Consider the following 115,343-nt stretch of genomic DNA (forward strand, 5'->3'; position numbering starts at 1 on the left):
CTGCCGGGGGCGCCGGCCGCGCCGAGGACGACCTCGCGCAGCGGGCGGTCCGCGTGTCCGCGCAGGTGGGTGTCGACGGCGGCGCACGCGCTGTCGAAGGCGTCCTTGAAGACCGGGAAGGCCTCGACGAGTTCGCGGCCCATGCCGGCCCACTGGCTGCCCTGTCCGGTGAAGAGCACGGCCAGTCTGCCTGTGGCGGGGGTGCCGGTGACGGCCGTGGGCGTGGCCCTGTCCTCTGCGAGGGCGATGAGGTCCGCGCCGAGCTGCCGCGGGTCGGTGGCCAGGACGACGGCGCGGTGGTCGAGTTGGGCGCGCGTGGTGGCGAGCGCGTGCGCGGTCTCCGCGAGCGGTGTGCCGGGCCGCTCGGCGAGGAAGCGCGCGAGCCGGTCGGCCTGCCCGCGCAGTCCTGCCGAGGTCCGCCCGGACACGGGCACGGGAACGGGTACGGCAACGGGCGCGGGCCCAGAGGGCGACGACGCTTCCTCGGGTCCGGCCGGCTCGGGGGCCCCGGTGGTGGGCGCCGGGAGGCCGGGGGCCTCTTCGAGGATGACGTGCGCGTTGGTGCCGCCGATGCCGAAGGAGGACACACCGGTCCGGCGCGGGCGGCCCTCGCGCGGCCACTCCCGTGCCTCGGTCAGCAGTTCCACCGATCCCGCCGACCAGTCGACGTGGGTCGACGGACGGTCCACGTGCAGGGTGCGGGGCAGCACGCCGTGCCGCATCGCCATCACCATCTTGATCACGCCGGCGACGCCCGCGGCGGCCTGGGTGTGGCCGATGTTCGACTTCACCGAGCCCAGCCACAGCGGCCGGTCGGCGGGCCTGCCCTGGCCGTAGGTCGCCAGCAGCGCCTCTGCCTCGATCGGGTCGCCGAGCGTCGTGCCCGTACCGTGCGCCTCCACGGCGTCCACGTCGTCCGCCCGCAGTCCGGCGTGGGCCAGGGCCCTGCGGATGACGCGCTGCTGGGCGGGGCCGTTGGGCGCCGTCAGGCCGTTCGACGCGCCGTCCTGGTTCACGGCGGTCCCCCGGACGACGGCCAGGACCTGGTGGCCGTTGCGGCGCGCGTCCGACAGCCGCTCGACCAGGAGCAGCCCGGCGCCCTCCGACCAGCCGGTGCCGTCCGCACCGTCCGCGAACGCCTTGCACCGCCCGTCGGGGGCCAGGCCGCGCTGCCGGGAGAACTCGACGAAGGTCTCGACGGTGCCCATCACCATCACGCCACCGGCCAGCGCCATGGTGCACTCGCCCCGGTTGAGGGCCTGCGCGGCCAGGTGCAGCGCCACCAGTGAGGAAGAGCAGGCCGTGTCGACCGTGATGGCGGGACCCTCGGTGCCCAGGTGGTAGGCGACCCGGCCGGAGGTGACGCTGCCGGAGGAGCCGGTGAGACGGAAGCCCTCGACTCCGGTCGCCTGGTGCATGAGGACGCTGTAGTCGTGGCTGTTGACGCCGACGAACACGCCGACGTCCTGCCCGGCGAGGGTCGTCGGGTCGATCGCGGCCCGCTCGAAGGCCTCCCAGGACGTCTCGAGCAGCAGCCGCTGCTGCGGGTCCATCGCCAGCGCCTCGTTGGGCGAGATGCCGAAGAAGGCGGCGTCGAACCCGGGGGCGTCGTCGAGGAAGGCGCCGTGTCGCACGTACGTCGTGCCGGCGTGGTCGGGGTCCGGGTCGAAGAGCCGGTCGGTGTCCCAGCCGCGGTCGTCGGGGAACTCGGTGACGACGTCGACGCCGTCGGCCACCACGCGCCAGAGGTCCTCGGGGCTGTGGACGCCGGCCGGGAAACGGCAGGCCATGGCCACGATCGCGATCGGCTCGTCACCGGTGTCCGAACCGGACGGGCCGGCCGCCGCTCCGCGCGCGGCGGGTTCGTCCGCACCGGGTTCCGCGGTGCCGAGGAGCCTGCCGCGCAGATGGCCGGCGAGCACGGCGGGCTTCGGGTAGTCGAAGATCACCGCCGGAGAGAGGGTGAGGCCGGTCGCGGTGACGAGCCGGTTGCGCAGCTCCACCGCGGTCAGCGAGTCGAAGCCGGCGTCCTTGAACGGCCGGTCGGCGCGGATCGCGTCGGCGGAGGCGTGGCCGAGGACCTCGGCGGCGTGCCGTCGCACCAGGTCGGTCAGGAACTCGTGCTGTTCGGTGCCGCTCAGACCCGCGAGGCGCTCCGCGACGGCACCCTTGCCGGGGGCGGGGGCGGCGGACCGCGCCACCGGGCGGGGCGCCGGCGCCAGTGCGCGCAGCGGCGCGGGTACCGGACCGTCGGCCGCCGCGGCGCGCAGGGCGGTCAGGTCGAACTTCGCCGCCAGCAGCGTGCCGTCCGCGTCCGCGGCGGAGCCCAGGGCGGCGTCCAGAAGCGCCATGCCCTCGGCGGCGGTGAGACCGGCCATGCCGATGCGCCGGTTGCGCCGCAGGTCGGCGGCGTCCAGGTGCTCGGTCATGGCACTGACCGTCGACCAGTAGCCCCAGGCGATGGAGACGGCCGGCAGGCCGAGCCGGTGCCGCTGCCGCGCCAGCGCGTCCAGGCAGGCGTTGGCGGCGGCGTAGTTGGCCTGTCCCGGATTGCCGAGGACGCCCGCCGCCGAGGAGAAGAGCACGAACGCGGCCAGGTCCATGTCCCGGGTCAGCTCGTGCAGGTGGAGTGCCGCGTCGAGCTTGGGCCGCAGTACGGTGTCGACGCGGTCCGGGGTCTGCTCGGTGAGCACCCCGTCGTCGAGGACCCCGGCGGTGTGCACGACGGCCGTCAGCGGATGCGCGGCAGGTACAGTGCGCAGCAGTTCCTCGACCTGGCCCTGGTCCGACACGTCGCAGGCGGCGACGGTGACGGACGCGCCGAGCGCGGTCAGCTCCTCTCGCAGCCCCTCGGCACGGCCGCGCCGGCCGACCAGGAGCAGGTGGCGGACGCCGTACGCGGTGACCAGGTGCCGAGCCGTCAACGCGCCGAGCGTCCCGGCGCCGCCGGTGATCAGGACGGTGCCCTCGGGGTCGAGCTGCGGGACCGTTGTTCCCGCCTCGGGTGACGTGCCGCGTGCCCGGGTCAGGCGGGGGACGTGCGCGAGACGGCCGCGCATCCTCAGTTGCGGTTCGCCGCTCAGGATCGCGGCCGCCGGCACCGACGCGAAGTCGCCGCCGAGGTCCAGGAGGACGATGCGGTCCGGATGCTCCGACTGGGCGGACCGCACCAGACCCCACACCGCCGCCGCTTCGAGCGTGTCGCAGTCGCCCGTGACCACGGCCAGCCGGGTCTCCGCCAGGGCGGGCTCCGCAAGCCAGGCCCGCAGGACGGCGAGAGTGGCGCCGACCGCCGCCCGGGGGTCGCCCGAAGCGGACTCGGCGCGGGAGTCGTACACCAGGAAGTCGGGAGCGGCCCCGCCCGTCGCGCCCAGGTCGGCGACGTCACCACCGTCGCCGACCGCGACGACCCCAGGAACACGGTCCACGGCGGGCAACGACACCTGGACCCAGTCGACCCGGAACAGCGAGTCGTACGGCAACGCCGCGCCGATTCCCAGCCGTTCGGCGGAGAACGGCGTCGCGCGAACGCCCTCGACCGACATCACGGGTCGTCCCGTGGGGTCGGTCAGCAGAAGGGGTACGGCCCCGCCCGACGCCTCTCCCCCACGCACACGCAGTTCGGTGGCACCCGAAGCGAGCAGGGTGACACCGGACCACACGGAGGGGATCGTGCCGTCCGGGACGACCGTGCGGACGGCGGCGTCGAGCAGTGCGGGGTGCAGCCCGTAGCGGTCGGCGTCCCGCGCGACAACATCGCCCGGTCGGACCTCGGCGGCCTCGCCGCCCCGCTCCGGTACGGCGGGCGTCTCGTGACCGGCGGCCGGCGCCAGAACGCCGTGCGCGTGCCGGGTCCACTCCGCGTCCAGCGGGGCGTCGGCGGCCCGGGAGTAGACCTCCACCGGTCGCCGTTCCCCGTCGCGCTCGCCCACGACGACCTGGATGCTGCGGTCGCCGCCTTGCGGCAGGACGACGGGGGTGTCGACGGTCAGTACGTCGAGGAAGGGGACGGACGCCAGGTCACCGAGCCGGACGGCCAGTTCGACCAGAGCGGCGTTCGGCACGACGACCGTGTCGGACAGCATGTGCTCGGCCAGCCAGGGCTGCGTCCTGAGCGACCACCGGGAGGTGGCCACGAGCCCACCCGAGTTCGGCAGGCCGACGACCGCACCGACCAGCGGGTGATCGGCAGCGGCCAGCCCGAGCGAGGTGGCGTCGGTGGGGGCGTCGGTGGCCTGAAGCCAGTAGTGCTGGTGGTCGAAGGCGTACGTGGGCAGTTCCACGCGGGCCGATGCGGCTCCCTCGGGAAGGATGCCGGTCCAGTCGATGGGGATGCCGCGCACGAACAACTCGGCCATCGAGGCCAGGAGACGACGCAGGCCGCCGTCCGCGCGGCGCAGGGAGCCGGTGACCGTGGCATCGGTGTCGCCGTCGGCGGCGTAGACGGTCTCGGTGATCGGCTGGACGAGTACGGGGTGGGCGCTGACCTCCACGAAGACGCCGTGGCCCTGCTTCAGGAGGGCGGCCACCGCGGGGCCGAAGCCGACCTGACTGCGGAGGTTGCGGTACCAGTAACCGCCGTCCAGGACACCTTCGTTCTCGATCCACTCCCCCGTCACGGTCGAGTAGAACGGAACCGACGGGGCCTGGGCTTCGACTCCGGCGAGAGTGTCGGCCAGCGTCTCGCGGATGTCCTCCACGTGCCGGGTGTGGGAGGCGTAGTCCACCGCGACCCGCCGCACCCTGACCCCGTCGGCGGCCAGTGCCTCCAGTGCTTCGTCCAGCGCTTCGGCGTCACCGGCGATCACCACGGAGGACGGCCCGTTGACAGCGGCGACCTCGACCCGGTCCGCCCAGCGCTCCAGCCGCCCGACCGCCACGTCCTCGCTCAGCGCGACCGAGGCCATGCCCCCGCGCCCGGCGAGCTGCCCGGCGATGGCCTGACTGCGCAGCGCCACCACCCGCGCCGCATCTTCCAACGACAGGGCACCCGACACACACGCCGCCGCGATCTCACCCTGAGAGTGGCCCAGCACGGCGTCCGGCTCGACACCCACGGACGACCAGACGGCCGCGAGACCCACCATCACCGCGAAGCTCGCCGGCTGAAGGACGTCGACCCGCTCCATCAGACCCGGGTCGGCATCCCCACGCAACACATCAACGAGCGACCAGTCGATGAACGGCTCCAGGGCCGCCGCGCACGCGGAGATCCGCTCCGCGAACACCGGCGAGGCGTCGAGGAGTTCCCGGCCCATACCCGCCCACTGCGAGCCCTGACCCGGGAACACCCACACCACCCGGCCCAGCGCACCAGGGCTACCCGACACCACACCAGGCGCGGTCTCACCCCGCACCAGCGCCCGCAGACCGGCCACAGCCTCCTCACCCGAGTCGGCCACCACCACCGCGCGCTCACCCAAGACAGCCCGCCGCGTCACCAGGGAACCGGCCACCGACCCCAACGGCACACCCTCGGAACCGACCACAGCCGCAAGCCGCTCCGCCTGCCCGGCAAGGGAACCCGAACTACGCGCCGACAGAACCAACGGCACCACACCACCGGACGACGGAGCCCGAACCGGACCCTCGTCCTCGGCAGGCGCCTCCTCCAGAATCAGGTGGGCGTTCGTGCCGCTCACGCCGAAGGACGAGACACCCGCCCGACGCGGACGGTCCCCGCGCGGCCACTCCCGCGCCTCCGTCAGCACCTCCACCGCACCCGCCGACCAGTCCACCCGCGTCGTGGGCGCATCCACATGCAACGTCGCCGGCAGCACACCGTGCCGCAGCGCCTGCACCATCTTGATCACACCGGCGACACCCGCGGCCGCCTGCGTGTGACCCACGTTCGACTTCAACGAACCCAGCCACAGCGGCCGTTCCGGATCGCGACCCTGCCCGTACGTCGCCAGCAGCGCCTGCGCCTCGATCGGATCGCCCAGCGTCGTGCCCGTCCCGTGCGCCTCGACGGCATCCACGTCGGACGCCGAGAGCCCGGCACTGGCCAGCGCCCGCCGGATCACCCGCTGCTGCGAGGGACCGTTGGGCGCCGTCAGACCGTTGGACGCACCATCCTGGTTCACCGCACTGCCCCGCAGCACGGCCAGCACCTCGTGCCCGCGCTCCCGCGCCACCGACAGGCGCTCCAGGACCACGACCCCGACACCCTCGGCCCAGCCCGTACCGTCCGCACCCTCCGCGAACGCCTTGCAACGCCCGTCGGCGGACAGAGCGCCCTGCCGGGAGAACTCCACGAAGTTGTCGGGGGTCGCCATCACCGCCACGCCGCCGGCGAGGGCCGTGGTGCACTCGCCCTGGCGCAGGGCCTGCGCGGCCAGGTGCATCGCCACCAGCGACGACGAGCACGCCGTGTCCACCGACACCGCGGGGCCCTCGAAGCCGAAGACGTACGACACCCGGCCCGACGCCACACTCGACGCCGTACCGGTGCTCGCGAAGCCTTCCAGTTCCGGTGGGACGGATCCCGTTCCGTAGCCCTGGCCGAACAGCCCGGAGAAGACGCCGACGTCGGCGCCCTTGAGCGCGAGCGGGTCGATCCCGGCGCTCTCGAACGCCTCCCAGGAGGTTTCCAGCAGCAGCCGCTGCTGCGGGTCCATCGCCAGCGCCTCACGCGGCGAGATGCCGAAGAAGCCCGCGTCGAAGAGGCCCGCCCCAGTCAGGAAGCCACCCTGATTGGTGTGCGAGGTTCCCGGACGCTCGGGCTGGTCGGGCGCGTACAGGTGCTCCAGGTCCCAGCCCCGGTCCTCGGGGAAGTCGGAGATGGCGTCGGCGCCGTCCGCCACCAGCCTCCAGAGCTGCTCCGGCGAGGACACCCCGCCGGGCAGCCGGCAGGCCATGCCGACGATGACGACCGGGTCGGCGGGGTCGGCGGTCGGCGCCGGTCCGGTGACCGGCGCCGACTGGGGGACGCCGAGGATCTCGGACCGCAGGAAGACGGCGAGGTCCGCCGGGGTGGGGTGGTCGAAGGCGACCGTGGTGGGCAGGCGCAGCCCGGTGCGCTCGGCCAGCCGGTTGCGCAGGGCTACGACGGCCATCGAGGTGAAGCCCAGATCGCGGAAGGCGCGGTCGGCGGGAACGGAGGCGGGGCCCGCGAGGTGCATCGCCTCGGCTGCGAGGGAGCGGACGAGGTCTTCCAGGAACGTCAGTTGCGCTCGGTCGTCCATCCCGGACAGTTCGGCGCGCAGGGATGCCTTGAGGGCCGCGTCCGGCTCGCCCGGTCCGGCGGTCGTCGGGGCCGGGGCGAGGGCACGCAGGATGGCGGGTATCCGCTCATGTTCCGCGGCGACGCCCAGCGGCGGGACGGCCAGCGGAGCCGGGGAGCCGTCGGTCAGGGCGATGTCGAACGCGGCGAGCATGTCTTGCCGCAGCCGCCCCGTGTCGGTGTCGGTGTCGGTGTCGGCCGTATGTCCGCTCCAGGTGAGGAACGAGGCGGGCAGGCCCCGCAGTCGGCGCGCGCGCACCAGGGCTTCGCAGAGGGTGCCGTCGACGGCCTCGGCCGTGGCTCCGGTGGTGCCGGGCAGACCCGCTGCACCGGGCACGGCCGCGACCCAGGTGCGGAGGTCGTCCCCCGCGGTCATGAGGTCGAGGCACAGGGTCAGGTCGGGGTCTCCGGCCCCGTCGACGACCGCGGTGACCGGCTGCCCGAGTTCGGTCAGGTCGGCCAGGGCGGCGCGCAGCGGCTCGCGGTGTGCGGCGTCCGCGGTGATCCGCAGGACGCTGGTGCCGGCGAAGGCCAGGGCGTCGCCCGGGTTGACGTCCCGGCTGCCGGGGGCTCCGACGAGGAGCAGGGACGTCGCGCCGTGGACCGTGGCGAGGCGGTGTGCGAGCGCGGCGCCGTGCTCGGTGTCCGCACCGGTGACCAGCACCGTGCCGGAGCTGCCGGGGCCGCCTGAGTCGGCGGGGCCGTCGGAGCCCGGTCGCGGGGAGTCCTGCCGCGGCGGGTCGGTGACGGGCAGGGGGGTCAGCCGGGGCACGAGCAGATCCCCTGAACGCACCGCGACCTGCGGCTCTCCAGTGGCGAGCACGGCCGACAGCGTGCCGAGGGACGCCTCCGGGCCGGACCCGTCCGCTCCGTCGGGTACGTCCACCACCGTCAGCGACTCCGGCCGCGTCTCGTGCAGGGAACGGACGACGCCCCAGAGTGCCGCCTCGGCCAGGTTCTGGACCGGGTCGGTGCTGCGGGCCGCGACGGCGCCGTGGGTGAGGAGGACCAGTCGGCCGGCCGACGCCTCCGCCCGCGCCGTCCACGTCTCCAGGTCCCGGGCCAGTAGCCGAGCCCGCTCCCGCGCGGCGGCGAACGCGGCGGTGTGCCGCGCGGTGGGGGTCGCGGACGGCGGTACGAGGACCGTCACGTCCGGGACGGGGTCGCCGGCGGTGACCGCGTCGGCCAGCGCCGCCAGGTCCTCGTAGCGGCGGACTCCGACGCCGGACGCCTCCAGGGTGCCGACGAGTCCGGCCGCGGGACCGGCCACGGCCCAGCGGGCGCCGACCGGGCAGGTGTCAGCCGGGCGGGTGCCGGAGGATTCCGGCGCCGGGAGCCACTCGACCCGCGTCAGCGCGTCGTGGTGTCCGTCCGCCGCGTACCGCAGCCTGCCCGGCTGCTCGGCCAGCACGAGGCGCTTGGTCTTGCCCGACGCGGTGCGGGGGATGCCGGCGACCTCGCGGACGCGTTCCGGCACCTTGTAGGCGGACAGCCGCTCGCGGCAGCGGGTGATCAGCTGCGCGGCATCGAAGCCGGAGCCGTCCGGGACGACGTAGGCGACGGGTACTTCGCCGAGCGTGTCGTGGGGTGCGCCGGCGACGGCCGCGTCCGCGACGCCGTCGACGGTCCGCAGGACCGCCTCGACCTCCTCGGGGTGGATGTTCTCCCCGCCCCGGATGACGAGTTCCTTGATCCGGCCGCGGATGGCGAAGTAGCCGCGCTCGTCGCGCCGGGCCAGGTCTCCGGTACGGAACCAGCCGTCGCGGATCGCCTCGGCGGTCGCTTCGGGGGCGTTGTGGTAGCCGACCATGACGTTGGGCCCGCTGACCCAGACCTCGCCCTCCACGTCGGTGGGGGCGTCGGTGCCGGTGGCGGGGTCGACGATGCGGACGTCGACGCCGGGCACGGGCAGGCCGCAGGAGCCGTCGACGCGGGGGCCGTCGGGCGGGTTCATGGTGATCGCACCGCAGGTCTCGGTGCTGCCGTAGGCGTCGACCAGCGGCACCCCGAAGGTCTCCTCGAAGTCCCGGCGCAGGCCGGGGCCGGTGACGGCGCCCCCGACCAGGCCGATGCGCAGGTCCGGCGCGTCGAAGTCGCCGGCCCGGGCGGCGGATACGAGGTGGTGGTAGGTGGTGGGGACGCCGGCGAGGAAGGTCGAGCGGTCCTCCTTCAGGATCCGCATGATGTCGTCGGCGGAGCCGCCGTCCACGAGCCGGGCGGTGGCGCCGGTGACGGTGACGGACAGCACGCACGCGATGTGCGAGAGGCTGTGGAAGAGCGGCAGCGGCCACAGCACCCGGTCCCGGTCCGAGAGGCCGGGTATCGGTACGTAGGAGGAGGCCACGGACCACAGGCAGTTGCGCTGCGTCGACAGCACGCCCTTGGGCCGGCCCGTCGTTCCGGACGTGTAGAACATCCACGCCACGTCGTCCAGGGCGAGGTCGTCCCTGGCGGGCTGGGGCGGCTCGGCGCACGCCAGCGTCTCGTAGGCGTGGACGTCGTCTTGCTCAGCCCGGTCCCGCGCCGGGAGACCGGTGACGAGGAGGACGGGCGCCGTGTCCTTGCCCGGCCCGCCCCGGAAGTGCCGTGCCCGGGCGGCATCGGTGATGACCACGAGGGCACCGCTGTCGGCGAGCAGGTCCTCCAGCTCGGCCGGTGCGGAGACGGGGTTGAGCGGTACGCCGATGCCCCCCGCGCGCACGACGGCCAGGTAACTCTCCACGGTGGCGACGGTGTTGCCGAGGCAGATGGCCACCCGGTCGCCGTGTCCGACGCCCAGGTGGGCCAGGTGTCCGGCCAGCCGGCGCGTCCGTGCCTCCAGGTCCCCGTAGGTGACCGCTCGCTTGTCGTCCGCGAAGGCGACCTTGTCGGGGAGACGGGCCGCGTTCTCCAGGAGTGCGACGGGCAGGGGCTTGATGAGGTCGGTGCGCACGGTGTCGCGGGTCCTTTCGGCGAAAAAGGGGGTTCACCAGGAGACGGGCAGGCTCTTCACCGCGAAGACGGATCCCTTGAGCCGCAGCGGCACCTCTTCGAAGGCCGCGGCGAGGCCGAGGTCGGGGAACTCGCGCAGGAGGGCGGAGAAGCCGGCGCGCAGCTCGACGCGGGCCAGGTTCTGGCCCAGGCACTGGTGAATGCCGAAGCCGAACGCCATGTGACCGGACGTCTCCCGGTCGATGTCCAGCTCGGCCGGGCACGTGAACTTGGCCGGGTCCCGGTTGGCGGCGGGCAGCGACACCGTGACGCTGTCGCCTTTCCTCACCGTCTCTCCGCCCAGCTCGACGTCCTCAAGGGCGGTGCGGTACGTGTCGTACTGGTTGACGGTGAGGTAGCGCAGGAGTTCCTCGATGGCGGCGTCGAGCTTGGCCGGGTCGGCGCGCAGGTCGGCCAGCTGGTCGGCGTGGTGGAGGAGGGCGAACACGCCGACGGCGAGGGCGCTCTCGGTGGTCTCGTAGCCCGCGAAGAGGAGCAGCGTCACCATGTTGCACAGCTCTTCGTCGCTGAGCCGGTCGTCGGCGGTCAGGCGGCTGATGAGGTCGTCCTGGGGTTCCTTGCGCCTGCGCTCGATGACTTCGGCGAAGAAGGCGACGGCCTGGCCCATGGCGGCCCCGGCCTCCTGCGGGTCGGCGTCGGGGTCGTGCAGGAGCGTCGGTGCGTGACCGTAGCGGCCGACTTCCTCGTAGGGCAGGCCGACGAATTCCGACAGGACGCGCAGGGACAGCGGCTTGGCGAAGTGCTTCACGAGGTCTGCGGGCGATCCGTGCTGCCGCATGACGTCGATCTGCTCGGCGGCCACGGCCTCCGCCCGCGCGGTGAGACGGCTCGCCCTGCGCGCGGTGAACTCGCCGGTGAGCATGCGCCGGTAGTGGGTGTGGTGCGGCGGATCCATGTGGATGAACATGCCGGGGATCCGCGGATGGTTGGGCATGACCTGTCCGCGGTGCGTCACCGGGAAGTGCCCGATCTCCGTGCTGTGGCTGAACCTGGGGTCGCTGAGGACCGTGCGTGCCAGGTCGTAGCTGGAGGTGATCCAGCCGACGTGCCCGTCGGGGTAGACCATTCTCGCGAGCGGCCGTTCCTCGCGCAGCGCATCGAATATCGCGGGGGGATCGAACTGGTGGGTGCGCGCCCACGGCTCCTCGAAGGATATTGCGTTGCTCATGGAATCCTTCCCGATCTGGGAAACGCCCGCTTGGCCTTCGGGAAAAGCAACGGGCGCGATTCCGACGGCTTTTCACCGTCCGGCCGACGCCGTTTTCCCCGTATCTACGGGGTGAGACATTAGACGAGCGGTCCGGGCCTGCCATCCCCAGCACTGGTAGGGGGCATCGAACCTTGAGGGGAGTCCTAGCGCGTCTTGAAGCGCTGTTCCGGCCCCATGAATTCCACACTTCGATCGCTTGAAGTCTGGTGCAGAAAAAGGCGTGGAAACCGAAACGGCGGCGGGCGGTTCACTTCGGAAGTGAACCGCCCGCCGCCGTGGTCGAATCCGTTCGGAGCAACCTTGCCCGAGTCAGCCTTACTCGAATCAGTCCTACTCGAATCAGCCTTGCCGCAGCGGAGCGAGGGCGTTGGTCCAGGTGACCACCTCGGTGAGCAGCTGCTGGAGGGCGGCCTCGTGGCGCTCCGTCGGCGCGAAGGTCCGGAACTGCTCGAAGTCCGTCTGCAGCGACAGGTGCAACTGCGTGTGCACAGCGGCCAGCTGCACGGCCCCGGCGATGTGCCGCAGGTGGTCGACGGCGCGGGCGCCGCTGACGTTGCTGCCGTACCCGACGAAGCCGGCGGCCTTGTTGTTCCACTCGTTGTAGACGAAGTCGATGGCGTTCTTCAGCGCGGCCGGGATCGACCGGTTGTACTCGGGCGTGACGAACACGAAACCGTCGAGCTGTCCGATCTTGGCAGCCCAGGCGCGGGTGTGGTCGTGTGCGTAGTCGCCGAGGCGCGGCGAACGGGGCTCGTCGAACAGCGGGAGCGCGTAGTCGGCGATGTCGACGACCTCGAAGTCCGCGTCGTCGCGGCCGTGGGCCGTCTTCTCGATCCACTCCGCGATCTGCGGGCCCACACGGCCCGGGCGGGTGGTGCCGAGGATGATGCCGATGGTGGTCATGCGTGTCTCCCTGGTGCGAGGTCGGAAGGCGAGTTTTGAAAGCAAAGGCCAACAGCGTGCCCGAGCCCACCGCGCCCCACGGCGGTAACCGGCCACGCGCCGGCCGTCGTAGGCGGGATGAACGGCACCGCGGCGCGAGGCCTGTGGCACTGGGGGCGCCAGGCGGTCACGGCAGCACCGGTTGTGCTCCCGCCAGATCGACGGGCTGCCCGGTGCGCGCCGACTCACGGGCCGCCCGGATGACTCGCAGCGTGCGCAGCGCCGCCGCGCCGTCCGGGCCGGCGCCGCTCCCCAGCCTGACCCCGGCGACGAACTCGGCGAGCATGACCGCGTGCGGATCCTCTCCGCGTGTCTCCCGGCGCTCCCGGCGCTCGCGGGCCTCGAATCCACCGAGCAGCCGGGGGGAAGCGGTGTAGTCCACGCTCGCCCGGTCGCCGATGAAGGACATGACGGGTCCGTACGCGGACGGCCCCGCGTCGGGCGCCCCCCAGCTACAGTCCAGCGAGGCCACGGTCCCGTCCGCGTACCGCACGGTCATCAGCGCCGCGCTCGTCACTCCCGGCTCGGCGCCGACACCGTTCGTCTGCGCGTAGACCTGCTCCGCGGGGACTCCCCCGAGGACCGCGTCCACCATGTCGAGGAGTTGGGGTGCGTTGGTGCCCAGCGCTCCGCTGCCGGCCGCCCGAGTCCCGCTCGGACGGGGCCCGTTGTACGCGCCGTGGATCGTCTTGACGTCCCCGACGACCTCGCCTTCTGCGATCTTGTCCCGTACGACGGCGAACGCCGGGCCGAAACAGGCGGTCGAGGCGACGGTCAGCCGCACGCCCGCCTCCTCGCACATCCTCAGCAGCCGGTCGAGTTCCTCGGCCTCGGCGCCGGTTTCGTCGGCGGCGTACGGGTACTCGCACAGCACGTGCGCCCCGGCCTCGGCGGCCCGTTCCACGAGCGCGGGCCACGAGTCGTTCTCAGTCGTGAGCACCACCGCGTCGGGCCGGAGCGCGAACAGCTCCTCCCAGCCCTCGGCGTACGTCGCCCCGAGCCGGTCGGCCGCGCCCCTCCCCCGCGCCGGGTCGTCAGGCGCACCGTCCGGGTCCGCCACGAGGAGTTCCACGTCCGGCATGCCGTGCAGCAACTCCGCGTACGCGACGGCTTGCTGATCGGCGAACGACAACACGGCGACCTTCATGCGGCAGCCCCCTTCGCGGGCAGTTCGACGGCGCGTCCCGTCCAGGCGGATCGTGCCGCGGCCTGAGTGATCCGGACGGCGGCCAGTGCGTCGTGAGCGACCAGCCGCGGCTGGGGACCGCCCCTCAACGCCCGGGCGAATTCGCTGATCTCGGAGGTGAACGGTGATTCCCCGTAGTAGCCGAAGGCCCCGGCCGGGCCACCCGAGACCTGGATCTCCTGGGGCCACTCGGAATCGTGGACGATGGTCCCGTCCGTGCCCGTGACGTGGAACGTGACGCGGATGGGCGGCTGCGGTGTCGGCGTCCACCGGCACACCACCTGGCTGAGCGCGCCGCCGGCGTGAGTGAGAACGACCGTGCCGACCGCCGCAGTCCCCTCAGGAGCCGGCGCGGCGATGTCCCCCTGGTAGAGGGCGTGCACACGCACGACATCTCCGAAGAGCCAGTAGGCGATGTCCACGCCGTGCAGCAACTGGTCCGTCAGGATGCCGCCGCTCTCCGCCGAGGCGTGACCGGTCCACGCACGCGGGTGGTACCCCGCCACGGTGAACCGCGCCACCGTGCCCGTGCCCAGACGCCCTTCGGCCACCAGCTCGTGGAGCCGGGCGTAGGCGGGTGCGAAGCGGATGTCGTGTGCCGGATAGACGGGTACACCGGCCTTCTCGGCCGCATCGACGATCTCCTCGGCCTCGGCGACGTCGGCGGCCAGCGGCTTCTCGCACACCACGGCCACTCCCCTGGCGATCGCCGCGAGGGCGATGTCCCGGTGGGTCTCGGTGGGCGAGCAGATGTCCACGACATCCGCGCCGTCCAGAGCCTCCTCCAGGGAGTCCACCGCCTTCACCCCGAACTCGGCGGCCAGTTCCGCGGCCCGCCCGTCCAGGGAGTGCACACGCACCGACGCCCCGGCACCGATCCACGCTTCAAGATGCATCCGCGCGATCAGTCCCGCGCCGATCAGCGCCGTCTCCAGCTCTCGCACGGTGTCCCCCGCTCCTCTTCCCAGGTGGTCGCCGCCGACGCTCACAGGTCCGCAGCCTCCTCAGTCTTGCCTTCCGACCGGGAGGCGGCCATCACCAACGTGAGTAGTCCCAGCGGGTCCCGGTCGGCCGGGGTACTCCAAAAGCGATGAAGCGTGGCTGGGACCGGCAGCGGTTGCGGGAAGCACACGCGCGCCACACCGTCGAAGTGCGGGCGTCGTCGTGGCTGACTTTCGGTGGCGCGGGTTCAGGAGGGGCGGAGAAGGGCTCGAGTTCGAGTTGATTGCCGACGGGGACTGCGAAGGGCGGAGCAGGGGGTACGTGGGCCACCTCAGCCAAGGGAAGAGAGCGCTCCGGCGAAACACGGCCTGACCTGCATGTATGCCCTAAAGGACCCAGTCCGAGGGAACTGGCAGGCAGTTCCCTCGACAGTAGAGGCCGATCAGGCGATCTGGGTGCCCGGTCCAGGGGATCTGGGCACCCAGATCCTGTGATCTGGCACCCGGCTCACAGGAACCGCCACCACGACCACAGGATCTGGGTACCACGATCCTGTGGCCGCCCTAGATTGACGTGACGTACATGTCTCCCCGTCCGTCAGCCCGTCAGCGGACCGGTCCGGAGAGCGGCAGGCGGTACTGTCGCCCGGCAAGGAACACGGCCCACGAGCGCGGTTGATTGACTTCCTGATCATGTACGTTATGTTCATCAGTCGGCCCCTGGGCCGTCTGCCGCGAACACCGTCAAAGCCCACGCGTGGAGGGCCCTTTGGGAGCAGTACGCAGGCTGGTCGATGCCGACACCGGCGAACCGGTCCCTTACGCGCCGTACGCCTTCTCCGGCAGGCACACCCAGGTCGACAAGGCCCGAGTCGAGGCGATCACCGAGTCCAAGGCGTTCACACCGAGCCAGAAGTTCCTCGTCCTGTGGTGGATCGGCGTCTCCCCCGAGGGGATGGAGCCGCTCAGGGCCACCGGAGCGGACATCGGCAAACGGGTGGGCATGTCCACGGACGCGGTGGGGAAAATCAACAGGAAGCTGGTCAAGCACCGGATCCTGGTCGTGCGAGGACGCATTGGCAATTACAAGCTCTACCGCATCAGCCCTTACATTGCCTTCCACGGGACAGGGCTGGAGCAGCGTGACGCGGTGAAGGCGTGCAACCCGCCGGACATCCCCGGTTTCGACAAGAAGACCCCCTCGCGGTGGGAGGCCCAGTGACCAGCGACGACAAGCAGAAGAACCTCAACCTGCTGAAGGCAACGGTCGGCATGACCGCCAACCAACGACTCGTCGTGATGCTGTACGCCCTGCACCCCACCGACCGGTCCGGTGCCATCCTGGAGACCGCCGCCAACCTGGCGAAACTGGTCGGCATGGCACCCCCTGTCTTCTCCCGCACCCGCAAGCAGGTCATCGAGGCCGGCTGGCTGGAGGAGACGGAGAAGATCGGCCACATCAGGTACTACCGGCTCGACCCCAAGCACCTCGGCGAGAACGTCGTCGTCCCCCTGCGCCGCGCGACCTGACGCACACCGCAAACCGACACGTCCTGAGCGCCGAGCCTCATTAACGTGACGTTAATGAGGCTCGGCGCTCAGGACGTGTTCGATGACCCCTGGGGCAACACCGCTCGTCGCCACGGCGGCCCCTCCCCCGCCGCCCGCTCGCCGCCCGCTACGGATGGGCCGGACGACAACCGCTCAAGGGCGGGTCGAGGACCATCGCCCGCGACGCCGGCCTCCGGTTCACTGGGCCGATGACGCAGATCCGGACGACCGGAAGGCCCACCACACCGGCACAATCCTTCCTGTTCGCCGGTGAGGAGACACCCTGCTGGTACGCCGCGCGCCCCGCGGTCGGCTCCTGCGACCCGGGCGAGGCGGAACGACTTCTGCGGTCCAGCCAGTCCGCCGCCGGCCCGGAGCACTTCCGTGCCGCCCGCGTCCTGCTGCACGACGGACGTCCACACCAAGTGGCCCTCTGGTGCCTTGAGTTGCGCAACCGCGCCAGAACCGCTGCGTGGGCAACGGCATTTGGTGCCCTGCGCTCGGAGTCCCTGGTCCACCTCGGCGACCTCCCCGCCGCCGAGTACGAGGCGGCCGAAGCAGGGGGCGACGGTGCCGACCTGCCGGCCGCGCTCGGCTCCTGGACCACCGCACTGCTGACGGAATCACTCATCGAACAGGGACGGCACGAGGAGGCGGCCGCACGTCTGGGAGAACCGGCCGCCAACCCCGACCTGCAAGGCCTCCCCCCGCTACGGGCCCACGGACGGCTGCTCCTGGCCCTGGATCGTCCCGGCGAAGCCCTCACCGCCTTCACCCGCGTCGCCCTCCTGGTGCGGCGGCACACCACGGAGCTACTCCCCCACCTGCCGTGGCGCAGTGACCTGGCGCAAGCCCTTCTCCGACTCGGCCAAAGGGATCAGGCGCACGCACTGCTCATGGAGGAACTCGCCTCCCCCGCACCGGGCCCGCGCGAACGCGGCATCGCACTGCGGGTCCTGTCCGCCACCGAGGCGCCCGAGCGGCGACTGCCGACCCTCTCCCGAGCCGCGACCGAACTGCGCCGCTCCGACGAACGCATCGAACTCGCCCGCGTCCTGGACGACTTCGCCCACACCCTCGACACCCTCGGTGAACCCAGCACCGCGGAGGTCTTCCGCCGCCGCGCTGCCGGCCTGCTGGCGGCCTAGGCCGGGGCGCGCGGACGTCGGTCTTCTCTGCTACTCCGGTCGACCAGCCGACTGCTCAGCGAAGGAACGCAAGAGTTCCTCCAGTCGAGCGCGATCCCGGTTCAGCGCCTTCATGTTCAGGAAGCGCAGTAGAGCGAAGAAGGTGTCATCCTTCTCGATCTTGACGTCCAGGAGCATGGCGAGGGCGCCCGGTTCGTCATACGGCACCTTGCGGGCCTGCTGCGGCTCGCCGTTGACGCTCGTACCGGACCCGGATGCGGACCTGCCCGTCCGCGGTTCCGGAACCGCCTGCGGGCCAGGGCCAGGGTCGGTGTCGGTGTCGGTGTCGGTGTCGGTGTCGGCAGCCTGAGTGGGCGCCGCGGGAGGCTGGACGGCAGGCGCCTTGCCATCGGAGGTCTTGGTGCCACGGACGTCGGCTGCGGGGGCGGCTTCTATTACGCCGTAATAGCCGTCGGGCTTGTCCGCCCCGTCTCCTCGGTCTGCTTCCTCGTTTACGCCACCGCTCTCGCCGCTCTCCCCGGTGGGGGTGCCACTCAGGGGGGCTTCCGGTGCCGAGGGCTTCCGGTTGCGTTCCCTTCGCTCCGCGTCCTTGCGGGCGCGCTCCTCCTTGAGCGCCTCGAGTGCCGCCTCCTGCTGCTCGGCCGGCTTGTTGCCCACGGCCCGCAGCAGATCGATGGGCTCCTCGCTGATCCGTTCCTGGAGTGCGGGGGTGAGATTGAGCAGAGCGAGCCGCTGGGAGACCCAGCCCTGGGAGCGGTGGAGCCGCTTGGCCAGCGCGGTCTGGCTGCCATGGATGCCCAGAAGCCGTTGAAGGGCGCGGGCCTCGTCCAGCTCTTCGAGGTCCTGGCGGTGAATGTTGGCGACGAGGGCGGACTCGAGAAGCTCCTCGGAGGTATTGCCCTGGTCGTCGCTGACCATGACCTTGAGGGTGGCCAGGCCCGCTTCGCGCGCGGCCGCCAGCCGGCTGCTGCCGTCGATCACGACGTACGTGGTGTCGTGTTCGAGGTGGGCCTCGCGCTCCGGGTTGGCCTTGACGTAGGCATCACGGTTCATGATCGTGATCGCCTGCTTCTGGCCGTGGGTCTTGAGGCTGCCCGCCAGGTCGGTGAGGTCACCGAGGCTGGATCGGGGGTTGTCGGGGTTGAGGCTGATGCGGTCCGGAGAGAGTGCGGTCGGCGGGGCGACGCCCTCGGTGGGAACCCCGGTGGCCGCGGCGACGGCCTGCCGGCGGGCGCTGACCGGGCGCGCTGCCCCGCCGAAGCGCCCGGCACCCAGTCGGTCGGCCTTGCTCATGCGATCTCCCTGGCCAGTGCGCGCATGCCGATCGCCTGCTGGGACTTGGGGGCGTACGACAGCAGTGGCTGCTTCATACGAACGGCTTCCTTCTGTTCCTTGAGGTCTCCGATGAGTCCGACGACGCGGGGATCCTTTATGTCGACCCACCCCTGGAGTGAGGAGGTGGCGATGTATCCGCGCCGGGAGTCATAGAGGTTGATGACGATGCCGAGGTAGTCGACGTCGATCTGGAGGTCGCCACGCAAGTCGTCGATCTGGGTGGTGAGCAGGTCGTAGGCGTCGGCGGAGCTGTCCTCGGCCTGGACGACGATGAGAGCGCCGGACTGTCCGGGCTTCTCCCCTTCGCGGCGCCGGCCGTAGTAGGAAGCGGCGTCCATGCTGAGGCCGAGGCTGGGCGGGCAGTCGACGACGATTACGTCGTAATCGGCCTCCAGAGGAGCGAGGGCCCGTTCCAGCGCCGCCTCGCGAGCACGTACGGCGGACAGGCGCACGTCGAGGAGGAAGGCGTCGTTGCAGGCGGGCAGGAGATGGAGCCGCCCGTTGAAGCTGTCGTCGTCGATGGAGACGACGAGATCCCGCAGATCACCCTTGGGATCGCCTGCCATGTGGTTGGTGAGGCTGTCACCGTTCATGGGCAGGGGGCTGCCACCCAGCTGGTTGGTGAGGTGGCACTGCGGGTCGAAGTCGACGAGGAGGACGCGCAGTCCGAGACCGGGGAGGTTCTCGATGTCGAGCGGGTCGGTGCTCGGCGACTCGCCTCCTTCGGTGTCGCTGGCACGCAGGGCCTTGGCGAGTGCCTTGGCGATCTGGACGGCGTGGAGCGCGTTGGGGTCCTCGGCGAGAGCCTCACCCAGGCCGGCGGTGATGGCGGTCTTGCCGACGCCGCCCTTCTGGTTGCACACGATGATGCGCCGGGTGATCTCGGGGCGGTCGACGTCCGGGGCCGGGTTGGAGTCGAGCCACAGTCGCACGGACTGGGCGAGTCCCTGGATCAGCGAGATGCGGCGATCGGCGACGACTTGTCGGAACTCCTCCCACTGACCCGGCGGCAGGAAGGTGGAGAAGGAGTCGGCACCCGCGGTGTCGACAGTCGCCGTGGTGGAGGCCAGACCGCACCAGTCACGGATGCCCTGCTCAACGGCGGCCTGAATCTCGATGCCGTGCTGGGCGGCTCTGATCTTGAGGTCCTGCCGGAGCCATCCCGGCAGCTTGGAGACGACCTTCTCGCGGTCGCTGGCGGTGGATGGAGAACTCATGGGGGTCACCTTACTAACGTCCATGATCCTTTGCGGTACCGACACGTTACCAAGCAGGCGGCGTTGGAGGCCGGTGGGGCTATTACGCCGTAATAGTTCGCCTCACAGACCAGACGAGCGAGCAAGCTATTACGGCGTAATAGTGCGCACGGTGACCGACGCCGTCTCACCCTCCCTGCGGAATGGCCGGGTTGCACAGGCGGGGGAGGGGACTACTCAGCCAGGGCGGCGGCGACCGCTTCACAGGCGGCGTGGGCTTCGCGGGTGCGGGCCATCGGCTTGCCGGAGTGCTGCTCCTGCCTGCGAAGGGCGCGCAACGCGGCGCTCAGGTACCGGCTGAGACCGAGCATCTGCGTGGGCGTGTCGCAGTGGGGGAGTACCTCAGCCACCTCACCGAGCCAGTACTCGGCGTCCTCGTCCAGGACCAGCGCGTCCTGTTGGTCCAGGAGACGTTGTGCGCTTCGAGCGAGGAGATGATGCCGTTGCCGGGCGGCGGTCTGCGCCCGCTGCTCGGCGGCCCGCTGTTCGGCGATGCAGCGTTCGGCCCGGCGGACCGCCTCGGGGGTGCGACGGACCGGTTCGCCTTCGGCCCCGGCCTCGGCCAGCGAGACGGCCCTCAGACGCAGGGCCTTGTTGTACGCGGCGTTCGACGCCCCGACGGCCAGGGCCGGAGCCAGCTCCCTCCATTCGGCACCGGCCGCTCGGGCGGCCTCGACGGCCGTGCTTTGGTGCACATGCAGACGTTCGCCGAGGAACTCCCAGAGCAGTACGCGGGTCAGGGCGGCTGCCTTCTGCTTCTCGGGAGGCAGGCTTCGCAGCGAGCCCGCGTGCTTCTCCACGTAGAGGAGTGCGCCGTAGATCTCATCGTCCGCCGGCATGCGTTCAACGGCGGGGTCCTCGGCCTCCTCGTGCAGTGAGCGCAGTTGACCGACGAGGGCGCGGGCGTCCAGCGGGCCAACGCTTCTGGCCGGCCTGACCAGGGGCTTCGTCGGGTCGGTGGACCGTTTGCTGCGGGATGCCATGAGGAACAGCCTGCCCCGCTCCGAGGCGATTCACAGACTGTGAAACGCAAGGCGGCGCCTCACCTCTTGAGTCTCCAGTCCTGACGGCTACTTCGCTCCCGTTGAGTCGCTTCGGTAGCTATGGTCGCTGCCCCCTCAGAACCCCGACACGGCTCTGAGACTGAAGAACAGCTACTCAGCGACTCTTCAGTCGCTGCCTTGAGTTACTACAAAAGCGCAGGTCAGAGGGGGTGTCTCGGCGTAGTAGCGACTGAAGCGACTCAAGGTACGGGTATATGAGGACATTCGTGTGCGCGTGTGTGCGTTATATATAGAAGCCTTCAGTCGCTTCAGTCGCTAATTGATCTGTTGCATGCACTGTGACCTGCGGTTTCGTGAAGCGACTCAGACAGCGACCCAAAGCCCCTCGGTCGCTGCGCTTCAGTCTGGGTCGCTGGTGCCTCTCCGACAGGCCTCACCGACACGGCGGCACAGGAGTTTTCCCCAGGCTCCATGACCTCACCGGACACGTTCGCTAGTCTGTGTCCATCGTTGAGTCGCTTCAGTCGCTGATGGGGGAGAGAGATGCCTGCTGAGCTGCACCTTTCCCGCAGCGACTCACGTAGGTCCGCCCCTGAGGCTTCAGTCGCTGACCTCCCTCTGGCGACCGCACGGTGGTGTGCCCGCCGAGGCTGGCCCGTTCACCCCCTGGCCGTCGGTCGCAAGATCCCCGTCGCCAACTGCAGCGACTGTCGGGACAATCCGCATCCCCACACCGACTGCCCCTGCATCCCCGCGGGTCGCTGGTGCCACGGATTCCACTCCGCGACCCTCGACCAGGAGCGCATCCAGCAGTGGTGGGGGAGTAACCCCAAGTTCGGCATCGGGGTCTCCTGCGGCCGAGCCGGCCTGGTCGTCATCGACATCGACGCCCACCCCGTGCAGCCGCCCACGCGGGACCGGATCCTGCCCGGCATCCCGATCGCCGACCACATCGACCTCACCGGACTGGCCAATGGATTCCACACCCTGGCCGTCCTGGCCGCCCTGCGGGGCAGGCCCAGCCCCGCGGAGGACGAGTCCACGCTGCGCGTGCGCACCCCTTCCGGAGGGCTCCACGTCTGGTACCGGGTCGGTGACGGACGCCGCTGGCAGTCCTCGGTGGGCTCCGGCGCCGGGCGGGCCCTGGCCTGGCAGGTCGACATCCGCGCCCACGGTAGCTACATCATCGCCCCGGGCACCGCCACCCGGCAGGGCGTCTACACCCCTCTCGGCAGCGTGCGCGAACCAGCGGCGCTGCCGCTGTGGCTCGCCCAGGAACTGGAACGCACCGGCCACCTGCCCGCGTCCAACATCCCCGCCCCCAGACCGGTCCCGCCCCGGGCCCGGCAGGCCGTGCTCGCCGCGGGCGGCGGACGGGAGCAGCACATCCTCGCGGCGGTCCTGGCCCCGGTGGAGGCCTGCGGACAGGTCCCCGAGGGCGCGGGCTTCTCCGACACGCTCAACCGCGCCTCGTACACGCTGGGCGGTCTCGTCGCCGCAGGCCGGCTGCTCCGGGAGGAAGCCGAGCAGGCGCTGACGCAGACCGCGGCCGCGGCCCGCCCCGGACAGGAGCGCCGCATCGAGCAGATCATCCGCAGCGGCCTCACCGCGGGCCTCAACCGGCCACTTCACGACAACGGGAGGCGCCAGTGACGTCCCCCCGGCCCGAAACCCTCTTCGAGTTCAACCCGGAAGCCGTCGCCGCGCAGATCCGCGCCCAGGGCGCCACCGCCGTGCCCCGCCCCACGCAGTCCGGCCACCACCACACACCGGTGGGGGACGCCACGGCCGACGGACTGCTGCCCGACACGCTGTCCGACCGGGGCAACGCGAAGCTCTTCGTGAGGCTCTACGCCAACGACTACCGGCACGTCCCCGGCATTGGCTGGTACCGCTGGGACACCACCCGCTGGCAGATGGACGAGGACGACACCGTCCTGTGGGCCGCAGGCGACCTCGCCGAGAGCATCGCCACCCACGACCCGCGGGGCGCCTTCACGACCACCGCGCTCCAGACCCACCGCCGTCGGGCTCTTTCCACGACGGGCATCAACGCCATGCTGGCGCAGGCCAGGTCGGCACCGGGGATGGTGTTGAACGCGGCTCGGCTGGATGCGGACCCGTACGCGTTGTGCACGCCGGACGGCATCGTCGACCTGCGCACCGGACTGATCAAGGCGCCCGACCCCAACAAGGACTTCCACTCCCGCTCCACCGCCGTGGGCCCCCTGCACCAGACCACCCCGCGCTGGGAGAGGTTCCTGACCGACACCTTCGGAGACGACGCCGAGGGCCGGGAGATGATCGACTACCTCCAGCTTCTGCTGGGGTATTCGGTCACCGGTGACGTCGGTGGCCAGGTCCTGCCGTTCCTCTTCGGTTCCGGCAAGAACGGCAAGTCCGTCCTCCTGGACGTACTCATGAAGCTGCTCGGGGACTACGCGGACGCGGCTCCGCCCGGCTTCCTGATGGCCCGTCCCTACGAGGGGCATCCCACCGATCTGGCGGAGTTGCACGGGCGCCGGGTGATCGTGTGCTCCGAGGTGAAGCCGGGGGACCGGTTCGACGAGGCGCGGGTCAAGCTGTTGACGGGTGGGGACCGGATCAAGGCGCGGCGGATGCGGCAGGACTTCTTCAGTTTCGAGCCGACGCACAAGCTCTGGCTGCTGGGCAACCACCGGCCCGAGGTGGGCACCGGCGGGTTCGCCTTCTGGCGCCGCATGCGCCTGATCCCCTTCGAACGCGTCGTCCCCGACCACCGGAAGATCGACAACCTGGCCGACATCCTTGTCACCGAGGAGGGACCCGGCATCCTGGGCTGGCTCATCGACGGCGCGCGGCACTACCTCGCGGGTGACCGCGACCTCACCGGCCCGGAGCGCGTACGCATCGCCACCACTGCGTACGCGGAGACCGAGGATCACACCGGCCGTTTCTACGAGGAGAGTTGTGTGCTCGGCCATGACCTCCGAGCGGAGCAGACGGCGCTCTACGCCGCCTACAAGACCTGGTGCCAGAATGAAGGGGCACCGGTCATGTCCTCAAGGGCGTTCGCGGCCCGGACCCGGGAACTCGTGGGACTGGCCTCGCCCAAGGAGATGATCCTTTCCAATCAGCGCAAGCACTATCCAGGCATCGGCCTGCTCACGGACCAGGAAAGGGCTGCAGGCGCATGAGCTCCCTGATCACCGAGGACGAGATCAGTCACGAAGGCCAGTTGGTCTGGCTGGAGGACATCGACGACCTCGACTACGTTCGCCAAAGCCTGGACCGACTGCCGACCCGGAAAGGCAAACCCGCCTACCACCGCGACGGGCGCATGGTCGGCTACGCGATCCTGGGCCCCACGGCCAAGGCTTCCCGGGCCTCAGGCACCTTCCGCCGACGAGTGTTCTGGCTGCTGCCGCACGACCGTGACAGCCAGCCCGGTGGTCTCTACGCCAAGAGCGCTCCCGCCGAGGCCGTCGACCCGCGCACCTTGGAGGCCCGCGTCAAGGGTTACAAGACCGAGCGGTCGGAAGGCGGGCCGCCCTCCAGTGCCATGCAGCAGCTGGGCATAACGCTGCCGCTGTGAAACGTAAGGAGGGCCCTCGGCCGTGGCCGGGGCCCTCCTGGGTGCTGCGACTCCTCGGGTGGTGGACGGTCGCGGGTGGTGCGGGCACGCATCCGCTTACTTGGGGTCGCGGTTGAACTGCGCCTGGGACCAGCGGTAGCCGAGGACGGTGAGCGCCAGGCACCAGGCGACGGCCAGCCAGCCGTTGTGCCCGATCTCGGTGCCGAGGAGCAGGCCGCGCAGGGTCTCGATGGCCGGGGTGAAGGGCTGGTACTCGGCGATCGGCTGGAACCAGCCCGGCATCGCGTCGATCGGCACGAAGGCACTGGAGATGAGCGGCAGCAGGATCAGCGGCATGGCACTGTTGCTCGCGGCCTCGGCGTTGGGGCTGCCCATGCCCATGCCCACGGCGATCCAGGTGAGGGCCAGGGTGAAGAACGCGAGCACTCCGAAGGCCGCCAGCCACTCCAGGGCCGTGGCATCGGTGGAGCGGAAGCCCATGGCCAGCGCGATGAGTCCGACGAGGACCACGCTGATGACGGCCTGGAGGACACTGCCGATGACGTGACCGATGAGCACCGAGCCGCGGTGGATGGCCATGGTGCGGAAGCGGGCGATGATGCCCTCGGTCATGTCGTTGGAGACGGAGACGGCGGTGCCGATGGTGGTGCTGCCGATGGTCATCAGCAGGACGCCGGGGACGAGGTAGGCGATGTAGTCGGAGCGGTCTCCGCCGCCGATACCCGCGCTCATGGTGTCGCCGAAGATGTAGACGAAGAGCAGGAGCAGCATGACCGGGGTGAGCAGCAGGTTCAGGGTGAGGGAGGGGTAGCGGCGGGCGTGCAGCAGGTTTCGGCGGAGCATGGTGGTCGAGTCGCGCACGGCGAGGGAGAGGGTGCTCATCGGACGGTCTCCTTGGGCTGCTCGGTCTGGGCGGGAACGCTGGTGTCGGGGCCGGTGAGGGCGAAGAAGACGTCGTCGAGGTCGGGGGTGTGGACGGTCAGTTCGTCGGCTTCGATGCCGGCGGTGTCGAGCCGGTCGAGGACGGTGCGCAGTTCGCGCTGGCTGCCGTCGTTGGGGATCTGGAGGGTGAGGGCCTCGTCGTCGCGGGCGGCGCCGGTGAGGGCGGTGGTGGCGGCGCGGTAGGCGGTGGGGTCGGTGAAGCGGAGGCGGACGTGGCCGCCGGGGATGAGGCGTTTGAGTTCGTCGGCGCTGCCCTCGGCGGCGATGCGGCCGTCGTTGAGGACGGCGATGCGGTCGGCGAGTTCGTCGGCTTCCTCCAGGTACTGGGTGGTGAGGAAGACGGTGGTGCCGCCGGTGACGAGTTCCCGGATGATCTTCCACATGTTGTGGCGGGAGCGCGGGTCGAGGCCGGTGGTGGGCTCGTCGAGGAAGATGATCCGCGGGCTGCCCACCAGGGTCATGGCGATGTCCAGGCGGCGCTTCATGCCGCCGGAATAGGTGGAGGCGGGCTTCTTCGCGGCCTCCACCAGGTCGAAGCGCTCCAGCAGTTCGGCGGCGACCCGCCGCCCCTCGGCCTTGGACAGGTGGTTCAGGTCAGCCATGAGGAGCATGTTCTCCTCGCCGGTGATCAGCCCGTCCACCGCGGAGAACTGACCGGTCACGCCGATCGCGGCACGCACGGCCTGCGGGTCGGTGCCGAGGTCGTGACCGCCGACCTGGGCCTGGCCGCCGTCGGCGGTGATCAGGGTCGAGAGGATCTTGACCACGGTGGTCTTGCCGGCGCCGTTCGGGCCGAGCAGCGCGAAGACGGTTCCCTCGGGGATGGTGAGGTCGATGCCGTCCAGGACGACCTTGTCACCGTAGGACTTGCGGAGTCCCTGGGCCGTGATGGCGGGGTTGGTCATGGGGATGCTCCTCAGAGGCTGCGGGCGACGATGTCGCCGTAGGCGGTGGTCGCGTGGATGGTCAGACCGGCGGCAGCACCGTCGGCGTTCTTGAGCGAGTTGCTGACACGGCCGTAGGTGGTGCCGGCGTCGAGCGTCGCGGAGACCCCACGGGCGGCGCCGACGGAGATCTCGCCCTGCTCGGTGCGCAGGGTGAGGGTGCCGCGCGAGGCCTCGGCGATCCGGATGTCGCCCTTGCTGGTGGTGATCTCGGCAGGGCCGCTCAGCCGCCCCAGCGAGACGTCCCCGGCGAGGACGGTCAGCCGGACGCTGGCGGCCTCGTCGACCTTGACCGAGCCCTGGGCGTTGTCGAAGGTGACGTCGCCGAGCCGTCCGACGCCCCGGAGTTCGACGGCGGCCGTCTTCCCCTCCACGTTGGAGCCGGAGGGCAGTTGGACGGTCACCTCGACGGCGCCGGAGGAGGTGCCGAGGACCCGGTTCTTGGCCGGAGCGGACTGGATCCGCAGGACGCCCTTGTCGTAGGTGACGCCGACCTGCTCGGCGGCCTTCACGTCGCGGCTCTTGGACGGGTCGGCGGGGAGGACCTCCACGGTGGTGTCGGTCCGGTCGGCGGCGATGAACCGGACGTGCCCGGCGGGGACGTCGATCACGGCCGAGACCTGGTTCGGGGTGTCGTACTGCGGCATGGCGGTCTCCCTCTGCTCTTCACTCGCTGTTTCCGACACCAGAAACGCTACGTTGCATTCACAGATTTGGTAAGTCGTAAGTTGCACTGGATCTGTATAAGTGCAGCTCACAAGCCTAAAATCATTGCAACGGTGTCCGAGGTAATGCAACGTAGCGCATGGCGCTCATTGCAATGAGATGGGAGTGAATGCTACAGCGGGGGAGGCGGAGGCACTGTGTCAGTCCCACACCACGGGGATCAGTCCCACACCATGGAGTCGCTGCCGGACGCCACGGCGGTGCCGGCGGCGGGAGAGGGCGCGCCGGTCGAGGCGGCGTGGACGCCGAGAGCCCCGAGGACGACGAGCGCGGCGACGGCGAGGTGGCTGCGGAAGGCGGCTCGGACACGACGGGACATGGTGAACTCCTCGAAACTCGCTTGGTGATGGGTCCAAGTCTTGTCGAGGCGTCACCGGCTTCGGAAGGCGTTCCGGGCGGACGGAAGCGGCAGTTGCCGCTTCCGTCCTCGCAGGCCGGAACCGGTCGTCAGGCCGCGTCGGTGGCCTTCTGCACGACGTATCCCTCGATGTAGAGCCGGTCGAGGGACGTGCGCAGGAAGGTGTCGATCGCGGTACGGGGGTCCATGATCAGGGGTTGCCCCTTGACGTTGAACGAGGTGTTGACGACACAGCCCGTTCCCGTCTCCCGCTTGACGGCCTTCAGCAGCGCCCAGAACTTCGGGTTGTAGTCCTCGCGCACGTCCTGGATGCGGGCGGTTCCGTCGGCGTGGACGATTCCGGCCACGGCGGCGCGCCGCTCCTCACGCACCCGCGCGGTGCACAGCATGTAGCGGGTGGGCGCGAGGGCGCGGGTCTCGAAGAGGCTGTCGCGATCCTCGTCCAGGACCGCCGGCGCGAAGGGCCGGAACGGTTCGCGGAACTTGACCAGGCTGTTGATGCGTTCCTTGATCCGGTCGCCCTTCGGCAACCCCAGGATGGACCGGTTCCCGAGCGCCCGCGGGCCGAACTCCATCCGGCCGTGGAACCAGGAGATGATCCGGTCCTCGGCGAGGTCCCGGGCCGCCGCGGTGAAGTAGTCGTCGGTGAATCCGACGTACTCCCAGGCGATGTCGCCGTGTTCGGCGCGTTCCTCCAGGGCGCGGCGTACCTCGTCGGTGGTGTACGAGGGGCCCGTGTACGGCTGGAACCCCTCGGGCTGCCGGACGTAGGGGGCCGCGAGCTGCTGCGTCAGGTGCAGGGCGGCGCCCAGCGCCGTCCCGTCGTCGCCCGAGGCGGGCTGGACGAAGACGCGCTCGACGTCCGGCAGGTCGCAGATGGCCTGGTTGGCCCTGCAGTTGAGGAACGTGCCGCCAGCCAGGCACAGAGATGTTTCCCCGGTGCGCCGCAGCCAGTGACTCGTCAGGGACGTGAGCACGACGGTCAGCCGGGCCTGGAGGGCGGCGGCGAAGTCGGCCTGCTCCTGGACGACCTCACCGTTCTGGACGGGGGAGGGGAACGCGACGCTCTCCAGGTACCGCATCGCGTTCGGGTACCCGAGTTCCGGGTCGCGGAGGGAGCCGGTGGGCCAGCCGACCAGGATCGACCCGGTGTCGGCGTCGAAGGTGACGAGATCCTCGAACAACTCCCGGTAGGGCTCCGGGTTTCCGTAGGCGGCCAGGCCCATGACCTTGTACTCGTCGGAGTTGGAGGCGAACCCCAGGAAGCGGGTGCAGATCGAGTACAGCAGCCCCAGGGACTGGGAGACCGGCTGGGAGTGCAGCCTCTCCAGGTGCCCGTCCCGTGCCCGGAAGACCGACAGGGACTCCGTTTCCCCCATGCCGTCGGAGACGACGCACAACGCGGAGGCGAAGCCACTGGGGTAGAAGGCGGACGCGGCGTGGGCGAGGTGGTGGTCCACGGCGTGGAAGCGCTCCTGGACGTCGCTCCAGCCGGTGTTCTGAAGCGACTCGACCATCGTGGCGCCGCTCAGGACGGCGTCGAAGTAGTCCTGGCTGCCGGCGAAGAGGCGGCGGCGGCGGTCGTAGTCGAAGCCGTGCGCGATCGCGTCGACCTCCGCCCTGTCGATGCCGGCCTCGCGCAGGACGTAGTTGACGGCGTTGGCGGGGAAACGGCCCGTTCCCTTGTCGCCGTTGAAGCGTTCCTCGGCCGCGGCGGCGACCACCCGGCCGTCGACGATCAGGCAGGCCGCGCTGTCCAGGCCCTGCACGTTGCGCTCGTCGAGCGGGTGCGGGTCGGTGGTGTTCTTCAGCAGGTGATCCTGCGCGTAGGGGAGACCGCTCAGGCCCAGTACGATCATCGGTTCGCATCCTTTGTGTGTGGCGAAGTGCGGCAGTGCGGCGGGCCCCGTGGCGGGGCAGAGGTCAGGGACTCTCGGTGGCGGCCCAGTTGTGGGCGATGACCCGATAGGGACGGTGGTGCGCGAGGGCGACGGCGCCGATGCCGTAGGGCGGGGAGAGGGTCCGGATGTGCCAGGTGCCCCGCAACCGGGGCTGCGCCGCCGTCACCACGGCCGCGTCGGCGGTGCCCCCGACCTGCTGGCCCACGCCCAGGGAGATCCCCGATCCGGCCGCCTTGACCAGTGCTTCCTTGCGGGTCCACAAGGTGAGGAAGACCCGCATCCGGTCCTCGCGCGGCGCGCCGAGCACCAAGTCGGCCTCGGCCGGGGGGAAGTAGCGGCGGGCGAACGACTCCAGGGGAAACCCGTCCCGGGGCCGGTCGAGGTCGACCCCGACCTCTCGGCCGACCGACACGGCGGCGACGCCGTGCGCCCCCGAGTGGGAGAGGCTGAAGTGCACAGGCGGCGCCCCGGGCGGCAGCGTCGGCTTGCCCAGCGGACCGCACCGCATGCGCACCTGGGCGGCGGGCATGTCGAGGAAGCGGCCCAGCAGCAGCCGCAGGACACCGTGTGCCGCCGTGAACCGCGCCCGGCTGCGGGCCTCGGGATAGCCGGCGCGGCGAGCGCGCTCCTCGGGACCGAGCGCGCTCTCCAGATGCCGGTGCGGGCGGGAGGACAACTCGTCGAGATCCATGTACCAGACGTGCACCGCGTCCGAACGGCCCTCGGTCTCCGGGTCCATGGCCGCTTCCTCCTTTCCGGGGCCCTCGTCGGTCGGCCGGATCACCGCGGTGCGGTGCCGGTGCGGGCGAGGGCGTTGAACACGCTCTGCGCCTGGACGTGGGAGGTGCCCTCCATGTACTCGATGCCGAAGGCGTCGCGCGCCCACTTGTCGAGCAGGGGGTGCTCCAGCCGTGCGCCCGGACCCAGGAGCCGGAGCGCGGTGGACGTGGCCTCGACGGCCAGGTGTGCGGCGGCGTTCTTGGCCGCCGCCGGCAGATGGGCGTTCGCGGGATCCGCGTCGACCGCCGCCGCGGCGTGCCTGGTCAGCCCCTGCACACCTCGGATGCGGGCACCGAGGGTGTCCAGGCTGAGGGCGACCGTTCCGCCCTGCGGGGAAGCGTGGTGCCGGGCGTAGTCGTACGCGGCACGGGCGATGCCCACGCCCAGGGCGGCCGCCACGCAGCGCAGGGGATTGAAGGAGTGCAGCCAGCCCCACATGCCGCGCCGGGTGGGGGAGAGGTGGCGGCCCAGCAGCCCCGACTCCGGTACCCGGACGTCCTGGAAGTCGAGCGTGCCCAGAACGCCGCGCATGCCGAGCGTTGCGATCGGCCCGGTGCCGCAACCGGGGTCCGAGGTGTCCACGAGGGCGCACCGGATGCCCAGGGGCCCGGGGCCCGTGCGGGCGGTGACGACTCCGACGGGGGAGCGGTGGGCGTTGCCGACGAAGCGCTTGGTGCCGTTGAGCCGGTAGCCGCCGTCGCAGGGGGTCAGCGTCGTGCGCAGGTTGGCCGCGTCGGATCCGCCCTGCGGTTCGGTCATGGCGAGGAACGTCCAGGTGGGGCGCGCCTGCACCCGGTCGAAGAACACGCGCTGCTGCTCGTCGTCGCCCAGGGCGGTGACGAGCATGCCCGCGGTCAGCGAGCCGGGCGCCGACAGGAGCAGCGCCGCGTCGCCGTGGGCCGCGGCCTCCTCGTGGAAGACCACCCGCTCGACGGCGGAGGTGAGGTAGTACGCGTGCCCCTCGATCACCAAAGGGTTCCGGGCGTACCGGGACGGGATCTGGAGCGTCGCGAGGCGATCCAGTAGCGGAACCTGCGGGTACAGAGTCGAACCATCGGGGTGCGCATCCAGTTCCTGTGCGGCGGTCCGCAGCGCGGGCGCCCCGTCACGGACGTACTGGCGCAGAACGCGAAGACGGTGGTCGAGGCCGCTCACGCCGCCTCCCGAAGGATGAGGCAAGGGGCGTAGAGGTCGGCCAGGAGCCTTGAGACATGGGCGGTGACGCCCGGACCGGAGGAGGTCAGGCCGTTGGCGCCGAGCAGGCGGAGCAGCGTGTCGTCCACCGTGGTCACCTGCTGGTGCAGCAGCAGGAGCGTGGCGTCGTCCGGGCCGTCGGCCGGCGCGCCGCGCAGGTTGCTCTCCGTCTCCAGGAGCGTGACGGCCACCTCGGCCAGGGCGCTCTTGGTCGCGGGCAGCCGTACGAGCGGTGTGTCGCCGAAGGAGCGCTCCCCGAGATGGTCCAGTACCGCCGCCATCAGATGCTGGGCCAGGCCGAGCCGCAGCCACAGGACCGCGTCGCCGGCCCACCGGCCGGACCGGTCCAGCCCGTTGGACCGCTCCAGCCCGTCGGACCGGTCCGGCCCGTCAGGCCGGTCAGGGCGCTCCAGCCGGATCGGCCGGATGGGCAGCTCGGGCCGAACCGGGGCGGGGCAGCGCAGGGCGACCAGATCGAGCCGGGCCGGGAGCGCGTGGGCGAGGTGGCGCTCACGCGCCGGAACACGGGCGGCCGTCCGCCCGGACAGAACGACCCGGGTGGCGTCCGCGACCAGCTCCCGGGGAGCGAGGACGTGCCCCGCCGGTCCGCACACGAGGGTGCGGGGACCGGCCGCCTGGTGAAAGGCGGTGAGCGCGGAGCGCGGACCGTCGCGTCGGGCGGTGTCGCGCAGGGGGAGCCGTGGATGCGGCTCGCCCGGGAGCGGGAGCATACCTTCGCCTTCCTGTGTCGCGGCCGCGGTCAGCCGCCGAGGACCTGGCGCACGTGGGCGCTCAGGCTGCCGACCGTCTCGAAGGCGCCGGCGCCGAAGGTGTCGGGGTCGAACTCGATGTCGAGGTCGGCTTCGAGACGCATCAGCAGTTCCAGGACGTTGGTGGAGTCGAAATCCAGGTCCTGGTGGAAGCGTGTCTCCGCGGTGACGCTCTCCGGCTGTCGCCTCGTCATGGCGGCCACCGACCTGATCACCTCACCGGTGACGTCCCGCCCGGCGGTCCCGTTCGCTGTCTCTTGCGCGAGCACCTTGGCCCCGTCCATCCCAACCGCGTCCCTTCCTCTTCACGCCGGCGCCGAAATGCCGTCGCGTGCTGGGAGAACAGGCTCGCCGCCGGCCCTCGGGCGGCCAAGACGCCAATGGGCGCCCGTTGGGCCCTGGCGCGGCAGGCATACCCGAAGGAGGGGCTGCCGCTGAGGGTCCCGCACGGCGAAGGATGGGACGGAACCAGCGCACCTGGCGGCCCACCACCGGCGCCGAGGGCCCGACCGACCGGCCGCAGCGGCCCGGTGGGGGGCCGGGATCCGGCCGGCGCGCGGTGCCTGAAGGGGCCCGCAGGTGTGGCGAGGCGACTCACCCGCGAGGCCTCGTCCCGTATCTCTCGGCTTAGAAGGGCGAACTCCGGCTATGGTGCGCAACGCGACCGAACCAGAAGACCCGCACTACCACTGCGTCGGCATCGGCGTCGGTCCGGCCAACCTGAGCCTCGCCTCCCTGCTCCACGGAGACCGCGGGACGCGCAACGTCTTCTTCGAGAAGGAGGCGGAGTTCGGCTGGCACGAGGGGCAGCAGATCCCCGGGGCGTCCCTCCAGGTGTCCCTCTTCAAGGACCTCGTCACACTGGCCGAGCCGACGAACCCGTTCTCCTTCCTGGCCTACCTGCACGACCAGGGGAAGATCTACCACTTCCTGAACGCCCAGTTCGACGCGTTGCCCCGCCAGGAGTTCCGCAACTACCTCCGGTGGGCGAGCGAGCGCAACCCCGACATCGCCTTCGGCGAGGAGGTCCGGTCGGTCGGCTTCGACACCGAGTTCGTGGTGCGCACCAACCGCCGTACGGTGCGCGCCGAGAACCTCGCCGTCGGTGTCGGCACCCGGCCCTGGCTGCCTCCCCAGGCCACCGCCTCGGCACGCACGCAGTTCCACGTCAGCGACTTCGTCCACCGCGACGGTGCCCTCGGCGGCAAGCGCGTCTGCGTCGTGGGCGGCGGTCAGTCGGGCGCGGAGGCCGTACTCGACCTGCTCTCCCGCACCGGCTCCCGGGCGCCCCGCCGGGTGACCTGGGTGTCGCGCCGCGCCAACTTCTTCCCCATCGACGACTCGCCGTTCACCAACGACTTCTACATGCCGTGCCACTCCGATCACTTCTTCCGGCAGGACCGGCGGGTCCGCGAGGCCTTCAACCGTGACATGGTCCTCTCCAGCGACGGCATCTCCGAGAGCACCCTGCGGGAGATCTACCAGCAGCTCTACGTCCTGCGCTTCGTGCAGGGCGCCACGGACCGCTTCGCCCTGTACCCCAACCGGTCGGTGGAGACCGTGACCGGCGGGGACGCCCGGGGATGGGAGCTGTCCCTCACCCACCCCGACCGGCCGTCCAGCCGCGAACCGGCCGACGCCGACGTCGTCGTGTGGGCCACCGGATTCAGGCCGGCCGACATGTCGTTCCTGGCGCCGATCGCCGACCGGCTGGAGTACGAGGGGGAGGAGCCGCGCGTCGACGAGAGCTACGCGGTGCGCTGGGACGGGCCGTCGGACCGGCAGATCTTCGTACAGAACGCCACCCGGGGACAGCGCGGACTGGCCGACCCCAACCTGAGCCTCAACGCCTACCGCAGCCAGCGCATCGCCGACCGGCTGCGCGGGACCCGCTCCGACCAGCAGCAGCCCTCCTTCATCGAATGGTCCGCCAAGACAGCCCTGGAGTCGTCATGGGCGGCCTGACGGGGGCCGCCGCGCCGACGGAGCACAGCGACGCCCGGGTGGACGTCGCCATCGTCGGAGCGGGCATCGTCGGCTGTCTGACGGCACGCGCGGTCCTCGACCGCCTCCCGGGAGGCTCCATCGCCGTCGTCGAGCGCGACGCCGTCGCCGGCGGTGCCAGCCGGCGGTCGGCGGGCCTGCACTTCCCGCGCGGTGCGTCGGCGCCCGTCCGCCGCATGGCCTCCTTCAGCGAGAGCTACTACCGCACACTCAAGCGGGAGGACCCCCAACTGCCCATCCACGGGCTGGACACCACCGTGATCGCCGCCGACGCCCGGGCGGACCGGCTGGCGGAGCACTACCTGCCCGGCAGGCTGCGCCGCACGGCCCTGCCCCCGCCCGGTCCGGCCGGCCCGGTCCGGCTGCCCGGGGGCACCGGTGCCTGGCAGGTGACCGGTGGACAGTACGCGGACGTCGCCGCCCTGACCCAGCGACTGGCGGCCCGACTGCGCCCCGTCGTGCGGTTCCTGGAAGGCACCCGGGTCCGCACGGTCGCCTCCCGCCCCGGCCACGTCGGCCTGGGCCTGAGTTCGGGGGCCACGCTGACGGCGTCGAAAGTCCTTCTCGCACCCGGCCCCTGGCTGGCCGACCCGGCCTGGCGGCCCTGGACGGCCGGTCTGGGACTGCGCGTGAAGAAGGTCGTGGCGCTCCACGTCGAGCGGCGGCCGAGCCCCACGGAAGGAGCGATCGTCTTCGAGGACGAGGACGCCTTCCTGCTGCCCGTCCACCACAGGGGCCACTGGCTCTTCAGCTACACCTCCGCGCAGTGGGACGTCGCACCCGACGCGGCCGACCACTGCGTGACACCGGCGGAACTGGCCGAAGCACGGTCCGTACTGGACCGTCTCGCGCCCGAACTGGTGCCGCTGTGCACGACGGGCCGCGTCTTCTGCGACGCCTACAGCCCCGACCGGATCCCCGTGGTCGGGCCCGTCGACGAGTTCCAGAACGTGATCTTCGCCGGGGCGGCCAACGGCTCCGGATACCGGCTCGCACCGGCCATCGCCGCCGACGCGGCCCGGCTGCTGTGCCCTACGACAGTCCCAAGGAGTCACCCGTGATCATCAGCACGTACGACACGGCTGCCCTGCGTGCCGCACTGGGCATCGAGATGGCAGGCATCGACGGCGCCGGAGTCGGCGCCGGATGGGGCCGCGTCGCCCCCGGCCGGGTCTCCGACCCCGACCGGCACGACGAGACGGAGGTGTTCGTCATCACCGCCGGCCGCGGCGTCGTCGTGGCCGACGGCCGGCGGCAGGAGGTGAGCGCCGGCTCGATGGTCGTCTTCGATCCCTTCGAGCGGCACGTCATCGAGAACCCGGGCGAGGACGACCTGGTGTTCCTCACCCTCTACTGGCGCGACGCCGAACGCGCGGCCCGGGCCTCGGCCCGCACGGACCGGCTCACCGACCGCCCCCAGTTCGTCTTCTCCACCCCGCCCACCCCCAACGGCGACCTGCACCTCGGCCACCTGTCCGGGCCCTACCTGGGCGCGGACGCCTACGTCAGGTTCCAGCGGATGACCGGCGCCCAGGCCTGGCACCTGACCGGCAGCGACGACTTCCAGAGCTACGTCCAGGCAGCCGCCCGCCGGGACGGCCGCGAGCCGGCCGACACCGCCGCCCACTACAGCGCGGAGATCGCCGCCACGCTGAAGCTGCTGGACATCGAACCGGACCAGTACACGGTGACCAACGCCGACACCGACTACCCCGACGGTCTGCGGGAGTTCTTCTCCGAGTTGGTGGCCTCGGGAGGGGTCACGCCCCGTGAGGCACCGGCGCTCTTCGACGCCTCCGGGCGCTACCTGTACGAGGTCGACGTCAGCGGCGTCTGCCCGTCCTGCTCCCACGGCACCAGCGGCAACATCTGCGAGGAGTGCGGCGAGCCCAACTCCGTGGTCGACCTGGCGGATCCGGTGGCCACCACCGACGGCGGCGCACCGACCGAGGGAACCGTCACGCGGTACACGCTGCCCCTGCACGAGCACCGGGCGGACATCGAAGCCCACCACGGGCTGGGGCGCGTACCGGCCCGGCTGAGGGAACTCGCCGACCGCGTCCTGCGGCGCCCCGGCCACGACGTGCCCCTCACGCACCCCTCCGACTGGGGCGTGCGGCCGGGCCGTAGTGACGTGCCCGGACAGGTCATCTGGGTCTGGCCGGAGATGGCCTACGGGTTCCTGCACGGCATCCAGGCCCTGGGGCGGCGCCTGAACCGCCCCTGGCAGGCGCGGACTCCGCAGGACGAGTGGAAGATCGTCCACTTCTTCGGCTACGACAACAGCTTCTACCACTCGGTCCTGTACCCCGCGCTGTACAAGCTCGCCCACCCCGGCTGGAAGGCGGACATCGACTACCACGTCAACGAGTTCTACCTGCTGGAAGGCAGCAAGTTCTCCACCAGCCGCCGCCACGCGATCTGGGGCAAGGACATCCTCACGCCGGAGTCCGTCGACGCCGTGCGGTACTTCCTCGCCCGCACCCGCCCGGAGGGCCGCCGCACCGACTTCCGGTCGGCCGCCTTCACCGCACTGGTCGAGACGGACCTGATCGGCACCTGGCAGCAGTGGCTGAACCGGGTGGGCGAGCGGCTGGACAAGGAGTTCGACGGCATCGCGCCCGACGCCGGGACGTGGCGGCCCGAGCACTCGGCGTTCCTCAACCGCCTCGAAGCCCGCCGCCGCGCGCTCGCCGCCGCCTACGGCCCGGACGGCTTCTCGCTCAACGACGCCGCGGAGGAACTGCACGGACTCGTCCGTGACGCCGTGCGCTTCAGCCGGCAGGAAGGCGCCACCTCCGGCATCGAGCGCTGGAGCGGCGAGGCGCGCACCACCATGGCACTGGAGCTGGCCGCGGCGCGGCTGCTCGCCCAGTGCGCCGCCCCGGTCATGCCCCGGTTCGCCCGGAGGCTGTCCACCGCACTCGGCGACCCGGCCCCGGCCCATTGGCCCGACACGGTGCGGCTGCTCGACCCCGGCACGCGCGTCGAACTGCGCGAGAAGGTGTTCTTCACGCCGGTCGACCCGCGAGGAGCCGACGCGGCATGACACGGTCGGCGCTCAACCGCATCACCGCCGGGCCGCCCGAGCCCGGACACCGCATCTCCTTCCGGGGCGCCGGCCCCACGGAGACCTACCCCCTGGAGGAGCTGTACGACCTGGCGGGCCGTCTCGCCCTGCACCTGCGGCGGCTGGGGCTCCGCCGCGGGGACCGGATCGGCGTCCTGGCCCGCAACTCGCTCGAGTGGGTGCTGCTCGACCTGGCCGCCCTGCGACTCGGCGTGATGACGGCCGGCTTCGAGTCCGGGAAGTTCACCGCCGGCCGCCCCCTCCTCGACCGCTACGGCCTGGCCCTGCTCTTCAGCGACGAGGAGAGCCCCGACACCGGGGTGCTGCCCCTGGCGGAAGCCCGCCGGATGGCCTTCGACGACATCCGGGGCGACCTGCCCGCTCTTACGTACGGGCCGGACGACGAGACGACACTGAAGTTCACCTCGGGCAGCACCGGCAGCCCCAAGGGACTCGCCGCCACGGCGGGCAGCATCGACAGCTCGCTGCGCGCGGTCCAGGACATGTTCGCGCACGGACCCGGCGACGACCTGTTCGTGTTCCTGCCCCTGTCACTCCTGCAACAGCGCTACTGGGTGTACTCGGCACTGGCCTTCGGACACGACGTCACCATCAGCACCTACGGTGCGGCCCTGCCGGCGCTGCGGCGCACCCGGCCCACCGTGGTCATGGGCGTACCGGCCTTCTACGAGCTGGCCAGACGCCACATCGAGGCACGGGTGACGGACGTGGCCGAAGAGGAGCGGCCGCGGGCACTGGGCGAGACGGCACGCCGCCTGTTCGGCGGGCGCGTCCGCTACCTGTGGACCGGATCGGCCCCGGCGGACCCCGCCACGCTGCGCTTCTTCCACTCCTGCGGGCTGCCCGTCTACGAGGGCTACGGGATGAACGAGACCTGCATCGTCACCAAAAACCACCCCGGCGCCACCCGCGAAGGCAGCGTCGGCCGGGTCGTGGCCGGCAAGACCGTCCTGCTGGACGAGCACGGCAACATCAGCGTGCGCGCCGACTTCCCCGTCAACCGCCGCTACAGCTACGCCGACCCCGGGGTGTCCGAGCGGGTCTTCGCGCCCGACGCGACGGTCAGGACCGGGGACGTCGGCCACCTGGACGCCGACGGCTTCCTGTTCATCACCGGCCGCGCCGACGACGTCATCGCGCTGGGCAACGGACGCAACGTCGCCGTACGGCCCATCGAGGACCGGCTGCGGCAGAGCCCGGAGATAGCCGAGTGCCTGGTCTTCAGCCCGGGCGGCGGCGAACTGGTCGCCGTCGTCTCGCCCGTCTCCGGCGACACGGACGAGAGCGCCGTCACGGCACACCTCAGGCGGACCAACGCTCTCGCCGCCCGCCACGAGCGCGTCAGCCGGGCCGTGCTCGCCACGGAACCCTTCTCCGTGTCCAACGGCCTGCTGTCCTCCCAGTACAAACCGCTGCGGCAGAAGATCCGCGCCGCCTTCGCCGACGAACTCGCGGACCCCGCCCGGGGCCTCGCCGTCTGACCACGCCCGCGCCCGCCCACCCACACCCGCGAGGAAGACCCACCATGAGCTGGACCGAATCCGCGACCGCGACACTGGAGGACGAGCACGTCCTGCTGCGCCCCGTCACCGAGCAGGACCGCGAGGCGCTGCACGCGGTGGCGCTGGACCCCGACATCTGGCGGTACTTCGTCAGCCGGGTCGACACCAGCGAGGACTACCACGCCTTCTTCGACGCGGCACTCGCCGACCAGCTCGCGGGCCGGCGCGCGGTGTTCGTCGTCGTCGACAAGAGCACCGGCCGCGCCGCCGGCAGCATGAGCTTCGGAAACCTGGCCGAAGCCGACCGGCGCCTGGAGATCGGCTGGTCCTGGCTCGGCCGCGACTTCCGGGGCAGGGGAATCAACCGGAGGGCGAAGTTCCTTCTGCTGCGGCACGCCATGGAGGTGCTCGGCGCCGAGCGCGTCGAATTCAAGACCGACGTCCTCAACCAGCAGGCGCGCCGCGCACTCCGCAACATCGGCGCCGTCGAGGAGGGCACGCTGCGCAGCTTCAACTACATGCCCGGCGGCCGTCGCCGCGACGCCGTCTTCTACAGCGTCCTGCGCGCCGAGTGGCCCGGCGTGAAGGAACGGCTCCTGACCGGCGCCGAGCCGGCCCCGGCCCCGGTGGCGTGAGCCGTGCCCACCCAGCCGCTGCCCCGGGTCCGGGCCGCCGGTGACCCGGCCGTCCTCGGCCGCGCCCACGGCCGCGAGCGCGCGCCGGCCCTGAAGGCCTTCCTCGACGACGCGGTGGGCCGGCTCGGACACCTCCTGCCGGGACCCGTCACCCTGACCGGGCTGGCTCCCACGATCGCCGCGTACCGCACGGCCATCGAGGACGCCCTGCCCGACCTCGCGGCGGAGACCGAGGGGCTCGCCGAGGGGGCCGGCCTGAGCCCCACCGAGGCGTACCTGCTGCAACTGCGCCGCGAGATCCTCGGCTACCGCAAGGTGCCGACCCTCGGCGACTGCACCACCTACGCCCGCTCCGGCAGCGCCGCCCGCGGGCTGCCCGTGCTCGCCCAGACCGTCGACCTCAACGGGAACCTCGACGACCAGATCACCGTCCTGGACCTCGCCCCCTCGGGAACGGGCCGCCGGTCCCTGCTGCTCAGTTTCGGCGGACTGCTCGGCTACCTCGGCCTCAACAGCTCCGGGCTGGCCGTCGGGATCAACCTCGTCCTCGGCGGGACCTGGCAGCCCGGAGTCCCGCCCTACCTGGCCGTCCGCCACCTGCTCGACCGCGCCGACACCGTGGACGAGGCCCTCGCACTGCTGCGGGCCCTGCCGCTGGCCAGCTCCCGCTGCCTCACCCTGTGCGATCCCGAACGAGCCGTCTGGGCCGAACACCTCCAGGGCGACTGGCGGTTCCACGACGCCCCCGAAACCACCCACACCAACCACTTCCTGCACCCGGACCTCGCCGCCCGCGACGAGATCAACGTCTTCGCACGCCGCTCCTCGGAGAAACGGCTGCGGGCGTGCCGGACGCGGCTGGCCACGCTGCCGGCCGACGCGTCCGCCGAAGACCACTTCGAGGTCCTGTCGCAGGCTCCGCTGTGCGTCGCCGACAACGGTGACATCAGACGGGAACGCACGGTCGCCGCGGCCGTGATGTTCCCCTCGCGCGGCGAACTGCACCTGCGTCCGGGCGACCCCTCCCGCCACCCCACCCAGGTGTTCGCACTGCGCTGACCGCCGCGCGATCCGTGACCGCTTCCCTTCCCGCCGACGTGGAGTACACCCGTGACCGATGCCAGCAGCTCTCGCACCCCGTCGCAGGACCTGGTGGAACTCGCCCGTGCCCACGGTGTCGACACGTCGTACACCACGTGGGACGGCCGGCGCGTCCGCGTGCCCGCCACCACCCTGACCGACGTGCTCGCCGCACTCGACGTGAACGCCGCCACCCCCGAGCTCGTGCGCTCCGCTCTCGAGCGGGCCCGGCGGGAGAGGGAGCTGCGGCTGCTCCCGCCGTGCGTGGTGACGCGGCCCGGCAGGCCCGCCACGCTCGACGCCGCCGGCAGCGCGCAGGTGTGGATCGAGCTGGAGGACGGCGGCCGGTGCGAGGTCCCCGCCGCGGGCACCGCCCCGGGCAGGCGCACCCTGCCCGCCACGCTTCCCCCCGGCTACCACACCGTGCACCTGCGGACCGGCGGGCGAGCCGCCACGGCGCCGCTCATATCGGCCCCAGACCGGACCGGGCCGCTGCCCGAACGCGCCTGGGGCTTCACCACGCAGCTCTACTCGGTCCTCTCCCGGCGTTCCTGGGGCATGGGGGACCTCGCCGACCTCGCGGAACTCGCCGGCTGGTCCGGCCGCAGCCTGGGCGCGGGCTTCGTGCTGGTCAACCCCCTGCACACGATGCTGCCGGCCGCGACCGCCGGACACTCGCCCTACTGGCCCTCCTCCCGCCGCTATCCCGACCCGGTCCACCTGCGGGTGGCGGCGGTCCCGGAGTTCACCCGGCTCCAGGGCGCCGACCGCCTGCGCGCCCGCGAACTGGTCCAGGCGGGCGAGGAGTTGCGGGAGCGGGTGCTCACCGGCAGTGCCCTGATCGACCGCGACGCCGTGTGGGACGCGAAACGGCAGGTCCTGGCCCTGGTTCACCGCGTGCGGCGCGGCCCCCGGCGGCAGGCGGCCTACGAGCGGTTCATCCGCGAGGAGGGGCGGCGGCTCACCGACTTCGCGACGTACCGCGCGCTGGCCGACGAGCACGGAGCGGACTGGCGGCAGTGGCCCGCCCCGCTGCGCGACCCCGGCGGCGCGGCCGTCGAACGGGCGCGCCGGGAGCTGACCGCCGAGGTGGAGTTCCACCGCTGGCTGGCCTGGGTGACCGACGAGCAGCTGCGGGCGGCGCAGAGCGTGGCCAGGAACGCCGGGATGAGCGTGGGCATCGTGCACGACCTGGCGGTCGGCGCGCACCCCGGCGGCGCCGACACCTGGATGTACCGGGACTTCTTCGCCGCCGACGTCACGGTCGGCGCGCCCCCGGACGCCTTCACGGCACAGGGGCAGGACTGGCAGCAGCCGCCCTGGCGGCCCGACCGGCTCGCCGAGGCCGGCTACGCGCCCCTCGCCGAGATGCTGCGCGGGGTGATGCGGCACGCCGGGGCCGTGCGGATGGACCACGTGCTCGGCCTGTTCCGCCTGTGGTGGGTCCCCAAGGGCCGGCCGCTCGGTGAGGGCGCCTACGTCCGCTACGACCACGAGGCGATGCTGGCCGTGCTGGCCCTGGAGGCTCAGCGAGCCGGCGTGCACGTGATCGGTGAGGACCTGGGCACCGTCGAGGACGGTGTCCGCGAGCAGCTCGTCGACCGGGGCGTGCTGGGTACGTCGGTGCTCTGGCTCGAGAAGGACGGGCAGGGCGGTCCCCTCGCCGCGGAGCAGTGGCGCACCGCGTGCCTGGCCACCCTCACCACCCACGACCTGCCCAGTACGGCCGCCCGGCTCAGCGGCGACGACCTGGCGCTGCGTCACCGCCTGGGCATGCTGACGGGGCCGCTGGACCAGGAGCGTCGTGCCGCGGCCGACGAGGTCGAGAGGTGGCGGGGGGAACTGCGCCGGGCCGGCCTGAGCCGTACCGGCCCGCAGGGCGCGGAGCCGCCCGCGCCGCTGGACGCCGAGGCCCTGCACGCCTATCTGGCGCGTACCCCGGCACGCCTGCTCGGCGTGTGGCTGCCGGACACGGTGGGCGATCTGCGGGCGCAGAACCTGCCCGGCACCCTGGACGAACACCCCAACTGGCAGCACGTCATCGCGGACGGCGACGGCAGACCGGTCTCACTGGAGCAGATCGCGACGGCATCCGGCGTCCGACGGCTGACCGGCGCGCTGCGTGAGACGCGGCCCGGACGCCCGGCACCGGCCGTCCGCGGTCACCGCCGGGAACGGCCGGCCGCTCACGCCGTCGCGGTGCCGGCCGGTGCCGCGACCTCCCAGTGAGAGCGACCGCCCGTCAAGGTGACCAGCAGGGCGACACCCGCGGCCGGAGCCTCGCCGGGAAAGGTCCCGGTGAAGCCGTCGCGGGCGGGCCGCAGGGCATGGGCGCGCAGGGCGCCGTCCGCCGACCGCTCGGGGACGTACGCCGTCACCCGCAGGGCGTCGGCGCACTCCAGCCGTACGCTCCACCCGCCGGCCCGCACATCGAGACCCGCCCGGACGACCGGACCGGCCTGCGGCGGGTGGCGCCGACCGGTCGCCTGCCGCGGCGGATCGGCGGACCCGGCGGCGAAGAGGGCGCCGAAGTGGGCACTGCGCCGAGCGGCACTGCGCTCCCACGTCAACCGGCGTGCGGTGCGGCGCGCGTTGCCGGACAGCCGTGCGTACTCCCCGGGCTCGTCGGTGAAGAGGCGGATGGCCTGCCGGAAGCGGTCCGTGAGCGCCCGGGCGAGCAGCGGATCGTCCTCCTCGAAGGAGCGGTCGACGGCGAAGCCGGTCGCGTCCGGCGCGCGGAAGTCGTGGGCGTGCCCGAAGTGGCGGGTGCCGTACTGGGCCGTGGCGATCGGCACCGCGCCGCAGGCCATCGCCTCGCCCTGGGCGATCAGGAACGTGTCCAGCTCGTACTTGGAGGGGAAGACGCAGTAGTCGGCGACCGACGCCTCGGCGAACAGCGTGTCCTCGTCCGCCATGTCCCAGGCCAGGCGCACCGACCCGGGGTACGCGTCGGCGACCTTCTGGAAGTACGGGTCGGTGTCCGAGGCGGTGGCGCAGCGCAGCAGGAAGTTCGCCCGGCGCCCCTCGCCCAGGACGCTCTCGATGGCGCGGACCATCTCCAACTGGCCCTTGTGGTGCGGGTCGTAGCGGGCCGCGTGGTAGAAGACCGGCAGCGCGGGGTCCAGCCCGAGCCCGTTGAGCACGCCGTCCCTGTCGATGGCCCCCGGGTCCCGGGCGAGCCAGGTGTCGGAGACCGCGCAGCCTCCCACGAACGCCTTGTGCGCGTTGCGCTCCGTGACCCGGGCGACGGTCAGGCGGCGGTACCGCGGAGCGAAGGGCGTGGCCTCGAACCCGGTGTAGAAGGTCCGCTGGCCCTCGCAGAGGAAGTCGATGCCGTCCGCGTGGTCGCCGACCAGGGAGAAGAAGCTGATCTGCCGTTCGTGGCGCGGCGGGTGGTCGAGTCCGGTGGCGGTCAGGTGTGCCCGCATCGCGCACTCCAGGACCCCGTCCCGCTCCGGCGGGTCGGCATACTCGTCCAGGTCCACGCGCGCTCCGAGGGACGCCAGCGCCGCGCTCACCTGGGGACCGTACACGCCGGTGTTCACCGGATGGTTGGTCGCGACCGCGCTGACCACCCGCTTGAGCCGATCACCGGTGAACGCGGCCGGCACCAGGTAGTGGAGCAACGGCTCGTGGGCGTGGACCACCGCGGGCCGGTCCGCGAAACGGGATCTGACGAACCTGATGCCGGCCAGCTGGAAGGCCAGTGGTTTGCAGAACTCCAGGCGCCGGCCCTCGTCCGCGGCGACGGGATAGAACGTCTCCGGGTAGGCGTCGAGGAACGCGTCGGAGAGGAAGTACAGGTCGACGCCGTCCTTGCGGACGTGCAGGGCCCGTGTCGTGAGCCGGGGCGCCGGGGAGCCCCAGGACGGGGACCACGCCGCCGGGTCGAGGCGCAGCGGCAGGGTATGGGTGTCCGCATGGCCGGTGTCCCGCGCGCCGTACCGCCGCCGCAGGTGGCTGGCCTGCCCGTGGGCCGGGGTGACGATGCTGACGCGGTGTCCCGCACGGGCCAGGGACAGCGCGGAGTTCCACACCAGGGACGCCGTGCCGCTGCGCATCAGCCTGCGGTCGAAGGAACAGGCCTCGTAGGCGAAGGCGATGACGTCCACGGGCGCGTCGGCCGGCCCGGCGCCGTGCGGCGGGCCGTTCACGCGACCGCCTCGTAGACGCGCCGGACCTGCTCGGCCACGGACGGCCAGGAGAAGGCGGTGACGACCCTTTCCCGGCCGGCCCTCCCGAACCGGCGCGCGGCGCCGGGGTCGTCGACGAGGTGGTTCACCCGGGCGGCGATCTCCTTGGCGAAGACCTCGGGCACCTCCGGCTCCCCGTGCCGTCCGGCGTCCGGCTCCAGGGGGACCAGCAGGCCGGTCTCCCCCTCGACGACGACTTCGGGGATGCCGCCCGTCGCCGTGGCCACGACGGCGGTGCCGCACGCCATCGCCTCCAGGTTCACGATGCCCATCGGCTCGTATATGGAGGGGCAGACGAACACCTGCGCCCTCGTCATCAGTTGCCGCAGGGCGGGGCGCGGGAAGTCACCGCCGATCCACGTGACATGTCTGCCGGATGCCCGCAGCCGGTCCACGCCCAGCCCGAACCGGTGCCGCTGCTCGGGTGTGTCCGAGGCCTGGGCGACGATGACGAGCTGGGCGTCGCGGCTGAAGTACTCGGCCGCCCGCAGCAGATGGCCCAGCCCCTTCTGCCGGGTGATACGGGCGACGCAGGCGATGACGGGCCGGTCCGGGCGGATGCCGAGGCCGTCGAGGAGGGAGGTGTCGTGGTCGGGCGCGAACTCCTCGGTGTCGATGCCGTTGTAGACGACCGAGACACGGGCGGGGTCCACCCGCGGGTAGGTCCGCACGATGTCTTCGGCCATCGCCCGCGAGACCGCGATGACCCGGTCGGCGCCCGCGAACGCCGTCTCCTCCATGAAGGACGACAGCCGGTAGCCGCCCGAGAGCTGCTCCGCCTTCCACGGGCGCATCGGCTCCAGGCTGTGCGCGGTGGCCACGTGCGGGACGCCGTGCAGGACCTGCGCGAGGTGGCCCGCGAAGTTCGCGTACCAGGTGTGGCTGTGCACGAGGGACGTGCCCCGCACCGCGTCCGACATGGACAGGTTCACGGCCATCGCCTGGAGCGCGGAGTTGGCGTCCACCAGGCCCTCGGCGGCCCGGTGGGCGACGACCCCCGACTCGGCGCGGGAGTCGTCGCCGTAGCAGTGCACCCGCACGTCCACCAGGTGCCGCAGGTGCCGCGTGAGCTGGTCCACGTGCACTCCGGCACCGCCGTACACGAAGGGCGGGTACTCGCGGGTGAGCAGGTCGACGCGCATCAGTGACGGGCTCCTTGGTCGAGTATCCGCTCGAGGACCTCCGCCACGCCGTCGTCGTCGTTGGCGGGCGCGATCTCGTCCGCCACGGCCTTCAGGTCGGGATGGGCGTTGGCCATCGCCACCGCGTGGCCCGACCAGCGCAGCAGCGGGATGTCGTTGGGCATGTCTCCGAAGGCGATCACGTCCTCCGCGGTGAGGCCGAGGGACCGGGCCACCCGGGCGAGCCCGGTCGACTTGTCGAAACCGGCGGGCAGCAGCTCCACGATGCCCGGCCCGGCGTGGACGACGTTGAGGCCCGGCCCGGCACATCGCAGCGCGGCCTCGGTCAGGGCGCCGTCGTCCAGGGTGCGGTGGCGCAGCAGCACCTTGTCCACGGGACGGTCCCACAGCCCGGCGGCGCCGACCGTGCGGTAGGGGGCGAGTTCGCGCTCGTCGCCCCGGCAGAACCCGTCGGAGACGACGAACTCCGCGTCCTCTCCCGAGGTGACCACGGCGAGATCGAGCGGCCCGACCCGCGCGGTCAGCCGGCGCAGCGCCGCCCGCGCCGCCGCGCTGTCGAGGACGGTGGCGGACAGCAGCGCCCTGCGGCCCGCGTCGTAGACCTGCGCGCCCTGGCCGCACACGGCGAGGCCCCGGTAGCCCAGGGCGGCGAAGAGCGGCAGGCATCCGCGGGCCGGGCGGCCGGTGACGATGACGTGCTCGGCACCCGCGCCGCGGACCCGGCGCAGGGCGGCGCGGGTCCTGGAGGAGACGGTGGCGTCGCCCCGCAGGAGGGTGCCGTCGAGATCCGTGGCCACGAGGCGGTAGCGCGGGTGGGGCCGGTCGTGCGGGCCGCCGGGGCGGGCCGGCGCCAGAGCGGTGCCGGCCCCCTGGACGGTGTCGTGCATGGCTGGGCCTTCCTGTTTCGGGTGGTCGGGCTCAGGCGGCCCGGGGGAGCCGGGCGTACAGCTCGGCGTACTCCCGTGCCGTGACGGCCCACGACCAGTCCTGCGCCATGACGCGGCGGCGCACGACGCTCAGCTCCTGCGGCCGCTCCCGCATCCACCGCAGGGCGTCCAGGAGTGTCGTGCGCACGGACTGCGCCGTGTGCTCGGGGATCACGAGCCCGCCGCCGTCCGGGTGCGTGCGCAGATCGCTGACGGTGTCGCACAGACCGCCCACCGGGCTGACCACCGGCAGGGTGCCGTACCGGTAGGCGATGAGCTGGTTGAGGCCGCACGGCTCGGTGCGCGAGGGCATGACCGTCAGATCGGCGCCGGCGTACACCAGCCACGCCGTGTCCTGGTCGAACTGGGGGACGTAGCCCACCATGCCGGGCGCCTCGGCGCGCAGCCGCTCCAGTTGTGCGCGCAGTCCGTCCGTGCTCGGGCCGACCAGGACGAGCTGGACGCGACGCTCGCGCAGCAGCGGGGCGAGCGCGTCCAGGAGCAGGTCGCTGCCCTTCTCGGGAACGACGCGGGAGCAGACGCCGACGACGGGCAGTCCGTCGTCCTCGGCGAGTTCCATGTGCTTCTGGAGGGCCTGCTTGTTGAGGCGCTTGCCCTCGTCGACGGTGGTGCCGTCATAGGGGACGGTGCAGCGGCCCAGCGCGGCCGGGTCCCACAGGGTGCCGTCGACGCCGAAGACGATGCCCGTCGTGTTCCGCCGCACCAGGGCGTCTCCCACGGGGGTCCCCGCGAACTCCTCCATGAGTTCGTAGGCGTAGGTGGGGCTGCACGTCACCGCCGTGTCGGCGGCCAGCAGGCCGAGGAGGAAGAGGCTGGGGTCGTCCCCGGCGCACTCCTCCAGTCGGGCGACCTGCGTCTCGGGCAGGCCCAGACCGCCCGGTTCGAGGCGCTGGAGGCGGCCCTGGTAGAGGGCGTTGTGGATGGTCAGCACCTGGCTGAGGTCCGGGAAGCGCTCCCGCAGGTGGGCCATGGCGGCGCCGGACTGCCAGTCGTTGCCGTGGACGACGTCGTAGGAGTGGCCGGTGCGCTCCAGCCATTCGGCGACGCACCAGCCGAAGAACGCCGCCCGGCGGGTCTCGTCGGTGAACGCGGTGTAGTTGGCGTCCCGGTAGATGCTGTGCCGGTCGTACCAGGCGTCGGCGCGGACCAGGTAGATCTCGCAGGTTCCGCCGTGTCCGAGGAGCCGGTGCACCTGGGCGCCGGAGCGGATCCCGCCGATCTCCCGCTCGGGCAGCTCCAGGACGACCTCGGTGGCCAGGCCGCGGGGCTCGACGAGCCAGGGGTAGTACGGCAGGACCAGGTCGTGCTGGATGCCGCGCCGTGTCTGGAGCGTGGCGGGCAGCGCGTTGCTCGTCAGGGCCAGACCGCCTTCGGCGAACAGCGGCGCGTACTCCTGGGTGATGTAGAGGCACTTCAAGGTCAGAACTCCGAGACGCCCGAAGGCAGAGGTGGTGGCGCCGGTGTGGCCCGGCGATGACCGAAGGCGGCGCGGGCCGGTCAGCTCGCGAGGGTGATCCGGGTGTGGTCGCCGAGGACCAGGTGGTGGTTGCCGCCGGCGCGCGCGGACCGGACCGAGGTGTGGCGGCCGATCAGCGACGCGGTGATCGCGGGCACGTCGCGGACGGTGGAGCCCAGCAGCACGATGGAGGACTCGATGTCGCTGCCGGTGATCTCGCAGTCCTCCGCGATGGAGGTGTGCGGGCCGATCCGGGAGCCGACGACCACGGAGCCGGACCCGATGACGACGGGCCCCACGATGCGCGAGCGGACGACGCGGGCGCCGGGCGCCACCCGGACCTGACCGGTGAGCACGCTGTCGTCGTCGACCTCGCCGACGGCCGCGTGGTCGGCGACGAGCGAGTCGAGGACGTGCCGGTTGACGTCCAGCATGTCGGCGACGTTGCCGGTGTCGCGCCAGTAGCCGGTGCTGACGGTGGAGCGCACGTCGCGCCCCTCCTCGATGAGCCACTGGATCGCGTGGGTGATCTCCAGCTCCCCGCGAGCCGACGGCTTGATCTCGCGGATGCCGTCGTGGATCGCGGAGGTGAACAGGTAGACGCCCATGACCGCCAGGTCGCTCCTGGGCGTTCGCGGCTTCTCCTCCAGGGAGACGACACGTCCTTCGGCGTCGAGCTCGGCGACACCGAAGGACGTGGGGTCGGCCACCGGGGTCAGGAGGATCTGCGCGGCCGGGCGCTGCCTGCGGAATTCGTCCGCGAAATGAGCGACCCCTCCGCCGACGAAGTTGTCGCCGAGATACATCAGGAAATCGTCGTCGCCCAGGAATTCCTGCGAGACGAGTACCGCGTGGGCCAGCCCGAGAGGTTCTTCCTGGCATATGTAGGTCACGTCGAGGCCGAAATCCGAGCCGTCGCCGACCGATTCCTTGATGTCGTCGGCGCGCGGACCGATCACCACGCCGACTTCGGTGATCCGGGCTGCCGCGAGGGCCTCCAACGCGTAGAAGAGGACGGGTCTGTTGGCGACCGGGACAAGCTGCTTGGCTCCCGTGTGCGTGACCGGGCGCAGTCGGCTCCCGGTTCCCGCAGCAAGCACCAGCGCCTTCATTTCTCCCCCAGCGATGAATTCTGGTCAATTTACCGGTGCACAGTTCTAGATTAGTTCCAGGGAGTGTGCAAGCGGCTCCAAGGGCGGAGGATTCGGGCAATCCGTATTCATTGCACTGTTTCCCGTTGGCCCTTTGTCCTCGATTTCAAGCCGGTCTGTAGTCGAATTCAAGCACTATAGTGTGGCTCTATTGCATCTCGTCCTGTTAACGTCTGGACATGTCAATACGCCTTGCCGATGTGGCCGACCGAACGGGTGTGAGTGCGGCCACCGTCAGCCGTGTTCTGAACGGCCGTCCAGGTGTCGCGCAGGCGACCCGCACGCTGGTTCTGGGAACCGTGGAGAACCTGGGCGGCGGGCCCGCGCCGGTCCGGGCGGCGCGGGGTGCGATGGTGGGTGTCGTCGCCGAGGACGGCGGCTCGGCGGGCGGTTCCTCGATGGCCGACCACGTGCTGACGGCCCTTCACCGGCGCGGTCTGCTGCCTGTGTTGTCGGCCCAGGCCCATGGAGCGCCGAGGGCGGAGCCGGCCTCCCGCACCCTGCTGTCGCACGGTGCCTCGGGGCTCGTCTTCATCGGCGGCGACCACGCGGACACCGCTGCGGGCCGCGTTTTCTTCCGGGCCCTGCGGGAGGACGACGTGCCTCATGTCCTGGTGGGCGGCGCCGCCTTTCCGGACCGGTCCGCACGTATTTCCCAGGATGAGGAATGGGGGATGGGAAAAGCGGTCAGCCAGCTCTCCGAGCTGGGTCACGCGCGCATCGGCATGATCTGCGGAGCGTCACGGTCCGCCATGTCGCGGCGCAGGCGCGAGGCTTTCCTCTCGGCACTGCGCTCGCTCGGCGTCCCCGCGTCGGAGGCGGGCACCCGGATCGAGCACGTCCACGACTCCGACGGCGCCGGTGCCCACGCCGCGCACCTCCTGATCGGGGGCGGCTGCACGGCCCTCGTCTGCGACGGCGACTCCCTGGCGCTGGGCGCCCTGAGGGCGGCGCGGTCGCGGTCGCTCACCGTCCCGGACGACCTCTCCCTGGTGGTCGTCGGCGACTCCGCGACCGCGCGTCACGTGGTCCCGTCACTGACGGCCGTCAGTCCCCCGGAGGAGAAGATGGCGGAGGCCGCCGCCGACGCCCTGATGCTGGCCGTCGGCGGAACCCCGCTCACCTCGCTGGAGCTGTTCTTCCAGCCGGACCTCATCATCCGCGAATCCACCGGCCCGGCACCGTCGTTCTGATCCGGTCCCACCGTGCGCCCGCCCGCCTCGTGAGGGCGCCCGCCCAGTGAGAGCGCCGGCCTCACTCCGCGTCGGCGCTCACCGTCGGCGTCCTGGACGCGGCGCCCCGCGACGCTTCGGCCCCGCTCCGTCGAATCGGGGGCCGGCCGGGGACGCCGCCCCGGGCAGCCACACCGCCGTCGCCACGAGCGCCAGCAGCACCGGCACCACGGCGGCGAGGATCGCCGTGCGGTAGCCCTCCAGGAGGGCGTCGCCCGAGGTGCCGGTGGCCGAACCGGCGAGCGTGGTCAGGATGGCGAGGCCGAAGGCCGCCCCGATCTTCTGCGCGGTGGTGAGCACCCCGGACGCGGAGCCGGCGTCGCGCTCGTCCAGGTCACTGGTGCCGCTGACGGTGAAGGTCACGAAGACCAGTCCGCCGCCCAGCCCCACCAGGCACTCCGGGCCGAGCAGTTCGGTCCAGTAGGCGCCGCCGGAGATCCCGTACATCCAGAGCAGACCGGCCGCGAACAGCAGGAGGCCGGTCGTCATCACGGCCCGCTGGCTCATGCGCCGCAGCAGCCAACCGGCCATGGTGGACGAGATGGTGACGGTCAGGATGATGGGAACGATCGCCAGACCGGCGGCGAGCGCCGAGTAGCCGAGGACCTGCTGGGTGTAGAGGCTCAGGAAGAAGATCACCGGCCCGATGGCCATGTTGATCAGAGCGGCGACCACGTTGGCGCCGCGCAGCGCCCGGTGCCGGAAGATGCGCAGCGGCAGCAGGGGATCGGCGCTCGTGCGCTGGCGCAGTACGAACAGCACGAGCAGCAGGCCGGCCGCGGCGCCCAGCCCCAGGGTGCGGGCCGAGAGCCAGCCGGCCCCCTGCGCGCCCACGAGCACGTAGACCATCAGCGTCATACCGCCGGACACCAGCGCGCCGCTGACGACGTCGAAGCGCCCCCGACGGCCGGGACGCGCACCGGCGGGCAGCAGGCGCGGCGCGGCCAGCGCGGCGAGTCCGGCCAGCGGGACGTTGACGAGGAAGGTCGACTGCCAGCCGAAGACGTCGGTCAGCAGCCCGCCGGCGAAGTACCCGGCGGAGCCTCCGGTGGCGGCGACGGCCCCGAGAACGGCCAGGGCCTTGTTGCGCCGGGCCCTCTCCTCGGTCGTCCGGTCGGGGAAGACCACCATGAGCAGGGCCAGCGCGGTGGGCGATATGACGGCCGCGGCCAGGCCCTGCACGGCGCGGGCCGCCACCAGCACCGGGGCGGAGGTGGCCAGGCCGCCGGCCAGGGAGGCCGCGGCGAAGACGACCAGCGCGGCCGTGAAGACCGAGCGGCGGCCCAGCATGTCGCCGAGCCGGCCGCCCAGCAGGAGGAATCCGCCGAAGGCGAGGATGTAGGCGTTCGCGATCCACGACAACTCGGCGAGCGTCGTGCCGAGTTCGCGTTTGACCGACGGAAGCGCGACCTCCACGATCGCCGAATCCAGGTTGAGCAGGAAGTGGGCGGCGACGAGGAGGGCCAGCGCGGCGGCCGGGCGGACGGCCGGGGCCGCCGGCCGCGGTCGGGTCTCGGAGGGCAGGTCTGTCAGAGTCACGCTTGTTCCCAGGCCGGGGCGCGTGGCGGCCGTGTCGGGGGACCGGTCAGTGCGGCCACGCGCCGTGGGCCGCGACCCTGGACGCGTAGTGGGGCACGTAGCGGTCGAGCAGCGCCCGGTAGTCCTCGTACTGGAGTTCGCTTCCGATGTCGGGAAGCAGGTCGTGCAGTTTCCGGACCGAGACCTGGTGATCGCTGCCGAACTCCACGTACTCACGGTCGGGACGGCGTCCGAGAAGATCCGCGATGTGGGTGGTGATGTCGTCCATCGGCACGGCGGTGCCGGACGCGACGTTGATCGTGTCACCGGCCACGCCCGAAGCCAACAGCGCGTCGATGATGTGCATGAAGTGGCGGATATCCAGCAGATCCCGGCGAGTGTGCACGAAAATCCGGGCCGTGCCGCTCTCGACCTGGCGCACCATGGCCGGAACCAGTTGGTGACTGGCCTGATGCCGCCCCACCAGGTGGCTGAGGCGGAGGATGAGCCACGAGCACCCCGACTCCCTCACGAGCCGCTCCATAGCGAGTTTGTGGTGACCGTAGGGCGAGGTCGGATGCGGGCAGTCCTCCCTGCCGGAACAGCCCGGGCCGCTGTAGACGCCCGCCGACGCCGTGGAGAAGAAGACGAGGGTCCGGCCCGTCTCCCTGCACCGCCGCGCGACATCCACGACGAGCCGCGCCTCCCGTGCGAAGACCTCCTCGTCGCTCAGCCCGACCCGCGACACACCGGCGGCCAACGCCACGGCGTGCGGGTGCCGGTGGGCCAGGGCGCGCAGATGACGCGAGAGGAAACCGCTCCCGATGATCTCCATCGGCTCAGCCCGCCACGGGCGCGAAGGGGCCGCGCGGCGTCGGCGGACTCCACCGGAAGAGCCCCGAGGCACACCGTGCGAACACCGGTATCCGGCCGGGGTCATGAGATCGAGGCATGGCAACACCCTTGTCGTGGTGGTCGGTCGTCCGCGGCGGCGAGCGCCCCCGCCCGCGCCGACGTCCGGTCGGCACCGTGCCCCACAGGACAGCCGGCACCCGCGCGGCCGTCGGCGCAGCGACGGTCATCGTCCTGCGGTGGCGGCGGTGCCGTCGGCCCCAAACGCCCTGCTCGAACGGGCAGTCGACGCCCGGCCATGGACATGTGGTCATGGCCGAACGAGGCGATTGTCCGCGGGGCCCGGCCGCTCCTAGGGTCCTGAGCCGTCAGACACCACCACCCCGGGAACCTCGCCCCGGGGCGGCCTCATCTCGCGTTCGGCCCGCGCATTCGCGTCCGACGACACGGCCTACCTCTGGGGGTACGGGTGACCCAGGCACCCCTGTTCACCGATTCGAGTTGCTACCACGCCGCGTTCGCGGCCCTGCTGCACGCGGCCGAGCCGCACGCCGACCCCTTCCTCGTGCTGGGCAACAACGCCGCGACCGCGGCCCGCCTCGCGGACGACGGCCTCCTCCGGTTCAGCGACCCCTTGGAGCCCTTGACGTCGACGTTCACCCGCCACGGTTACGAACTCCGTCAGCACCCCGTCACCAGCGAGCGGGAGTGGCAGGCCGCCCTGGACGCGCTGAGCACCACGCCGGCCATCGCCATCGCCGCGGACGCCTTCCACCTGCCGCACTACTGGGTCGGCCACCGCACCAGCCACGCCCTGCACGTCGTCGTCCTGCGCGACTACGACGAGGCCACCGGCACGGTGCGGCTGCTCGACCCCGGCGAGGTCGTCTTCCACGACGAGCGGGTGCCGGTCGACCAGCTCACCCCCGCCATGTGCGAGGGCCGGGCCGGCCAGGCCTGGATGCGGCTCGTCCCCCTGCCGGACCGCCGACCCGCCCGCCCGGACGCCGGCTCCCTGCTGGACCTCTCCCGGGCGCTGTCGGGCACCGGCAGCGCGTGGATGAGCGGCACGAGCCTGGTCCAGGCCCTCCACAGCGACCTGGACGTGTACCTGGACGCGGTGGGCAACCGGCCACGGGCCGCGGACGGCACCCAGCAGGACTGGGGCCTGGGCCCCTGGCTGCTGCTGGGCCTGTGGTGGTACCACCACACCCTGCGCTGGCTCGCCGGCCACCTCGGCACCCTGGCCGCGGACGGCACCCTCGCCGGACGCGGCGACCTCATCGAAGCCGTCGACCGCGCCTCACGCGACCTGCTCGTCGTACGCAACCTGATGATGCGCCTCGGAGTCATGGCCGCCGACGACAAGCGCACCGCCACCTTCCGCGGACAACTGCGCCCCCGGCTGGAACTCGCCCGGGACAACCTGGCCGCGGCCGGTACGGCCCTGGCGACCCTCGCGGAGGAGAAGCGGTGAGCACCCCGACCATCCCGGCGGGCGCCCTGCGCGTCGACCTGGCCCCGCACCGCAACAACGCCGCCTTCCTGGCGCCCGGAGTCGAACCGGCCGACGGCTTCGACGGATTCGGCCGCGCCTACCCGGCAGCCGAACTCGGCGACTCCGCCGCCCTGCTGGGCCTGCCCGACGACCTCGGTCACGGCGCCGCCGACAACGTCGCCTGCGAGGGCCAGATCCTCGACCTCGGCGAAACCCTCGTGCTCCGCGGCATCGACGTCGTGGGGGCCGGATCCGGCGGCACGGTCAGCGAGACCCTGCTCCTGCACCCCGGACCGCACGACGGCGACCCGGTCACCGAGGCCCGCGTCGAACTGAGCGACTTCCTCTCCCGGCGCCCCGTCTTCGACGACACCTGCTTCGCCCGCAGCTCCTACCTGTACGACGTCGGCGGGCGCCCCGAAACCGGCGCCGAGCCGCGGCTGTGGCGCTCCGCGGTCCGCTTCACCGAAGCGGTGCCCTGCACCCGTCTCACCCTGCCCGTCAACCCGGACCTGCACATCGTGGGCGTCTGGCTGCTCCCCGCGGTGAGCGGCCCGGAAGCGGTGACGATCCGGTGAGATGCCTCTACCTGACCCAGGAACTCGCCCCCTACTTCATGGAAGGCGGGCTCGGCCAGACCGCCCGCGCCCTGCCGGCCGCGCTGGAACGCGAACACGGCATCGTCCACGACCTGGTCGTCCCCTACTACCCCTGGCTCGTCGAGCGGCACTCCCTGCGCACCGAACGCGTCTGGCAGGGCCCCGCCGTCACCGTCGGCGGAGTGTCCGCGCCGGTCCGCGTCGAGCGGCTCCTCGACAGCCCCGGCGCGGGTGAGGTCTACCTCGTCCGCGCGGACCACTGGTACGACCGCGACGGCATCTACCGCGACGCGCGTTACGTGGAGTTCGCCGACGCGGTCGCCCGCGCCGCGTACTTCGGTGCCTGCGTCGCCCAGTGGGTGGCCGCCACGGGCAGCCGGTACGACATCGTGCACGGGAACGACTGGCAGTCCGGTCCCGCCCTGGCCCACCTGCGGGAACTGCGCGCCACCGGCTCCGGACCGGCCCTGCTGGTCAACGTGCACAACGCCGAGTACCCCGGACGCGTCGGCCCGGGACAACTCCGCGGCCTGGGCCTGCCCCCCGTCTGGCAGGAGACGCTGGCCGGATACGGCGGCCAGGCCGGCCTGCTGCTCCTGGGCGTCCTCGCCGCCGACGCCGCCACCACCGGCAGCCCGACGTACGCCGAGGAACTGCGCGCGCGCACCGGCACCGCGCTCGGCTCGGCGCTGGGCACCCTGCCCCTGACCGGAATCGTCGCCGGCATCGACACCCGGCTCTGGCAGCCCGCGGCTCCCGGCCGGCCCACCGAGCCCTACGACGCGGCGACCGTGGAAGAGGGCAAGGCGGCCAACAAGGCACTCCTGCAACGGCGTCTCGGCCTCGCCGAGGACCCCGGGGTCCCCCTCTTCGGCGTCTGCTCGCGCCTGGTGCCGGAAAAGGGCGTCGACCTGCTTCTAGAGGCGGCAGCCCCCCTGGTCCGCGACGGCTCGGCGCAGCTCGTGGTGGTCGGCCAGGGCGACACCGCCCTGGTGCGCGCCCTGACCTCGCTCACCGAACGGGCGTCCACCGCCGTGAGCCACGTCCCCGCCTTCGACCAGGACCTCGCCTGGCTCACGTACGCGGGCGCCGACTTCACGCTCATGCCCTCCCGGGTGGAACCCTGCGGCCTCAACCAGCTCATCGCCATGACCTACGGCTGCGTGCCCGTCGTCAGCGACGTGGGCGGACTGCGGGACACCGTCACCGACCTGGCGGCCGACCCGGCCGCCGGCACCGGCTTCGTCCTGCCGGAGCCGACCGCCGACGCCGTGCGCCGCACCATGCTCCGCGCCGCCCGATGGCTGGCCGGCCCGGCCCACCAGGTCCGGGACGTGCGGCGCCGCGCCATGACCCAGGACTGGTCCTGGGCCCGGTCCGCCCGCGACACCGCCACCCTCTACGCGCGAACGGCGGCCACCCCGCGCCCGGCCGTACGGACCGTCACCACGCTCGCCGCCACGACGGCGGCACACTACTGAACGGGGTACCGACCATGTCCGAGCCCATGGACCGCCAGCACGAGATCCGCGCCTACCTCACCCGGCTCAGCAGAGCCGTCGAGCAGGTCTCCACCACCGACCTGGTGTGGGTGGCGGAAACCCTCGAACGGGCCTACACCCAGAGCCGCACCCTCTACCTCTGCGGCAACGGCGGCAGCGCCGCCACCGCCTCGCACCTGGCCGTCGACCTGTCCAAGAACACCCGCGTGCCGGGCCGGCCCCCCGTGCGGACCATGTCCCTGGTCGACCACGTGCCCTCGCTGACCGCCTGGGCCAACGACGTCAGCTACGACGAGGTCTTCACCGGCCAGCTCGCCGGCCTCGCCGAACCCGGCGACGTCGTCATCGCCATCACCACCAGCGGCAACTCGCCCAACGTGCTGCACGCCCTGCGCTACGCACGGGCCCACGGCATCACCACCGTCGGGCTCCTCGGCCCCGACGGGGGACGGGCACGCGACCTCTGCGACGCCTACGTCCTCGCTCCCGCCGACTCGATCGAGGAACAGGAAGACGTCCACATGGCGCTGGCGCACATACTGACCCGGCACATGAAGGCGTACGTCCGTACCGACCGGGAGGAGCTGGCCGCGGCGGGCGCGGCCGCCGGGGTATGACCGGGCGGGCGGCCGTCTTCCTCGACCGGGACGGCACGGTGACCGAGCCGCGGCACTATCCGGCCCGCCCCGCCGACCTGGTGCTGGCACCCGGAGTGGGCCCCGCCCTGCGCCGGCTCCAGAAGCAGGGCCGGCTGCTGGTGCTCGTCACCAACCAGTCCGGCCTGGCCCGCGGCCTGTTCTCGCTGCGCACCCTCGACGCCATGCACCGCCACCTGCGGACCCTGCTCACCGCCCACGACGTGCACCTCGACGGCATTTACGTCTGCCCGCACCACCCGGACGGAGCCGTCGAGGGGCTGTCGTTCCGCTGCGCGTGCCGCAAGCCGAACGCCGGGCTCCTCGTGGACTCGGCCGGGGAACTGGACATCGACCTCGCCTCCTCGTGGATGGTCGGCGACTTCGCCTCGGACGTCGAGGCCGGCCGCCGCGCCGGATGCCGCACCGCCTGGATCGGCCCGGCCGCCACCACGCAGACCGAACCGCCCGGCCCCGAGCCGACGCTGCGCACCGCGACCGCCGCCGAAGCGCTCCACCACATAGCCCGGCTGCGCAGTTGAGCACGCGTCCCCCGAGGCGCCAGACCGATCGGACACCCATGTCACTGCCTCACCGAACCAGCGCCACACTCGCCGACGGACGCGAGATCCACTTCTACGACGACGAAGCCGGCCGGGAACACAAGGTCGTCGACAACCGGGTGCTGCCACCCGTGGAGTCCGGCGCCGAGATGCGGTGGGACCCGACCACGGAGGAGTGGGTGGTCATGGCCGCCCACCGCAGGGCCCGGTCGGCCCACACCACCGCGGCCTGCCCCCTGTGCCCCACCTCGGACGGCACCGCGACGGAGATACCCGCGGGCGACTACGACGTCGCCGTCTTCGAGAACCGCTACCCGGCCCTGGGCACCACCGGCGGCGCCGGCGACCCGCCGCACACCGGCGGCTCCCTCACCCTGCCCGCCTCCGGCCGCTGCGAGGTCATGGTCTTCGGGAGCGAACACGACACCTCCCTGGCCCGGTTGCCCGAGCGGCGGATCCGCACCGTCATCGACGCCTGGGCCGACCGGACGACCGCCCTCAACGCCCTCCCGGACGTCGAACAAGTGGTGTGCTTCGAGAACCACGGCAGCGCGATCGGCGCGACCCTCGCCCACCCGCACGGACAGATCTACGCCTACCCGTTCGTCCCCAGCCGCTTCGAGCGGATGCAGCGCGCCTCCCGCCACGCCCACGCACGCGGCGCGGGCTGCGTCTTCTGCTCCGTGCTCGACGCGGAACTCACGGCGGGCCGCCGCGTCGTAGCCCGCTCCCGCCACTGGACCGCGTTCGTCCCGCACGCGGCGCGCTGGCCCTACGAGGTCCACCTCTACGCCAACCGGCACGTCCCCGACCTCGCGGCCCTCACCGCGGACGAACGCGCCGACCTGGCCGCCTCCTACCGGTCGCTGCTGCGCCGCTTCGAGACCGTCACCGAGTCGCCGCTGCCGTACATGGCGCTGTGGATCCAGGCCCCCGCCCGCGGCGAGAGAGGCCACAGCCACCTGCACGCCCAGGTGTTCTCCGACCGCGCCACACCACTCAAGCCCAAGCGGCTGGCCGCCGGAGAACTCGGCGCGGGCACCTTCATCAGCGAAGTGGAGCCGGAACAGGCCGCCGCCGCCCTGCGCGCCACCGACACCTGGCCCCTCAGCGACCCCCTGCCCACCCAGCCCACCGCGGCTGCCTGAGCCCCGACCGAGGAACCCAACGTGTGGATCAGCAGCGCCCCCCTGCGCATCTCCCTGGCCGGCGGCGGCACCGACGTCCCCGGCTACGCCAGCCGGTTCGGCGGCCTCGTCCTGGGCGCCACCACCGACCTCAGGGTGACCGTCGTAGGCCGCCCGGCCGGCACCCACCGCCACATACGCGCCTGCCTCGACGAGTGCAGCAGCAGCGCCGGCGCCGGGATCACCAACCCCTTCGCCCGGGAGGCACTGAGCCGCCACTGGGACGGCAGCCCGCTGGACCTCGCCTCGTTCGCCGACGTGCCCGGCGGCAGCGGACTCGGCAGCTCCTCCGCCTTCAGCGTGGCCCTCGTCGCCGGCCTGGAGGGCGGCGCGCTCACCCAGGACCAGGCCGCCGAGGCGGCCAGCTCGATCGAGATGCACGGCCTGGGCCGCCCGGTGGGCAGGCAGGACCAGTACCTGTCCGCACACGGCGGATTCCGGACCATCGACTTCCACCGCGACGGCACCGTGGCCGTCGAAGAGGTCCCCGTCGACGAGGAGTTCGTCCGCCGCCTCGACGAGGAACTCCTCCTCTTCTTCACCGGCCGCACCCGCGACGCCGGCGAGGTGCTCGGTGAGCAGAACGCACGGGTCGCCCACAGCGACCGCGACGCGGAACGCCGCCTGCACGCCATCAAGGCACTGACCCCGCTCGCCCTCGACGCACTCAAGAACAACGACGCGACCGCCCTCGGCCAAGTCCTGGGAGCCCACTGGGAACTGAAGCGGCACCTCGGCTCCAGGGTCTCTCTACCGAGCGTCGAGCGCGCCTACGCCGACGCGCTCGACGCCGGAGCCAGCGGTGGCAAACTGCTGGGGGCCGGCGGGGGAGGCTACTTCCTCGTGCACAGCCGGGCCGCCTGCCGGGACCAGGTCCGCACCGCCATGGCCACCCACGGCTTCACAGAACAGCCGTTCCGCTTCGACACCCGCGGGGTCCGGGTCACCTCCGTAGACCCCGCCGGCCAGCCCACACGCCTTCCCACCCGCCCCCCGCTCTGACTGGAGTCCCTATGTTCGCCCCGTACCGTCGACTGTTCTCCGCGAAGGGGGTCGTCGGCTTCAGCAGTATGGGCTTCCTGGCACGGCTGGCCCTGTCCATGTCCGGCGTCGGCACCGTCGTGATGATCGCCTCGCTGCGTGACTCCTACGCCCTGGCCGGAGCCGTCACCGGAGCCTCACTGGCCACCACCCTGCTGACCATCCCGCTGCTGGGCCGGCTCGTCGACCGCTACGGGCAGGCACGCGTCGCCGTCCCCGCCGCGGTCTGGTCGGCAGCCATGTCCGCCGCCCTGCTGCTATGCCTGTCGCTGGACGCGCCGACCTGGACGCTGTTCGCCACGAACATCCTGTCGGCCACCGCACCCAACGTGGGCGGCATGGCCCGCGCCCGATGGGCCGAGATCTACGACAACGACGCCGACTCCATGCACGTGGCCAACTCCTTCGAACAGGTCCTGGACGAGGTCTGCTTCATCCTCGGCCCCATCCTCGCCGTCGCCCTCGCCACCGGCGTCTCCCCGGAGGCCGGCCGCCTCGCCGCCCTCGTATTGACCCTGGTCGGCACCGTGCTGTTCGCCGTGCAGCGCGGCACCGAACCGCCGGTGCAGCCGGCCGACCCGTCCGGCCGCAAGGCCCCGCTGCGCAACCGCGGACTCCAGGTCATGATGCTGGTCTTCCTGTTCACCGGCTCCATCTTCGGCTCGCTGGAGATGGTGACGGTCGCCTTCACCGACTCCATCGGCCACAAGCCCGTGGCCGGAACCGTCCTGGCACTGCAAGCGATCGGATCCGCCGTCGCCGGCATGCTGTTCGGCATGGTCACCCTGCGCGGCACGGGAGTCTCCCGGTTCCTGACCGGGGTCACCGCCATGGCGGTACTGATGCTGCCGCTGAACCTCGCCGGCGGCCTGTGGTCCCTCGCACCGCTGATGTTCATCGCCGGCATGGCCACCTCGCCCACCATGATCACCGGCATGGGCCTGGTGCAGGAACTGATCCCCCGCTCGCAGATCAACGAGGGCATGACCCTCGCCGTCACCAGCCTCCTGGGCGGCATCTCCCTGGGCGGTATGGCGGCAGGCTGGACGGTCGAGCGGTTCGGCGCGGACTCCGGCTACGCCCTGCCCGCCGCCGCGGCCGCACTCGCCGTGCTGGTCGCCGTCGCCGGCTCGGCATGGCTGCGCCGAGAGGTCGCCGCCAACACCCCGGCCGAGGACAGTACGCCCCGCGCTCCGGAGCGCGTCACGGTCGGCCAGGAGGCCTGACCTCGACGAGAACGCCGGGCGGCCCGCCCCCGCGGGGGCCGCCCGGACCTACAGCGAGGCGTCCGACGGCAGCCAGCCGTTCTGCACCGCGAGCGCACCGGCCTGGAAACGGCTGCGCGCACCCAGACGCTCCATCATGTCGTTGGCCACCCGACGAGCCGTACGCGGTGAGACACCCAGCCGCTTGGCGATCGACTCGTCCGTCATCCCCCGGTACAGCGAGGTGAGCACCTCCCGCTCCTGCGCACTCAACCCCGACTCGTCCCGCCGCCCCGCCTCACCCAGGTCGACCGCGGACGCCCACACCCCGTCGAAGAGGGCGCACAGGGCCGTCAGCGTGCCCTGGCCGGTCAGCAGCACGGCGGCCTCGCACGAAGCCTCGGCACGCACGGGAATCACCGCGCTCTCCCGGTCCACGATGACCATGCGCACCGGCAGCGACGGGGCGGTGCGGACCTGCCCGCCGCGCTCCGCCAGCCACTCCGCGTACTCCACGGTGTGCGGGCTGTTGCGCACGCTGTCCAGATAGACGGTCCGCATCCGGACCCCGCGGCCCAGCAACTCACCGTCCAGCGGCTTGGCGGCCCGCAGACTCTCCGGAGTGTGCGCGCCGTTGGGAGCGAGCGTCATGACCTCCGCACGCACCCGGTGCGTCAGCACCGCCAGCTTCTCCCTGATCTGGTCGATCCCGGTGAGATGCTCCACGTTCGGCTGCCCCGCCGACGAACCCTGCTCCGCGAACTGCGCGATCAACTGCGCCGCGGCCGCACGGGAGGCCTCCACCCGCTGCTGCTGCGCGGCCAACTCCGCCTGCTGCCGGGCCAGGAGGATCTCCATCCCCAGCTCCGGGCCGACCGCACGCAACCCCTGCGCGTGCGGGGAACGCACCAGCGACAGCTCGTGCAGCCGGTCCAGCGACGACCTGATGTCCCGCTCCGGCATCCCGAGGGCCTCGGCCAGCTCGGCCACCCCCTTGCCCGGGTGCGCGAGCATCGCCCGGTACACCTCCTCGGCCGATGCGTCCAACCCCAGCAAACCGAGCATCAGAGCCTCCGCGATTCAGACTTGAAGGATCACGGCGGACGGCTGCGACTGCCGAGGGACTCTTGCGGTCGTTGCCGGATCCGTCCATGAGGAGCTACTTGCCGGCCGTGACCAGCTCAAGGATCGTCGCCTGCATGCATCTAGTACATGTACAGCTGCGCTCGAACGATGATCGGGCGCCCCTGGACCACGCGCCCGCGCACCTCATGGCCTACGCGGAACCGGGCGACGGACTGGAGCACGTCAGCGTGGCCCGGCACGAATCAGGGCGCCACACGCTCGGCCTGTTCTTCTCCTCGACCGCCCTCGCCGACGCGGAGCACACGGCCCTGCGGCTGATGCTGCGCGCCCTGCGCTCCGACGCGTTCGCGGGCTGCGCCGTCGAACGCTGCGAAGCCGCCCTGGTCACCAGCCCTCTCGCCTACTAGGGCCTGTCTGACACTTCCCGTCGTCGCCCGCGAGGCAGACGGGAAGTGTCAGACAGGCCCTAGAGCGGCCTCAACCGGCCAGTGCCGGATCCGGCCCGCCCGACGGACTTCCGCCGCCGTCCCGCCCGCCGAAAACTGGACGTCAACCCTGCCGGTCGAGAAGAGCCGCGAAGCCGACGTGAGCCATGCTCCGCCGGTTCCCCCTCTCCGTTGATGAGAAAGCCGCCTGGATGCTGGAGACACTGCCCTCACTGTCCGCCCTCCCCGCCGACTCTCTCCGGGAAGCGGACCAAGCCGCCCTGGACGCCGGACACCGGGACGGCCGAAGGAACGTAGCCCTGCTCGTCGCCGGCCCCGTGATCGTCGCCGGACTCGAAGCACTCCTGAGCAGGACACCCGGCATCGGCACCGTGCTGCAACTCGACCCCGACACGCTGCACACGCCCTACGGACCCGGAAGCCTCGACGTCGTGATCGTCACGTCCGACCAGTGGCACCTCCTGGGGGACGCCCAGGACGACAAGGCCCACCCGCTGCCCCCCGTCCTGGTGGTCGGCGACCCCGTGCAGGACCGCCGCGCGGACTTCGGTGACCTGCCCGGCGACGGATTCCTGTCCCTGACCGACCTCTCGCAGGACGGGCTGGCCAACGCGATCGAACGCACCCTCGCCGGCGAGGTGCCCATGCCCCCCAAGCTGGCCAGGGAACTGCTGAGCATGCACCGCATCCAGATCCCCCAGGCCCACGCACGCGTCACCACCCTCACCCCCCGGGAGAACGAGACCCTCCAGCTCATGGCCAGCGGCATGAGCAACAAGCAGATAGCCCGCGCCCTGACCATCTCCACTCACGGGGCGAAGCGCCTGGTCGGCTCCGTGCTGGCCAAGTTCGACGCCCCCAACCGCACGGCGGCCGTGGTCAGCGCCGTCAACGCCGGCCTGGTGTGACGGGCGGTCGCCGCGTGCGGGCGCGTGACGAAGGGCCGACCGGCGACGGTCCGGTCGAAGCCCGGCAAGGCACAGCCATGTGCGCACCCATCCACCGACACGCACCCGAGAGGGCGACAGGAGACACCCCATGCCCCCGCTCCAGTACCTGATGCTCGACCTGGTGGTCATCCTGGCCGCCGCCCACCTGTGCGGAACGGCGGCCAAGCGCCTGGGACAGCCCCGGGTGATCGGAGAGATCGCCGCCGGCCTCCTGCTCGGTCCGACCGCCCTCGGCCACCTGGCCGGCGACGCGGTGTTCCCCGCGGAGTCGATCCCCGCACTGAAGATCCTCGCCGCCGTCGGCCTGACCCTGTTCATGTTCATCGTCGGCATGGAGCTGGACCACCGCGTCATGCGCGGCCGCGCCCGGGTCGTCACCGGCCTCGCCCTCGGCTCCACCCTGCTGCCCCTGGCACTGGGCTGCGCCCTGGCACTGCGCATCGCCCCCGGCTACGCAGACGGTGCCACCCTGCCGTTCGTGCTCTTCGTCGGAGTGGCCGTCTCGGCCACCGCGTTCCCGGTGCTCGCCCGCATCCTCGCCGACCGCGGGATGCAGCGAACCCTGATCGGAGGCATCGCCCTCTCCGCCGCCGCGGTGATCGACATCATCGCCTACACCCTGCTCAGCCTGGCCGTCGCCCTCAACTCCGCGGCCGGCAACGAGGCCTGGCGGCTGCTGCTCGTCCCGGTGTACGTCGCGGTGCTCTTCACCGCGGTACGACCGCTGCTGCGCCGGGCGATCACCGCCGCCGAACCCCTGCCCTGGCTGTTCGTCGGACTCTTCGCCTCCGCTCTCGCCGCGGAGTGGCTCCAGATCCACTACATCTTCGGAGCCTTCGCGTTCGGCGTCGCCATGCCCCGCGACGAGGCCTTCCTGCACCGGCTCAGACAACGGCTGGAGCCCGCCGTCATCCTCCTGCTGCCGGTGTTCTTCGCGGTCACCGGCCTCACGGTCGACCTGACCGATCTGCGTCTGGGGGAGTTCGGCCTGCTCGGCGTCATCCTCGCGATCTCCGTACTCGGCAAGGTCGTCGGCGGATACGGCTCGGCACGCCTGTTCGGCATCCCCCACCGCGACTCCGCCACGCTCGGCGCCCTGGTCAACACGCGCGGACTGACCGAACTGGTCATCCTGTCCGTCGGCCTCGAACAGGGCCTGATCGACGTGGAGCTCTACGCGATGCTCGTCGTGATGGCCCTGGTCACCACGGCGATGACCGGCCCCCTCCTCAGCGCGTTCAACCCCACCGGGAAATCACCGAACCGCCCGCCCACGCCCGGTCCCCGGCGCGAAGCCGCCCGAACGGCCGTCGCGGAACACCGCGTCGAACACGTCCCGGCACCCCGCCAGGCAGCCCCGGCCCCGGAGCCCTCCGGCCCGGAGTGACGGCACCGAGGGCGCGGCTCAGGTCGCCTGTGGCCAGGCACGCAGCAGGGCGGCGACCCGCTTGGCCGTGCAGTTGGGATCACGCAGCAGCTCGCGCAGGGCGACGGCGTCCTCGCGACTGGGCTTGACGGGGACACCGGAGGCTTCCAGGTACATCACACCGGTCGCGGCGGCGACGGCCATGTTGGACCGCTCCAGCCAGCGACAGCGACCGAGAACGTGCACGAGGGCCGCAGCACGCGCGTAGGGCCCGTCGTAGACAGGTGTCTCCAGCAGTTCGGCCCGGTGGCAGGCCACCGCCGCCACCGGAACCCCGTAGTCCTCGGGTGCGGGATCTCCCGCGCCGGCGAGCTCGGCGACCTGGAGAATCCAGGGAACATCGATGAACAGGTCCATTACGCGGCGTGCGCCCCCGGCACGTGCCGCTCGCCGTCCTCGAGGTCGTCGAAGACGGACTGGTGCTCGTCCAGAAAGCGCCGGGCGGCGTCCAGCCCCCGCTGCCTCAGCCCTTCGGTGTCCTCCCGAACGAGTCCGGCGATGTAGTCCCCGAGACTCAGCCCACGATCAGCGGCCCGTGCCTCGGCCAGCCTCTTGATCTCACTGTCGACGCGCGCACCCAGCTGTGTCTTCGCCATACAGTCATGGTAACACCTGTTACCAAGCAGTGCCCGGCTTGTCTGCCTACTCCGGGAACGGGCCGCGGACGGAGACCCCTCCGTCCAGGACGATCTGCTGACCGGTGATATACCGTGCCTCGTCCGAGGCCAGGTAGACGGCCGCGGCGGCCATCTCCTCCGACGAGCCGTAGCGGCCTGCCGGAATCTCCGGTACCCAGTCGTGGCCAGGGCCGGCGTTGTTGACTCCTGTGCTGATCGCCCCGCCTGCGACGAGGTTCATGCGGATGCCGTCGGCCGCGTACTCGGCCGCCACGGTGCGCGCCAGGCTGTAGAGGCCGGCCTTCGCCGCACCGTATCCGGCCTGCTTCGGCGCCGCCATGAAACCGGTGACCGAGCCGATGCTGACGATGTTCCCGCCCGTTCCCTGCTTCAAGAACAGGCGAAGTACGCTTCGTACGGCGCGAGCCACGTAGCGCAGGTTCAGGTCGTAGACGGTGTCCCAGTCCTCGTCTTCCATCTCATGGAGCTTGACCGCGGGTACGAACGCCACCTGCCCGCCGACCACCGTGACCAGGGTGTCCAGACCGCCGAGTCGTTCAGCCGCGCCTGAGATCATGCCGTCGAGCTGTTCAAGAGAGCGGACATCGCCGCTTATCGCGTGAGCGGGGCAGCCGGCCGACCGCAACTCGTCCGCCGCCTCCGTCGCCCGTGTGGCGTCCACGTCAGCCACTACGACGCTCGCGCCGGCGGCGGCATAGGCGCGAACAACGGCTCGACCGATTCCCGTCCCGCCACCACCGATCACCAGAGCTCTCTTGCCGTCGAGTCTGCTCGTCCCGGTCATGAACCCTCCATCGTCGTCGAGTTGACCAAGGCTACGGCGCGGGCATGATCGTCGGCGGCCCCAATTTCCGGCCGGGGTCGGCGGCCTGCCCGCCGGAGATCCTCTCTCAGAGGACGGCTCCTCAGGCGTAGTACATGTACGTGACGTCAATGAGGGGCGTTCCGTGGGACGCCATGACTGACGTCCGGGCAATGGCACAGGTCGCCCGGGCGAGGCCCTTGTGCTTCTCGGGGCCGGGTCGAATTCCGTCCGCCGGCGCCCTCTCCGCGTCCACGGAGGCGCGTCCGGCGTCGTCGTCTTTCCTGCGGCACTCCGTATACGTTCATGAGCATACGTGCTCGATGCGAACATGTCGAGATACGTGTTCCCGATACCGCTGCTCAGGTATCTTCGGCATGTGTCTATGCCACCTTACCGATGGCGAGAAACATGGCAGCACGACGACGAAAGGCCCGGACATGGCAAGCAGCCGACTCGCCGACCAGGTGGCTGAACTCATCGACAAGCCGGGGCCGCTGGGCGTGGTGCAGGCCGGTGACCCCGTGCTCCGGCAGCAGACAGCTTCGTACGACGGGCAGTTCAGCGAGGACCTGCTCGGTCGGCTGATCGTCCGGATGCGCGAGACGATGGAGGGCATCGACGGAGCGGTCGGACTCGCGGCGCCCCAGATCGGGCTTTCGGTCGGGCTCGCGGTGCTGGCCACTCCCAAGGCGTTCGCCGACGCGCTGATCAGGCGCGGACAGCAGCCCGTCCCGTTCACCGTACTGATCAACCCGTCGTACCGGGCCGTGGGCCGACGGCGGGTGGGCGGATACGAGGGCTGCCTGAGCGTGCCCGGCTGGCAGGCCGTGGTGGCGCGTCCAGACCGGATCAGGCTGCACCGTCAGGACGAGACCGGGCGGCGCCTGGTGGAGGAGTACACGGGGATCGGGGCGCGGATCGTGCAGCACGAGACCGACCACCTGGGGGGAACGCTCTACCTCGACGGCGCCGAACTGCGTTCCTTCTCGACCACTGAGCAGGTGGTGCAGCGGTGGGGTGCCACCGGGCTCGGGGCGGCCGCCGAACAGCTCGGCTTCGCACTGCCGTAGGGGTGCCAGGTGTGTCCGGGTCCGGTCCTGAATCCATCACACCCAGAACATCACCGCCTTGACGGGTGACGAACAGGGGTGCCATGATTACGTCACCACCTCAACCGGTGACGGCGCGAAAGTGCCGGTCGGGAGGTGTCGTCAAACCTTTCGTGAACCGGAATCAGGGAGCACCCAGCCATGGCAGTCACCTACACCGCCGTTGTCGACGTCGACGGAGAAGGCCGCAACGGCGGTCGCGTCACCTCCTCCGACGGTCTGCTGGCAACCAGCCTCGCGATCCCCAAGGAGCTGGGCGGCGCGGGCGACGCGACCAACCCCGAGCAGCTCCTCGCGGCCGGGTGGGCGGCCTGTTTCCTCGGCGCTCTGCGCCGCGCCGCGGCCGAGCGCAAGGTCCGGCTGACCAGCACCAACATCACGGCGGAGATCACTCTCACGCACGGTGACGACGGGGAGTTCTCCCTCTCCGCGGTCCTCAACCCCGTGCTCGGCGGTGTCGACCAGGCCACCGCTCAGCAGCTCGCCGAGGCCGCGCACCAGATCTGCCCGTACTCCAAGGCCACCCGCGGCAACGTGCCCGTCAGCATCAATGCTGCCGCCGCCGCCTGATCCCCCTGAACGCGGGTCCCGCATCTCTCCACGCCCCCCGGATGCGGGACCCGCATCCTCCTCCGGTCGGCCCACGCCGCCCACGGAGAGCAAGGACAGCGCATGATCCTCAGGAGACGTTCACGTCGCGCCGGCGACGACTCGACCTCCGGCCGTGCAGCCGCCGGCGTAGCAGAGCGGTCCGCCCGGAAAGCCCCGCAGACCACCGAGGACGCCGAGGGCCCGGCCCGGCCCACCGACGTCCAGGTGTGGAACTGGGCGGAGAGCGCGGTGCTCGGGGGATACGGCCCGTCCGCGTCGAGCTTTCTCTGACGGATGGGCCGCATCGGACCGGGCGGCCCGGAAGAACCGCGGGCACCCCGCTGAAGCGTCAGCGGCGGCCGTGTCGTCCGAGGGCCGCCTCGACCGCACCCGCCATCGCGCTCTCACCCGTGGCGTTGGGGTGCACCGGCGCCGCCGGTGTCTCCGGCGCGAAGGTCTCGATCCAACGCTCGCCGGTCGGCGCGCACAGGTCGTGGCCGACGGTCGGCGCGTACGTGTTCACGTACTGCGCTCCACCGTGCCGCGCCTGACGGGCCAGCATCGCGTTCAGCTCCTTCTCCTTGTCGTGGAGCCAGGCGAAGTCGCCCATGGCCAGCGGCACGGTCTTGCTGGTGCAGCCGACGCCGTCGTCCGGGAAGAGGTCGGGGTAGCCGACCACCATGACCCGGGCGTGCGGTGCACGGCGGTGTATGCCCCGCAGCACATCGGCGACCTTCGGACCGGTGTCCGCGATGGCCTGCGTGATCCGGTCGTCGCCGGAGCCCGCGAAGTGGGTCCTGCACGGGCTGCCGGTCGGATCGGCCGAGGTGAGCTGGGCGCAGGTGCCCAGCACGGTGGAGAAGCCGATGTCGTTGCCGCCGACGGTGACGGTGACAAGGTCGGTACCCCGGTTCAGGGCGTCGAGCTGGGCCGGCACACCGCCGGTCTGCGAGGCCGTCATATCGGCGGTGGTGGCCCCGGAACAGGTGACGTCCGTCAGCGATGCGGACCGCGAACGCGCCACGAGCGAGGCGTAGTTGCGGTCGGAGCGCAGACAGGTCGGGTCCACCTGGGTGGGAACGAGCGGCGCGGAGGCGTACGAGTCGCCGAGGGCGACGTAGTCCACCGCGTGCCGGCTCGCCGAGGCCGTGCCCGCCGCCGCCGCAGGTCCGGCCGGGGCGAGGGCCGCTCCGGTGGAGAGCAGTGCGGCACCCACCGTGAGCGCGCGTCCGGCGCGGGAGGTGGGGAGGAGTCTTCTCAAGATCTGTCCTTCCGTGATCGAGGTCATGGCTCCCTCCGCATCGAACGTGAACGTCGATGTACGGAAGGCACCACCCTTCACACGTATTCAAGGCCGGACATGTACCGACGGACGCGCTAACGAATCGATCACAGGACCACCATCCGAAATGAGGCACGGTCGGCCCCCTCCACCGCGCCGGGACCGCCCGTCCCTGCGGGGCCCTTCGCCCCCGCGGGCCCGTCCCACCCCCACCCCACCTACAGGAGGCCACGTATGGCGACCGAGGACATACGTACGTACGACGTCATCGTGATCGGCGCGGGACCGGTCGGGGAGAACGTCGCCGACCGCACCGCCGCAGCGGGCCTGACCACTGTCGTCGTGGAGAACGAACTGGTCGGGGGCGAATGCTCGTACTGGGCGTGCGAGCCCAGCAAGGCCCTGCTGCGTCCCGTCCTGCTGCGCGCCGACGCCGCGCACGTCCCCGGCATCGACCCCGCCGTCCGCAACCCGCTGGACACCGAAGCCGTCCTCGCCCACCGCGACCGCATGTCCGCCGACTGGAAGGACGACGGCCAGGTCGAGTGGCTGAAGTCCGCCGGCATCGAACTCCTGCGCGGCCATGGGCGCCTGGCGGGGGAGCGGGAGGTGTCCGTCGAGACACCGGACGGCGAGACCGTACTGCTGCGCGCCCGGCACGCCGTCGCCGTGTGCACCGGCAGCAGCGCCGTGCTGCCTCCGCTGCCCGGCGTCGACGAGGTGAGGCCCTGGACCAGCCGGGAGGCGACCGCTGCCCGTACGGCGCCGCGCCGCCTCGCGATCGTCGGGGCGGGAGTGGTCGGCGTTGAGATGGCCACCGCCTGGCAAGGACTGGGCAGCCGCGTGACCCTGCTCGCCCGGGAAGACGGGCTGCTGCCCCGCATGGAGCCGTTCGCGGGCGAACTGGTCACCGAACGACTGCGGGAGGCGGGAGCGGACGTCCGCTTCGGCGTCTCGGTCACCTCCGTGCGCCGGGAGCGGGGAGACCGGGCCGAAGAGGTACGGATCACCCTGTCCGACGGAGGTGAGGTCGTCGCCGACGAACTCCTCTTCGCCACCGGCCGCGCTCCGCGCTCCGCGGACATAGGAGTCGAGGCCGTGGGACTCGAGCCGGGCGAGTGGCTCGCCACCGACGACAGCCTGACCGTCACCGCCGTCCCCGGGAACTGGCTGTACGCCGTCGGTGACGTCAACCGGCGGGCGCTCTTCACCCACCAGGGGAAGTACCAGGCCCGGATCGCCGGTGCCGTGATCGTCGCGCGGTCGCGCGGGGAGCGGCCGTCGACCGGGCGCTGGGCATCGCACAGCGCCACGGCCGACGGCGAGGCCGTCCCGGGCGTCGTCTTCACCGACCCCGAGATCGCCACAGTGGGGCTGACGGCCGCCGAGGCCGAACGCGATGGCCGCGATGTCGAGGTCGTCGACTACGAGCTGGGTCACCTGGCCGGCTCCCTGCAGTACCGCCCCGACTACCGGGGGAGGGCCCGCATCCTCGTCGACCGGGAGCGTGAGGTCGTCGTCGGCGCCACGTTCGCCGGGCCGGGCGTCGGCGAACTGCTGTACTCGGCCACCGTGGCGATCACCGCGGAGGTTCCCGTGGAGCGCCTATGGCACGCCGTACCAGCCTTCCCCACGATCAGCGAGGTGTGGCTGCGCCTGCTGGAGACCAGGAGGGACGTATGAGCACCGCGCGCGAACTCACGCTCATCACCCTGGCGTTGCCGCTCGACCGGGCCGTGGAACACGGCGATCTCTCCCTCGCGCTCGCGGGTGCCGAAGCGGCCGATCTGCTCGCGGACGGGCGGCTGTCCCTCGCCGGCGACCGCATGGTGCCGGGCGAGGGGGCGGCTTCGGACGAACCGCTGCTGGAGGAGGCGTTCGCCGCGATCGTCCGGCAGCAGCCCCGCGAAACGGTCGAGCAATGGCTGTGGCGCCGCGGCGCGGGACTCGCCGAGGCCTACGTGACGGACCTGCGCCGAGCCGGTCTCCTCCTCCGCCCGCACCGTCATGGACTGCGGCCGCGGTCCGCGGCCGTCGAGCCGGCCGACTCGCCCGAGTACCGGCGCGCGCGGGAACGCCAGGCCTCTGGTGATCCGATACTCGCCGGTCTGATGGTCCTCCTCACGGCCGGCGAGGCCGCCCCGGAGACCGCCGGCGAGTCCCCGGACCCGGACGACGCGATGAGCACGGTACTGGCCGCCGTCGGGGACGCGGTGACGGACCTCGAGGCCACACGGCTGCGCCGGGACGTCGAGGAAGCCGCGTTCGACAACATCTGGCGGGGCTGACCACCAGCCCCTGACGAGCGGCGGCCCGCCCAGCGGCGGGCCGCGTCGCACCGTGGCACATACCGCGGCCGGCCCACCTCGCCGTGGGCGGGACGAGCCGGCGTATCAGGCGCCCGCCTCCGACGGACTGAGGGTGTACATCACGGAACGCTGCTGCTTGTGGCGCTGGATCTGCCCCTTGGCCACCAGGGACTCCAACGTGTTCCGCACCACTTGCGGCGTCGGGTTGCGGTCCGGGTGCTTCTCCAGAAGCTCGTCGCGAAGTTCCTTCGCCAGGCACGGCCCGTCGTGTTTGCCGAGCAGTTCCAGCAGCAGGTCACCGAGCAGGGGTCGGCGCGGCTTCCCCTTCGCGCCACCCTTCGCCCGGTTTCCGGCGGCAGAGGTCCCTGCCGCACCCGTCCGCCGTGTGGCTGCCGCACCCGTCCGCTTCGCCCTCGCAACGACGGGCTCGTCCTGCAACTGCTCGGGCAGCCGGGACGGGTCCGCAAACCCTTCATAGCGCTGGGCGAGGCCCATGATGTCCGTCAGCAGGGCTTCCTCCTGCTGCAACATGGTCATCTGGTCCGTCAGTTCTCGCTGGCGGCGGCGGTTCTCCTCCAGGTCCGACGCGGCTTGGTCCACCAAGCGCGATCGGAGGGGGGCGGTTGACTGGCTGGTCACAACCGTTTCACTCCCTCGATATGGATGTTGCTGCGCATAGTACCCACGGGTCGGGCCCTGTGCAGATAAGTGTCTACGCCTGACGGTACGCCGGGCATGTTCACCATTCACGATAAGCGCAGATGCGACGGTGTATGCGGGGAGTGACGGTATTTGTCGCCGTTCAGGTCTGCGCGGGCACCCCGCACGCGGGTTCCCTTCACACAGAATGCCCGGCAAGTGTGCCGCCGAACCATGGGCGACGGCCGAACTGCGAGTATCAGGTGCGGTTGAGAGCGTGCTCCCGGGCGGTTCGGGCGGCCTTTTCGGCCGGGCCGTGGTGCACCGGTCCGTGTCCGGGGAGCAGCACGTCGGCGTCCAGGCACTCGATCACCGACAGGGAGGCGAGGGCCCCGGCGCGGTCGCCGTGGAACATGCCGGGCAGCAGCTGCGGTCCGTCGATCCGCGACGTGGGGTGCCCGGTCACCAGGGCGTCTCCCGTGACCAGGATCCCCTGGTCGGGCAGCAGGTAGGCGCAGTGGCCGCGCGTGTGTCCGGGGGTGTGGACGGGGACGGGGCGGCCGGGCAGGTCGAGCGCGCCCGGGGAGGGGAAGGCCCCCGGGCGAGAGACCGGAACGTGTGCGGTTCCGCCGTTGCGCAGCGCGTGCACGGCCCACGGGACGACACCGGGCCGCCAGGCTTGCGTCAGGATCTGCCCCACGGACACCTGGTCGAGGAAGTCGCGGCGGGCGTGCGGCACCTCCTCCTGGTGCATCAGGACCGGGACGCCGTACTCGGAACGCAGGTGCTCGGCCGCGCCGATGTGATCGTTGTGCGCGTGCGTGACCACGACGGCCGCCACCGACCGCGGCTCCATCCCCACCACCTCAAGCGAGGCCAGGACCGCGTCGCGGTCGCCGGGATAGCCGGTGTCGACGAGGGTGCAGACGTCGCCCTCTTTGACGATCACCCAGTTGGTGTTGCTGCCGGTCACCGAGTAGACGTCGTTGCCGACGCGGACGACGGCGTCCTCACCCAGAACGTTGGGCATGGTCGTGCGGCTCCTCCCGTGGCGTCCGGGACCGGGCGGGCACGACCCCGCCGACGGACTCCCGGAACACATTCCCATACTGCCACGTGTGCGAGAAACGTGAATACGTGTGGACGTGGGATTCTGTGTGAAGGCGATCGCCCGGCCCCGCTACGTGGTCTCGCACCCGCACGCTGGGGACGACCGGTGCTCGACCGCCGCGCGGCACACCGCCGCCCGCAGGGCCATGACCGCTTCCCGCAGTTCGAACGGCGGCGGGTGGCCGGCGGCGGACCGCGCACGGGGACGGCTCGGGCCCCACAGCGGCTCCTGCGGCCGCGGCCCCGCCGACTCCGTGAGTTCCGCCCGGGCCTCCCGCACGAGACCGCGCCGGCACGAGGCCGGGGCGTCGCGGGGCGGTCCGGGGGACACCGGCGCTCTCGGCGCGGGTGCCTCCGCGGCCTCCGGCACCCGGCGGGAGACGGTCGTCACCACTGAGGTGGTGCGAGCGGCGATCTCCGAGCGCGCCGTCGCCAGGGCCACCATGACGCTCTCGCCCAGTTGTCCGGCCGTCATCTCACGGAACCCCCGGCCGACGAACCGTATCCCCGCCATGCGTCCCTCGGCATTCACCGTGACCTCCACGACGCCGTCCCCGGACCGTGCGGTCACCGACAGGGCCCGGATCTGCTCACGGGCCCGGCTCAGCACCCCGTGCCGTTCGGCGAAGTCGTCGAGGGCCGCCTCCAGACGTCTTCCTCCTGGCCCGTCCATCGTCCTCCTGTGCCCGGCCGCCCGGGGCGGCGTGCCTTCGGGGCGGCCCGGGCGGACATGTACGTCGGCGGACACACGTCCTGGCACCGGCTCCCCCGTGCTCCTCACGACGAGGCCTCTGCGGCGTCCGTCGTGCACAAGGGACACGAGAGGCCCGCACGGTTGGTTCACACACCGGCGGGCACGTACACGCGGTGCGAGCGAACACGGGAGCCCGCGCCCACCCCGAGGTGGACGCGGGCTCAGCACCCGGTCGGCGCGTGTCGCTCAGCCGCGCACCGTCACTGGGGGAGTGTTGTATCCCTCCACCCGCAGACTCGTCCGGCCCGACGGCAGGGCGGAGGCGGGCCAGGACAGGGCCACCGTGCGGCTCTCACCGGGCAGCAGCCACAGGTAGTTGTCGTCGTAGAGCGTCGGCAGGACCCTGGCGCCGTCCTGGTCCAGCAGGGAGAGCCGGACCATCGCGGCGACCGCCGTCCCGCGGTTGCGGACCGTGGCCGTCGCCCGGCGTCGCTCGCCCTCGCGCGACACGCGGGACAGCGAGGCCGACAGCCTGGCCCGGACCCGGTCCAGGGCACGCAGCGACTCGGGGGCGCGGGAACGCCAGTAGGTGTTGCGGGACAGCACCTCGCCCCGGGCTCCGGTGAGGGTCAGCCGCAGCAGATGCAGGTCCGGCAGGTCGTCCCCGAACGGCACGGTGAAGGCCTCGGCCGAGGCCGCCGGGACGACGTCGAGCCGGGCCTGCCGGGCCGACGCGATCCGGCGCCCCGACAGGTCGTACGTCTCGGCGCTGACCCGTGCGTCCTCCAGCGTCTGGCGGGTGTGGTTGACCGCGATGACCTGCCAGTTCACCGGATCGGCCTGCACGTGCAGCGGCTCGCAGGCGGTGCGGCAGCCGAAGTATGCGCCATTGACGTCGAAGTCGTAGTCGTACGTCTGCCAGACCGTGCTGTGCCACGCCGGATGGGACATCCACAGCATCAGACCGCTGGCGTTGTCCCAGAGATGAGCGTTCCACGCCTCGAACATGGCACGGAAGTTCTCGTAGTTGACGAACTGCGCCTTGCGTGAGAAGTCGTCCAGGTCACGGGCCGTGCCGAGCCGCTTTTCGACGGCGGCCCGGTAGTTCTGCGGCGCCTGGTTGCCGCGCTCGCTCCAGTCGTGGTGGTACCAGGCTCCGCCGATCGGCCACTCGGGCCCGTCCTCGCCCACCATGGCGCGCAGGCTGTCGGCGGTGGAGACGACCGGCATGCCGATCTCGGTGTGGAAGCCGAAGTCCTTGGTCCCGTACGTCGACGGGTCGAAGTACCGCTCCGGCTCGACGTAACCGTAGGGGCCGCCGCCGTTGACGATCCCCCCGGCGGAGTTGTTCTGGTAGAGGATGCCGGGCGCCTGGTCCTCCACCGCCCCGCGCATGCCCTGGTCGATCGCGGCCGGCGGGTTTCCCTCGTTGGCGCCGCACCACACCGCCACGCTCGGGTGGAGGCGGTAGCGCAGCACGGTGTCGCGGGCGGCGGACACGAACGCCCCGTGGTCCGGCGGGTCCATGCTCCAGGCGTTGGGGAAGTCGTTCCACACCAGGATGCCGTGCCGGTCGCAGGCGGCGTAGAACTCCTCCCGGTTGCTGCTGGCGACCCAGTTGCGGATCATCGTGAAGTTCATCGCGCGGTGCATCCGCACAGCCGCGTCCATCCGCTCGGCGGGCATCCGGCGCAGCAGCTCGTCCCAGCCCCAGTTGCCGCCCCGCACCAGCACCCGCACGCCGTTCACGCTGATCTTCAGCGGGTCCGGGGCGTTCGAGACGGTCGTGACGTCACTCCAGCTCTCGCCGTCGTCGGAGGTCTGGACGGTGTACGTCTTCGGGTACGCCTGCTCCCACACGACCGCGACCCGGTCGAAGCGCCGCGGGGCGCCGAGATCGACCTGGATCCACTGGTGGTCCTCGTAGGCGGAGGACCAGCGGGTGCCCGGGTTGCCGTCGGTGGCGTGCCCGGCGGCGTGGTCCTCCTCCGCGCTGGAGGCGGTGGCCTTCCGGCGCAGGGCGAGGTCGGTGCCCGGCGTGGCGCTGTCCACGACCGCGAGGGACCACAGCGAGTTGCCCCAGCTGGTGTTCCGTATCCCGCAGGACAGCCGTACGTAACGGGCGGTGCGCGCCTCGAAGTCGGTCATCCGCAGGCTGGCGTCGGCCGTGTTGAAGGGCAGCGGGACGGCCGTGTTGTCCACGGAGGCGGCGTCGCTCCACTGCTCGCCGTCCTCGGAGACCTGGACGCCGAAGGTCAGCGCGTACGCCTGCTCCCAGGTCAGGTCGACCCGGTCGAAGGACTGCGCCGAGCCGAGGTCGACGCGGATCCAGTGGTCGTCGGCGAAGGCGGAGGACCACCGGGTGCCCGCCTCGCCGTCGGTGGCGTTGGCCGGGCCGTGGCCGTCCTCGTCCTGGCTGGAGGCGGTGGCTGGGGCGTGCAGCGCGAGGTCGGTGCCGGGCCGGGCGGAGTCGAACACGGACAGCGTCCACAGCGAGCTGCCCCAGTCCGTGGCCCGGGTCAGGCAGCGCACCCGCACGTACCGGGCGCGCCGGGAGCCGAGGGGGACGGTCTGCGTGTAGGCGTCGGAGGACGGCGTGAACTTCAGCGGGGTGTCGTAGGCGTAGCCGAACTGCCGGATGCCGAACCGGGTGGTGCGCCGGTCGCTCTCGGCGCCGCCGCCGCGGACGGTCAGGGTGAGGTCGTGCAGGGTGGGATCGCCCAGGCCGTTGGGCCACCACAGGTCGGGGTTCCGCACCCGCAGCGCGGCGAACGCGCCGGGGGTGAAGACGACGTCGACCGACTTGCCGGCCGGGACGGTGACCGTGCGTGAGACGCGGACGTCGCCGAAGGAGGCGAGGACGGTGGCCTCGTGATCGCGGGCGTCGGCGTTGCGGACCGGGACGGTCACGGTCAGCTCGGCCACCGACAGGTCCGGCAGCGCGGGCAGCACGGTATCCACGCGCGGGTCGCCGAGGACGAGATGGCCGGTCGATCTCAGCCGTACGTGGTTCCAGATGCCGGCCGCCCGGTCGCGGACGGCCGGCATCCAGTCCCAGCCCGAGGAGGCGAGGTAGGTGGGGGAGTTGCGGTTCATGGTGTTGGCGCCGGCGTCCACCCACGCCTCGCCCGCGGGGCCCTTGTCGCCCGGGCTGCCGGGCACGGGCTGGGGGGCGATGCGCACCGCGAGGGCATTGTCCCCCTCGGCCGCCAGGAAGTCGCTCACGTCGTGGGCGGACCGGGCGAAGGGGGAGACCACCTCGCCGACCGTGTGGCCGTTGAGCCAGATCTCCGCCTTGTGGTTGACGCCGTCGAACTCCAGCCAGACGTGCCGCCCGGCGCCGGTCCGCAGGCCCTTGGGCAGAGCGAAGGCCCGGCGGTACCACCAGGAGTGCCGGGACAGCGCCTCGGGGACACGCAGGTTGTTCAGGCCGGCGACGGGGTCGGGCAGCTTGCCCTGGTCGACCAGGGAGGCCAGGACGGTGCCCGGGACGATCGCGGGCAGCCAGCGGCTGATGTCCACGCCGGATTTCGACAGGGCGGGGCCCTCGCCGTCCGCCCAGTCGTCCAGAGTGAGTGCCCAGCCGGACTCCAGCGGCACAGTGCCGTCGTCGGCGACGCTCAGGCGGGGAGCGACGCCGTGGTGGGTGCCCCAGTCGGTCCAGCCGGTGGCCTCCGGGCGCCGGTGCGGGGCGGTGCCGTACACCTCGAAGCCGTTGAGGCCGAGGGGCAGGGGGCTGGAGCGGCGGCGGGACGTCATCCGCACCCAGCGAGCCGTGACGGGCTTCGGCAGAGGGATGTCGACGGTGCCGCCGGTGCCCGCAGTGGTGCGGTAGACACCGCTCCAGGTGTCGCGGTCGCGGGAGGTCTCGACCGTGAACTCCGTGGCGTAACTGGAGAGGATCTCCTCACCAGTGGTGCCCGACCGCGGGTTGCCGCTGCCCGGCGGGGTGAACACCGGGTCGCTCGCGTCGGCCTCGAAGGTCAGCCGTACCCGGTCGACCCGGCAGTGCGCCTCCAGGTCGACCTCGATCCACTGGGGGTCGCCCGCCTCGGCCCGCCATCCGGTGCCGCGCACGCCCCGTTCGGGCAGCGCGTCCGTCACGAAGTCCGCGGGCGTGGGCGCGTATTCCTGCGAGGAGGCCCGCACGGGCCGGTGGCCCGCCAGTTCGGCCGGTCCCGGGCCGGCCGAACTGGCACCGGGCGGGGTGGCGGTGCGTACGGCGGCGCCGGCGGACGCGGGGAGCACCGCCCCGAGGCCGAACCCGGCCAACAGGGCCGAGCCGCGGGTGACGACGGCACGCCGGGACGGGCGCGGGGGTGGGCTCGGCTGATCGGCCATGGGCGGGCGTCCAATCACAGGCGGTGGAGTCGGAGAGGTAGAACGCGCGCTGCCGAACCGGACGTTCGTTGCTCTGACAACGTTGCCATAGGTTGTTGTGACGAACGCTCGCCTGTCAAGGTCCGGGGCAGAATCACTCCAGGTGCCGATGGCCGCACGAGATACGCGACAGCGAACGCGCCCCCGCATGCGAAAAACACACGTGTGAGACGCAACGGCTCACACCTCGAATGCGGTCAAGGCGGCCCGACGGCCCGTGACATAGAACTCATGCGTCGCGCATGTTTGAATACCGTAAAGAATGGGAAAATCGCGGTGGAGCGGTAAATCACCTGGTCAGAAGGGTTCTTCCGCATCCTGTCCGGCAGCGTCGATTCACATGTGTCCGCTGGCCGGGCAAGTAGCACACCAGCGGCACAAAGACGGCAGTTTTCTGGCACTCGCCAACACCTACAGTGCGAGCGCGGGGGTTACATCCGGCCCCCGGTCGCCGCATGACTGAGAACCAGGATGGTTCAGAACACTATGGCTACGCCCCTCACGGCTATGTCCCCATCCGAACTGCTCGGCACGATCATGAGGGAACACCGGGACGGCCTTGTCTCGTACGCCGAGAAGATGCTGGGTGACCACGGGCTCGCCGAGGACATCGTGCAGGAGACCTGCATCCGGGCCTGGCGGAACATCGACCGCCTGATCGGCATGGAGGGCTCCGTCCGAGGCTGGCTCTTCACCGTCACCCGGCACCTGGTCATCGACTGGGTACGCAAACCCCATGCCCGACGGGAGTTCATCGGGGTCACCTACAACGACCCCGTCTCGGGCACCGACGGCACCGAGGCGGTGCACGACGCACTGGTGGCCAAACCGCTGCTGCGGCGTCTCTCGCCCGAACACCGCGCGGTCCTGGTCCACATCTATCTGTGCGACCGCAGCATCAAGGAGACCGCCGGCATCCTCGGAGTACCGGCGGGCACCGTCAAGAGCCGCCAGCACAACGCCCTGCGCAAACTGCGTACGGTCACCCGGCCCGAGGCCGCTTGAGGGGTGCCGGGGCGACGGCTCGGCGCACGGCACCGACTGCCACACGTGTGCCGATCCGGCACGTGCCAGCCGGTGGGCAGGGTGGTCGATTTGTGTGGTTATGGCCATAAAGTGACTTACGTGTCTACCCTGTAGGCATGACTCGTCAACTTCCCCTCCACACCGGCTTCGGCGCCTCCACCACGGCGGCCGAGGTACTCGAAGGTATCGATCTCTCGGGCAGGCTCGCCGTGGTCACCGGCGGCTACTCCGGCATCGGGCTGGAGACCACGCGGGCCCTGACCAAGGCGGGCGCGCACGTCGTGGTGCCCGCGCGGCGTCCGGGCCGGGCCGAGCAGGCGCTGGCCGGTTTCGGCGACGTGGAGATCGACTCGCTCGATCTGGCGGACCTGGACAGTGTCCGGGACTTCGCGGACCGGATGGTGGCCTCCGGCCGCGACATCCACATCGTGATCGACGGCGCTGCCGTGATGGCGCCGCCCGAGGCGCGGGTCGGCCCCGGCTGGGAGCCGCAGTTCGCCACCAACCACCTCGGCCACTTCGCCCTGGTGAACCGGCTGTGGCCGGCGATCGAGCGGGGTGGCGGACGGGTGATCTCGGTGTCCTCCATCGGCCACCACAACGGCGGCATGAACTGGGACGACGTGCAGTTCACCCGGGGCTACGACCGCTGGCTCGCCTACGGGCAGGCCAAGACCGCCAACGCGCTGTTCGCCGTGCACCTCGACAAGCTCGCCGTCGACCGCGGCGTACGGGCCTTCTCCCTCCACCCCGGGGCGGTGAACAGCCCCCTGCTTCGCCACCTGTCCCGGCAGGAGCGCATCGCCAACGGCCTGGTCGACGAGAACGGCAACGAACTCGACCCCGCCGGTTTCAAGACCCCGGAGCAGGGCGCCGCCACCCAGCTCTGGGGCGCTGTCTCCCCGCAGCTCGACGGCGAGGGCGGGGTGTACCTGGAGGACTGCGACATCGCGCCGCCCGCCCCCGAGGACGGAGGCCGTTACGGCGTCAAGCCCTGGGCCAGTGACCCCGAGCAGGCGGCCCGGCTGTGGGCGCTCTCCGCGGAGTTGACGGGTATCGACGCCTTCGCGGGCCGACGGTAGGCCCGGCCGCAGCACCGGGACGGGCGGACGGTCGCCTCAGCGCGGCGTCACGCACATCTCCAGGGTCGAGATGAGCTGTCGCCGCAACGCCTCGCCCGTCGGGCAGTTACCGAGCGAACGGGCCAGCTCAGGCAGCAGGTACCGCTCCGCGACGATCCACTCGGCGGCGTCCGCGTGCCCGTCGAACCGCTGGGGCGTGACGCCGGGCCGGACCGACGGCAGACGCACGGCACCGCCATGCGGCGCCAGCAGGGCGGTGGCGGCCTCGGCGCTGTGCAGATAGTGCTCGAGCATCCGGGCGAGCGCCTCGGACCGCGCGTTCGCTCCGTCCAGCAGCTCGCTCAGTTCCGTCGCGTAGGCGCGCAGCAGGTCGTGACAGGTGTACCGCCCGGCGACCAGCTCGACGAGCAGGTGGTGGTCCATCAGCTCGGCCACGTCCTGCCGGGTCCGTCGGAGGTCGGCCCCGGCCAGGCTGGCGGCGGCCGGCACGGTGATGTCGCGCGAGGGATGCAGCCCGAGCAGCCGGAACAGCCGGGCGGCGCTGTCGCCCAGAGCGGCGTAGGAGCGGTGGAAGGCGTCGCGCGGGTCGGTGCGGGCGTCGTGGCCGGACAGCGCGTCGAGACCGTCGACGGGGTCCTGGAGAGTCGCCGCGAGCGAGTCCAGGGTGAGTGACGGCCGGGTCAGAGCCCGGGCGGCGGCGACGGCCAGGGCCAGCGGCAGCCCGCCGCACAGTTCCACGATCTCCTCGGCCGCGGCGGCCTCGGCACGCGTGCGGTCGGCTCCCAGGCGTCGGTCGAGCAGTTCGAGTCCTTCCTCCCGGGTCATGGGGTCGAGGGTGACGATCCGGGCGTTGTCGGTGACAGCCAGGCCCTCCAGCCGTCGCCGGCTGGTGACGATCGCGAGGCAGCCCGGTGCCGCGGGCAGCAGCGGCCGTACCTGCTCGCAGTCGGCCGCGTCGTCGAGGACCAGCAGCACCCGGCGCCCGGCCAGCGCGCTGCGGTACGAGGAGCCGAGGTCCGCGCCGCCCAGCCGGTGGGCGCCGTTATCCACGGCGAGCGCGTCCAGCACCACGGCGACGGCAGCGCTGGGTTCGAGCGGCGGCCGGGACGGGTGGTGGCCCCGCAGGTCCACGTAGATGCGGCCGTCGGGGAAGTGGTCGGCCACCATGTGGCCCCAGTGCACGGCCAGGGTGGTCTTGCCGACACCCGCCATGCCGCAGATGGCCGCGGTCGTGGTGAGCGGGCGGCTCTCGCCCGACAGAGGCAGCAGCTCCAGGCACTCGCTCAGGCCCCGCAGCCGGCCGGCGAAGGACGTGCAGTCCGCGGGCAGTTGTGAGGGCCCGCCGGCCACGGTGGGCTGCCGGGCGGGCCGGTGAGGCACCCCCGAGGCCCTGCGCTGGAGCAGATGCTGCTGGGCGGCGCGCAACTCGGGTCCGGGCTCGACCCCGAGTTCGTCGGCCAGCCCCCGGCGGATCGCCTCGAACTGCTCCAGTGCCTCGCCCTTGCGGCCGGTGGCGGCGAGGGCGGCGATGACGCGGCAGTGCAGGGCCTCGTCGAAGGGGTGGCACTCTACCGCGCGCCGCAACGCGGCCAGCACCTCCTCGGTCAGCCCGGGCTCCGCCGTGATGACCGCGTCGGCCGCCTCCTTCAGCGTCGCGACGTACTCGTGTCCGACCGAGGTGAAGACCGGATGCCGAGCGACTTGAGTGCCGGCGGCGACCACGGGCCCCCGCCACAGCCGCAGCGCCGCCATGAAGTCCTGCGCGGCCCGCGCGGGTGCGCTGCCCTTGAGGGCGAGCTGCGCCCGTGCCCGCAGGTCGCGGAAGCACAGCAGATCGGAGGTGGTGCTGTCGGTCAGGAGCCGGTACCCGTCCGCCGCGCGCACCAGGTGCACCGCCTGCGACCGACTGCGCAGCTCCGGTTCCAGCGTCCTGCGCAGCGCGCCGATGTGCCGGTGCACCACGTTGGCGGCACTGGGCGGCGGTTCGTCGTCCCACAGGATGTCCACCGCCTCGCTCAGGGCGAGTGGACCGGGGGCGCGCAGGAGCAGCAGGGCGAGCAGGGACATCCGTTTTGGCGGCCCCAGATCCAGCTCCGTGTCACCGCGCAGCGCGCGCACGGTGCCGAGGAGCGAATAGCGTACCGTAGCGTCCATCTCGTGGTCGGTCTCACCACTTCTCACGTCGTGACCCGTCGGTTGCTCCGTCGGCCGGGATCCATTAGCACATGTATGCCGATGCTGGTCTGGTCCGTTCCGGCACGAGGGCGATGCATGTTTGCACAGAGCGATTGTCGGACATGCAGCGGCTGTGCGGTAATCGGCCGGTGGGAGCGTGACGCGGTCTGCCCAAAGTGTGCACATGACGGGTATCGTCGAGGTGTCGACTGAGCCGCCCCCGAGCCCGGGCAGGCTCAAGGGGTGTCTCTTCGGTGCGCGACACGTGTGTCGAGATGCCTGTCGGCACCGCCACGGAGAGTCCCGCTGGTGGGAGGAGGAGTCCCTTGTACATGCTGGTCCCGGACGACCCCGTGTTCTTCGCGAAGTTCCAGAGCCTCGAAGAACCGTTGCTCCGCCGCCTCTACCAACTCCACCGTGCCGGTCTCGACAGCGACGACGGACGGATCATCTCGGACGCCTACGACAGTTGGGTCCAAGTCCTGTTGAAGCTGCCGCTGTGGTCCGACTGGCACGCGGGCGCGGGGCCCGCCGGCCCGGCGCTCGATGACGGGGCCGGACACGTTCTGCTCGGCGCGGGCGGCGACCGGTTGACCAGTCTGTACCCGATCCAGGTGACCGCGGCCGATCTGGGGCACCTGACGGCCTGCCTCGACCTGTTCTCCGGGCACGACCGGGCGCACCTCGCGCTGCCCGGCCGGCCGCGGGCCGAGTCGCTGGCCGGCGGGTGGAGCGAGGCGTGGGCCGGGCCGCAGCCCGGTCCCCCGGAGCGGGAGGGACCGCTCACCGACGTCTTCCGCCGGGTCCTGGAGGTGCTACTGCTGCCTCCACCGCGGCGGTTGCTGGCTGCCCTGACAGAACACTCCCTGCTCAGGGACACGACCGCGCCCCTCACCCTGCGGCACGAGCAGGAGAGGGAGTACCGGCGCTACTGCGAGGACATCGTGACCATTCTCAGCGCGGGCGACAACTTCGCCTACCGCAGCCACCGGGCCCTGTACTTCTGAGCGGCGGCCACGGTCCTGGGCGGACTCCTGGCCCGACACCGTGAACCTTTCGTCCCCGGCGACACGTTCACCAGGAGGAGGCCTCGCTGTTTTCACGCGGGCGGCGGGGCCGGGACGGCTCCCGGAGTCCAGCCACACCCCCCGTGGCCGGAGCCCTTCCCCCGCCGGCGGTCCGAGTCCCAGTTCATGGACCGCCGGCGGTTCTCCGTCACGTTCTCGCGCGCTGTGGTCCCCGCGGGGCCGTCGTCAGCTCGCGGTGCCCGCCGCCACGGTCTTCTTGCGGGCCCGGTAGGCGGCGGCCTTGTACTTGTTGCCGCAGGACTCCATGCCGCACCACTGGCGCCGCATGCCCCGGGACCGGTCGATGTATACCCGCGTGCACTCGGGGTTGCCGCACTCCTTCAGCAGGGGCACGTCCGGGCCGCTGAGCAACTCGACGGCCTGCCGGGCGACGGTGGCCAGGGCCTGGGCGGGCGTCGCCTCGGTGTGCCTCCCCGCCGGGGTGAGCTGGGGCGTCACGGGAAGCTCGCGCGCGGCGGCGTTGAGCACGGCGAGGGCCTCGCGGTCGAACTCCTCGCCGAGGCGGCGGTCGGTGATCAGACGGTAGGCGGCCTCGCGTACGGTGACCGCTGCCCGGACGTCGCCCTCGTCGCCGGGAGTGATCGTGTCCACGAGCCCGGACTCCAGGTACCAGGCGTTGAGCCGGTCCGGAGTCACGAACATCTCGAAGCGCGTCGAGCGCCGGGCCCGCAGGGTGGCCGCGAAGTCGAGCGCCGGGTGTCCGCAGACGAAGACATGGTTAAGATTCACGTCACCATCCTGACAGGTGACCGTGTGGGGATGCAAGGACTCGTCACCGTTCGGCCCGGTGCCCCTGGCCGGAGGGCCCGCCCGGTCCCCCGCGCACTGCCGCCGCTGACGCGTCGACGCACGGTGTCCCGGGCGGGGTGCGGGGGTCAGGGCCGGGCTGGTGCCGCCTCCCGCTCCCGGTCGTGGCCCGGGGCCAGCCGGATCTCGCGGCCGGACCACCGGCGGCGCAGCCAGCGGTCGTGGCTGGCGACCACGATCGCGCCCGGTCCGGTGGCCAGCGCGTCCTCCAGTTCGTCGCACAGCCGGGGGGAGAGGTGGTTGGTCGGCTCGTCGAGCAACAGCAGCTGCGGCGGGCGGGCGACCAGCAGTGCCAGCGCCAGACGGCGGCGCTGACCCACCGAGAGCCGCCCGACCAACCGGTCCAGGTCCGCCTCGCGCAGCAGGCCCAGTGAGAGCAGCGGCACCTTCTCGGCCCGGGCCGCGCCCAGCGCCGCCTCGTAGGTGTCGCGGACCGTGCGCCCGGGCTGCTCGAAGACGGTGTCCTGGGTGAGCAGCCCCACCGACAGCCGGCGACGCCGGCGCACCTCGCCCCCGGTGACCGGCAGCCGCCCCGCGAGCACGGCCAGCAGCGTCGACTTGCCCGCCCCGTTGCCGCCCGTGACCAGCAGCCGGTCGGTGGCGGCCACCTCCAGCCCGTCCAGCGCGAGCCGCCCCGGCACTCGTACGCCGCTCAGAGCGATCAGCGGCTGCGGGCCCTCCTCCGCCCGGGCCGCCAGGTCGCCGGCTGCGAACCGCAGAGGGCGCGGCGGTTCGGCGACCTGGACGCGCTCCAGTTCCTCCAGCCGCCGGGTGGCGTCGCGCACCCGGCGGGAGATCGAGTTCTGGACGCGGCCCGCCCGGTGGCCGTAGCCCATCTTCTCGTTGTCGGTGCGGCCCCGGTCGGGGGCCACCCGGTGCGCGGTCACCCCCGCCGACGTGCGCAGTTCCTCCAGCTGCTGCTGTTCCTCGGCGTACCGCCGTTCCCAGCGCTCCCGCTCCGCGTGCTTCTCGGACAGGTAGGCGCTGTAATTGCCGCCGTAGCGGACGGGGCCGTCCACGGCCGGGTCGAGGTCGATCAGGTCGGTGCAGACGGCGTCGAGGAACGCCCGGTCGTGGCTGGCGAGGACGACGGTCCCGGGCAGCGAGCGGACCTGTTCCTCCAGGAAAGCGGCGGCACCGTCGTCGAGGTGGTTGGTCGGCTCGTCCAGGAGCAGCGCCGAGGGCCGCCGGACGAGCAGCGCGGCCAGGGCGAGCCGGCCGCGCTGCCCGCCGGAGAGTGAGCCGAGCGTGCGGGCGTGGTCCACGGCGCCGAGGCCCAGACCGTCCAGGACCAGGGCGGCGCGGCGGTCGGCGTCCCAGGACTCGCGGTCCTGGGCCTGTTCCAGACGCCTGCCGTAGGCGTCGAGGACGTCCTGGTGGCCGGGGTCGCCCTCGGGGACCCGGGCGAGTTCCTCGCCGAGCCGGTCCAGTTCGGCGAGGTCCTCCCGGGCCTCGCGCAGCGCCTCGTCCAGGACGGCCGCGATGCTCGTGCCGGCCTCGAAGGCCATCTCCTGGTGGAGGAAGCCGAGGTCGGCGGGGCGGGTGACGCCGCCCGCGTCGGGTTCGTCCTCGCCGGCGAGAACCCGCAGCAGGGTGGACTTGCCGACGCCGTTCTCCCCGATCAGGCCGACGCGGTGACCGGGGGAGGCGGTCAGGCTGACGCCGTCGAGGACGCGGCGCCCGCCCAGGTTGCGGACGAGGTCGTGGGCGAGAAGTGCGGGCTGGGGCACGGTCGGTCCGTCCTTCGTGATCGGTGGTCGGCCCGCCGGGCGCAGCGCCTCGGACGCGGGCCACGTCACACGTCGGCGGCTCACACCACCGGGGCCGCCGCTTCCGTCAGCGTCCCGTCGGCCAGCCGCAGCCAGCGGCTGATCCCGATCTCGGCGAGGAACCGCTCGTCGTGGCTGACCACCATGAACGCGCCCTGGTAGGAGTTGAGCGCGCTCTCCAGCTGGCCCGCGCTGACCAGGTCGAGGTTGTTGGTCGGCTCGTCGAGCAGCAGCAGGTGCGGCGCCGGCTCGGCGCACAGTACGCAGGCCAGGGTGGCGCGCAGCCGTTCGCCGCCGGAGAGCACACCGACCGGCAGATGGGCGCGCGGCCCCCGGAAGAGGAACCGGGCGAGCAGGTTCATCCGCTCCGCCTCGGGCCGCTCCGGGGCGAACTCGGCGAAGTTCTCCGCGACCGTCCGGTCCAGGTTCAGCAGGTCCAGCCGCTGCGAGAGGTAGGCGATCCGTCCGTCGTTGCGCTTGATCTCGCCGCTGTCCGGCACGAGGTCGCCGGTGATCAGCCGCATCAGGGTGGTCTTCCCGGCGCCGTTGGGACCGGTCAGCGCGATGCGCTCGGGACCCCGGACGGACAGGTCGACGCCGTTCGCGGCGAACACGTCCGCGTCGCCGAGCCGCACCTGCATGCCCTCGCCGAGGAACAGGTTGCGTCCGGCGGGCACCTGGGTGTCGGGCAGCTCCAGGCTGAGCCTGACCTCCTCGCGCAGCGCGCGGCCGGCCTCGTCGAGGCGGGCCTTGGCCTCGCTGACCCGGGCGGCGTGCATCGTGCCGGACTTGCCCGCGGCCTCCTGCGCGCCCCGCTTCATGTTCCCCGCGAAGATCCGCGGCAGACCGGCGTTCTTCAGGTTCTTCTGGGCGTTGCTGGCGCGGCGCTCGGCGCGTTCGCGGGCCTGCTGCATCTCCCGCTTCTCGCGCTTGAGTTCCTGCTCGGCGCTGCGGATGTTCTTCTCGGCGACCTCCTGCTCGGCGCGGACCGCCTCCTCGTACTCGGTGAAGTTGCCGCCGTACAGGCGCAGTTCGTCGCTGCCGAGTTCGGCGATGCGTTCCATGCGGTCAAGCAGCGCGCGGTCGTGGCTGACCAGGAGCAGGCAGCCGGTGAAGTCCGACAGGACGTCGTACAGCTTGTGCCGGGCCTGCGCGTCGAGGTTGTTGGTGGGCTCGTCGAGCAGGAGGACGTCGGGTCGCTTGAGCAGTTGGGCGGCGAGGCCCAGGGAGACGACCTGGCCGCCGCTGAGCGTGGCGAGGCTGCGGTCCAGCGTGAGGTCGGCCAGGCCGAGACGGTCGAGCTGGGCGCGGGTGCGCTCCTCGATGTCCCAGTCGTCGCCGATGGTGGTGAAGTGCTTCTCGTCGACGTCACCGGACTCCACGGCGTCCAGCGCACGGATCACCTCGGCGACGCCGAGCACCTCGCCGACCGTGAGGTCCACGGACAGCGGCAGGCTCTGCGGGAGGTATCCGAGGGTACCGCTGACCGACACCGAGCCGGTGAGCGGCTTGAGTTCACCGGCGATCAGCTTGAGCAGGGTGGACTTGCCGGAGCCGTTGGGGGCGACGAGGCCGGTGCGGCCGGGCGTCACGGAGAAGGACAGGTCGTGGAAGACCGGGGTGTCGTCGGGCCAGGCGAAGGAGAGGTTCGAACAGACGAGGGCGGCGTCGGACATGAGAGGGGTCCTCGGAGGAACTGGGGGCAGAGCGATGGTCCTCTGCCCTGGGCAGGCATGGGGAAAGGGGTACGACGAGACGGACCACCTCGGCAGCGCTCCGCGGCGCCGGCCGGTGGCCGTCAAATCCGGATCTCACCCGGAGATGTCGTCTTCACCCACCACGTCTGTGACTCCTCATCGGACGGTCTACACGAATGTCCAGGGTAACAGGCGCGGTCCAACCTCCGTGCCGTTGACAGCCGGGGAGTCACGTGTCAGGATCGTCACCAGTTGAAACGGTGACGCAGGGTGGGTCGGTGACACACATGTGCCGACCCTGCCGCCCGGTCCGCACACCCGCCGGGCGACACCTTCCGGTAAGGAGCACACTGACCATGGCAGGACAGTCGAAGCCGGACGCCGAGGGCGGCGCACCGGTCGGGCGGCGGGCGCTGCTGGGCATGCTCGGCGCGGGCGCCGCGGGCCTCGCCGCCGCGCCCTACCTCCAGCGCGGCTGGGAGAACTTCCTCGGCGCCGCCTCCCAGGTCGACGCGACCGGCCTCACCGGCCTGCTGCCCAACCCGGGCGGCTTCCGGTACTACAGCGTCGTCGGCTCGGTGCCGCACAAGGACGAGACGAACTACGCGCTCAAGATCCGCGGGCTGGTCCACAAGCCGAAGACCTACACCCTCGCCGACCTGCGCGCGATGCCCCAGACCAGGGTCGTCGCCGACGTGCTGTGCACGGACGGCTGGCGGGTGGACGACACACCTTTCGAAGGGGTGAAGCTGGCGGACATCCTGGACGACGCCGGGGTGCGCTCTCCCGGTGCGGCGATCCGCTTCACGTGTTTCGACGGCGCCTACAGCGAGAGCCTCACCCTGGAACAGGCCCGCCGCTCCGACGTCCTGGTGGCGCTGAAGATGCAGGACAAACCCATCACCCACGAGCACGGCGGCCCGGTCCGCCTCTTCGTGGCACCCATGTACTTCTACAAGTCGGCCAAGTGGCTGTCCGGCATCTCGGTCACCGACAAGGTCGTCCCCGGTTTCTGGGAGGAACGCGGATATGCGATCGACGGCTGGCTCGACGGGGCCGACCGGCACAGCGACGCGGCCTGAACCGACCGTCCGCCGCTTCAGCACCGCCGAACGCTGGGTCCACCGGGCCACCGGCTGTCTGATGCTGGTGTGCCTGGTCACCGCCGCGTGCCTCTACTTCGGCCCGCTCGCCCAACTCGTCGGACGGCGCCATGTGATGGTCTTCCTGCACGAGTGGTCGGGCATCCTGCTTCCGCTGCCGGTCCTGCTGGGGCTGTTCTCCGCCGCCTTCCGCGCGGACCTGCGCCGGCTGAACCGGTTCGCGGTGTACGACCGCCAGTGGCTGCGGGCCGTCCGCAGGCGCCGCCGGTCGCCCGAGGCACGCCCGGCCGGGAAGTTCAACGCCGGTCAGAAGATCTACGCGGGCTGGATCGCCGGAGCCGTGCTGGTGATGATGTTCACCGGCCTGCTGATGTGGTTCATGGGTCTGCTGCCCTTCATCTCCCGCACCAGCGCCATCTTCGTCCACGACCTGCTGGCCTGGGCGATCACCTTCGTCGTCCTCGGCCACATGCGCAAGGCCTTCGAGGACCCGGAGGCGCGGCTCGGCATGCGCACCGGATACGTCAGCCGGTCCTGGGCCGAGCGGGAGCACTCCCGGTGGCTGCCCGAGGACCCCGACGGTAGCGTGACGAAGAGAACGCACGAGGTGTGAGGTGTCCCCGGCGACGGCACCGGGGCGGCCGGAAGGGCTCATGGACGACAGCGGCGTCGGGGACCCCCGGACGCGGGACCAGGAACCGGTCGGAGAGCTGGGCGACGAGACCGCGGTCGTACTGCACCGTGCCGTGGATCAGGCCACCCGCCATCTGTGCGCCGTCGCGGCGGCCGTCTACCTGCTGGCTCCCGACGGGCGGGAACTGCGCGCCGCCTTGATCGGCGGCAGCCCGCCGTCCGTCCTCACCCTGCCCGGCCGCATGGCCCTGGACTCCCCCTACGCCTCCGCCCGCGCCCTGGCCGACGGGGGCGTCGCGCTGCTGGCCGAACCGGACCCGCTCGCCGACCCAGCGCACGGGGCGCTGGCCTATCCGTACACCGTCGCCTCGGTCCCGCTGGAGGCGGACGGCCGCCGTTTCGGCGCGCTGACCGTCCTGCGCACCGAGGACGTCGGCGGCTACGGCGACGAGGACGCCCGGCGGCTCACCCGGATCGGCGACCGGCTGGCCGTCCTGCTGGCCGAACTGCGTGACCGGGGTGCGGTGATCGCACCCGGGAACCTGCCCGTGCTGGTCCCGGTCCTCGACACCGAGCGGCGGCCCGAGCCGCGGGAGCGCACGGTGTGGGGCGTCCCCGGGGTGCCCGGCTCCGCCGGGATGAGCCTGCTCTACGCCCTCCAGCGGCTGACCGAGATGCTGAACCGGGCGACCACCATGGAGCATGTGGTGGGCGTGGCCGAGTACTGTGCCGCATCGCCGCTGAAGGCGCGGGCGCTGGTGCTGGCGTCGGCCGCCGAGGGCCGGCTGTGGGTCCTGGGGCACGGCGGCGACTCCGCCTCCCTGGTGCGCGACCTGCACGGCGCCGCCCAGTACGGCGACGCCCCCGCCGCGCGCGCGGCGCGGGGCCGGGGACTGTTCCTCACCGGGGGCGGTGGCGGTGACGACGGCGGTACGGACGCCGCCGCCTTCCTGCCGCTCGTCGGCAGCCGGCACGTGCTCGACCTGCCGCTGGCGCACGCCGAGCCGGTCGTCGGCGTCTGGTGCCTGGCGTTCGACGGACCACGGACCTTCCCGCCCGAGGAGCGGGCGGTGCTGACCATGATGGCCGGGCGGCTGGGCTCGGCCGTGCAGCGCATCGAGCTGAGCACCGGCCGCCAGTCGCTAGTGGAGAGCACACAGAGACGGCTGCTGCCCGCGGCCCTCGCGGAGGCGCCCCGGCTGACCACCACGGCCCGCTACCGGCCCGCCCGCGACCCGGGCGAGGCGGGCGGCGACTGGTACGACGTGATCACGATGCCGGACGACCGCGTGGTCCTCGTCATCGGGGACGTCGAGGGCCACACGCTGCAGAGCGCGGCCGTCATGGGCCAGTTGCGCACCGCGGTGGCCGCCTACGCCACCGAGGGTCACGGACCGGCCGCGCTGCTGGACCGCACCGATCGCCTGCTGGCCCGCCTCGGCAGCGAGCGCCTCGCCACCTGCTGCGTGGTGGCCGTGGACACCCGCACCGGCGTGGCGGAGGTCGCGCTGGCCGGACACCCGGCGCCGCTCGCCCGGCGGCCCGACGGGGGCGTGGTCCCCCTGTCGGCACCGGCCAACATGCCGCTCGGCGTGAACGCGGGCACGCCCTACCTGGCCCGGGAGCACGCCCTCGCGCCCGGTACGGTACTGGCCCTCTACTCGGACGGTCTGCACGAACTCGGACACGACGACGTCCCCTCCCGGCTGGCCGCCCGGGACCGGGCGGACGGGACCAACCTGGAACAACTGGCGGACTTCCTCCTGGACGGCACACAGGTCCGGGGCGACGACGCCGCGCTGCTGCTGGCCCGCTACGAGGGGGCCGCCGACGGCACGGAACCCCGGACCGCGCGGTTCCACGTCCAGCAGCGCGACCTGGGCGGGGTCGGGGAGGCCCGGGACTTCGTGCACGACCGGCTGTGCGACTGGGGGTTGGCACAGATGTCGGACGACGCCGTCCTGATCACCTCGGAACTGGTGACCAACGCGCTCATCCACGCCGGCAGCGACGTGGACCTGCGGCTCAGGGTCTCCGGCGACCGCCTTCGCATGGAGGTGCGGGACTCCGAGAGCGATCCGCCCGTGCCGGCCGCCTACTCGCTCACCGACGAGGGCAGGGCGCGGGCCGAGCACGGCCGCGGCCTGTTCCTGGTCGACGCACTGGCGGACACCTGGCACACCTCGCCCAACGGCCGGGGCAAGACCGTGTGGCTGGAGATGGACACCTCCCGGTGTGCCGCTGAACCTGCCGAATGACCTAACACGTCCTTCACATGTGTGGTCGGACCCCTCCGGCGCATCACCGTCAAGTGACTGTTCCCGGCCGCCCGGTCCGCGGCCAGAGTGGTGCACACCGGATCGGTGAATCCGGAACCCGCACCCTCTTCCGTCACCGCTCTAACCGGTGATATGGTCCTGATCAGTCTTCGGCGAGCAGTGAGTCCGCAGCTCCGGCCGCCGGTTCTTTTCCTCTGCCGTACACATGTGTCGCCGCGCGGCCTGGTACACCCCTACTTCCTGGATGGACACCCATGAGACGACGACTTCTGATTGCGATCGCGGCCGGTGTGCCCCTGGCCGCGGCGGTCTACCTGCCGACCGCCTCCGCCGAGACCCGGACACCCGCGTCGGCCACCCCGCTCAACTGCGCCGAGGTGCCCGTCAAGGCTCCGTCTGGCACCGAGGTGGAGTCGGTGACGGCGGTCCGCGATGCGGGCGGCACCATCAAGGGCACCGGCATCCTCGGCGGCGAGGCCACCGGCGTCCCCGCCTTCTGCAAGGTGACCGTCACCCTCACCCACCCGGGCGAGGACGACCACGCCAAGATCTCGACCTGGCTGCCCGAGAACGGCTGGAACGGCCGCTTCCAGGCACTGGGTGGCAGCGCCTACCTCGCCGGGGACAACGGCGTCGGCATGGGCAACGCCGTCAAGAGCGGCTACGCGGCGACCACCACGGACGCCGGCGTCGGCGACGCCCTCGACGTGAGCTGGGCGCTGAAGAGCGACGGCACGGTCAACACCACGCCGCTGAAGAACTTCTCCTACCGCTCCCAGCACGAGGCGGCCGTGGTCGGCAAGCAGGTCGTCGCCTCGGTCTACGCCAAGCGCGCCGCGTACTCCTACTTCACCGGCTGCTCCACCGGCGGCCGCGAGGGCTACGCGGAGGCACAGCGCTACCCCGACGACTACGACGGCATCCTCGCCGACGCGCCGGCGGTCAACTGGGACGAGTTCGAGGTCGCCACCCTGTGGCCGCAGGTCGTCATGAACAACGAGAAGACCTACCCCACCGGTTGTGAGCTGGACGCCTTCACCAACGCCGCCGTCAAGGCCTGCGACACGCTGGACGGCGCCAAGGACGGCCTGGTCAACGACCCGTCCCGCTGCGACTTCGACCCGCGCCGTCTGATCGGCACCAAGGTCGTGTGCGACGGCAAGGAACTGACCATCACCGCCGCCGACGCGTCCGTCGTCCGCAAGATCTGGGACGGCCCGCGCACCACCTCCGGCAAGAAGCTGTGGTCCGGCGTTCCGGTCACCGCTGACCTCAAGGGCCTCGCGGGCAGCACGACCACCCAGGACGGCACCGTCGTGGGCGCTCCCTTCCCGGTGCCCCAGTTCTGGGTCACCAACTGGCTGAAGAAGGACCCGTCCTACGACGTCTCCAAGATCACCTACAGCGAGTTCACCCGGTTGTTCAAGCAGTCCCAGGCCGAGTACGACAAGGTCATCGGCACGGACAACCCCGATCTGTCCGGCTTCCGCAAGTCCGGTGGCAAGCTGCTGACCTGGCACGGCCAGGACGACCAGTTCATCCCCACCCAGGGCACCGTCGAGTACCGCAAGCAGGTCGAGCGGGAGATGGGCGGCTCCAAGCGGGTCGACGACTTCTACCGTCTCTTCCTCGCCCCGGGCACCAGTCACTGCGGCCTCAACGGCCAGGACGGCTCGGCCGACGGCCTCGCCGCGCTGACCTCCTGGGTCGAGCACGGCAAGGCCCCCAAGACCCTGCCCGCCACCCTGATCGACGCCGACGGCAAGCCGGTCCAGCGCAACCTGTGCCGCTACCCCGAGGTGCCCCGCTACAAGGGCCACGGTGCCCTGGACGCCGCCTCCAGCTTCCGGTGCGCCGTCCCGTCCCGGCACTGACCGGGCCGACGAACCACTGACCCGAGAAAGGCCGGACCATCATGAGCACGCAGACACAGGGACGTTCCGCCCTGCTGAGGCTGTACCTGGGCCGCGGTGTACTCGCCGTGGCATGGGCCCTGGCGTTCGCCGGAGCCCATGACGACGTCGACGCGGTGGCCATCACCCTGCTCGTCGTCTACCCCCTGATCGACGCGGTGTCCTCGCTGATCGACTACCGCTCCACACCGGGCGGCTCCGAGCGCGGGGTGACCGCGTTCAACGGGGTGCTCAGCACGCTCGCCGCCGTCGCGGTGGGCATCGCCGGGGCCGGCGGGGTGCAGCCGGTGCTCCATGTGTTCGGCGCCTGGGCCGTGATCTCCGGAGCGGCTCAGGTGATCGTCGGAGTGCGGCGGCGCGGCCCCGAGCTGGGCAAGCAGTGGCCGACCCTGATCTCGGGCGGACTCTCGTTCGTCGTCGGCATCTTCTACAACATCCAGGCCGCGGGCGACAACCCCTCGCTGGACGTGCTGTCGGTGTACGCCACCGGCGGCGGAGTGTGGTTCATCCTCCAGGCCCTGCTGCTGGGCTGGAGGTCCCGGCAGGTGCGTACCCGCACCGCCTGACGGGTCCCGCACCCCGATGTGCCGTCCCGGCCCGCGCCCCGTGGCGCGGGCCGGGACCTTTCGCGTCTCAGGCCCGCGGCGGGCCGACCCGGTAGCGCACCGGGAGGGACCGCACACCGCGGATGATGCCCGAGCCGATCCACTCCAGACTGCTCTCGGGGACGGCGAGTTCCAGTCCGTCGACGCGCTCCAGCAGCACCCGCAGGGCGATCGCCGTCTCCAGCCGGGCCAGCGGGGCACCCAGGCAGTAGTGGATGCCGTGCCCGAAGGCCAGGTGGCGGGTGTGCGGCCGGCCGATGTCGAGAACCGACGGATCGGTCCCTTCGGCCTGCGGGGCGTCGTGCCCGGCCGAGCCGAGGGCGACGACCACCAGGCCGCCCCGGGGGATGCGCACCCCGCCCAGTTCCAGGTCCTCGGCGGCGTAGCGGTTGGTGGAGCGCTCCACGGAGGTGTCGTGGCGCAGGAACTCCTCCACCGCGCCCGGCATCAGTTCCGGCCGCGCGCGCAGCAGCGCGAGCTGCCCGGGGTGGCGCAGCAGCGCGAGTACGGCATTGCCCAGCAGGTTCACGGTGCTCTCGTGCCCCGCGACGATCAGCATCAGGGCGGTGCCGGTCAGCTCCTCCTCGGAGAGCCGGTCGTCGCTCTCGTCCCGGACCGCGACGAGGGCGGACAGCAGATCGTCGCCCGGGTCGCGCCGCTTGTCCGCGACCAGACCGGCCAGCATCCGGTGGAGTTCCGCCAGGGCCGTGCGGTGCCCCGGGGAGGCGACCTGGAGGGCCTCGCCCGACCAGCGGCGGAAGTCCGTGTGGAACTCCTCCGGAATGCCGAGGAGTTCGGCGATCACGGTGGCGGGCAGCGGGGCGTTGAACGCCTCGACGAGGTCCGTCTCGCCGGTCGGCGGCAGGGCGTCGAGGAGCCCGTGCGCGATCCGCTCGATGCGGGGCGCGAGGGCGGCGGTGCGGCGCGGGGTGAACGCCGCGGCGGCCAGGCGGCGCAGCCTGCCGTGCTCGGGCGGGTCGGCCTCCAGCATCTGGCCGCCGAGCCCCACCGACGGCTTGTTCAGGACGTAGCCGGCGGCTGCCAGTTCCTCGGCGGCGGGTGTGGAGTCCTTCAGCAGCGCGGGATGCGTCAGCGCCTCGCGGGCCAGGTCGTGGCCGACGACCACCCAGCCCTCCAGGCCGAGGTGGAAGCGGGCGGGGTGGATCGGGCCCAGCGCGCGCAGCCGGGCGTACCGGGCGGGGGCGTCCGCTTTGAAGTCCGGGCCCAGGTCCACCCTGCCGTTCGGGTGGGGGCACTGCTCGTGCGGGCTCATGGGGTCTCTCCCGTCGTGGCGGCGGTCGTGTCGTGGCGGGCCGGGCCCGCCACCGGGTCAACGAGCCCGGGCGGGGGAGAAGTTCGGACCGGGACATGCCGAAGGGCACGTGCGGTCGCACGTGCCCTTCGGCGCCGGGGGAGCCGGGCGGGTCAGTTGTCGCTGTTGAAGATCGTCAGCACCTGCAGCACCTCCAGGTAGATCCACACCAGCGTCAGGGTGAGACCGAAGGCGGCCAGCCAGGCCTCCTCGCGCGGAGCGCCGTAGGCGACGGCGTCCTCGACCTGCCGGAAGTCCAGGGCGAGGAAGGCCGCGCCGAGCACGATGCCGACCAGGCCGAACACGATGCCGAGGCCGCCGCTGTGGAAGCCCAGGCCGTGGCCCGCCCCGAAGGCGGAGAAGAGGGCGTCGGCGACCAGCAGCAGCAGGAAGCCGGTGGCGGCGGCGCCGACGAATCCGGCGAAGCGCTGGTTGACGCGGATCCAGCGCATCCGGTAGGCGATGAGCGTCCCCGCGGCCACCGCGAAGGTGCCGAGCACGGCTTGCACGACCACGCCCGGGGAGATGTACGTCGACACGGTGCTGGACAGCACCCCGAGGAAGACGCCCTCGAACGCCGCGTAGCCGAGGATCAGCGCCGGGGACGGCGACCGCTTGAACGACTGCACGAGCGACAGCACGAAGCCGACGAGCGCGGCGCCCACCGCGATGCCGTAGGACCGGCCGAGGTTCGCCTCGTCGACGGGCAGCAGCAGCCAGGACAACACCGCCGTCAGGACCACGGTGCCCAGGGTTGTGGCGGTGCGGACGACGACGTCGTCCATGGTGACCGCGCTCGAGCCGGTCCGGACGCCGGTGCCGGGGCCCGCGGGGGAGGCGTAGGGGTTGGTCCGGTAGTCGGCGGCCGGCTGCCCGCCGAGCGCGGCGCCCACCGGTTCGCGGTGGTACGCGCCCGCCGGGTCCGTGGCCGTGTCCCGGCTCCTGTCCCAGCGGGAAAAGATCGGGTTGCTGCTCCTCATGTCGTCCTCCTCGTCCGCCGCGTTCGCGGCCTTTCCGCAAAGCGTTCGTCGTCGGGTGCCCGGGTGACACACATGTGCCGATGACCCTCCACCGGACCGGCGACGGCAACCCTTCGCGTCACCACTCTGACAGGTGACGCGTGAGGTGGCAAGTCCCCCTCACACCCCCACGCCGGACACGCTCACGCGGTGGGGGCGTCCGGCCCGTCCAGCACGTTCCGCAGGAAGCCGTCCCAGTCCATCGCGTCCATCTCCCTCTCCACCGGGACGGCCCGGTAGGTGGTGTCGAGCCACTCCGCCAGCCGCTCGGTCGGCAGCTCGAACAGGGCTTCCACCTCCTCGGACTCCAGCAGCAGCCACGACGAGGGCTGCTCCCCCGGCAGCGTCGGCCACATCCGCACGTCGCCCGTCCCGCTCATCGCGGTGACACCCAGGTGCAACAGGTCCCGGCCGATGTTCCAGATCAGGCTCGGTCCGCGCTCGGCCAGGAACTCGACCGTGATCACCGCGGCCAGCTGCGGGTCGAAACGGAACTTCGCCCGCATGGGAAGCCGGGTGAACTCGTCCATCATCTGGTCGAGGTCCAGGAAGAGCGGCGGGACGACATCGGGCGCCGAACGTGCCCGCAGTGGTGACTGGTCACGATGCATGACAGGAGTTCCCTCCGTGGGACGAGGTCTGCGTGTCCCACTCTTCGCCCAGGGCCCGCCGCGCACATCGGTCAGTTGACGGTCAACGGGCCGGGCCCTCCCCGGCGGGCGACGGAGGCGGAAGGTGCCCTGCGGACCGCGGGCGAGGGGGCGTAAGTCAATTGGCTGCCGGTCCCGGTCCCCGGGGCGGGACGCGGGACGGCCCCGCCCGTCCGGCCGCACCCATGTACATGTAGGTTCAAAGAAAAACGCCGATGTCGTGGAACGTGTGCACCGACCCCTCCCCGGCCCCGACCGGCACACACCCACGGCGCAGCGAAGTGGGGGGAACCACATATGACCTCGTCCGACCGGCGGCCCGGCGCGGGCCGTCACCGCTCGCCCTCGGCCGGGCACCGTGCCCGCGCCGCGCTCCCGAGGCTGTCACTGCCCGCGGTCGTCCTGGCCACCGTGCTCTCCACGGGCGGGTGCGGCACCCTCCACGGGACCGGGGACGCCGGCGGCCGGACCACCACCGCGGCCGACCGCCCGGCCGGCTCGACCGCCGCCCCGGCCCCCGCCGCCACCCACGACGCCCCGGACCCCACGCCCGCGGGCCTGCCTGGTCTCGGCCCCCGGACCTCGGCCCGCGTCCCCGCCGACGCCCGGCAGGCCGTCGTGGTCACCGGGCAGGGCAGGAACTCCTCGCGTTCCCACGTCGTGCTCTACCGGCGGACCGGGTCCGGCTGGCAGGGCGGCGCCGTCTGGCCCGCCCACAACGCCCTCAAGGGCTGGACGGACGACCACCATCTGAACGATCTCCGCTCGCCCGTCGGCGTCTTCACCCTCAGCGACGCGGGCGGCCTGCTGCCGGACCCCGGCTCCAAGCTGCCGTACACCCACTCCGGCGGGTTCTCCGTCGGGGGCGCCGGATTCGAGGGCGAGCCCTTGGCCGGCTCCTTCGACTACGTCATCGCCATCGACTACAACCACGTCAAGGGCACCTCCCCGCTCGACTGGGGACGGCCGCTGGGCGCCGACAAGGGCGGCGGGATCTGGCTGCACGTCGACCACGGCGGCCCCACGCACGCCTGCGTGAGCCTGCCGGAGCCACACCTGAGGGAACTGCTGCGCACCCTCGACCCCGCGCAGCACCCCGTGGTCGTCATGGGGGACGCTGCCTCCCTGGCCGGGTGACGCGCGGCCCACGGAGACGAAGACCCCCGCCCGTGGACCCGGGGGACGGACCACGGACGGGGGAGCGCGGGGGGAGGGCGGATCAGGAGACGGGCGCCAGGTTCGGGCCGGTCGTGCTCAGCTGTTCGGTGGCCACCACGGGCGCCACCGGCCAGGTCACGCCCTCCGGCGGCCAGCTCTGCCCGGTCGCCCTCAGGAAATCGGCGGGCGGCTCGTACAGCGGCGGCTGCTGACCGTCGGGGATCATCGAGGTCCAGGTGAGGCCCTCGGTACGGTCCTTGAACTCCTGCTTCATCGCGTCCAGCAGGTCGGGCTGCTCGATCAGGTCGACCGCGCCGGCCGCCAGGTAACGGGCGGCGGACAGCGTCGCCTGGTGGCCGATGCTGGTGCCCGCCGTCGCGGTGGCGCCCCAGTTGTGGTTGGGGATGCCGGGCGGGTAGGCAGCGGCCAGCAGGACGGCGGTGGGCGCCTGCCAGCTGATGTCAGCGGTGTCGGTGGCCAGACCGCCGGTGTACGCCGCCGCCGGGGGTGCCAGCGGGGTGAGGTCGGTCGGCATGCCCACCACGGGCTTGCCCAGCGACTTCTGCACCGCCTTGGCCAGGGCGTGGTCGGCGTCGGTGAACCGCGGCGCGCCGATCTGCCGCATGTTGTCGTTGAGCAGCTCGGCGCCCGCCTTGTTGGCCAGCAGGTTCCACGTTCCGGAGTGGAACTTGTGCACCAGGCGGGTCTGACTGGCCTGCGCGGCGGCCCTGGCGCACTCCACGATCTTGTCGTAGAGCACCTTCGCGCGCGCCGGGCTGCCCTCGCGGACGAAGAACCAGATGGAGCACATGTCCGGGGTCACGTTCGGCGCGCCACCGCCGTTGATGACCGCGTAGTGGAACCGGCCCGACGGGGCGACGTTCTTCTCCCGCAGGTACTCCGACATGGTCGCCATCAGCAGCGCGCCGTCCAGGCCGCTCTTGTTGCCGAGCGGGGTGCCGCCGTGCCCGGAGGCGCCGAGGAAGGTGAACGTGGCCGAGATCAGCGCGCTGGTGGTGTTCCAGAACGGCACGGTGATGTTGAAGGGGTGCCAGTCCAGGAACGCGTCGAGACCGTCGTACACCCCCTCCTTGACCGCGTAGGCCTTGCCGACGAGCTGCTCCTCGCCCGCGCTGCCGAACAGTCTGACCCGGGCCTTCAGACCGCCCGTCCGGATCGCCCGCGCGACGGCGATGGCGGCGGCGGTGCCGCCCGCGCCGAGGCAGTTGTGGGCGTCGCCGTGCCCGGCGCCGTAGGTCGGGCCGTAGGCGTCGTAGTGGTAGACCAGCGGGTCGTGGGAGCCCACGCCCTTCTTCTGGGACAGGCCCGGCAGCGCGTCGTACTCCGCGTTGAAGCCGATGACCGGGCCCTCGGTGCCGTACGAGGCGACGAAGGCGGTCGGGAAGCCGGCCGCGCCCCACTGGACGGTGAAGCCGTTGTCCTTCAGCAGCCTGGCGTGTGCGAGGGACGACTTCCACTCGCGCAACGACAGCTCCGCGTGGCCCCACACCTCGTCGCTCAGCCCGGTGATCGCCCCCGCGTTGGCGGTGATCCAGTCGAGCGCCCGCTGCTTGGCGGCGGTGTTCTTCGCCAGCCCCTTCGGGGCCTGGTACCCGATGGGGGAGACACCGGTCCTCTCGTCGTACCCCAGGGTCGCGGCGAGGACCGGGTCGGCCTGGAGGATCGCCGCGGTGGTCGCGGTGGCGCCCAGTCCGAACATCTTCAGCAGACGCCTGCGGCCGGGGTGGAAGTCGTTCACGTCGGTTCCGTTCTCGGAGTGCCCTGACATGTCGTCAGCGAATCATACGTGTGCGCGGCGAGCGCGGCGTCACATGTTTTCGCCAAACCGGGAATGTGACCGGCATATCCGGATGTTCGGGACGAGCGAGCGGGGTGATGCGACATGTCCCGCCGCACACTCGTCCCTTCGGAAAGGTACCCCGCTCATGAGCGCCACGATCAGCACCCCGGTGGATGTCCCCACCCCCGACGGAACCGCCGACGCCTACTTCGTCCGCCCCGACGACGACCGCGCCCACCCGGGCGTGGTGCTGTACCAGGACGCGTTCGGGCTGCGCCCGCACCTGACGGCCATGGCGGACCGGCTGGCGGCGGCGGGGTACGCGGTGCTCGTCCCCAACGTCTTCTACCGGCACGGGCGTGCCCCGGTCGTGGACCTGCCGGAGTTCATCGACATGGAGGCCCGTCCGGACATCGTGACCGCGGTGGTGCCGCTGATGCAGTCGCTCACGCCCGCGACCACGGAGCGCGACGCCGGCGCCTATCTGGCGTGGCTCGCCGGGAACCCGCTGGTCGGCGAAGGACCGGTCGGCATCACCGGCTACTGCATGGGCGCGCGGCTCGCGCTGCACACGGCCGGCACCCACCCCGGGCGGGTGGCGGCGGCCGCGGGCTTCCACGGTGGCGACCTGGCGAGCGAGTCCCCCGACAGCCCCCACCTGCGGGCCGGCCGGATCGGCGCCGTGCTGTACTTCGCGCACGCCGACGAGGACCCGTCGATGCCCGAGGAGCAGATCCGCCGACTGGAGCGAACCCTCACCGAGGCGGGTGTCCGGCACCGCTGCGAGGTCTACGCGGGTGCCCACCACGGCTACACCCAGTCCGACACCGCCGCCTACGACCCGGAGGCGGCGGAACGGCACTGGACCGAACTGCTCGCCCTGTTCGCCCGCACGCTGTGAACCATCGGCCGGGGGCGGGGAGGCCCTGCCGCCGCCCCGCTGGAACCGGCGCCGAACCGGGCCGGCCACCGATGGGGCCGGAACCGGTTCCCTGCGCCCCGGCCCCCCGGCTCGTCACGCGTGAGCCGTCCGGTCCGTCCCAGCCCGAGCCGTCCGGCACACGTTCCTGAACCGCGGCGTCACGGACTCCGGATCGTCATCCGGCGGACCCCGTACGGACACCCGCGGTCCGCCCCGCCGGTGTCCGGTGGTCGATGCGTGTAGGAGCCATCCACGCGCATGACCGCAAGGACGAAAACACACATGACACCTCGTGTTAGGAAACCCATGGGTGCCGGGGCGCGGCACGCCGCGGTGGCGACCGCCGTGGCACTCGCACTGGCGGGCGGCGCCGTGGCCGGGGCGGGCACCGCCTTCGGCGACGGCGACAGCGCCGCCACCGGCGGCCCGGCCCATCCGCACGGCGGGGACTGGCTCCCGGCCACCCCGCAGAACTGGCCGCTGGTGGTGGACCGCACCTCCACCCCGGCCGAGACCGTCACCCGAGGCCTCACCCACTACAGCGAGACCTACGACACCGTCGGCGGACGCCAGCACATCCAGGTGCTCAGCGCCGACCTCACCGACCCCAACCTGCGCGTCGGTACCGTCGAGGCCGGCGACACCCTCACCAACCCGGCGGACGAGACCCCCTCGTCCATGGCACGGCGCACCCACGCGGTCGCCGGTGTCAACGGCGACTACTTCGAGATCCACGGCAGCGGACGCCCCCTCGGCGGCATCATGACCGGCGGACACCTGCTGAAGAGCCCCAGGCCGGGTTTCGCCGCCCAACTCGGTGTCAAGCCCGACGGCAGGCTGGTCATGGGCCCGGAGACCTTCTCCGGCACGATCGCGGCAGGCTCCGCGACGCACGCGCTCACCTCGGTGAACACCGTGGACGACGTCGCGGCCGGCGGCATCACCGAGGTCACCTCCGGCCTCGGGGAGACCCCGGGTCTGGCCAAGGAGGCCACGCTGGTGACCGGGCGCACGACCGCCGGCGGCTTCGTCGTCGAGAGCGTGCGCACCGGTGTGACCACCGTGCCCCGCCTCGACGCGGACCGGACCGGGCTCCTCGGCTCCGGCGACGGCGGCCGGTGGCTCACCGACACCCTGCACCCCGGCGACACCGTCGGCATCACCGCCCGCCTGTCTCCTGACAACGATGTCACCGAACTGATCAGCGGTGTGGACACCCTGGTGAAGGACGGGAAGGTCTACCAGGACCCGACCGGCACGCCGCCCGGCGGCGCCAACCCGGAGACCGCCGTCGGCATCACCAAGGACGGCAGGCACGCGATCGTCGTCGCCATCGACGGCCACGGCGGCGCCGACACCGCCTTCGGCGTCACCCGCGAGCAGGCGGCCGGGTACATGGCCGCGCACGGTGCCTGGACCGCGCTGCTCTTCGACGGCGGCGGCTCGACCGGCATGGTCGGCCGCGCCCCGGGCGCCGACCGGGCCGAGGTCGTCAACACCCCGTCCGACCTGCCCGGGAACACCGAACGCCCGGTCGCCAACGGCATCTTCTTCTACTCCACCGCCAAGGCGCCCGGCGCCGCCACCAAGGTCGTCGTCAACGGCGGCGAGACGGTCACCACCGTCCTGGGCGGCTCCGTGCCGGTGCCGGTGCACGCCGTCGACCGGTTCGCCAACCCGGCGGCCGGCCGGATCCACGTGCGCGTCGAGCCTTCGAGCCTGGCCACGTACGCGGACGGCAAGGTCACACCGCGCCGCTCGGGCACCGGCCGGATCATCGCCTACGACGGTGACGCCGTCACCTCGCAGAAGCTCCGGGTCGCCAGCGGACTCCAGACCCTCACGGTCTCGCCCGACAAGGCCGACCTCGACAGCGGTGCCACGCGGCAACTGACCCTGTCCGGCACGGTCAAGGGCGGCGGCAGCGCGCAGATACCCGCCGAGGCGGCCACGTGGAAGGTCACCCCCGACGACCTGGGCACCGTCGACGCGCACGGCCTGTTCACCGCGAGCAGCGCCAAGGGCGGCCTCGCCGAGGTCAGCGCGCGCGTCGCCGGTGCGACCACGACCACGTCGATCGCCGTCGGCCGGGTCAGCAAGGTCATCGACCCGATCAGCAGCACGGACCACTGGCGGCTCAGCAACAACACCACCGGCAGTCCCGCCACGCTGTCCTTCGACGCGGGTGTCGTCCCGCCGTCGTCCAGCGAGTCCGGTTCGCTGCGTCTCGACTACACGATGCCGGCCGCGTCCGGGGTCAAGCAGCTGGTGCTGGCGCCCAGCGTCAAGCTGTCCACCGACACCGACGACGGCCGGGTTCCGACCGGTATCGGCGTATGGATCAAGGGGGGCGGCCCCGACAGCCTCCAGCTCGCCGAGAAGTACATCAACATCGACGGTACGGCCAACACGCCGCTGTACCTGACCGGTGTCACGTCCGACGGCTGGCACCTCGCGGTCGCCCAGTTGCCGGCCGGCTACAAGTTCCCGTTGACCGTCAGCTACCTCGACTTCCTGGCCATCAGTCCCAGCACCGCGTACAGCGGTTCACTGAACGTCGCCGGGCTGCAGGCGCTGTACTCGCCACGACCGGTCACGGCGCCCGAGTACCACGCGGTCCCGGACAACCCCAAGTGGCTGTCCTTCGAGGAGGACTCCGCGGACTTCGCCAAACACGGCACCACACTCCTCACGGGTGACGACGCCCACCTGCTCGCGAGCGACCCGGGTTCGGTCAGCAGCAACGTGATGGACTCCATCGCCCAGCGGCTGCCCACGCTCAGCCCGCAGGCCAGGCCGGACGCCGCGCAGTTCCTCGGCGACATGCCCGACGACGGCAAGGCCGCCGACCTGCGGTTCGCCAAGTCCAAGATGGACGCCCTGGGTGTCCCCGCCCGGGACATCGTCGGCAACCACGAGATCACCCAGGGCGCCGACGCCGAGAACGGCAACTACAGCGACACCTTCGGTGACACCCACTACGCCTACAGCCAGGGCGCGGCGCGGATGATCGTGACCGACAACTCGCACGGCAGCCTCCAGTCCTCGGACCCGTTCCAGAACCCCGCGGGTGTGCAGTACCCGTGGCTGGTCCAGCAGCTGACCGAGGCCACCGCCAAGGACGTGCTGGTCATCACCCACATGCCGGCCTACGACCCGCACCCGTCCGCGAACAGCCAGTTCACGGACCGCTGGGAGGCCCGGATGTACCTGCGGCTGGTGCAGCGCTACCAGCAGACGCACCCGAAGCAGCACGTGATCATGATGTACGGCCACGCGCGCGGGTTCGCGGAGCAGATCCTCGATCCCGAGGGCACCAGCACGACCGTCGAGAAGGGCGGCATCCCGCAGTTCACGTTCGCGGACCTCGGCATGCCGGCCTACGCGCCGGCGGACCAGGGCGGCATCTACCACTTCGGTCTCGTCCGGATCGGTGACGACGGCAACCTGCAGTACTCGGTCGAGCCCGCGCTCGCCTCGGTGAGGGTCCAGGGCCCCAAGGACCCGGTCGCGCTCGGTGACCGCCTCACCCTGACCGCCACCGGCGACCAGATCGCCGGTGACAACATCGCACCGCTCACGATCCCGGTCGCGGATCCCGCGTCCCACGTCTGGACCTCGAGCAACCCCCGGGTCGCCTCGGTGGATCCGTCCACCGGCGTCCTCACCGCCCGCTGTCCGGGAACCGTCACCGTCTCGGTGACCTCCGGCGGCGTCAGCGGCAGCGCCCGGGTCGTCGTCCGGTGACCTGAGCCGCTTCCGGCCGCCTGACCGGTCCGGTGTGCCGGCGTACGGCACACCGGACCGGTCAGGCCAGGCTCCGGTACCTGCCGTGGTGGAAGACGAGCGGGTCGCCCGTACCCGCCCGGAAGTCGCGCACCCGGGCCACCGCGATGGTGTGGTCGCCGCCGTCGTACTCGGTGAGCAGCTCGCACACGAACCAGGCACAGGCACCGCCGAGGACCGGCACCCCCGCGTGCCCCGGCGACCAGTCGACCGAGGCGAACCTGTCGGCCGCCGACCCGGCGAAGACGTCGCTGACGGCCCGCTGGTCCGCGGCGAGGACGTTCACGCAGAAGGTGCCCGCGCCGCGGATCAGCGGCCAGGTGCGGGAGGCGCGCGCGGGCGCAAGCGACACCAGCAGCGGGTCCAGGGAAAGAGAGGTGAAGGACTGGCAGGTGAAGCCCGCCGGTCCGGCGGGGGAGGCGGCCGTGACGACGGTCACGCCGGTCGCGAAACGTCCGAGGACGTCGCGTGCGCCGGCGCTCGGCGGCCTGAGGGTGGAAGAAGTGCTCATCGGTTCCGGTCCTTCGGGCCAGACCGCCGCCCGGAGCGCGAGCCGCGGCGCAGCGGCCCGGTCCGGCGGCGAAAATCGGATACGGAGTGCGGATCGGTACGGGGACACGCGCCGACAGGGACGCGCATTGATGGGGGGCGCACCGATGGGGGAGGCGGATCGACGGAAGGGCGCATCGATGCGGGCGCAGATCACACCATCGGCGACACCGGCCGCGTGTCACCGGCCAGCGCCCGCCCGTACATCTCGCGGGCCAGGCCCGGGTTGAGCGTGGGGTGGCGCGCGGCGGTCTCCAGGTCGCGCCAGTAGCGCTGGATCGCCTTGGAGCGGGAGAAGCTGCCCGCGCCGTTGACGGTGAGCAGCCGCTGTACCGCGTCCCGCAGGCAGGCGGAGGCGTGTCCCACGTCCATGCGCACCCGGGCGCGGTCGACGAGGTCGAGCACCTGGCCGGCGTCGGCCGCCTCGTCGACGAGAGCGGCGGAGCGGGCCAGGTGCAGGTGGGCGGAGTCGATCATCGTCGCGGCGTCGGCCAGCTGGGCCTGCACGCTCGGCGAGTCCGCCAGCCGCGGGTACAGCGACATCGCCATCGGCTTGCCGCCCTCCACGGAATCCGTCGTCAGGGCCAGGACCGCCCGCCCGATGCCGAGCAGCGGACCCATCGACGCCATCGTCATCGACCCCGGCGCGACGCGGTGGAGAGCCTCTTTCGCGCCCTGGTCGCCGTCCAGGACGTCCGCGAAGTCCTTCAGCCGGTGGGCCGGCACGAAGACGCCGTCGGCGACGAGCGTGTCACTGCCGGTACCCCGCATGCCCGCCATGTCCCAGGTGTCCTCGACGGTGAGGTCCGCGGCGGGCACGAGTGCGAGACCGCGCCCGCTCACGTTCCCGTCGTCCCCGAGCAGCGGCACGCCGATGATCGCCCACTCGGCGTGCCGGCAGCCGGAGGCCCAGCCCCAGCGTCCGGTGACACGTATGCCGCCCTCGGCCGGCACCGCGCTCACTCCCACACTGCCGAAGACACCGCTCATGGGGACGTCGGGACCCTTGGCCCACAGCTCCTCCAAGGCCTCCTCGCCGAACGAGGCGGCGATCTGCTGCGCCACGTACGTCACCATGACGACCCAGCCGCTCGCCGGGCAGGCCAGCGCGATCTCGGAGCTGACGTCGAGGCTCGCGCCCACCGGCGCCGCCTCACCGCCGAAGCGCCGCGGGGTGCCGAGGCGGAACATGCCGGCCTCGCGCAGGGCGTTGACGGACTCCCGCGCCAGTCGGCTGCGGGCGTCCGCGTCGGCGGCGTGGCGGGCGAGTACCGGGCTGACCGTGTGAGCCGCACCGACCAGGGCGCGGGTCTGTCCGCCGGGACGGATCCGGGGGTGGTTGCCGGACAGGGGCATGACTGCCTGCTTTCGACCAGAGAACCGGACCTAAGGGTCCGCTTACTCCCACTATAACCGAACCCATGGGTCCGGATGGTGTGGGTGACGGAAAAGCCCCCGGGGCACCGCGAACGCGGTGCCCCGGGGGCGAGGTCGGACGGTAACCGGCGGTATCGGTCAGGCGGCCGGGCCCGTTCCCTTGATCAGCGGCGTGGTGTCGATGCGTCCCTTCTGCAGGACCTCACCCAGCTTCCAGGTGGTGTTCAGGTGGCGGTACGAGTCGGGCGGCGTGACCTCCAGGCGCGTGGGGTTCTTCTCCGCCTTGGTCGGCTCACCGGCGGCGGGCACGTCTCCCCAGTGCAGTCGGGCGTACGCGCTCTGGCCCGGCTCCAGCGTGAGGGGCCGGGCCGGACCGCGGTCGCGCACGACGTGCGTGGTGACGGCCTTGCCGTGGGAGTCGAGCAGTTGCAGCCCGACGTACCCCTGGGTCCGCACCGCCCGGTGGGTCTTGTTGGTGAGGATCACCGTCGCGTAGCGCTGCCCCGCTCCCGAGTCCAGCCCGTGGACGCGTACGGAAAGCGAGGTGGTGCCGGCCCACGCCGGCCGGGTCGCGGCCTGCGAGGGGCCCGCGGTGATGCCGATCAGCGCGACGGCGGACAGCGCCGAGAGTGTCACGGGTGCGACGAGTGAGCGGCGGGTGTGCTTGCGGAACAACATGGTCGGTTTCCCTTCCGGATGCCCCGATTGGGTATCTCTGGGGGATATGAGGCCGCCTGAAGGAGAACGGTTCGCCGTCATACGCGAACTTTGCCTGGCGAGAGGGGCTGTTGACCCGCCGTTGGCACACCCGTGACGGATGCGCCCGGCACACCCGTTCCGGAGGCGCTGGACACACCCGCTCTCACTCGTTCACCGGGACACGTCGCCGACCCGGGAGCCCAGCACGACGTCGACGGTGTGGGTCCTGCCGTCGCGCCGGTAGGTGACGGTGACCCGGTCGCCGGGCCGGTGGGTCCAGATCTCGCCGATCAGCGTGGGACCACTGTCGATGACGTGGTCGTCGAGACGGGTGATGACGTCCTCGGCCCGCAGGCCCGCCTTGGCCGCGGGGCCGCCCGGCTCGACGGCCGCGGCCCCGCCGGCGTCGTCCTGAACGATCTCCGCGCCCTCGGTCGTCTCCGCCGTCGACACGGAGGCGCCGATCTTGGCGTACACGGGCTTGCCGGTTCTGATCAACTGCTCGGCGACATAACGGGCCTGGTTGATCGGGATGGCGAAACCGAGGCCGACGGAGCCGGCCTGGCCGGTGCCGCCCGAGCCGCTGCCCGTGGACTGGATCGCGGAGTTGATGCCGATGACGTCGCCCTGTGCGTCGAGCAGCGGGCCGCCGGAGTTGCCCGGGTTGATGGAGGCGTCGGTCTGCAGGGCGTTCAGGTAGGACGCCCTGCTGCCCGCGGTGCCGTCGCTGGAGGCCACGGGGCGGTTCTTGGCGCTGATGATGCCGGTGGTGACCGTGTTGGACAGGCCGAAGGGCGCGCCGATGGCGATCGCGGACTCGCCGACGGACACCCGCTCGGAGTCGCCCAGGGGGAGCGGCCGGAGGCCCGGGGGAGCCTTCTCCAGCTTGAGCACGGCCACGTCGTACCCCTGGGCGTGGCCGACCACCTCGGCGTCGTACTTCCTGCCGTCGGGGAAGGCCGCGCTGAGTCTGCCGCCGTCGACCGCTGCCGCCACCACATGATTGTTGGTCAGGATGTGGCCCTGTGTGTCGAAGACGAACCCGGTGCCGGTGTCGCCCGCCCCGCCGCTGCTTTTCGCCTCGATGGTGACCGTGCCGGGCAACGCCCGCTGTGCCACGCCCGCGACCGTGCCCACCGGCTGGGCGCCCGCACCCCCGGTGCCCGCGCCCGACAGCGGCGCCGACCCCGGGGCGCCGTCGTGCGGCGCCAGCACGTGGCCGATCACTCCGCCCAGCGCGCCCGCCACCAGGGCGATGGCCAGCGCGGCCGCAGCCGGCCCGCCCCGCCCCCTCGCGGGCGGTGCCGCGAGGACGGGCGGTGGGTACGGCGCGCCCCCGCCGATGTACGGCTCGACGGCGGGGGGCGGAGGCATGACCCACGAGGGATCGGGGGTCGGCCCTCCTTCCCCGGACGGCTCGGGGGGAACCGGGGCACCCTCGCTCTCGGTGTTCACAGCCTCACTCCTCACTCCACGGCCACGGACGTGCCCGCGCCCGCCGACGTGGCACACCTGTACATGGCATCTCCGTGGCGACGGCCCTCTCCGCGGGCCCACCTGTCACTGTAGGACGTTGTCATGTGTCTCACTCAACAGGAACACGTATGTGTGTATAACATGTCCCGAGTGACATATGTGCAGTCATGCGTACCTCGCGAGTGCACATCCGCGACAGGCTGCAGGAGGCACCGTGATCACCGCGCTGACCCAGGCGTTCCGAACTCCTGACCTGCGCAAGAAGCTGCTTTTCACCCTGGGCGTCATCGTCGTGTACCGCGCCGGTACACATGTGCCCATTCCCGGGGTCGACTACAGCGCCGTCCAGCAGTGTGTCAGCCAGGCCTCCGGCAGCCAGGGGCTGTTCGGCCTGGTCAACCTCTTCAGCGGGGGAGCGCTGCTGCAGATCACGATCTTCGCGCTCGGCATCCTGCCCTACATCACGGCCAGCATCATCCTGCAACTGCTGACCGTGGTCGTGCCCCGGCTGGAGGCACTGAAGAAGGAGGGGCAGGCCGGCACCGCGAAGATCACGCAGTACACCCGCTACCTGACCATCGCGCTGGCCGTCCTCCAGGGCACCGGCCTGGTGGCCACCGCCCGCAGCGGCGCCCTCTTCGCCGGCTGCACGGAGGCCTCCGGCATCGTCCCGGACCGGGCGATCCTCACCACCGTCACCATGGTTCTGTGCATCACCGCCGGCACGGCCCTCGTCATGTGGTTCGGCGAGTTGATCACAGACCGCGGCGTCGGCAACGGCATGTCCATCCTGATGTTCATCTCGGTCGCCGCGACGGCTCCCTCCGCCCTGTGGGCGATCAAGAAGCAGGGAACGCTGGCGGACGGCTGGATCGCGTTCGGCACCGTCATCCTCGTCGCCCTCGGCATGGTCGGCCTGGTCGTCTTCGTCGAGCAGGCCCAGCGCCGGATCCCGGTCCAGTACGCCAAGCGCATGGTCGGACGCCGTTCCTACGGCGGCACCTCGACCTACATCCCGGTGAAGGTCAACCAGGCGGGCGTGGTCCCGGTCATCTTCGCCTCCTCGCTGCTCTACGTGCCCTCCCTCGTCGCGCAGTTCTCGAGCGGCGAATCGGGCTGGAAGACCTGGGTCACCCAGAACCTGACCAAGGGCGACCACCCGATCTACATCACCGCGTACTTCCTGCTCACCGTGTTCTTCGCGTTCTTCTACGTCGCCATCTCCTTCAACCCGGAGGAGGTCGCGGACAACATGAAGCGGTACGGCGGCTTCATCCCCGGCATCCGCGCCGGCCGCCCGACCGCCGAGTACCTGTCGTACGTGCTCAATCGGATCACCTGGCCGGGCTCCCTGTACCTCGGGGTGATCGCCCTCGTCCCCACCGTCGCGCTGGTCGCCTTCGGGGCGAGTCAGAGCTTCCCCTTCGGCGGTACCAGCATTCTGATCATCGTGGGTGTCGGCCTGGAGACCGTGAAACAGATCGAGAGCCAGCTCCAGCAGCGCCACTACGAGGGCTTCCTGCGTTGAGACAGCCCGGTGAGCGGTGCGCGATCCAGGAGCGATCCACTGCGTGCCGGGCGACCGGTCCGGGCCGGGGCAGTCCGGCACACCAGCCACTTGACCCTGATCGGTGCCATATCCACCCGTAGCTGATGAAACAGGGTACTGCGCAGAGTCATTCAGGTACGGGTTCACGCAGTCACCTGACCGATGCGCATCGTTACCCGCGCACCGATCGTGGACCGGGGACGCGGCACGCGCCCTTACCTTCCCGACCTCCGAAGAGAGCCGCCGTGAACGCCTCCGACGCCGCCTCCGCCACCGTCCCTCTGGCCGCGCGCATCGCCCGCTGGGTCACCGCCCTGCGCTACGAAGACCTGCCCCGAGAGGTTGTCGACCGCACGAAACTACTCGTCCTTGACCAGATCGGCTGTGAACTGGCCGGTGCCGTCCTGCCGAACGTCCAGCCCGTCCTGCGGCTGGCCGACCGCCAGCCGGGAGCGGTCGCGGCGACCCTGGCCCACTCCGGGCAGGCCACCACCGTCTCGCAGGCCGCGTGGGTCAACGGCACCCTGGGACACAGCGGCGAGTGCGACGACGCCCACCCGCTGGCCTCGCACACCACATCCGCCGTCGTACCCGCCGCGCTGGCCCTGGCCGAACGCGAGGGAGCCTCCGGGCGCGACCTCATCACCGCGGTCGTGGCCGGTGTCCAGACGATGGCCCTGATCGGGTCCGCGAGCACGCCGCAGATGCTGGCCGCGGGCTGGCACGGCGCGAAGGTGCTCGGCGTGCACGGTGCCGCAGCGGCGGCCGGAGTGATCCTCGGCCTCACGCCGGAACAGCAGACCAACGCCTTTGGCATCGCGGGCAGCGACTCGGGCGGCACGGTGGAATACGCCCAGCGCGGGGGCGAGGTCAAGCGGATGCACCCCGGATCGGCCGCCCGCTCCGGCGTGGAGGCGGCACAGCTGGCGCAACTCGGCCTCACCGGCCCGGCGACCATCTACGACGGCCCGAAGGGGCTGCTGAACCTTTTCGCCGGGGGCGGTGACATCGCCGCCGTGGACGCGCAGTGGAACCGCTGGCTCATCCTCGACACGATGATTCGGTTCTTCCCCGGCGTGGCCACCAACCACGCCCCGCTGGACGTCATCCGGCGACTGCGCGGGCAGCACGACCTCGCGCCGTCCGACGTCACCCGCATCCGGATCGGGCTGGTCGACTTCGCCATCGGGCACGGGGGCAGCATCACGCGGCCCACCGACGCCATCTCCGCCCAGTTCAGCCTCGCCTTCAGCGTCGGTCTGCAGTTCGTCACCGGCCGTAACGCGCCCGGCGACTACTTCGACGCCTCCCGCTGGGCCGACCCGGCCGTCCTCGCCGTCGCGGACCTCGTCGAGCCGTATGCGATGCCGATCCCCGAGGGCGACCCCGTCTTCAGTACCCAGGTGGACATCGAACTGCGGGACGGCACCGTTCTGAGCGCCTACCAGGCCGGCTTCCCCGGGCACGCCAGCCGCCCCGCCACGCGCCAGGACATCGAGGGCAAGTTCCTGAACGCCGTGGACGGACTGGTCCCCGCCGAGCGTGCGGCCGCACTGCTGACCGCCGTGACCGCCCTGGACGAGCAGCAGAGCGTCCGCGAGGTGACGAGGCACTACGGGGTACCGGGCCGCCCCGCGGCCTGACCGAAGCGGCCTGCCGGCGCGGCGCCACCCGGCCCACCGCCACGGTGCCCGCCTCGCCCGACCCCCACCGCGTCCCGGGCGCGCACATACCGACAGCGTGTCCCCACGGGACGACACATGCCTCGCCGCGCGAGCGCGGTCACGAACAAGGAGTGCTCCCTGTGTCCACGAACGATGCCGCCCGCGCCGCGTGGGCCTCCCAGGAGGCCATCGAGGATCTCGCCGCCGCGCTTCCCGCCGGATTCCACGAACGCGGGCCCAACGGTGCCCTGCTGGCCACGACCGGTTCCCAGTTCCCCGTCTTCAACGGAGTCATGAGCGTGTCCCCGCGTCCGGACGCGTCGGAGATCGCCGGCCTCTGCGAACAGGCCGGCCCCCACGTCGACGACGTTCCCTGGAGCATCCGGCTGCGCGGCGAACCGGGGCAGGACCTCGCCCCCCTCGCCGCCCGCCACGGCCTCACCACGGCCACCCGACGGCCCTTCATGCTGCTGGCGCCGGGGGACGGCCTGACGGGACGGAAGCCCGCCGCGCGCGCCGAGACCGTACGCCCGCTCGGCACCGACGAGCACGAGGTCCTGGCGGCCGTCATGGGAGCCGCGTTCGGCGCGCCCCCGGCGGTCATCGTCAGCCTCTTCACGCCGCTCGTCCTCGCTCTGCCCTTCGTCCGGGGCTACGTGGCCGAGGTCGGCGGAGTCCCGGCCGCGGCAGGGGTCGCGCTCCGCACCGGCGAGCACGTCGGCCTCGTCAACATCGGCACCGTGCCCGGGCACCGCGGGCGGGGCCTGGGCCGCGCCGTCACCGAACGCATCCTGTGGGACGGGCACGCCGACGGGGCGCACATGGCGTACCTGCACTCCACGAAGGAGGGACTGCCCCTTTTCGAGCGGGTGGGTTTCCGCACCGCGGAGTACTGGACCTTCTACACGCGCTGAGATCGCGCTCGCGGCGCCGCACGCCTTGGTGGCGACACGGCGCCAGGTGACGCCCCGTCGAAATCGCTCTCCGCCTTCGGGGAGGCCACCTCGGGGGTCTGGGAGGGACGTGCGGCCGTTTCGCGGGAGAGCGAACGGCCGCAACGTCGTCGTGCCGGCTCGGCGTGCAGGTCGTCAGGCGCGAGGCAGGCGGGTGGTGAGCGAGTACAGACGGGTGGTCTGCGTGGCACGCTGGTTGTCGTCACTGACCAGCAGCAGCCGAAGCCGACCGTCCGGGGTGCGGCCCGTGACGGTGACGCCCTCGATGTTGTCCAGCAGGGGGTTGGGCTGAGGCTGTTCGGTCGGTGCGCCGAGAGCAGGGCACGCCGCCACGTCGGTCAGCAGAGTCCGCTTCACCGGCCGCACTCCCTCCAGGGCCGCGGTCAGCGCGGTCACATCCGTGACGTCGGTGGCGTGCCGCGGATCCGTCAGGTAGAGGCGGACGGAGTTGCCGACGCCGGGGGTGAACCCGCGCTCCAGAACCAGCAGTCGGCCGTCTTCCGTGGAGGTGATGTCCGAGACGTCCAGTCCGGTGGCGCTCCGGTAGGCGAACTGTGGGCCGAGGCGGAACTCACCGGAGTGGCCGGCACGCCGCCAGGTCTGAAACCTGCGGATGCTCGCGTCGTCGCCGGAGAGGGCCCCTTCCACGGACGCCACGAGGGTGCGCCCGTCGGACAGCAGCGCCAGGCCCTCGAACGTGAGGTTGTGAGTCGCCCGTCCGGCTGGGGCGACCTTCAGCGCGTCCGGAACCGGCAGACCGCCGAGGAACCTCCCCGAGCGGTCGAAGCGGTCTACCGATGGCCGCTCCTCGTCGGTGATCAGCCGGGTGCCGTCGCGGTCCACGGCGATCGCCTCGGAGTCCAGCGGGGTGCCCTCCGGTGTCGTCAGCGGCTGAACCGACACGGGCTGCCTGGTGCGGCTGTCGAGGCTGAACAGGTACGACGTGTCGGCCACGGCGAGGAGATCGCCGTTCGTGTCGTGGGTCAGCCCTGACAACTCGGCGACCGGAACCCCCGCGAACGTCGTCTTGTCCAGAGCGTCGGAGAAGCCGTTGATCTCGACGCGGGGCGAGCAGACGTGCCGCGCCGAAGTGGACGCGGCGTCCGTCGAGGCGGTGGCCTGGGCCGACGGAACGGTGACGGACGTACAGGCGAGGGCCGTCAGAACCGGAGCTGCGACTGAGAGAAGTACGCGCATACGCATACGCAACCCTTCTGATGTCGTGGGGCGTTGACCCCGCTTCAGCTTCGCTGCGCGCTGTCCTGCGCGGCCCGCCGGGGCACCTGGAGATATCAGTGCGCCACTGTGCCGGAAACGCGGTACGAGGAGGCGGCGGCCCAGCTGTGCGAGGTGTCGACTGAAGTAAAGCAGATACACACGTATCTCATCGACTCACACACCCGCGCACGTCGCCTCCCGAGAGGCGTCCTCCGGTCGGGAACTGCCGGACGTCCCCGCTCCCCCGTTCGAGCCCGTGACCTCGGTCAGGGCAGTGTCCAACTCTGGTTGGCGGAGCCCGCGCACGTCCAGATCTGCAGGCGGGTACCGTCGGCGGAGCTGGGGCCCGTGGCGTCGAGGCACTTGCCGGACCGCGGGTTGACCAGGGAGCCGTTCGCGCCGGGGCGCCAGACCTGTGATCCGGTGCCGTTGCAGTCATAGAGCTGGACCTGGGTGCCGTTGGCGCTTCCGGCACCGGTGACGTCCATGCACTTGCCGAGGGCGGTGAGCGTCCCGGTGCCGGTGACCGTCCACTTCTGGGCGTCGGTGCCGTTGCA

At 71.9% G+C, this 115,343-nt stretch carries 91 protein-coding genes (2 of these 91 running past the window's edge); 44 read left to right on the forward strand and 47 right to left on the reverse strand.

What is annotated here, in order from left to right; all coding sequences use genetic code 11:
- The 5 genes from ACZ67M_RS34345 to ACZ67M_RS34365 all read right to left on the reverse strand — a co-directional run.
- Positions 1–10,157, reverse strand: the 5' portion of a protein-coding gene (locus tag ACZ67M_RS34345) for a type I polyketide synthase (protein ID WP_469853953.1). It extends 6,187 nt beyond the left edge of the window; 10,157 of the gene's 16,344 nt are visible here — the first part of the coding sequence; its start codon is at positions 10,155–10,157; its stop codon lies beyond the left edge, outside the window.
- A gap of 33 nt (positions 10,158–10,190) precedes the next feature.
- Positions 10,191–11,384: a cytochrome P450 gene (locus ACZ67M_RS34350; RefSeq protein ID WP_392103267.1), complete on the reverse strand. Its 1,194-nt coding sequence runs from the start codon at positions 11,382–11,384 to the stop codon at positions 10,191–10,193.
- A 381-nt stretch (positions 11,385–11,765) separates the two neighbouring features.
- Positions 11,766–12,329: an NADPH-dependent FMN reductase gene (locus ACZ67M_RS34355; RefSeq protein ID WP_361363162.1), complete on the reverse strand. Its 564-nt coding sequence runs from the start codon at positions 12,327–12,329 to the stop codon at positions 11,766–11,768.
- Positions 12,330–12,495: 166 nt separating this feature from the next.
- Positions 12,496–13,515 carry a Gfo/Idh/MocA family protein gene (locus tag ACZ67M_RS34360; RefSeq protein ID WP_469853954.1) on the reverse strand — a complete coding sequence of 340 codons (1,020 nt, stop codon included), beginning with the start codon at positions 13,513–13,515 and terminating at the stop codon, positions 12,496–12,498.
- Entirely contained in the window at positions 13,512–14,498 is a 987-nt protein-coding gene (locus ACZ67M_RS34365; protein ID WP_469853955.1) for a Gfo/Idh/MocA family protein, read from the reverse strand. Before ACZ67M_RS34365 ends, ACZ67M_RS34360 begins: the two co-directional genes overlap by 4 nt.
- A 766-nt stretch (positions 14,499–15,264) precedes the next feature.
- On the opposite strand from ACZ67M_RS34365, the gene ACZ67M_RS34370 reads away from it, so the two are divergent.
- From ACZ67M_RS34370 to ACZ67M_RS34380, 3 genes are all read left to right on the forward strand, one after another.
- Complete coding sequence (locus ACZ67M_RS34370) at positions 15,265–15,717, forward strand: MarR family transcriptional regulator (RefSeq protein WP_064732175.1); 453 nt, start codon at positions 15,265–15,267, stop codon at positions 15,715–15,717.
- The gene (locus ACZ67M_RS34375; RefSeq protein ID WP_064732174.1) at positions 15,714–16,025 is read left to right on the forward strand and encodes a hypothetical protein; all 312 of its coding nucleotides are present in this window, start codon (positions 15,714–15,716) and stop codon (positions 16,023–16,025) included. Before ACZ67M_RS34370 ends, ACZ67M_RS34375 begins: the two co-directional genes overlap by 4 nt.
- A gap of 230 nt (positions 16,026–16,255) precedes the next feature.
- Positions 16,256–17,194 (forward strand): hypothetical protein, encoded by a 939-nt coding sequence (locus ACZ67M_RS34380; protein WP_469853956.1) that lies wholly within the window; start codon positions 16,256–16,258, stop codon positions 17,192–17,194.
- Between the two features lie 30 nt (positions 17,195–17,224).
- Here ACZ67M_RS34380 and ACZ67M_RS34385 read toward each other — a convergent pair whose 3' ends face one another.
- The 3 genes from ACZ67M_RS34385 to ACZ67M_RS34395 form a co-directional block, all read right to left on the reverse strand.
- Complete coding sequence (locus ACZ67M_RS34385; RefSeq protein ID WP_469853957.1) at positions 17,225–18,487, reverse strand: ParB/RepB/Spo0J family partition protein; 1,263 nt, start codon at positions 18,485–18,487, stop codon at positions 17,225–17,227.
- The gene (locus tag ACZ67M_RS34390; protein ID WP_361363176.1) at positions 18,484–19,746 is read right to left on the reverse strand and encodes a ParA family protein; all 1,263 of its coding nucleotides are present in this window, start codon (positions 19,744–19,746) and stop codon (positions 18,484–18,486) included. The genes ACZ67M_RS34385 and ACZ67M_RS34390 overlap by 4 nt, the downstream gene beginning before the upstream one ends.
- Positions 19,747–19,958: 212 nt before the next feature.
- Positions 19,959–20,768 (reverse strand): hypothetical protein, encoded by an 810-nt coding sequence (locus ACZ67M_RS34395; protein ID WP_385804200.1) that lies wholly within the window; start codon positions 20,766–20,768, stop codon positions 19,959–19,961.
- A 564-nt stretch (positions 20,769–21,332) separates the two neighbouring features.
- Here ACZ67M_RS34395 and ACZ67M_RS34400 point away from each other — a divergent pair.
- From ACZ67M_RS34400 to ACZ67M_RS34410, 3 genes are read left to right on the forward strand one after another with little or no spacing between them, the layout of a single operon-like run.
- Entirely contained in the window at positions 21,333–22,442 is a 1,110-nt protein-coding gene (locus tag ACZ67M_RS34400) for a bifunctional DNA primase/polymerase (RefSeq protein WP_392016333.1), read from the forward strand.
- Positions 22,439–23,965, forward strand: a complete 1,527-nt coding sequence (locus ACZ67M_RS34405; RefSeq protein WP_469853958.1) for a DNA primase family protein — start codon at positions 22,439–22,441, stop codon at positions 23,963–23,965. Before ACZ67M_RS34400 ends, ACZ67M_RS34405 begins: the two co-directional genes overlap by 4 nt.
- On the forward strand, positions 23,962–24,363 hold the full coding sequence (locus tag ACZ67M_RS34410; RefSeq protein WP_064732169.1) for a DUF6009 family protein: 402 nt from the start codon (positions 23,962–23,964) through the stop codon (positions 24,361–24,363). Before ACZ67M_RS34405 ends, ACZ67M_RS34410 begins: the two co-directional genes overlap by 4 nt.
- Before the next feature lie 96 nt (positions 24,364–24,459).
- On the opposite strand, the gene ACZ67M_RS34415 is transcribed toward ACZ67M_RS34410, so the two are convergent.
- The 9 genes from ACZ67M_RS34415 to ACZ67M_RS34455 form a co-directional block, all read right to left on the reverse strand.
- On the reverse strand, positions 24,460–25,245 hold the full coding sequence (locus ACZ67M_RS34415) for an ABC transporter permease (protein ID WP_469853959.1): 786 nt from the start codon (positions 25,243–25,245) through the stop codon (positions 24,460–24,462).
- Entirely contained in the window at positions 25,242–26,210 is a 969-nt protein-coding gene (locus ACZ67M_RS34420) for an ATP-binding cassette domain-containing protein (protein WP_467323718.1), read from the reverse strand. The genes ACZ67M_RS34415 and ACZ67M_RS34420 overlap by 4 nt, the downstream gene beginning before the upstream one ends.
- Before the next feature lie 11 nt (positions 26,211–26,221).
- Positions 26,222–26,896 carry a DUF4097 family beta strand repeat-containing protein gene (locus ACZ67M_RS34425; protein ID WP_392103278.1) on the reverse strand — a complete coding sequence of 225 codons (675 nt, stop codon included), beginning with the start codon at positions 26,894–26,896 and terminating at the stop codon, positions 26,222–26,224.
- 239 nt (positions 26,897–27,135) lie between these two features.
- The gene (locus ACZ67M_RS34430) at positions 27,136–27,294 is read right to left on the reverse strand and encodes a hypothetical protein (RefSeq protein ID WP_392016349.1); all 159 of its coding nucleotides are present in this window, start codon (positions 27,292–27,294) and stop codon (positions 27,136–27,138) included.
- Between the two features lie 128 nt (positions 27,295–27,422).
- Positions 27,423–29,192 carry a carbamoyltransferase family protein gene (locus tag ACZ67M_RS34435; protein ID WP_361363203.1) on the reverse strand — a complete coding sequence of 590 codons (1,770 nt, stop codon included), beginning with the start codon at positions 29,190–29,192 and terminating at the stop codon, positions 27,423–27,425.
- A gap of 64 nt (positions 29,193–29,256) precedes the next feature.
- Positions 29,257–29,973: a 4'-phosphopantetheinyl transferase family protein gene (locus ACZ67M_RS34440; protein ID WP_392016350.1), complete on the reverse strand. Its 717-nt coding sequence runs from the start codon at positions 29,971–29,973 to the stop codon at positions 29,257–29,259.
- Positions 29,974–30,014: 41 nt separating this feature from the next.
- Positions 30,015–31,169 (reverse strand): acyl-CoA dehydrogenase family protein, encoded by a 1,155-nt coding sequence (locus ACZ67M_RS34445; protein ID WP_385800799.1) that lies wholly within the window; start codon positions 31,167–31,169, stop codon positions 30,015–30,017.
- Positions 31,166–31,939, reverse strand: coding sequence for a hypothetical protein (locus tag ACZ67M_RS34450; protein ID WP_469853960.1), 774 nt, complete (start codon positions 31,937–31,939; stop codon positions 31,166–31,168). Before ACZ67M_RS34450 ends, ACZ67M_RS34445 begins: the two co-directional genes overlap by 4 nt.
- 29 nt (positions 31,940–31,968) lie before the next feature.
- On the reverse strand, positions 31,969–32,262 hold the full coding sequence (locus tag ACZ67M_RS34455; RefSeq protein WP_361363214.1) for an acyl carrier protein: 294 nt from the start codon (positions 32,260–32,262) through the stop codon (positions 31,969–31,971).
- A gap of 364 nt (positions 32,263–32,626) precedes the next feature.
- On the opposite strand from ACZ67M_RS34455, the gene ACZ67M_RS34460 reads away from it, so the two are divergent.
- Genes ACZ67M_RS34460 through malQ form a run of 7 tightly spaced genes read left to right on the forward strand, consistent with a single transcriptional unit; the run spans position 32,627 to position 42,519 of the window.
- Positions 32,627–33,943: a lysine N(6)-hydroxylase/L-ornithine N(5)-oxygenase family protein gene (locus ACZ67M_RS34460; RefSeq protein ID WP_385800795.1), complete on the forward strand. Its 1,317-nt coding sequence runs from the start codon at positions 32,627–32,629 to the stop codon at positions 33,941–33,943.
- Complete coding sequence (locus tag ACZ67M_RS34465) at positions 33,931–35,043, forward strand: NAD(P)/FAD-dependent oxidoreductase (protein WP_469853961.1); 1,113 nt, start codon at positions 33,931–33,933, stop codon at positions 35,041–35,043. The genes ACZ67M_RS34460 and ACZ67M_RS34465 overlap by 13 nt, the downstream gene beginning before the upstream one ends.
- The gene (locus tag ACZ67M_RS34470; RefSeq protein WP_469853962.1) at positions 35,040–37,031 is read left to right on the forward strand and encodes a class I tRNA ligase family protein; all 1,992 of its coding nucleotides are present in this window, start codon (positions 35,040–35,042) and stop codon (positions 37,029–37,031) included. The genes ACZ67M_RS34465 and ACZ67M_RS34470 overlap by 4 nt, the downstream gene beginning before the upstream one ends.
- Positions 37,028–38,554, forward strand: coding sequence for an AMP-binding protein (locus ACZ67M_RS34475; protein WP_467323724.1), 1,527 nt, complete (start codon positions 37,028–37,030; stop codon positions 38,552–38,554). Before ACZ67M_RS34470 ends, ACZ67M_RS34475 begins: the two co-directional genes overlap by 4 nt.
- A 44-nt stretch (positions 38,555–38,598) precedes the next feature.
- Positions 38,599–39,210: a GNAT family N-acetyltransferase gene (locus tag ACZ67M_RS34480; RefSeq protein ID WP_392239574.1), complete on the forward strand. Its 612-nt coding sequence runs from the start codon at positions 38,599–38,601 to the stop codon at positions 39,208–39,210.
- 3 nt (positions 39,211–39,213) lie between these two features.
- A complete protein-coding gene (locus tag ACZ67M_RS34485) occupies positions 39,214–40,269 on the forward strand; it encodes a C45 family autoproteolytic acyltransferase/hydolase (protein WP_392016369.1) in 1,056 nt (351 codons plus the stop codon).
- A 51-nt stretch (positions 40,270–40,320) separates the two neighbouring features.
- Complete coding sequence (gene malQ / locus ACZ67M_RS34490; protein ID WP_469853963.1) at positions 40,321–42,519, forward strand: 4-alpha-glucanotransferase; 2,199 nt, start codon at positions 40,321–40,323, stop codon at positions 42,517–42,519.
- Here malQ and ACZ67M_RS34495 read toward each other — a convergent pair.
- The 5 genes from ACZ67M_RS34495 to ACZ67M_RS34515 form a co-directional block, all read right to left on the reverse strand.
- Positions 42,477–44,444, reverse strand: coding sequence for a glycosyltransferase (locus ACZ67M_RS34495; RefSeq protein WP_469853964.1), 1,968 nt, complete (start codon positions 44,442–44,444; stop codon positions 42,477–42,479). The two genes, malQ and ACZ67M_RS34495, sit on opposite strands and share 43 nt — an antisense overlap.
- Complete coding sequence (gene glgA / locus ACZ67M_RS34500; RefSeq protein WP_392016377.1) at positions 44,441–45,625, reverse strand: glycogen synthase; 1,185 nt, start codon at positions 45,623–45,625, stop codon at positions 44,441–44,443. The genes ACZ67M_RS34495 and glgA overlap by 4 nt, the downstream gene beginning before the upstream one ends.
- Positions 45,625–46,512: an HAD family hydrolase gene (locus tag ACZ67M_RS34505; RefSeq protein ID WP_392016380.1), complete on the reverse strand. Its 888-nt coding sequence runs from the start codon at positions 46,510–46,512 to the stop codon at positions 45,625–45,627. Before ACZ67M_RS34505 ends, glgA begins: the two co-directional genes overlap by 1 nt.
- Before the next feature lie 31 nt (positions 46,513–46,543).
- Positions 46,544–47,989, reverse strand: a complete 1,446-nt coding sequence (locus ACZ67M_RS34510) for a glycogen synthase (protein WP_392016383.1) — start codon at positions 47,987–47,989, stop codon at positions 46,544–46,546.
- Between the two features lie 80 nt (positions 47,990–48,069).
- Positions 48,070–49,140 (reverse strand): glucose-1-phosphate thymidylyltransferase, encoded by a 1,071-nt coding sequence (locus tag ACZ67M_RS34515; protein ID WP_392016386.1) that lies wholly within the window; start codon positions 49,138–49,140, stop codon positions 48,070–48,072.
- Positions 49,141–49,358: 218 nt separating this feature from the next.
- Between ACZ67M_RS34515 and ACZ67M_RS34520 the strand changes: the two genes are divergently transcribed.
- Positions 49,359–50,372, forward strand: coding sequence for a LacI family DNA-binding transcriptional regulator (locus ACZ67M_RS34520; protein WP_469853965.1), 1,014 nt, complete (start codon positions 49,359–49,361; stop codon positions 50,370–50,372).
- Between the two features lie 78 nt (positions 50,373–50,450).
- Here the strand turns inward: ACZ67M_RS34520 and ACZ67M_RS34525 are convergent, their stop codons facing one another.
- The gene (locus tag ACZ67M_RS34525; protein ID WP_469853966.1) at positions 50,451–51,950 is read right to left on the reverse strand and encodes an MFS transporter; all 1,500 of its coding nucleotides are present in this window, start codon (positions 51,948–51,950) and stop codon (positions 50,451–50,453) included.
- Positions 51,951–51,996: 46 nt separating this feature from the next.
- On the reverse strand, positions 51,997–52,764 hold the full coding sequence (locus tag ACZ67M_RS34530; RefSeq protein WP_469853967.1) for an NAD-dependent epimerase/dehydratase family protein: 768 nt from the start codon (positions 52,762–52,764) through the stop codon (positions 51,997–51,999).
- A gap of 486 nt (positions 52,765–53,250) precedes the next feature.
- Here ACZ67M_RS34530 and ACZ67M_RS34535 point away from each other — a divergent pair, with 486 nt between their 5' ends.
- Genes ACZ67M_RS34535 through ACZ67M_RS34570 form a run of 8 tightly spaced genes read left to right on the forward strand, consistent with a single transcriptional unit; the run spans position 53,251 to position 61,032 of the window.
- Entirely contained in the window at positions 53,251–54,258 is a 1,008-nt protein-coding gene (locus ACZ67M_RS34535; RefSeq protein WP_385800770.1) for a cysteine peptidase family C39 domain-containing protein, read from the forward strand.
- Complete coding sequence (locus ACZ67M_RS34540) at positions 54,255–54,857, forward strand: hypothetical protein (RefSeq protein ID WP_392016393.1); 603 nt, start codon at positions 54,255–54,257, stop codon at positions 54,855–54,857. The genes ACZ67M_RS34535 and ACZ67M_RS34540 overlap by 4 nt, the downstream gene beginning before the upstream one ends.
- Positions 54,854–56,359, forward strand: coding sequence for a glycogen synthase (locus tag ACZ67M_RS34545; RefSeq protein WP_469853968.1), 1,506 nt, complete (start codon positions 54,854–54,856; stop codon positions 56,357–56,359). Before ACZ67M_RS34540 ends, ACZ67M_RS34545 begins: the two co-directional genes overlap by 4 nt.
- A 14-nt stretch (positions 56,360–56,373) precedes the next feature.
- Positions 56,374–56,997 carry a D-sedoheptulose-7-phosphate isomerase gene (locus tag ACZ67M_RS34550; protein ID WP_361363268.1) on the forward strand — a complete coding sequence of 208 codons (624 nt, stop codon included), beginning with the start codon at positions 56,374–56,376 and terminating at the stop codon, positions 56,995–56,997.
- Entirely contained in the window at positions 56,994–57,557 is a 564-nt protein-coding gene (locus ACZ67M_RS34555) for a D-glycero-alpha-D-manno-heptose-1,7-bisphosphate 7-phosphatase (protein WP_469853969.1), read from the forward strand. The genes ACZ67M_RS34550 and ACZ67M_RS34555 overlap by 4 nt, the downstream gene beginning before the upstream one ends.
- Positions 57,558–57,595: 38 nt before the next feature.
- The gene (gene galT / locus ACZ67M_RS34560; protein ID WP_361363274.1) at positions 57,596–58,726 is read left to right on the forward strand and encodes a galactose-1-phosphate uridylyltransferase; all 1,131 of its coding nucleotides are present in this window, start codon (positions 57,596–57,598) and stop codon (positions 58,724–58,726) included.
- A 21-nt stretch (positions 58,727–58,747) separates the two neighbouring features.
- The gene (locus tag ACZ67M_RS34565) at positions 58,748–59,767 is read left to right on the forward strand and encodes a GHMP family kinase ATP-binding protein (RefSeq protein ID WP_469853970.1); all 1,020 of its coding nucleotides are present in this window, start codon (positions 58,748–58,750) and stop codon (positions 59,765–59,767) included.
- Positions 59,768–59,778: 11 nt separating this feature from the next.
- On the forward strand, positions 59,779–61,032 hold the full coding sequence (locus ACZ67M_RS34570; RefSeq protein ID WP_392016401.1) for an MFS transporter: 1,254 nt from the start codon (positions 59,779–59,781) through the stop codon (positions 61,030–61,032).
- 48 nt (positions 61,033–61,080) lie between these two features.
- Here the strand turns inward: ACZ67M_RS34570 and ACZ67M_RS34575 are convergent, their stop codons facing one another.
- Positions 61,081–62,076 (reverse strand): helix-turn-helix transcriptional regulator, encoded by a 996-nt coding sequence (locus ACZ67M_RS34575; RefSeq protein WP_361363282.1) that lies wholly within the window; start codon positions 62,074–62,076, stop codon positions 61,081–61,083.
- Positions 62,077–62,210: 134 nt separating this feature from the next.
- Here ACZ67M_RS34575 and ACZ67M_RS34580 point away from each other — a divergent pair, with 134 nt between their 5' ends.
- From ACZ67M_RS34580 to ACZ67M_RS34590, 3 genes are all read left to right on the forward strand, one after another.
- Positions 62,211–62,504 (forward strand): hypothetical protein, encoded by a 294-nt coding sequence (locus ACZ67M_RS34580; protein ID WP_378807902.1) that lies wholly within the window; start codon positions 62,211–62,213, stop codon positions 62,502–62,504.
- 230 nt (positions 62,505–62,734) lie between these two features.
- Complete coding sequence (locus ACZ67M_RS34585) at positions 62,735–63,451, forward strand: response regulator transcription factor (protein ID WP_361363288.1); 717 nt, start codon at positions 62,735–62,737, stop codon at positions 63,449–63,451.
- A 130-nt stretch (positions 63,452–63,581) separates the two neighbouring features.
- The gene (locus tag ACZ67M_RS34590) at positions 63,582–64,880 is read left to right on the forward strand and encodes a cation:proton antiporter (RefSeq protein WP_392016404.1); all 1,299 of its coding nucleotides are present in this window, start codon (positions 63,582–63,584) and stop codon (positions 64,878–64,880) included.
- Between the two features lie 18 nt (positions 64,881–64,898).
- Here the strand turns inward: ACZ67M_RS34590 and ACZ67M_RS34595 are convergent, their stop codons facing one another.
- Genes ACZ67M_RS34595 through ACZ67M_RS34605 form a run of 3 tightly spaced genes read right to left on the reverse strand, consistent with a single transcriptional unit; the run spans position 64,899 to position 66,341 of the window.
- Positions 64,899–65,276, reverse strand: a complete 378-nt coding sequence (locus tag ACZ67M_RS34595; RefSeq protein WP_361363294.1) for a fic family toxin-antitoxin system, toxin component — start codon at positions 65,274–65,276, stop codon at positions 64,899–64,901.
- Positions 65,276–65,515 (reverse strand): hypothetical protein, encoded by a 240-nt coding sequence (locus ACZ67M_RS34600; RefSeq protein ID WP_064732126.1) that lies wholly within the window; start codon positions 65,513–65,515, stop codon positions 65,276–65,278. Before ACZ67M_RS34600 ends, ACZ67M_RS34595 begins: the two co-directional genes overlap by 1 nt.
- Positions 65,516–65,561: 46 nt before the next feature.
- Positions 65,562–66,341: an SDR family NAD(P)-dependent oxidoreductase gene (locus ACZ67M_RS34605; RefSeq protein WP_392103308.1), complete on the reverse strand. Its 780-nt coding sequence runs from the start codon at positions 66,339–66,341 to the stop codon at positions 65,562–65,564.
- A gap of 458 nt (positions 66,342–66,799) precedes the next feature.
- Here ACZ67M_RS34605 and ACZ67M_RS34610 point away from each other — a divergent pair, with 458 nt between their 5' ends.
- From ACZ67M_RS34610 to ACZ67M_RS34620, 3 genes are all read left to right on the forward strand, one after another.
- The gene (locus ACZ67M_RS34610; RefSeq protein WP_469853971.1) at positions 66,800–67,432 is read left to right on the forward strand and encodes a peptide deformylase; all 633 of its coding nucleotides are present in this window, start codon (positions 66,800–66,802) and stop codon (positions 67,430–67,432) included.
- A 180-nt stretch (positions 67,433–67,612) separates the two neighbouring features.
- Positions 67,613–68,041, forward strand: coding sequence for an Ohr family peroxiredoxin (locus ACZ67M_RS34615; protein WP_361362246.1), 429 nt, complete (start codon positions 67,613–67,615; stop codon positions 68,039–68,041).
- Between the two features lie 102 nt (positions 68,042–68,143).
- Complete coding sequence (locus ACZ67M_RS34620; RefSeq protein WP_469853972.1) at positions 68,144–68,353, forward strand: hypothetical protein; 210 nt, start codon at positions 68,144–68,146, stop codon at positions 68,351–68,353.
- A 58-nt stretch (positions 68,354–68,411) separates the two neighbouring features.
- Here ACZ67M_RS34620 and ACZ67M_RS34625 read toward each other — a convergent pair whose 3' ends face one another.
- The gene (locus ACZ67M_RS34625) at positions 68,412–69,323 is read right to left on the reverse strand and encodes an SGNH/GDSL hydrolase family protein (RefSeq protein WP_469853973.1); all 912 of its coding nucleotides are present in this window, start codon (positions 69,321–69,323) and stop codon (positions 68,412–68,414) included.
- A 255-nt stretch (positions 69,324–69,578) separates the two neighbouring features.
- On the opposite strand from ACZ67M_RS34625, the gene ACZ67M_RS34630 reads away from it, so the two are divergent.
- Together ACZ67M_RS34630 and ACZ67M_RS34635 are read left to right on the forward strand one after the other, a co-directional pair.
- Positions 69,579–71,027 (forward strand): dihydrolipoyl dehydrogenase family protein, encoded by a 1,449-nt coding sequence (locus tag ACZ67M_RS34630; protein ID WP_469853974.1) that lies wholly within the window; start codon positions 69,579–69,581, stop codon positions 71,025–71,027.
- Positions 71,024–71,632 (forward strand): GPP34 family phosphoprotein, encoded by a 609-nt coding sequence (locus ACZ67M_RS34635; RefSeq protein WP_469853975.1) that lies wholly within the window; start codon positions 71,024–71,026, stop codon positions 71,630–71,632. Before ACZ67M_RS34630 ends, ACZ67M_RS34635 begins: the two co-directional genes overlap by 4 nt.
- A 105-nt stretch (positions 71,633–71,737) precedes the next feature.
- Here the strand turns inward: ACZ67M_RS34635 and ACZ67M_RS34640 are convergent, their stop codons facing one another.
- The 4 genes from ACZ67M_RS34640 to ACZ67M_RS34655 form a co-directional block, all read right to left on the reverse strand.
- On the reverse strand, positions 71,738–72,292 hold the full coding sequence (locus tag ACZ67M_RS34640) for a hypothetical protein (protein ID WP_469853976.1): 555 nt from the start codon (positions 72,290–72,292) through the stop codon (positions 71,738–71,740).
- 259 nt (positions 72,293–72,551) lie between these two features.
- Positions 72,552–73,322: an MBL fold metallo-hydrolase gene (locus ACZ67M_RS34645; RefSeq protein WP_469853977.1), complete on the reverse strand. Its 771-nt coding sequence runs from the start codon at positions 73,320–73,322 to the stop codon at positions 72,552–72,554.
- A 150-nt stretch (positions 73,323–73,472) separates the two neighbouring features.
- Positions 73,473–74,075, reverse strand: a complete 603-nt coding sequence (locus tag ACZ67M_RS34650) for a YbaB/EbfC family nucleoid-associated protein (protein WP_469853978.1) — start codon at positions 74,073–74,075, stop codon at positions 73,473–73,475.
- 267 nt (positions 74,076–74,342) lie between these two features.
- Positions 74,343–78,437: a discoidin domain-containing protein gene (locus ACZ67M_RS34655; RefSeq protein ID WP_469853979.1), complete on the reverse strand. Its 4,095-nt coding sequence runs from the start codon at positions 78,435–78,437 to the stop codon at positions 74,343–74,345.
- 546 nt (positions 78,438–78,983) lie between these two features.
- Here ACZ67M_RS34655 and ACZ67M_RS34660 point away from each other — a divergent pair.
- Together ACZ67M_RS34660 and ACZ67M_RS34665 are read left to right on the forward strand one after the other, a co-directional pair.
- On the forward strand, positions 78,984–79,481 hold the full coding sequence (locus ACZ67M_RS34660) for a sigma-70 family RNA polymerase sigma factor (RefSeq protein WP_469853980.1): 498 nt from the start codon (positions 78,984–78,986) through the stop codon (positions 79,479–79,481).
- A 137-nt stretch (positions 79,482–79,618) separates the two neighbouring features.
- On the forward strand, positions 79,619–80,584 hold the full coding sequence (locus ACZ67M_RS34665; protein ID WP_469853981.1) for an SDR family NAD(P)-dependent oxidoreductase: 966 nt from the start codon (positions 79,619–79,621) through the stop codon (positions 80,582–80,584).
- A 36-nt stretch (positions 80,585–80,620) separates the two neighbouring features.
- Here ACZ67M_RS34665 and ACZ67M_RS34670 read toward each other — a convergent pair whose 3' ends face one another.
- The gene (locus ACZ67M_RS34670) at positions 80,621–82,738 is read right to left on the reverse strand and encodes an AfsR/SARP family transcriptional regulator (protein WP_469853982.1); all 2,118 of its coding nucleotides are present in this window, start codon (positions 82,736–82,738) and stop codon (positions 80,621–80,623) included.
- A 353-nt stretch (positions 82,739–83,091) separates the two neighbouring features.
- Between ACZ67M_RS34670 and ACZ67M_RS34675 the strand changes: the two genes are divergently transcribed.
- Positions 83,092–83,766, forward strand: coding sequence for a hypothetical protein (locus ACZ67M_RS34675; RefSeq protein WP_469853983.1), 675 nt, complete (start codon positions 83,092–83,094; stop codon positions 83,764–83,766).
- A 246-nt stretch (positions 83,767–84,012) separates the two neighbouring features.
- On the opposite strand, the gene ACZ67M_RS34680 is transcribed toward ACZ67M_RS34675, so the two are convergent.
- From ACZ67M_RS34680 to abc-f, 3 genes are all read right to left on the reverse strand, one after another.
- Positions 84,013–84,576 carry a CGNR zinc finger domain-containing protein gene (locus tag ACZ67M_RS34680; RefSeq protein WP_469853984.1) on the reverse strand — a complete coding sequence of 188 codons (564 nt, stop codon included), beginning with the start codon at positions 84,574–84,576 and terminating at the stop codon, positions 84,013–84,015.
- Positions 84,577–84,722: 146 nt separating this feature from the next.
- On the reverse strand, positions 84,723–86,384 hold the full coding sequence (locus ACZ67M_RS34685; RefSeq protein ID WP_469853985.1) for an ABC-F family ATP-binding cassette domain-containing protein: 1,662 nt from the start codon (positions 86,382–86,384) through the stop codon (positions 84,723–84,725).
- A gap of 80 nt (positions 86,385–86,464) precedes the next feature.
- A complete protein-coding gene (gene abc-f / locus ACZ67M_RS34690) occupies positions 86,465–88,099 on the reverse strand; it encodes a ribosomal protection-like ABC-F family protein (protein ID WP_469853986.1) in 1,635 nt (544 codons plus the stop codon).
- A 377-nt stretch (positions 88,100–88,476) separates the two neighbouring features.
- Between abc-f and ACZ67M_RS34695 the strand changes: the two genes are divergently transcribed.
- The 5 genes from ACZ67M_RS34695 to ACZ67M_RS34715 all read left to right on the forward strand — a co-directional run bounded on the left by ACZ67M_RS34695 (position 88,477) and on the right by ACZ67M_RS34715 (position 94,614).
- Positions 88,477–89,202: a molybdopterin-dependent oxidoreductase gene (locus ACZ67M_RS34695; protein WP_469853987.1), complete on the forward strand. Its 726-nt coding sequence runs from the start codon at positions 88,477–88,479 to the stop codon at positions 89,200–89,202.
- Positions 89,150–89,836, forward strand: coding sequence for a cytochrome b/b6 domain-containing protein (locus ACZ67M_RS34700; protein WP_469853988.1), 687 nt, complete (start codon positions 89,150–89,152; stop codon positions 89,834–89,836). The genes ACZ67M_RS34695 and ACZ67M_RS34700 overlap by 53 nt, the downstream gene beginning before the upstream one ends.
- Before the next feature lie 40 nt (positions 89,837–89,876).
- Complete coding sequence (locus ACZ67M_RS34705; RefSeq protein ID WP_469853989.1) at positions 89,877–92,114, forward strand: ATP-binding SpoIIE family protein phosphatase; 2,238 nt, start codon at positions 89,877–89,879, stop codon at positions 92,112–92,114.
- 275 nt (positions 92,115–92,389) lie between these two features.
- Entirely contained in the window at positions 92,390–94,009 is a 1,620-nt protein-coding gene (locus tag ACZ67M_RS34710) for a tannase/feruloyl esterase family alpha/beta hydrolase (RefSeq protein WP_469853990.1), read from the forward strand.
- 41 nt (positions 94,010–94,050) lie between these two features.
- Positions 94,051–94,614 (forward strand): DUF308 domain-containing protein, encoded by a 564-nt coding sequence (locus ACZ67M_RS34715; protein WP_469853991.1) that lies wholly within the window; start codon positions 94,051–94,053, stop codon positions 94,612–94,614.
- Between the two features lie 67 nt (positions 94,615–94,681).
- Here ACZ67M_RS34715 and ACZ67M_RS34720 read toward each other — a convergent pair whose 3' ends face one another.
- The 3 genes from ACZ67M_RS34720 to ACZ67M_RS34730 all read right to left on the reverse strand — a co-directional run bounded on the left by ACZ67M_RS34720 (position 94,682) and on the right by ACZ67M_RS34730 (position 97,595).
- Positions 94,682–95,926, reverse strand: a complete 1,245-nt coding sequence (locus tag ACZ67M_RS34720; protein ID WP_469853992.1) for a cytochrome P450 family protein — start codon at positions 95,924–95,926, stop codon at positions 94,682–94,684.
- Between the two features lie 152 nt (positions 95,927–96,078).
- Positions 96,079–96,945: a Bax inhibitor-1/YccA family protein gene (locus tag ACZ67M_RS34725; protein WP_469853993.1), complete on the reverse strand. Its 867-nt coding sequence runs from the start codon at positions 96,943–96,945 to the stop codon at positions 96,079–96,081.
- Between the two features lie 182 nt (positions 96,946–97,127).
- Positions 97,128–97,595, reverse strand: coding sequence for an SsgA family sporulation/cell division regulator (locus tag ACZ67M_RS34730; protein WP_469853994.1), 468 nt, complete (start codon positions 97,593–97,595; stop codon positions 97,128–97,130).
- Between the two features lie 336 nt (positions 97,596–97,931).
- Here ACZ67M_RS34730 and ACZ67M_RS34735 point away from each other — a divergent pair, with 336 nt between their 5' ends.
- Positions 97,932–98,771, forward strand: a complete 840-nt coding sequence (locus tag ACZ67M_RS34735) for a hypothetical protein (RefSeq protein ID WP_469853995.1) — start codon at positions 97,932–97,934, stop codon at positions 98,769–98,771.
- Between the two features lie 82 nt (positions 98,772–98,853).
- On the opposite strand, the gene ACZ67M_RS34740 is transcribed toward ACZ67M_RS34735, so the two are convergent.
- Positions 98,854–100,581 carry a peptidase dimerization domain-containing protein gene (locus tag ACZ67M_RS34740; protein WP_469853996.1) on the reverse strand — a complete coding sequence of 576 codons (1,728 nt, stop codon included), beginning with the start codon at positions 100,579–100,581 and terminating at the stop codon, positions 98,854–98,856.
- A 157-nt stretch (positions 100,582–100,738) separates the two neighbouring features.
- Here ACZ67M_RS34740 and ACZ67M_RS34745 point away from each other — a divergent pair, with 157 nt between their 5' ends.
- Both ACZ67M_RS34745 and ACZ67M_RS34750 read left to right on the forward strand, forming a co-directional pair.
- Positions 100,739–101,494 carry a dienelactone hydrolase family protein gene (locus ACZ67M_RS34745; RefSeq protein ID WP_469853997.1) on the forward strand — a complete coding sequence of 252 codons (756 nt, stop codon included), beginning with the start codon at positions 100,739–100,741 and terminating at the stop codon, positions 101,492–101,494.
- A gap of 303 nt (positions 101,495–101,797) precedes the next feature.
- The gene (locus ACZ67M_RS34750) at positions 101,798–105,262 is read left to right on the forward strand and encodes a phosphodiester glycosidase family protein (protein ID WP_469853998.1); all 3,465 of its coding nucleotides are present in this window, start codon (positions 101,798–101,800) and stop codon (positions 105,260–105,262) included.
- Positions 105,263–105,323: 61 nt separating this feature from the next.
- Here ACZ67M_RS34750 and ACZ67M_RS34755 read toward each other — a convergent pair whose 3' ends face one another.
- The 4 genes from ACZ67M_RS34755 to ACZ67M_RS34770 form a co-directional block, all read right to left on the reverse strand.
- The gene (locus tag ACZ67M_RS34755; protein ID WP_469853999.1) at positions 105,324–105,812 is read right to left on the reverse strand and encodes a flavin reductase family protein; all 489 of its coding nucleotides are present in this window, start codon (positions 105,810–105,812) and stop codon (positions 105,324–105,326) included.
- Between the two features lie 191 nt (positions 105,813–106,003).
- The gene (locus ACZ67M_RS34760; protein ID WP_469854000.1) at positions 106,004–107,206 is read right to left on the reverse strand and encodes an acyl-CoA dehydrogenase family protein; all 1,203 of its coding nucleotides are present in this window, start codon (positions 107,204–107,206) and stop codon (positions 106,004–106,006) included.
- 159 nt (positions 107,207–107,365) lie between these two features.
- Complete coding sequence (locus tag ACZ67M_RS34765) at positions 107,366–107,905, reverse strand: DUF4232 domain-containing protein (protein ID WP_469854001.1); 540 nt, start codon at positions 107,903–107,905, stop codon at positions 107,366–107,368.
- A gap of 192 nt (positions 107,906–108,097) precedes the next feature.
- Positions 108,098–109,300: a S1C family serine protease gene (locus ACZ67M_RS34770; RefSeq protein WP_469854002.1), complete on the reverse strand. Its 1,203-nt coding sequence runs from the start codon at positions 109,298–109,300 to the stop codon at positions 108,098–108,100.
- Between the two features lie 316 nt (positions 109,301–109,616).
- Here ACZ67M_RS34770 and secY point away from each other — a divergent pair, with 316 nt between their 5' ends.
- From secY to ACZ67M_RS34785, 3 genes are all read left to right on the forward strand, one after another.
- Entirely contained in the window at positions 109,617–110,930 is a 1,314-nt protein-coding gene (secY, locus tag ACZ67M_RS34775; protein WP_469854003.1) for a preprotein translocase subunit SecY, read from the forward strand.
- Positions 110,931–111,196: 266 nt separating this feature from the next.
- The gene (locus tag ACZ67M_RS34780; protein WP_469854004.1) at positions 111,197–112,594 is read left to right on the forward strand and encodes an MmgE/PrpD family protein; all 1,398 of its coding nucleotides are present in this window, start codon (positions 111,197–111,199) and stop codon (positions 112,592–112,594) included.
- Positions 112,595–112,755: 161 nt separating this feature from the next.
- Entirely contained in the window at positions 112,756–113,529 is a 774-nt protein-coding gene (locus ACZ67M_RS34785; RefSeq protein ID WP_469854005.1) for a GNAT family N-acetyltransferase, read from the forward strand.
- Between the two features lie 174 nt (positions 113,530–113,703).
- Here ACZ67M_RS34785 and ACZ67M_RS34790 read toward each other — a convergent pair whose 3' ends face one another.
- Together ACZ67M_RS34790 and ACZ67M_RS34795 are read right to left on the reverse strand one after the other, a co-directional pair.
- Positions 113,704–114,771: an esterase-like activity of phytase family protein gene (locus tag ACZ67M_RS34790; protein ID WP_469854006.1), complete on the reverse strand. Its 1,068-nt coding sequence runs from the start codon at positions 114,769–114,771 to the stop codon at positions 113,704–113,706.
- A gap of 281 nt (positions 114,772–115,052) precedes the next feature.
- Positions 115,053–115,343, reverse strand: the 3' end of a protein-coding gene (locus tag ACZ67M_RS34795) for a ThuA domain-containing protein (protein WP_469854007.1). It continues 957 nt past the right edge of the window; only the last 291 of its 1,248 coding nucleotides appear in the window; the start codon falls outside the window, past its right edge — the gene reads right to left on this strand; it ends in the stop codon at positions 115,053–115,055.

Source organism: Streptomyces sp. NPDC107500 (assembly GCF_055582785.1).

What these genes read in the sequence shown, in the direction of transcription:
- ACZ67M_RS34350 (WP_392103267.1), bottom strand. Translation starts at nt 11,384, where the DNA reads ATGAGCAACGCAATATCCTTCGAGGAGCCGTGGGCGCGCACCCACCAG.
- ACZ67M_RS34355 (WP_361363162.1), bottom strand. Translation starts at nt 12,329, where the DNA reads ATGACCACCATCGGCATCATCCTCGGCACCACCCGCCCGGGCCGTGTG.
- ACZ67M_RS34360 (WP_469853954.1), bottom strand. Translation starts at nt 13,515, where the DNA reads ATGAAGGTCGCCGTGTTGTCGTTCGCCGATCAGCAAGCCGTCGCGTAC.
- ACZ67M_RS34380 (WP_469853956.1), top strand. Translation starts at nt 16,256, where the DNA reads ATGACGCAGATCCGGACGACCGGAAGGCCCACCACACCGGCACAATCC.
- ACZ67M_RS34385 (WP_469853957.1), bottom strand. Translation starts at nt 18,487, where the DNA reads ATGAGCAAGGCCGACCGACTGGGTGCCGGGCGCTTCGGCGGGGCAGCG.
- ACZ67M_RS34390 (WP_361363176.1), bottom strand. Translation starts at nt 19,746, where the DNA reads ATGAGTTCTCCATCCACCGCCAGCGACCGCGAGAAGGTCGTCTCCAAG.
- ACZ67M_RS34395 (WP_385804200.1), bottom strand. Translation starts at nt 20,768, where the DNA reads ATGGCATCCCGCAGCAAACGGTCCACCGACCCGACGAAGCCCCTGGTC.
- ACZ67M_RS34400 (WP_392016333.1), top strand. Translation starts at nt 21,333, where the DNA reads ATGCCTGCTGAGCTGCACCTTTCCCGCAGCGACTCACGTAGGTCCGCC.
- ACZ67M_RS34410 (WP_064732169.1), top strand. Translation starts at nt 23,962, where the DNA reads ATGAGCTCCCTGATCACCGAGGACGAGATCAGTCACGAAGGCCAGTTG.
- ACZ67M_RS34415 (WP_469853959.1), bottom strand. Translation starts at nt 25,245, where the DNA reads ATGAGCACCCTCTCCCTCGCCGTGCGCGACTCGACCACCATGCTCCGC.
- ACZ67M_RS34420 (WP_467323718.1), bottom strand. Translation starts at nt 26,210, where the DNA reads ATGACCAACCCCGCCATCACGGCCCAGGGACTCCGCAAGTCCTACGGT.
- ACZ67M_RS34425 (WP_392103278.1), bottom strand. Translation starts at nt 26,896, where the DNA reads ATGCCGCAGTACGACACCCCGAACCAGGTCTCGGCCGTGATCGACGTC.
- ACZ67M_RS34430 (WP_392016349.1), bottom strand. Translation starts at nt 27,294, where the DNA reads ATGTCCCGTCGTGTCCGAGCCGCCTTCCGCAGCCACCTCGCCGTCGCC.
- ACZ67M_RS34435 (WP_361363203.1), bottom strand. Translation starts at nt 29,192, where the DNA reads ATGATCGTACTGGGCCTGAGCGGTCTCCCCTACGCGCAGGATCACCTG.
- ACZ67M_RS34440 (WP_392016350.1), bottom strand. Translation starts at nt 29,973, where the DNA reads ATGGACCCGGAGACCGAGGGCCGTTCGGACGCGGTGCACGTCTGGTAC.
- ACZ67M_RS34450 (WP_469853960.1), bottom strand. Translation starts at nt 31,939, where the DNA reads ATGCTCCCGCTCCCGGGCGAGCCGCATCCACGGCTCCCCCTGCGCGAC.
- ACZ67M_RS34455 (WP_361363214.1), bottom strand. Translation starts at nt 32,262, where the DNA reads ATGGACGGGGCCAAGGTGCTCGCGCAAGAGACAGCGAACGGGACCGCC.
- ACZ67M_RS34460 (WP_385800795.1), top strand. Translation starts at nt 32,627, where the DNA reads ATGGTGCGCAACGCGACCGAACCAGAAGACCCGCACTACCACTGCGTC.
- ACZ67M_RS34465 (WP_469853961.1), top strand. Translation starts at nt 33,931, where the DNA reads ATGGGCGGCCTGACGGGGGCCGCCGCGCCGACGGAGCACAGCGACGCC.
- ACZ67M_RS34475 (WP_467323724.1), top strand. Translation starts at nt 37,028, where the DNA reads ATGACACGGTCGGCGCTCAACCGCATCACCGCCGGGCCGCCCGAGCCC.
- ACZ67M_RS34480 (WP_392239574.1), top strand. Translation starts at nt 38,599, where the DNA reads ATGAGCTGGACCGAATCCGCGACCGCGACACTGGAGGACGAGCACGTC.
- glgA (WP_392016377.1), bottom strand. Translation starts at nt 45,625, where the DNA reads ATGCGCGTCGACCTGCTCACCCGCGAGTACCCGCCCTTCGTGTACGGC.
- ACZ67M_RS34505 (WP_392016380.1), bottom strand. Translation starts at nt 46,512, where the DNA reads ATGCACGACACCGTCCAGGGGGCCGGCACCGCTCTGGCGCCGGCCCGC.
- ACZ67M_RS34515 (WP_392016386.1), bottom strand. Translation starts at nt 49,140, where the DNA reads ATGAAGGCGCTGGTGCTTGCTGCGGGAACCGGGAGCCGACTGCGCCCG.
- ACZ67M_RS34520 (WP_469853965.1), top strand. Translation starts at nt 49,359, where the DNA reads ATGTCAATACGCCTTGCCGATGTGGCCGACCGAACGGGTGTGAGTGCG.
- ACZ67M_RS34530 (WP_469853967.1), bottom strand. Translation starts at nt 52,764, where the DNA reads ATGGAGATCATCGGGAGCGGTTTCCTCTCGCGTCATCTGCGCGCCCTG.
- ACZ67M_RS34550 (WP_361363268.1), top strand. Translation starts at nt 56,374, where the DNA reads ATGTCCGAGCCCATGGACCGCCAGCACGAGATCCGCGCCTACCTCACC.
- ACZ67M_RS34555 (WP_469853969.1), top strand. Translation starts at nt 56,994, where the DNA reads ATGACCGGGCGGGCGGCCGTCTTCCTCGACCGGGACGGCACGGTGACC.
- galT (WP_361363274.1), top strand. Translation starts at nt 57,596, where the DNA reads ATGTCACTGCCTCACCGAACCAGCGCCACACTCGCCGACGGACGCGAG.
- ACZ67M_RS34570 (WP_392016401.1), top strand. Translation starts at nt 59,779, where the DNA reads ATGTTCGCCCCGTACCGTCGACTGTTCTCCGCGAAGGGGGTCGTCGGC.
- ACZ67M_RS34575 (WP_361363282.1), bottom strand. Translation starts at nt 62,076, where the DNA reads ATGCTCGGTTTGCTGGGGTTGGACGCATCGGCCGAGGAGGTGTACCGG.
- ACZ67M_RS34580 (WP_378807902.1), top strand. Translation starts at nt 62,211, where the DNA reads ATGCATCTAGTACATGTACAGCTGCGCTCGAACGATGATCGGGCGCCC.
- ACZ67M_RS34585 (WP_361363288.1), top strand. Translation starts at nt 62,735, where the DNA reads ATGCTGGAGACACTGCCCTCACTGTCCGCCCTCCCCGCCGACTCTCTC.
- ACZ67M_RS34590 (WP_392016404.1), top strand. Translation starts at nt 63,582, where the DNA reads ATGCCCCCGCTCCAGTACCTGATGCTCGACCTGGTGGTCATCCTGGCC.
- ACZ67M_RS34595 (WP_361363294.1), bottom strand. Translation starts at nt 65,276, where the DNA reads ATGGACCTGTTCATCGATGTTCCCTGGATTCTCCAGGTCGCCGAGCTC.
- ACZ67M_RS34600 (WP_064732126.1), bottom strand. Translation starts at nt 65,515, where the DNA reads ATGGCGAAGACACAGCTGGGTGCGCGCGTCGACAGTGAGATCAAGAGG.
- ACZ67M_RS34605 (WP_392103308.1), bottom strand. Translation starts at nt 66,341, where the DNA reads ATGACCGGGACGAGCAGACTCGACGGCAAGAGAGCTCTGGTGATCGGT.
- ACZ67M_RS34610 (WP_469853971.1), top strand. Translation starts at nt 66,800, where the DNA reads ATGGCAAGCAGCCGACTCGCCGACCAGGTGGCTGAACTCATCGACAAG.
- ACZ67M_RS34615 (WP_361362246.1), top strand. Translation starts at nt 67,613, where the DNA reads ATGGCAGTCACCTACACCGCCGTTGTCGACGTCGACGGAGAAGGCCGC.
- ACZ67M_RS34620 (WP_469853972.1), top strand. Translation starts at nt 68,144, where the DNA reads ATGATCCTCAGGAGACGTTCACGTCGCGCCGGCGACGACTCGACCTCC.
- ACZ67M_RS34630 (WP_469853974.1), top strand. Translation starts at nt 69,579, where the DNA reads ATGGCGACCGAGGACATACGTACGTACGACGTCATCGTGATCGGCGCG.
- ACZ67M_RS34635 (WP_469853975.1), top strand. Translation starts at nt 71,024, where the DNA reads ATGAGCACCGCGCGCGAACTCACGCTCATCACCCTGGCGTTGCCGCTC.
- ACZ67M_RS34645 (WP_469853977.1), bottom strand. Translation starts at nt 73,322, where the DNA reads ATGCCCAACGTTCTGGGTGAGGACGCCGTCGTCCGCGTCGGCAACGAC.
- ACZ67M_RS34650 (WP_469853978.1), bottom strand. Translation starts at nt 74,075, where the DNA reads ATGGACGGGCCAGGAGGAAGACGTCTGGAGGCGGCCCTCGACGACTTC.
- ACZ67M_RS34655 (WP_469853979.1), bottom strand. Translation starts at nt 78,437, where the DNA reads ATGGCCGATCAGCCGAGCCCACCCCCGCGCCCGTCCCGGCGTGCCGTC.
- ACZ67M_RS34660 (WP_469853980.1), top strand. Translation starts at nt 78,984, where the DNA reads ATGTCCCCATCCGAACTGCTCGGCACGATCATGAGGGAACACCGGGAC.
- ACZ67M_RS34665 (WP_469853981.1), top strand. Translation starts at nt 79,619, where the DNA reads ATGACTCGTCAACTTCCCCTCCACACCGGCTTCGGCGCCTCCACCACG.
- ACZ67M_RS34670 (WP_469853982.1), bottom strand. Translation starts at nt 82,738, where the DNA reads ATGGACGCTACGGTACGCTATTCGCTCCTCGGCACCGTGCGCGCGCTG.
- ACZ67M_RS34675 (WP_469853983.1), top strand. Translation starts at nt 83,092, where the DNA reads ATGCTGGTCCCGGACGACCCCGTGTTCTTCGCGAAGTTCCAGAGCCTC.
- abc-f (WP_469853986.1), bottom strand. Translation starts at nt 88,099, where the DNA reads ATGTCCGACGCCGCCCTCGTCTGTTCGAACCTCTCCTTCGCCTGGCCC.
- ACZ67M_RS34695 (WP_469853987.1), top strand. Translation starts at nt 88,477, where the DNA reads ATGGCAGGACAGTCGAAGCCGGACGCCGAGGGCGGCGCACCGGTCGGG.
- ACZ67M_RS34700 (WP_469853988.1), top strand. Translation starts at nt 89,150, where the DNA reads ATGCGATCGACGGCTGGCTCGACGGGGCCGACCGGCACAGCGACGCGG.
- ACZ67M_RS34705 (WP_469853989.1), top strand. Translation starts at nt 89,877, where the DNA reads ATGGACGACAGCGGCGTCGGGGACCCCCGGACGCGGGACCAGGAACCG.
- ACZ67M_RS34710 (WP_469853990.1), top strand. Translation starts at nt 92,390, where the DNA reads ATGAGACGACGACTTCTGATTGCGATCGCGGCCGGTGTGCCCCTGGCC.
- ACZ67M_RS34715 (WP_469853991.1), top strand. Translation starts at nt 94,051, where the DNA reads ATGAGCACGCAGACACAGGGACGTTCCGCCCTGCTGAGGCTGTACCTG.
- ACZ67M_RS34720 (WP_469853992.1), bottom strand. Translation starts at nt 95,926, where the DNA reads ATGAGCCCGCACGAGCAGTGCCCCCACCCGAACGGCAGGGTGGACCTG.
- ACZ67M_RS34725 (WP_469853993.1), bottom strand. Translation starts at nt 96,945, where the DNA reads ATGAGGAGCAGCAACCCGATCTTTTCCCGCTGGGACAGGAGCCGGGAC.
- ACZ67M_RS34730 (WP_469853994.1), bottom strand. Translation starts at nt 97,595, where the DNA reads ATGCATCGTGACCAGTCACCACTGCGGGCACGTTCGGCGCCCGATGTC.
- ACZ67M_RS34735 (WP_469853995.1), top strand. Translation starts at nt 97,932, where the DNA reads ATGACCTCGTCCGACCGGCGGCCCGGCGCGGGCCGTCACCGCTCGCCC.
- ACZ67M_RS34740 (WP_469853996.1), bottom strand. Translation starts at nt 100,581, where the DNA reads ATGTCAGGGCACTCCGAGAACGGAACCGACGTGAACGACTTCCACCCC.
- ACZ67M_RS34745 (WP_469853997.1), top strand. Translation starts at nt 100,739, where the DNA reads ATGAGCGCCACGATCAGCACCCCGGTGGATGTCCCCACCCCCGACGGA.
- ACZ67M_RS34750 (WP_469853998.1), top strand. Translation starts at nt 101,798, where the DNA reads ATGACACCTCGTGTTAGGAAACCCATGGGTGCCGGGGCGCGGCACGCC.
- ACZ67M_RS34755 (WP_469853999.1), bottom strand. Translation starts at nt 105,812, where the DNA reads ATGAGCACTTCTTCCACCCTCAGGCCGCCGAGCGCCGGCGCACGCGAC.
- ACZ67M_RS34760 (WP_469854000.1), bottom strand. Translation starts at nt 107,206, where the DNA reads ATGCCCCTGTCCGGCAACCACCCCCGGATCCGTCCCGGCGGACAGACC.
- ACZ67M_RS34765 (WP_469854001.1), bottom strand. Translation starts at nt 107,905, where the DNA reads ATGTTGTTCCGCAAGCACACCCGCCGCTCACTCGTCGCACCCGTGACA.
- ACZ67M_RS34770 (WP_469854002.1), bottom strand. Translation starts at nt 109,300, where the DNA reads ATGCCTCCGCCCCCCGCCGTCGAGCCGTACATCGGCGGGGGCGCGCCG.
- ACZ67M_RS34790 (WP_469854006.1), bottom strand. Translation starts at nt 114,771, where the DNA reads ATGCGTATGCGCGTACTTCTCTCAGTCGCAGCTCCGGTTCTGACGGCC.